Below are 115,343 nucleotides of genomic sequence, written 5' to 3' on the forward strand. Positions count from 1 at the left end.
TTAAAGAAACGGTTAAAATAGGCGTCATCTTCAAAATTCAACTGCGCTGCAATCTGTTTGATAGAGTGCTCACCCCAGTACAGCAGGCGTTTTGCTTCCATAATCCGTTTCTCGTCGATAATAAATTTGGCATTCCTTCCCAGCAACGCCTTCACTGTGTCATTTAAATGTCCCGGTGAAACGTACAACATTTCCGCGTAATCCGATACCTGTGCTTTCTCATGAAAATGCTGATCTACCAGCATCTTAAATTGCCGCGCCATATTATATTGTGAACTCTCTGCATTCATCCAGTTGCCGGAAGGTTCAGAAATACGTCCGCACGCAATAACAAAAGCATTCAACAGGTTACGGATGATAGCGTCCTTGCGTAGCTTGTCGCTCTTATACTCTTTCCTGATCAAATCTGCATAAGACAATACTTCCTCCAGCTGCTCCTCATTCAGCGGCACCATACCGGAGCTGAATACACAACGCCAGCAGCTCACCACTCCCTGCATTTCGGGTACCAGGAAGTCGTTGGTGAAGTAAATATTAATGAGTTCCGCATCGGGATCCATCTCATGCTGATGCACCTGGTTAGGTTCCATTAGCATGAGCGCCGGCGCTTCCATCTCGTGTTTTTTAAAATCAATAATCTGCGTTATACGACCTTTGATCAATATATCTATACTATATCCATTATGACGATGCGGTATATTCAGATCACCTGCGCACTCATAACCATTCCACTCGCCCATGAAAAAATGAGCGCCTTCTGCGTAATCGCAGTTATAAACCTGTACATCCGAATTTCGTGTTACAACACGTTCTAATACTTCCATTGGTTTAATATTTTAGCGGTAACCGTCATTTAGAATTTGGTGATGTAAAGGTAGCTGATTAAATAACCTTGCTCCAACTATATGACGTATAGATAATTTCTATATCACCTCCGGGCATCTGTTATATCACTTCCCTTCCTCTACTTTTTCGGCAGGTTTTTCCTGCACCAGCACAAGATCGCTCAGTTTCACATTGATGGGAATATTACCAATTTTTACAATAGCCCGTTTATCACGGATCTCCAACACCTTGCCTACCTGCCTGTTGGTAACTATCTTCACCTGGACGCCTACCTCAATCTGGCCCTTGATCTCCTCAAATTTATCCTGTACTTTTTTATTGAGCTGTTCGGTATGCTGCTTCTCCCGGCGGCGGAACAGAAGGATCTCTGCCTGCTTCATTACTTTCTCCTTATCATCGGCTCGTTTCCACTCTATCACGATCTGCTTCAGCTTCCGCTCCATATCTTTCAGGTACTGCAGGTCATCTTCCTTGATCTGGTTCTGTAATTTCAGCAAAGTGTACTGTTGCTGCTTACGTTCTTTGTCGGCCAGTACTTCATACTCCTTTTTCAAACGCTCGTTTTCCTTCAGTAATTTCTGCAGCTCCTTTTCTTTGCTTTCTACTTTCTGCAGATCCTGTTCGGCTTTGTTCAGCAGCTTATCCAGCTGGAAATGGCCTTCATCCACCAGCTTCTTGGCGCGCGCAATGAGCGACGGGTTCAGCCCGATCCGCTCCGCAATGGAGAAAGTATACGAGCTGCCGGGTTTCCCTACCATTAGCTTATACATGGGCATCAGGGTTTGTTCATCGAAGCCCATTGCCCCGTTAACGATCCCTTTCACCTTATTGGCCATCACTTTCAGGTTCAGATAGTGCGTGGTAACTACGCCATAGGCATGTTTCTTGGCCAGTTCCTCCATGATCACTTCCGCAAAAGCGCCGCCCAGGTTGGGGTCCGACCCGCTTCCCAGTTCATCTATAAAGAACAGCGTTCTGCCGTTGGCGTTTTCCATGAAATATTTCATGTTTTTGAGATGGGAACTGTACGTACTCAGCTCAAACTCCAGCGATTGTGTATCCCCGATATGGATCATCAGTTGTTTGAAGATCCCGATCTGGGAAGAAGGATGTACCGGCACCAGCAGCCCGGATTGCAGCATCAGCTGAATAAGCCCGATGGTTTTCAGGGTCACCGTTTTACCACCGGCATTTGGTCCGCTGATCACAAGGATATGCGCGTCTTTATCCAGGTTAATGCTTACCGGGATGGTAGGCTTCTTGTTTTTCCGGTTATAAAGCAGCAGCAGCGGATGATACGCCTGTATGAGGTTCAGCTGTGCATGCGGCAGCAGCGTGGGGTAGTTCGCATCCATATCCAGCGCCAGTTTGGCTTTTGCCCGGATAAAATCGAACGTGCCCAGTATTTCATGATAGCCGTTCAGCAAAAAGGAGAAACCGCTTAATGCCGCCGTCATGGCTTTGAGAATGCGGTATACTTCACGTCCTTCCTCTCTTTCGAGCGACTGGATATCATTATTCAGTTCTATGGTTTCTTCCGGTTCCAGGAAGGAAGTCTTCCGCGTATCGGATTCACCATGAATAATGCCCTTTACCATGCGTTTATTCTCTGCATAAATGGCTACTACCCTGCGTCCGTTGAGGAAAGCCTCTTCCTGGTCGGCCAGGTAATTGAGCTTTTGCAGCTTCTGCAGGATGCGGTCAAATACGCGGCGCAGCTCTGTACGTTTGCGGTACAGCGAAATACGGATCCGGGCCAGTTCCGGGGAAGCGTTGTCCCTTACCTGTCCCAATTCATCCAGCACTTCATCAATGGTAGCGGTGATCTTTTTTTCGTAATGGGTTTCTTTGATCACTTCATACAACGCCGAGTACTGGGTACGGCGGTCGTGATCAAAGAACCGGACGATGCTGTGCATGCTTTCTGCCAGTTTACGCAGCAGCATGGCCTGTTCCCCGGTGAGTACGGCGCCTTCAATAGACAGCAGGCGCAGTTCCCTTTTGAGGTTCAGGATGAAATCGTTCGGAAAATTTTCCTGTAACAGGGTGAGTTGTTTATATTCATGTGCCTGTTGCAGGGCGGTTTTTACGTAATCTATATGCGTGTGCAGGCGAAGTGCTGCGGCCATTTCCTTGCCGAGCTCTGTTTTGCAATGCTCTTGCAGCAATGCCTGTACTTTGTCGAATTCCAACTGCATTAACGCAGATTCAGGAAAATATTTCAAGTGTTAATTTATTTAAAGTAAGAAGGCACCAACAATCAGGTATTGTTCGTGTCTGCGTAAAAGGTTTACGTTCATGTGCGCGTAAAAGCGCTGCCAACAAGGTGGCGGAGAAAGCTGATCCGGGAAAATTATTAATTCTTGTTCATCTTTGTTGTCATTATGCTATCAAACGTTATCCGGCAATTCCGGCTTATACTATCGGTTCCTGCTGCTGCTGACGTATGCTTTTGGGAGGTTTTCAGGGCGCTCCTGGGTTCCTGGAAACTGCAAAAGAATGTTAAAGTTACTTAACTTGTCGGTCTCCTCCATCATATATTACGTAAATTATAGAAAGGAATGCCACTTTAAAGATGCCGGGAATGGCTGCAATCCCTTAACAGCATTACGTTCCCGACATATAAAAAAAAGCTGCATCCTTGAAATTTTTATTTTTATGAGAAAATATTCAATATTCATTTGCCTGATTGCAATGGCGTTTTCTGCCTGTGCCCAGCAAAAAAAAGACAAAGTGCCCGGAGATATGGAAGTAACCAATAAGGAAAAAACGGCTACCGCTACCTTTGGAGGCGGCTGCTTCTGGTGTACGGAAGCTCAATTTCAATACCTGGACGGTGTAACGAAAGTAGAATCAGGCTATGCCGGCGGGGATGTACCCAATCCTACCTACGAACAGGTATGTACCGGTACTACCGGCCATGCGGAAGTAATCCGCGTCACCTACGACACGGCAAAGATCAGCTATGAGGAACTGCTGCAGGCGTTCTGGCTGAGCCACGACCCTACCCAGCTGAACAGGCAGGGCAACGACGTAGGCACCCAGTACCGCAGCGTAATCTTCTATAATAACGAGGACCAGAAAGAGAAAGCGGAGTTTTATAAGAAGAAACTGCAGGAATCCGGCGCCTACGACAAACCCATTGTGACGGAGATTGCACCGCTCACCACCTTTTACGAGGCGGAAGACTACCACCAGAACTATTATAACCAGAACGGATCACAGCCGTATTGCACTTTTGTGATCAAACCCAAACTGGAGAAGTTCAAAAAAGCATTTGCCGGACACCTGAAAAAGCAATTTTAAGGAGGCATAGTGCATGGGGAGTGTATTGATAGTGCATTGATAGTGCATTAATAGTGCATGAGGAGTGCATGAGGAGTGCATGCTAACAGTATGCATAGTGCATGGATAGTGCAATGCCTATCCATGTCCTAAGTATCCGGGAGGCATCCGGGAAGTAATAACCTCCCCCCTGCTGCATTTATCGCTGAAACCTAAAAAACTTTTATTAACTTATGCAGCAGTTAATAAAAAGTTCCACCATTAATGAGCACTGTACAAGTATGTCCCTGGTGTGGGGGCACGGATCTTATCCGTACCATACCGGAAAAAGACCCATTTCACGTACTGTTTATCTGCCAAAACTGTCAAAAGGTAGTTAACGACCAAACAGCCCCGGAAAACCGGAAAAACGACGTTTCTAAACGTACCATCGAGGAAAAAGCCATACAACTGAGCATGCATTCCGGGAAATTACACGCCGTTAAATACTACCTGACAGAAATGAACAAGCTCCCCGGCACCAATATTGGCCTGCTGGAAGCCAAAGAAGCCGTGGAAGCCCTCATCGGCGCCCGCGGAGTAGCCAGTGCAGTGAAGCAGCCCAGCCGGAATGGCTGCGTTATTGCCCTTATCGTATTGGTACTCATCATTGCCAGCGTGGTTTACTTCTATACCCACAGATAAATTTTTCCATTCTCCCCTATTATCGTACTTTTGTACTGTAATAAAGTCAATTACAGAATGAACAACGGAAGATTTCCCATATCACTGCATATCCTCACGCTGATGGCCAGCGCGGAAGGGGAACTCCTGTCGTCCGACTTTATTGCCGGCAGCATCAACATCAACCCGGTACTGGTACGCAAGGAAATCAGCAACCTCCGCAACCACGGGCTCATAGAAAGTAAAGAAGGTAAAAACGGAGGCGCCACCCTGGCCAAACCGGCAGACAAAATCCGGCTCTCAGAAGTATACCACGCCGTACAACAGGCTTCCCTGCTGGGAAATAGTAAAAATAAGCCCAACCCCGACTGCCTCGTAGGGAAACAGATCAACCGGCATCTGGACAACCTCTACCAGGAAATTGAAGGCGCGCTGCTGCATAAACTGGACAAAACAAGCCTGGCGGACTTTTTACGCCAGTTCGCATAAATTTTATCATTAAAGGCAATGCTGCCATCAGGAGGAATAGCATGCAACTCAGCGATCTGAGGAATATTACCGGCGAATTCAACAACAGCGCCCGCATGCCCGTGATGTTTATCGGGCACGGCAACCCCATGAACGGTATCATGGACAACCCTTTTACACGTACCCTCGGTAACATGGGGCAGGATTTACCCCAAAAGCCCAGCGCTATCCTGGTAATATCCGCCCACTGGCTCACCAAAGGCACCCACGTGCTGGTAGCCCCGCAACCGGAAACCATCCACGACTTCGGCGGATTCCCGGAAGCACTTTACGCAGTACAATACCCCGCACCCGGCGCGCCGGAACTGGCCCGGGAAACCAAACAACTCATCACTTCCACCAATGTCATAGAAGATGACCACTGGGGCCTGGATCACGGCTCATGGACGGTACTGAAACACATGTACCCTATGGCCGATATCCCCGTATTCCAGCTGAGCATCGATTATCACCAGCCGCCGGAATACCATTTCAAACTGGCAGCAGAACTGAAAGCCTTACGGGATAAAGGCGTACTCATTATGGGCAGTGGTAATATTGTACATAATCTCCGGCAGGTAGTGTTTACGGATAACGCCAAACCATTCGACTGGGCTATTGCCTTCGACGAAACCGTTAAACAAAAACTGGAACAGGGCGCATTTACTGACCTGGTAAATTATCACACCCTCGGCAGGGAAGCGCAATTGTCCATCCCCACCAATGACCACTATCTCCCCATGATCTATACACTCGGACTGGTAAATAAAAACGAGGAAATAAAGTTTACCTACGAAGAAATACAGAACGGAAGTATCAGTATGCGGTGTTTTAAAACCGCTTAATATTATGCGGAGAGTGTCTGTTACCGCCAAACAAAATCACCCACTATGGTTACGCCAAGTCCCCTGGAATCAGGGGTAGCCCCCTTTACCGTGGGGTGTATAACCCGGTTATCTTCACCTGGATATACTTTGTAGACCTGCCCATCGGCTGGAATCAGGCAAAGATGAGGGGCTGTTGTACCACTACCGGGAGCGCCCGCCCGCGAATTAGCCTTCATGGCTATATACCTGCTATCGGGGGAAAAGGATGGCGCCACCTCTTGCTGGCTGCTCTGCGTAACCTGATGCAGATCGCTGCCATCGGCATTCATCAACCAAATATGACCATTGAGGCTCATCGCTATTTTTTGTCCGTCAGGACTGGCAACAGCAGCCCCCTCCCAGTCAGAAAAAGGAATGTCTTTGATTTTAAAGGCACGGCTGAAATCGACGGATGTGCGGTACAGGCTACTGTTCTTTTTAAACAGTATAGTACCATCCGGAGCCCAGTTAATGGGGTCTAAATATTCAAAAGTATGGTCAGCTCCGTACCCGGTAATACTTTTGAGCACATTGCCTGCCATATCGAGGATGACAAGCCCCTCCCTGAGTGTTGGACGCAAAGCCAGTTTGGCCCCATCTGGAGAAATACAAGGTAACCCGCCACGATTGTCGGCGGGTTCATAGCTGACCTCTTTAAGAGTAGAACCATCGCCAGTATTGAAAATGATATATTTGGTCTCAGAATAGGATACATCAACCTGTTTTACTCCCTTTTTTCCATCCCAGCTAATATCCCAGCCGGCATCTAACCAATTCTTCATCACCAGTGACAATTCCCCGGTGGCCATATCAATTTTTGTAATCCCTTCGGTGCCCTGTTTAATAAAGATAGCCCCGGGACCATAGTTGTAAGAGCCGTTGTCTCCACCAGGACCTTGCTGGTCATCTTTTTTACAGGCATTGAACAGCATCATTACAACGAGGACCGGAAGCAGCAATATTCTTGTTTTCATATACGCTAATTAAATTGGGAATGCTGGTTATTTTCATTTTGTCAGACCTTCATCTGTGATCTAAACAATGGCAATGCTAAATTGCGATGAAATACAGCTCAAAACAATCCGTAAAATCCTTCATTTTTCCTCTCCATGAAAACCCTTAGATGAAATCAGGTAAAACCGGTATTGCCCCAAACACCAATAACCCCGATTTTTGAATTATTAAAAAAATAGGTAGCTTACTATCATTATTTTGTTAATGCCTTGTTGACCGGATGAAGAAAACCTGTTTACTTACCATCTTTCTGTTTAGCACCCTGGGTACGTTTGCGCAGTTTGGAAGCTTTGAAGATAGTTTGCTACGCTCCATCCAGGCAGCAGGGACTGATACTGCAAAGGCCATTTTGCTTTATGAACTGGGGGACCAATGGTCTGTTTCGGATACTAATAAGGCAGCTGCTTATATCCGGGAAGGGCTGCAGCGGTCCGGGAAATTTCCCTTTTACCAGGGGGTAGGTTTCTTTTATCTGGGCAGGGCTTATATGGATACCGATGGAAATAAAGCAATCATCGCCTTTGACAAAGCCCTTGACTATCTTCATAAATACCAGACAACGGAATCTTATCGGTTACAAAGCCGGACATGGGCCAACAAAGCTGTTATTGCACAACGCAGCAACGATAACAAACAATACCTGGATATTCTTCTGAACAGGGCTATTCCTTTGGCCGCCAAAGCAAGAGATAGTATACGCGTTGCAGAAGGATACACCAACATTGCCCTTCCTTTTATGAATTATGAGGAGTATGATAAAGCCATTTTTTATTTTCATAAATCAATAGAAATATTTCGCCGGAACGCCCCCTTAGATCCGCGGCAGGCAGATAATTTCACCAATCTGGCAAAGACTTATGTGCATAGGCAGATGCTTCCGGAGGCCAAAAAAAGCCTTGACAGCGCTTTTGCTATTCTTGAAAAAGATCCCCATTCTCTTTATCTTCCCTATTACTACACAACAGAAGGCTTGTATTACAGGACAAAGGGAAACTGGGAAAGGGCAGAAAACAGCCTGGAAAAAGGATTGGTCATTGCTGAAAAAATCAAGAGCAGGTTTGATATCCGTTCACTGCTTTTTCAAAAAGCAAAACTATACAATGGTAAACACGACCTTTTAGCCTCCAGGAATGTTTTGTTGAAAATTTATAACGAAGGCTATGCAGAGATAGATAGCGATAAAAAGAATATATTACAGGAGCTCGCCTTTGTTGAAGCAGAACTCGGAAATATGGGAGCAGCCTATCGATGGCAGACCATGTACAGTGAATTCTCAGACAGCTTTTATAAAAAACAGTCCAGTCTTCAGATCGCAGATCTGGAAGGCAGGTATAATTACGTGCAAAAAGAAAAAGAATTGTTGAAAGCCAACAACAAAGAGAGAAAGCAACGGATGGTCATGTGGGGAAGTATTGGTGGTATGTTGCTTACCGGCGGTTTGTTCTATTACTTATTCCGGCTCCGCAAAGATAAGGCTGAACAGGAGCTGGTGTATGTGAAACAGCAACAGCAGATAGCCGTGGCCCAGGCATTGCTTGAAGGAGAAGAAAAAGAACGGACCCGTTTGGCAAGGGACCTGCACGACGGCCTGGGAGGTATGCTGGCCGGCGTCAAAATCAATCTGACGAGCGCGCTTCAGGATACTCCTTCTGCTGAAATGAACAGGGTAATCGCACAACTGGATGGCTCGGTGACTGAACTGCGGCGCATTGCACGGAACATGATGCCGGAAGCATTGTTGCGCTCCGGGTTGGAATCGGCACTGGCTGAGTTATGCCAATCCTGCCATACCGATCTGCTTCATGTTTACTCCAGTTTTCTCAACATAAGGGCCGGAATACCAAAGCAAATTGAGATTATTATTTACCGTATTGTGCAGGAGCTGCTGGCCAATGTAGTGAGGCACGCGGGGGCTACAGAAGCTTTTGTGCAATGCAGTCAGGACGGGGATACTTTCTATATAACAACAGAAGACAATGGTAAAGGTTTTGATCAGGCAAGCGGAAAATCCTCCAAAGGGTTTGGACTGGGAAATATCCGGAGCCGGGTGGAATTTTTAAAAGGAAAACTGGACATTCATACAAAAGCCGGGAAAGGAACAATTGTAAATATAGAACTGCCAACAGATGAAAGAGCATAAGCTTTCCATTATTATCGTAGAAGATCACTCCATCGTTGTTGAGGGGTTGAGCAGCATCCTGCGAAACGAGGAAAGGATGAACCTGAAAGGAAGTTTTTCAAATGCTGAAGATGCCTTACAATTCCTGGAGTCCAACACAACTGATGTAGTATTGCTTGATATCGGGCTTCCGGAAATATCGGGTACGGAAGTTTGCCGCATCATAAAAAGCCAGTACCGGTCAACAAAAGTCATCGCACTTACCAATCACACAGAAAAAAGCGTAATACAGGAAATGCTGGAAAATGGCGCCGATGGCTACCTGTTAAAGAATACCTCAAAGCAGGGCCTTGTCAATGCGATTTTCCAGGTGATGAACAATACATTCATCATGCAGGCAGAACTGCAAAAAGTACTTTTTGCGCCGGCAGCTGTGAAGGAGAGTGTTCCGCGGCTTACCACAAGGGAAAGGGAAATCCTGCTGCTTGTGAGCGAAGGCGCTACCACGGTTGCCATTTCCAGGCAGCTTTTTATAAGTACGCAAACGGTGGAAACGCACCGGAGGAACCTGATGCAAAAATTTGAAGTAAACAATTCTGCGGCGCTGATCCGCAAGGCAACAGAAAAAGGCTTGCTATAAAGTTCACTCCTTATTAATTTTGCCAGCTGCATCCTTTTTGGAAAGTGTAAACATATTAACCCAAATGAAATGGCAGTTATAAAGAGAATCCAATCAAATTACAATAGCATTCTCCGGGCTAAAATCCATTTTTTCCTGAAAAAAAGCCTATGGATGTACTTAATAAGCATGTTCCTTATTGGTTATGCTGTTCCTATCGCTTCATTTGGCATTTTTCTTTCCTCATTAATTTACTTTTTTTGCCTGATAATTATTTTGATTCCAATATATCATTTCAGCGCAAAGGCTATCGCGAATAAAAATAGCTTCGATGCAGATATAGAATTTAACGAACAGGACATTATCATCAGGCATCGAAACAAGGCAGTGGTAGAAACAAAGGAATGGGCCTGGGTGAAGAAACTGGATATTACTGACAGGGGCGTTTTTCTTGTTGTTTATAACCCAAATCGCTTTTTGATCTCACTTAGTAAAAACAGCCTGTCTGAAAGTGAACTGCAATTTTTTGAGAAGAAAAAAGGAAATATTTAACTGCTATTTGTAGTAAAATAATTCTCCATCAGCTGCCCCACAGCAGTTGATGCTTTTTATACGTCAAATCTTCTTTAATCAGCCCGCAAACTCTTAACAGGATTGGCCAGCGCAGCTTTCACTGCATGAAAACTTACAGTAGCCAAAGCAATTACCACCACTGCACTACCTGTAAGCACAAACACCCAGATACTGACGCCTGCATGATAAGCAAAATTGTTCAGCCACCGGTCCATAATCCACCAGGTAACCGGGAATGCCACCGCAGCAGCAATAAGCAGTAACTGCAGGAAATCTTTCGATAATAACTTTACAATATTCCCGGTAGAAGCCCCCAGCGTTTTACGCACGCCTATTTCCTTTGTTCGTTGCACGGCAGTGAAAGCCGCCAGCCCAAAGAGTCCCAGGCAGGCAATAAACAAAGCCAGCACCGCAAACAACATAAAAATCGTTTCCTGCTTCTGCTCACCGGCATACTGCCTGGCAAAATTCTGATCAATAAAACTATAATCAAACTGATGCCCCGGATCAAAGGAATGAAACACTTTTTCAATATAGGAAACCGCAGCCGGCACGTTTGATTTGCTCACCTTCACGTATACATTATCCTGTACACCCGGGAATGGCGGCATCTCCAGCACCAGCGGCGCTATTTTATGCTGCAGGGAATAAATGTGAAAATCTTTCATAACGCCGATCACTACACGCTCTGCGCGATGCCCCTCCTGGTCAATCTTAAACTGCACCCGCTTTCCCAGCGGCTGATCCCAGTTGAGCATTTTCACAAGCGTTTCATTGATCAGCACCGAATGATGCATATCCGATTCACCGGTATCCGAAAAATTGCGGCCGCTTTGCAGCGTGATACCCATTGTTTTCAGGTAACCGGCGTCCACCATATAATTCTGCGCAACTACTGATGCATCGGAAATACTGCCGTTCTGCTCAAAGAAAAAGCCATGCCCGCCAATATTATTCCGGCCTATAGGATTGCTGGCCGCAGCCACATGCTGCACCAGCGGGTTACGCAACAACTGATCTTTCAGCACCGGCATTTTACTCCGCATCTGTTGATCCGGTATATGAAAAGACAACACCTGGTCTTTGTCGAAACCCAGGTTCTTATGCATCATGTACTGCAGCTGATCATACGCCACCATCGTACTTCCTGTTAAAATGATCGCAACGATAAACTGGAAGGTAACAAGCCCCTTCCGGAAACCGGCATGGCCGCTGTTTCCCAGCTTTCCTTTCAGCGAATTGATCACTTTAAAACCAGACATAAACACTGCCGGGTAAATCCCTGCAAACAGCCCGGTGAGTAAAGCCAGCATCACAATAACGATGAGGGTTTTTACCAGTCCAAACTGCCACAACTGTACCTGCGAACCGCTAAACGTATTGAACCAGGGCAGCAATATGGCCACCAGTCCCATTGCAACGAGGGCTGCCAGAAAAGTAAGCAGCATGGATTCTGTCAGGAACAGGCGCGCAATTTCTTCCCTGCCCGATCCCATACTTTTCCTTACGCCCACTTCTTTTATGCGCGCGCTGGCACGGGCCGTAGCCAGGTTCATATAGTTGATACAGGCAATCAGCAGCGTCAGCAAACCAATACAAAGAAAAATATAGATATACAGGATGTTGCCATTGGGCGATATTTCATAATCAAGATGAGAATGCAGGTGGATATCCCGCACTGGCTGTAGTTCCATTTTGTACGTTACCTCTCCCATCCGTGGTTTTAAATACCGCTCAAAAAACGCCGGCAGCTTGCTTTCCAGCGCTTTGGCATCCGCACCTTTCTGCAATAACAGGTAAGTATATACGTCGAAGTTCTGCCAGCCGTTGGCGTTATAATCCGGCGGCATTACACGCAATGCGCTGAAAGAGAGATGAGAATTAGAAGGTATATCTTCCATTACGGCGCTCACCGTATAAGCAGTACTATCATCCGTGAGGATTGTTTTTCCAATCGCCTCTTCGGGGCTGCCGATCAGCTTCTGAGCAAGACTCCTTGTCAGCACCAGCGAATTGGGCTGAGCCAGGGCGGAAACAGCATCGCCTGCGGCCATCGGGAAACTGAGCACATCAAAAAAGGTGCTGTCCACAAAAAACATATCCCCTACTTCCAGTTTCTTTTCACCATATTTCAGTGCTGCGCCACCATCCGTTTCTATTCTTGTAATCTGTTCTATTTCCGGGTAATCCTTTTTTAACACAGCGGCAAATGGTGCGGAAGTGGAGGCCAGGTGCAAATTACCACCTGTCCATGTAGCATGATTAACCACCCGGTATATGCGATCCGCCTGCGGATAAAAATTGTCATAACTGGTTTCCCTGTGCACATAAAGCAGCAATAGCCAGCAGGCAGCGAGGCCAATAGACAATCCGGCAATATTGATCAGGGTATAATATTTAAACCGGACCAGGTTACGCCATGCTATCAGGAGATGATTTCGAAACATCGGGAGAAATTTAAAGTTGATAACTATCTCACACTATTCACTTCTCCACACTTAAAAAGCAAAAACATGCCATCCCGGATGTATCCTAAATACCAACATCAAACAGATATTATTAATTTAAATTTGTCCGGTTTCAGTACAGCGCCTGTACGATATTACGCCTTCAGCAATTCCCCTTCCCGCTGTACCTGGTTATTTTGAATGCTGATATCAATGGCTTTCAGGATCTCTTCTTTCATTTCTTCCGTTACACGGCTATAGCCAAACATCCTGGCAATGAAAGGGACAGCGTCTTCACGTTGAATAGCTACGGCATCTTTCACTACTTTTTCCAGGGCCACGCCTATTTCTTCTGTGGCGATATAGTTGATCTTTCTTGCAGTAGCCGGTAACTGGCTGCGGTTGCGCACTACCGGCGTTGGGAGTGAAGTATCCCACAGGAATTGTCCTTTGATCTTAATCCGTTTGCTGGCATCGGAATGACGTACGGCATGACGCAGTATTTCCCGGATACGGGGTCCCACCCTGGTAATGCCAGCTGCTTCTACCATCCGCCGCGCCAGCTCGTCAAAATGAACCGGGCTTTCCACTACTACTACCTGTTCTATCCAGTTACATAGTTTACCAATGGGAGAAAGATGAAATTCCTGCGCCCGGATCTCATCGGGCAGCACCGCGGTTTCGTATACCGGTACTTCTTCTTCCTTTTCTTCCACTGTTTCCCGGGTCAATACCTGCCCGGCTTCTTTCTTCGCATCTTCAGTCACCTGGTCGTCGATAGCAACAGCGGCTTTTGCTTTTTCAATAGCCGCCACCAGGCGGTTCAGCTCCCGCTCGGGATTACGGAACCAATCGGTGCTCCACACGCGGTGGATTTTCCAGCCAACTGCTTCCAGTACCTGCTGCCGCAAGCGGTCGCGGTCGCGGGCGGAACGGGCAGAATGGTAAGCTGCACCGTCGCACTCGATCCCCAATATATAACGACCCGGGTTTTCCGCATCTACAATAGCCAGGTCAATATAAAATCCTTTTGAACCTACCTGTTTACGTACAATATATCCCAGCGCTTCCAGTTTCGACGCTACATTTTCCTCAAACGGACTATCCGCCGGAAGCCCCGTTTCTGCAGTCATATACAGCTTACCATGCTGTGCGAAATACAGGAAGTTTTTCAGCGATTGTATACCATAACTCTTTGTTCTGTTCACATCAATATCGTCGGCAGTGATATTGGTAAATACTTCGCAACGCGTTTTCGCGCGCGTGATCAGCACATTGAGCCTTCTTTCCCCGCCTTCATTATTCAGCGGACCAAAAGACATGGCCACATATCCTTCCTCCGTACGTCCGTAACCGATAGAAATAAAGATCACATCCCTTTCATCGCCCTGCACGTTTTCCAGGTTCTTTACAAAGAAAGGCTCGTCCTGGTGCGCCATGAAGTACGATTCCAGTTCGGGCGACTTACGCCGGCGCAATTCCAGCGCATCACTGATCGCCTGCCGTTGCGAGGTACTAAACGCTACCACCCCCAAACTCATTCCCGGGTTTTTACGCGCATGTTCCATCACCGCATCTGCCACCATCTCCGCTTCCTTTGGATTGGTGCGGGTTTTACCACGGTCGTATGCCGTATCTTTCAGGTGATGAAATACCAGTCCTTTTCTTTCTTTATCGCCCGGACTGGGGAATATCACCAGTTTATTTTCATAGAATTCATGATTCGATAATGTGATCAGCGATTCATGCCGGCTCCTGTAATGCCAGCGCAGCATACGTTGCGGCGCACCCTGTGCATCACACAAGCCGAGGATGCTCTGCATATCTGCCGTAACATTTTCTTCATCATCTGTTTCCCGTGTAAGGGAATCGAAGAAACTGGTGGGTGGTAACTGTTTATTATCTCCCACTACTACCAGTTGCTTACCCCGCAAAATAGCACCCAGCGCCTCTACCGGCTTCACCTGGCTGGCTTCATCGAAAATAACGAGGTCAAATTCCAATGTGGCAGGTGGTAAAAAATTGGCAATAGACAATGGGCTCATCATAAATACCGGCTTAATCGCCTGTATCGCCAGTCCTGCTTCCTGCATCAGTTTACGGATAGGCATATGACGCGCCTTTTTGTTAAACTCCGTGCGCAGAATGTTTACCTGTCCGCCGGCATCTGCACGGGGCATTTGCTCCCAGTGCTGTAACGCCGCACGGGCGCGGTTATACTGAAGGTTCAATACATCCAGTTTACGAAACTGCTGTACCATTTCTTCATGACCGGCACGTTCAAATTTACGCAGCGCAGGCTGCGATTTCACGGCTGTTTCCACCAGGTATTCATACCATGTTTTCTCCAGTGCAGTTCTCAATAGTCTTGCACCGCCTTCCCATTCCTGCACCGGCGTAAGGAGGCATCCCAGCTGTTCCTGTATAGCCGTTTCCGTTATATTGTTCCATGCAATGAGATGATGTATTTCCGGTAGTTTATCTGTCCATGTTTGTAACTGCCATTGCTGTGCATCCAGCAGCACAGGGAATTGCCCCGGTGGCATTTCCAGCTTTTCCAGCACCGCGGTGTTGCGTTGCTGCTGCTCCTGCAGCAGCTGCGTAACCTGTTGCTGATCGGCAAGGGCATCGGCGGCGCTGCGGTGGTGATGTAACCATGTTGCCACCTGCGCAGGACAGCTACCCGCTGAAATTCGTGTATGCAATTCCGTTAGATAGGCGGTTGCTTCTTCCAATGCGGGCCAGTTGGTATGTGATTTCTGCCAGCGGCTGCCGAACAAAGTACTGCCTAAAGCGGCATGTTCTTTCAGCAGTGTATCCTGCCGTCTGAACTCCATGATCGCATCTACATACTGCAGCTTTTCTTCCTTGTCGTCCGGCAATGCATGTTTGCATAAAGCTGCCAGCTGACGATTGCTTTTTTTGTACGCGCCAATCAGGAACTTGTACCATTTGTGGCCGTGTGCCAGCAGGTTTTCCCGGATCTCCATTACATTTTGCTCCCATGCTTCAGGAATAAAGATCTCCTGGTACTGCTGCTGAACAGTGGTTGCGGCAACGCCTGCAGCCAGCCATTCCGCGATATCCTGTTTTTGCAGCAGCCAGGCTTTATTGGCTACGTCTGTTTCCTGCAGGTCCGGTTGACGGGCCAGCAGCGCGCAAATATCAATAAGCGTATGTATAGCGGTAATATCTTTGGGAGATGGGATACTCATTTTTCCCGCGATTGCGGAAGTCGTTTGCATCAATGCCGCCTGTGCAGCCAATGCGTCTTTCAGCAGCTGGGCAAAAGCAGTTTGTTCATGCGGCAACAATACCGTAAGCCGGCTGCCGCGGAAAGTGAGATTGGCCGGTACGCCTGTTTCCTGCAAACATGCCTGTATCCGCAATGCCATCGCGGAGGCTTTGTTCATCGCAGCGGCATCCCATTGTGTAATATCCGGCAATTGGATATGCGGCAATGTGACGCCCGCAGTTTCTTCGTTTAGCCGCAACAGGTAGCCTATTACCTGGTGGGCAGTTAAACCGCTTCTTTCGATAGCGCCATTCACCGAAAGGCAATAATCATTTAATTCTTTCTTATAACCATCCAGGAGTAATACTTCTTCCTGTAACTTCTGGATAGACGGGCGGCCCAGTTCCAGCACCTTTCTCAGTTCCTGGTGCAGTTCTTTTTTATTGGCTTTATGGCTGTGTAGTTCAAGACAGGCTTCTCCCAGCTGGATATTATCCAGCCGGCGTTTCACCACTTCCAATGCTGCCATTTTTTCCGCTACAAATAATACTTTTTTACCGCGGCCAATAGCATCTGCAATGATGTTGGTAATCGTTTGCGATTTGCCGGTTCCCGGCGGGCCCTGTATCACGAGGTTGCGACCTTCCTGCACACTCAGCATGGCCATGATCTGGGAGCTGTCGGCATCCACTACCTGGAACAGTTCGTGTGCATTGGTGTCGTTGTCAATAAACACATCGTCCGGCAGCTGCGGGGCAGTGTCTGAAAACCCGCCGCCAAAAAGACTTTGAATCACCGGGTGCGTAATTATATCGTCTTCCTGCTGCCATTTGGTAGCATCCAGGTCGTTATAGATCATAAATTTGCCAAAAGAGAAAAAGCCCAGTTCCACGGTATCGGGGGCTACTTTCCATCCCGGCATGGGTTCCACTGCTGCGGCCACTTCCGCCAGGTAGCCATTTACATCAAAGTCTTCCACATCCGGCAGGTCGGGGATATGAATATTAAAGTCGGCTTTCATTTTTGCCTGCAGCGAAATATTGGCGCCTACTTCCTCGAGGGAGTATTTCAGCCGGAAACGTTCTCTCGCACTGGAGCGGTCCAGCAGCACCGGCACCATGATCAGCGGTGCAAACCGTGCTTCTTCGCCGCCTGCGGCCTCGTACCACTGCAACATCCCCAGGGAAATATAGAGAATGTTCACCCCCTGCTCTTCCATGCTCATCCGTGCAGCGTAGTAGGTATTGAGCAACCGGGAATGCAGGGTCGCCTGGTTTTCATTGGTTTGTAAACGGGTATCGGTTAACGCATCTTTCGATACCGGCTCATTATACTGCACTACTTCTTCTTCCTGTTTTTTTTCGGGGCGGCCGAGGAACGACATGGTTTTACCTTCCCGCACCAGTATATCATAAATGGCAGCAGATTGTTCTTCTACAATATGTAAACCTTTGCCGGCCGGCAACTTGTAATTCAACAATGGATTTCTGAGACCTAAATCCAGCAACTCTTTCCTGGAAGATTCAAGTCTGGTTAATATGGATGCGATCATAATGGCAAAATAAAACGCTACAAATATAATTTTAATAAACGGTGAAGAAGGAGAAGAAGTATACAAAAGAAGAAAATCCTGCGTTACCGGATAGGCGTTACCGTGAAAGCCGTCCATCCATATACGATATATAACTATATTTGAACCTGAAACCAAACCCCGTCCTGCGGTGCAGGACATTACCTCTATGAATACAAAATCCATTATTTCACTCACCACTTTTGCTCTTTTAGTATTTACCGGCCTGATTATACTTGGATTGTGGGGGTGTCCGCAATACAAAGTATACTCCCAGCGCATGGAAGGGGAAGCGCTGCTGGCACATGCGCAGGCTTCCAAAGAAGTAGCCGTGGCAGAAGCCCGCGCCAAAATGGAAAGCGCCGCCATGCTGGCAGCAGCAGATACCATCCGGGCGCATGGTGTGGCCCGCTCCAACCAGATCATCGGTGAATCGCTGCGTAACAATGAAGCCTACCTCCACTGGCTGTGGATCGATAACATTGAGAAAAATCCGCAGGCCGTGATTTATGTGCCTACGGAAGCCAACCTACCTATACTGGAAGCTGGTCGCCGGCCCTGGCTAAAGGATACCGCCAGATAATATATCTCTAACGGCTATACGAAAATGTACGGTTACAAACGGGCTAAAAAAGAAAATGGTTGCATCGTTAAATGCAACCATCAATTCCTCTTTCTGTGTCCTGGATTGGATTCGAACCAATGGCCTACTGCTTAGAAGGCAGTTGCTCTATCCAGCTGAGCTACCAAGACTTATGTGTTTGTTTTCCCTTAAAATGTGAAATAAATTACTATATTTAACTCGCATTTTGGGAGTGCAAATTTATGTAAATTTCTCCCAATAAATCAAATTTAATTTATTTTTCTTTAAATATTGATGTGAATACTATGGACGTACAAATAGAATCAAGCTGGAAGGAAGCGCTGAAAGATGAATTTCATAAGTCTTATTTCGATCAGATCGTGATGTTTCTTAAACATGAAAAGGCATTGGGTAAAGTGATTTATCCCGCCGGAAACCTGATCTTTAATGCCTTTGACAAAACGCCTATAGATAAAGTAAAAGTAGTGATCCTCGGCCAGGATCCTTATCACGGTGCAGGACAGGCGCACGGACTCAGCTTTTCCGTACCTGATGGCGTAAAACCTCCTCCCTCGCTTGTGAATATTTTCAAGGAAATGAAAACAGATCTCGGGCTGGAAATACCTGCCAACGGAAATCTTACCAAATGGGCGGAACACGGCGTACTGTTGTTAAACGCCTTTCTTACTGTAAGAGCCGGTGAACCAGCCTCCCACAGTAAAATAGGTTGGGGCGATTTTACAGATGCAGTAATCCGCAAAATTTCCGATCAGCGGAGCGATGTGGTATTCCTGCTCTGGGGCCGCTTTGCACAGGATAAACAATACCTGATAGACGCTACCAAACATCATATACTGCAGGCAGCACACCCCTCTCCTTTTAGCGCTGATAAAGGATTTTTTGGATGCAGACATTTTTCAAGAACAAATGAAATACTCGGAAAAGCAGGCATAGCACCGGTAGACTGGAGACTGTAAAAAACAACCCCTATGTTTAAAAATATCTTCGGCAGAATATTCGCAGCGTGGATGTTAGTGATGTTCGCACTAACAATGCTGGTAATATTCATTCCTGTGTGGATTATTTCTTATCTGCCGGAACCACGTAGAACTAAAGGATTTCTTTTCCTCGGAAGAATATGGATGAAGGTATATCAGCCTCTGATCGGCTGCCCTGTACACAAAAAAGGATTGGAATATTTTGCACCCGGACAAACCTATGTGGTAGTATGTAATCACAATTCACTGATCGATGTGCCGGTAACATCTGCAGAAATTCCCGGTATCAATAAAACACTCGCAAAAGCATCCCTCGGCAAAGTACCGCTGTTTGGTGTGCTGTACCGCATTGGTGGCATCCTGGTTGACCGCAGCAGTGAAGCCAGCCGCAAACAAAGCATCGTTGAAATGAAGCATGCCCTTAGCTTAGGCATACACATCCTGCTTTACCCGGAAGGCACACGCAACCGCACGGATCAGCCTTTAAAAGATTTTTATGACGGCGCCTTTGCATTAGCGATAGATACACAGGTTCCATTGATGCCGTCGTTGCTCTTTCACACCAAAAAAATATTGCCGGTAGGAAAGAAATTTTTCGCATGGCCGCATCGTATCGATTATCATTTCCTGCCGCCCCTGCCTACCACGGGTATGACAAGAGATGACCTTCCGGCTTTTAAAGAAAAAGTATTCCACCTGATGTGGGATTATTACCTGGCCAACAACACAAAATAATACAACGAAAGCGGGGATTGCCTAAGGCAATCCCCGCTTTCGTTCGTTAGAGATCCTGGAACTGTCTCGATCGGTTTATCCGCAGATCACGCAAAATACCGGCTTTCGGATTAATGGTGATACTAAACTGCCGGAAGGTACCAAACGGAATCAGGTTAATAGACATCTGCCAGCAGTGCAGGTCGCGCGAGATATACATATTCGTATAGGCCACCTGCATATTGGTAAAGTCGAAACCACTGTTCAAACCGATCTTCCATTTTGGCGTGAGACTAAAATCGCCATTAAAACTTACATATTGAGTGACACGCTTCACCACACCGCCCGAGTCGGGGATAATGGTGTTGGTATAAGATAAGCTATAGGAAAGATCCACACGCCAGGGAATATCGAAATCCACATATTCGCCCGGATTGTTACGCACCATCTGCAGCTGCCGCTGTTGTGCAGCAAAAGCGGCGTCTGCGCCCTGTACATTCTCCATAGAATCGATCTTCTGTTCCTTCTCCTGGCTCTTTTTATCCTTCGACTGGAACGAGGTGCTCATGGAAATGCTGGCGTTGGTTAAACGGCCCAGGCTGATCTTACCCTGCTGCCATACGTATTTATCGAGGCGGCGGCCACGGGCATCCACCTGGTAAGGATCTATATTACCGCTGGCGGAAATGTTCAGTTTATCGAACAGGTTGGTACGGGCGTACAGGCTGAAAGTAGACAGTTTAAACGAGTCGGCCACCAGGTTGTAGCTGCCGTTGATGCCAAAACCATCCAATAATTTTATTTTCTTTTCATGGTTCCCCGTGGTATCTTTTTTCGAGAATACCTTCATCTCAAGGTTATTATCCAGTCCGAAGTTCAAACCACCAAATGCGCCGGGAGATGGCACCCCGATGATAGCTCCGTCGAAGTCGGATACCATTTGCTTATCGCCCTCTTTATTGTACTGGAGTTCATGGTAATACTTGCTGGAAAGATCCGGGCGGTAGCTGGCGCTCAGCGTAGGCCGCATTACGTGGCGGATGGCTTTAATCTTTGAATCTTTTTTAAACGTGTACATACCGTATATGGCGGTAGACAACGACATGCTGGCACTGATATCGCGGGCGCTGTAGAAACCGGGAATGTAAGTAGTATCAATAGCACCCAAAGTATCGAGTCCGGGATTCCACTTTTGGGGATCCCATTTACGGGCAAATTTCTTGGTATACCAGTATTCTGTATAGTTGATCCCTGGTGATAAGGTAAAGGTTTTAAACACCGGGATAGAAAACGAGATGGGGATACTATGCTGCATACCTGTTTGCATAGCATCAAACATCGCTTGCTTACCAAACAGGGAATCCTTGAAATTAGCCTGGTTACGCAGGATGGTATTGTAGGAAACCCCGATCTTTTCGTACCACTTTGGCGTACCCACCATTTCCTTTGGCTGGAAAGGGTAGATGGTGTTCACCGTGAAGGTAGCATCCGGGAAAGAGATGGACACATCGCGGGTACTTAAGTTCTGGGAGTGGTTCAACCCCATCGTGAGGTTATAGGGTTTGCCCTGCCAGGTTTTTGAGAACGTGATAGATGATCCGATGTTATTATTTACACGGGTATTGTAATCATACACGTTGTATTTGTTATAAGACGAGGTTCCGAAGTTCACTGCGGCGCCAAAGTTCACGCCGGGGCGGGCTTTGCTGTCCATGCTGTGGTTCCAGGTTACCCGGAAGTCTTTAGACGTGCTGAACTCTGATTTCACCGCCGGGTCCCCGAAGCGGGTATTGGCAAAGCTCAGGTTTAGGCCTCCGTTGTACTTATAGCGTTTCCGGTAGGTAGGACTGGCCGTGAGGCTCCAGCTGCCGTAAGAATACACATCCCCCCGCATGGTCAGGTCGAAATGATCGCCCAGCCCGATATAGTACCCGCCGTTTTCCAGGCCGATCCCTTTCTGCTGGTTCACTACGTACTGTGGCGGCAGTATCCCGGAGCGTTGTCCCTGGGTAATGGGGAAAATGGCAAAAGGTATATACAAAGGTGTAGGAATGCCTTCAATTTCCAGGTTAGCCGGACCGGAGATCACCAGTTTATCGGGGATCACCTTTATCTTACGGGCTCTGAAGCTAAAGTGCGGGGTATCCAGGTTACAGGTGGTGTACCCGTTTTTAAAGCCGAAAATGGTATTATCCGCCGCTTTTTTGGTTTGCTGGCTGTGAATGTAGCCTTCTCCGTACTGGGAGCGGGTATTATAGATTTTTGCTTTCTGGGAGGTAAAGTTATACTTGAGGGTATCCGATTCAAAGCTTTGTCCCCCGTCGTTCATCACCGGGCCGCCAAACAGCTTGCCGGCAGTATCTTTGGCGTTGGTAGCCTCCAGGATGCCGGTTTCCTGGTCGAAATTCATTTTTTCGGCAGAAAGGTCAATCGTTTTGTATTTTGTGTTGGCCGTGCCATATAAATAGAAGCGTTTATCGGGTACCATCAGGATAATGGAATCCTTTGCCTTATAATTTACCGGCGCATCCAGCGTGTCTTTTGATATCTTTGGTACGAACAAGGTATCAACTGTCGTTTCACCGCTGGTGTCTACGCCTTTGGTTAATTGGGTGGAATCGGCTGTGACGGGGGGAACAGCTGCGGGTTTGGGTATTTTACCGGTATCTTTCCGGATCAGCGGGATTGTATCTGCCAAACTTTTGTTAAAAAATGTAACAACTTGTGGCCTTTCACCTGCAACTGCATCTATAATAAAGGGAATGGCGATGAACATACCGGCAAAAACCAGGTATGTATGCCGAAAAAACTTTTTATAATTATTTTTGTAGCTAGCGTTCATGTGTTATGGCGGCAAACCTACAAGATTTTATACAATTTATTACAAATGGTAACTTGTAATGTTTGTAAGGTAATATAACGAAAGGTAGCGGAAACTCACGTGGAACAAGCGGATTATTAATTTAACAGATAAACTTATTTTTTTATTTTTTGTGAAAAACAGCACCCATTAAAATGAGAATCATGCGCTGGAACCGATTTTGGATTTTAGGACTGGGAACACTACTCACCTGTACCTTATTTATTCAGGCCAAAACAAATCCCGTTTCCGATAAACAGGACAAGCCTATACGAACTATTGTTATTGATGCCGGCCACGGCGGTGAAGATCCCGGCGCAAAAGGCAGCTATTCTACCGAAAAACAGGTAACCCTGGAAGTGGCACTGAAACTGGGAAAGATCCTGGAAGAAAATATGCCCGATGTAAAGGTAGTGTATACACGAAAAAGTGATCGCTTCGACGATCCCCGCAAAAAAGCCCAGATTGCCAACGACAATAAAGGGGAACTTTTTGTGTCTATCCACTGTAATTCTACCGGGAAGATCCGCAAAGTAACCGGTTACAAAACCACCTACCGTAAGAAAGGGAAAAAGAAGATCCCGGTAAAAACACCGATATACGCTTACTACCCCAGCAATGCCAAAGGCACAGAAACGTATATATGGGCTACCAGTAAAAACAACGCTAAGATGGAGTCCCTGAAACAAAACTCCGTTATCGTGCTCGATGCCAACTCAGAAGAAAGCCAGCAGCTGATGAGCGACGATCCGGAAACCTTCATCCTGCTCAATACCCTGAGAAACGCCTACTTCGACCAGAGCCTCCGCCTCTCTACCCTCATTGAAGATGAATTTACCCGGGTAGGACGTATCAGCCGCGGCGCCAGGCAAAGAAATGAAAAAGGAATCTGGGTACTGTCTGCCACCGCCATGCCAAGCGTGTTAGTGGAACTGGGCTTTATCAGTAACCCGGAAGAAGAAGATTACCTCAACTCCAACAATGGACAACAGGAGCTGGCCAATTGCATTTATAAAGCCATTAAGCGTTACCGTGAGGAACTCGACAGGTTTACCAATAACCGCAATACCCAGCCGTCTACCACCAAAGTATCTGCTAAAAGCAATAACACCACCGCTTACTTAAATACCAGCAACAGGAGCAGCAATGATAAATCCGCGCCTGTACCCGGCGACAGCTATTGCGTACAACTCATGATTACTGACAAATTTTATAAACCGGGAGCTTCCATTTTCAGGAAGCTCCGCGGTGATGTGAACCGTCAACCCATCGTGATGAATAAAAAAAAACTGAACAAATATATCCTGGGCCGGTTCAGGACCGATGAACAAGCCTCCGGCGCCATGCGCAAAGCCCGCAAATTGGGTTTTAAAGACGCTTTCGTAACTTCCTGTTAATCATAACACCTCCCCAATCCCCTCTCCTTATTACCCCCCTTTCCTCTTTTTTATTACTAACATTTTCGTACGATCACTTCCGTGCATGCTTTTTGATTATTTTTGCGTGAACGTATACGAATCTCATGCTCAAATTATCTAACGAAACCAAAGTAGGTGTATTAACTGTGCTGGGTATAACCTTACTTGTGCTGGGCTTTAATCTGCTGAAAGGAAAAAGCCTGTTTTCAAATAATAAAACCATTTACGCCGTATACCACCAGGTAAACGGTTTACAACCAGCCAATGCCGTACAGGTAAATGGTCTGGTAGTTGGTAATGTAGCTAACCTGGAAGTAATGGGCAAAGATGCTTCCCGCATCCTGGTAGCCATCACCATTAACAAAAAAATTGATATCCCCCGTAATTCTGTAGCGCGTATCAGCAGCGACCTGCTAGGTACCAAAACAGTACAGCTCGACCTGGGTAACGCCGGCGAATATCTGCAAAATGGCGATACCATCTACGCAGCCGTGGATGGCTCTATGACCGATGCCCTGAAAGAACAGCTTAACCCGCTGGTAAAAAAACTGGAAGGCACCCTGTCTAATATCGACTCCGTACTGATGTCGGTAAATGCCATTCTCGATACCACTGCAAAAGGCAACCTCCAGGACGCCATCCGCAACCTTAATACCACCATGCGTAACTTTACGCATACCTCCGCATCCCTCAACGGTATGCTGGATCCCAACAACGGTAACATCCAGAAAACATTCGATAACCTGGCCGCCGTTACCGGTAACCTGAAAGAGAATAACGGTAAAATTACCGGTATACTGGATAATGCCCAGAAAGCCACCGATGCGCTGGCTAAAGGCAACATCGACAAAACACTGCAACAACTGCAGCAAACTGTCACCGGCCTTAACCAGACCCTCAACAAACTGAATACAACCGACGGCACTGCAGGCATGCTGCTGAACGATAAAAAAGCGTACAACAACCTTCAGTACTCATTGGGTAATCTGAATAAACTGCTGGAAGACCTGCGGGTTAATCCAAAACGTTATGTACACTTCTCCCTGTTTGGCAAAAAAGATAAAACGAAACCGTTACCTTCTGACACAATAACGGTACAATAAAAAGAATCAATGCATCGATACATAAAATCAGGGATTTTTCTGGCCGTCATCTGCCTGCTGGCAGCTACGGCCAGCGCCCAGTTTCCGGCCCAACCGGCGCCGAAAACCGGGTCTGTAATTGAAATTATTCACGCGGATACACTGATCATGAATGAAAAAGATTCTATCAGCGTTACCCGCTTCATCGGCAACGCCGTATTTAAACAGGGAACTACCCTGTTTAACTGCGACAGCGCCGTGAAAAATAATAAAACCAATATCATCGACGCATACGGCCATATACATATTAACCAGGCCGACAGCGTTCATATTTACGGTAATTACCTGAACTATGACGCCAATACCCGCATTGCACTCCTCAGGGAAAATGCAAAACTCACAGACGGAAAAGTAACCATCACCGGACCGGAACTGCAATACGACATGAACGCCAAGATAGGCTCCTATGTTAAAACCGGTCAGCTCGTAAATGGTAAAAGTGTACTCACCAGCGATGAAGGATACTATTACACCGATACCAAAGAAATGCACTTCATGCGGAATGTATTGCTGGTAGATCCGGAATACACCCTCAGCACCGATGAACTGCTCTATAACACCGATACCAAAATAGCCACCATCGTAGCGCCTACCACCATCAACAATAACGACAAAAGCGTAATGTACGCCACCAGCGGTTATTATGATACGGAAAAAGGATACGGTAACTTTGGTAACAGGCCTACCATCGAAGACAGCACCGGCACCATTACCGCCGATAACATAGAAATGGATAAACTCTCCGGCATGGCCTATGCCACCGGTAACATGGTGTATAAAGATACCGCCCGCAAAATGTCGCTGCTGGCAAACAGGGGCATCGTAAACCAACGCGAAAAAACGATCCTCGCCACCCAGAAGCCGCTGCTCATCATGGAAAAAAATAAAGATACCCTGTATATGGCCGCCGACACCCTGTTTTCAGGCGTGATCAGACCAGACGACAGCTTATCTATTCCCTCTGTGGCCGGCCTGAAACGCATCCCGGATTCTCCCACGAAGAATCTGAAAACAATCAAAAATATACGACCGCCGGAGAAATTTACCGCTACCATATCCCCCATCACACGCGGCGACTCTATCGCCCGGAGACAACAGGATAGTGTAGCCGCCAACGTTATGATGTTCATCGCCGACAGTACCCTTGCCAAAACCAGGCAGAAACTGGATTCTGCGGTAACAAACATAAAAGTGGCGCCCATACCGGATGTAGTGATGCACGATTCCCTGCCCGGTATCAAACACCATGCAGACAGTATGGCCCTCACGGCGCCTAAAGACACCAGCGAGCAACGTTATATCCTCGCTTACCATCATGTAAAAATATTCTCCGACTCCCTCCAGGGCGTGGCAGACAGCGTATACTATTCGTCAAAGGATTCTATCTTCCGCTTTTATGGTACCCCGGTACTCTGGTCCAATAACACCACCCAGCTAAGCGGCGATACCATTCTCATGTTCACCAAAAACCAGACAGCAGATAAAATGCTGCTCAAAAACAACGGCTTTATTATTAATGAAGCCGGACCAGGCATGTTTAACCAGATCAAAGGCAACGTGATTACCGGCTACGTGCTGGGTGAAACCCTCGACTGGATGCATGTGGAAGGGAACGCAGAAACGATCAACTTTATTAAAGACAAAGCCGGCGCCTATATGAGCGTCAACAAAGCCCAGTGCGCCATTATCAATATCTTCTTTAAGAAAGGGGAAGTAGATAAAGTAGTACTGATCAAAGATCCGGAAGGAACCGTGTATCCGTTTACACAACGACCTAAAGACCAACTCCTGCTGGAAAACTTTAAGTGGGATATTAAACGGCAACCCAAAACAAAATACGAGCTAATGCAATAATTTTCGTTGGAATGATACCTGGAAATGGCTGATTCACCGCGGTCATTTCCAATATCATATCTCCCGGAAATATTTTTTCACCCAAAAGAAATGCTGTGATCAAGACCTCTATTAACATCATACGGAAAACACTGATGTCCCCTATCTATACTTTTCTGAAAGATAGTCGCGCGGTAGGAATAGTACTCATTGTATGCACTATCATATCAATGGTACTGGCTAATTCCGGTGTGCAGGAGGATTATATAGGGTTCTGGAATACTTTATTTGATCCCGCAGGCGGTCACCATTATCAATACCGGTCTTTACACCTGCCCAATTCCTACCTGTTATGGATAAACGACGGTATGATGGTACTATTCTTTTTCCTGGTGGGAATGGAAATAAAAAGGGAACTCACCGTAGGAGAATTATCTTCTGTGCGCAAATCCATTTTGCCGGTACTGGCTGCCATCGGCGGAATGATGTTCCCCGCGCTGATCTTCGCCCTCTTCAATAAAAATACCCCCTATGCACATGGCTGGGGTATTCCTATGGCTACTGATATCGCTTTCTCACTGGGTATTTTGTCCCTGCTGGGAAGAAGAGTGCCGGTAGGTCTCAAAATCTTCCTGATGGCGCTGGCCATTATCGACGATCTGGGCGCCATATTAACCATTGCCATCTTTTATACCCCGCACCTGGATGTAAAATATTTACTGATTGGTGGTGGTGTATTACTCATACCACTGTTATTGAACGTCCTGAAAGTACAGCGGCTGATCCTTTATTTTATCCCCGGTATTGTACTCTGGTATTGCATCTTCAATTCAGGCGTGCATGCTACCATTGCGGGGGTATTGCTGGCGTTCTGTATTCCGCAGGACCGTATAGCCGGACTGGTGCATAATTTACATGATCCGGTGAATTTTATTATCATGCCTGTGTTTGCCCTCGCCAATACCGCCATCCTTTTACCCGCAGATATCAGCGGCGCGCTGCACAATAAGATTAGTTACGGCATCATTGCCGGATTGATATTGGGAAAACCACTGGGTATTTTTACGCTTTCCTTTGCGGCCGTAAAACTTAAACTGGCCACACTGCCTTCAAAATCAGGCTGGTTACAGCTTGCCGGCGTTGGACTTATTGCCGGTATTGGTTTTACCATGTCTATTTTTATTTCTTCGCTGGCCTACCAGGAAAGGGAAATGCAGATTATAGCTATCATGTCAGTAATTGTTGCCTCCCTCGCAGCAGGCATCGGCGGATTTATTTTTCTGCGACTGATCAAACCGGTTGGCACTGTTCTTGCAAAGCAACCCTGAAATTAATTTCGTCGTGTATATACTTTAGAGAACAAGCCAACGTTTCTCAACGTATATTTTTAAGTTTCATTCAAACAACACATCTATGAAAAAAGTCGTGTTACTTTTCAGCCTTATTGCTGTACTTGCGATCCAGGCAAACGCGCAGAAGAAAAAAAGTTATCAGAGCAGCGATCCATCCAACTACGAAACCGCACTTGGTATCCGCCTGAATCCGTGGGTAGTGGGCTTTACCATAAAGCACTTCATTAAGGGTCCTCACGCAATAGAAGGACTGGTAACCACCAACCACTCACACAAAACAAACGTTACTTTTACCGGCTTGTATGAATACAACTGGAATATAGGTATGCCTGAACTGAATATGTATGCCGGCGGTGGTGCGCACGTAGGCTTCTACGACCGTCGTGATTACGACTGGGACCGTTACATGGAAAAAGGCAAGGGTACTTATGTATCTCCGGGCCTGGATGCTATCATTGGTATCGAATACACTTTCAAGAAAATTCCTTTAAACATCAGTGCTGATCTGAAACCTTACGTACAGTTTGTTGGACCCACCAACTATCTTGGTGAGGAGATCGGCGGTGTGTCTGCCAGGTATACTTTTTAATCCCGGCGACCACTTCATTACAAACGGATCATGAGGCAAGCATGATCCGTTTTTTTATGTTCCTTATTTTGGAGTAATTTTAATGTTCAACATTCGGAACATGAAAATCTTCTCCGCTGCACAGATCCGGGAGGCCGATGCCTTTACCATCGCTCATGAACCCATCAGCAGTACACACCTGATGGAAAGGGCAGCCGGACAATGTGCCGCCTGGCTGGAAGATCATTATTCCCCCTCACATCCGGTTTATATTTTTTGCGGGAAAGGAAATAACGGGGGAGATGGACTGGTCATTGCCCGCTTAATGCTCGGACATGGTTACGATGTACATACCGGCATATTGCAGCATAGCAGCAAAACAAGCCCCGACCATGAACACCAGCTCCACACCCTGCAACAGCTGCATCCCGCAGGGATCTATACCATCGGCGATGTATCCGACTTTCCGGAACTACCTCCCAATGCCATCATCATAGACGCCATTTTCGGTACCGGTATGAGCCGCCCGGTAGACGGCTGGGTAGCAGGTATTATACACCTTATCAACGACCAGCGCCACAAACACCCCATTATAGCCATAGATATGCCCTCCGGCCTGATGGCCGATGAAAGCAGTATACACAGCCCCGTGATACAGGCACACACCACCCTGAGCTTTGAATTTTATAAGCTGGCTTTCCTGTTACCGGAAAATGCACCTTACGCAGGGGATGTACACATCTTGCCGATCGGGTTACACCCCGATTTTATAACGCAAACGCCTGCACGATATCACCTGTCCGACCGTGAAATGATGCGCACCATTTACCGCCCCCGGGATCCCTTCGCCCATAAAGGCACTTACGGCCACGCGCTGCTCGTTGCCGGCAGCTATGGAAAAATGGGCGCAGCGGTATTAAGTGCACGCGCCTGCCTCCGCGCCGGAGTGGGCCTGCTTACCTGTCATGTTCCCCAATGCGGTACCCAGATCATGCAAATCAGCGAACCGGCCGCCATGTGCATCACCGACGAAGACGCCCATTACAACACCCATTTTCATAAAGGAATCAGTTCTGCCGGTTACGAGACCATAGGCATTGGTCCCGGCATCGGCAAACAACCCGGAACAGCCAAATCGCTCGAAATGCTGATGGACGCCTGGCAACGCCCAATGGTAATAGATGCCGACGCCCTCAACCTGCTTTCCGTATATCCCTACCTGTTATATAAAGTGCCGAAAGGATCCCTGCTCACCCCACATCCGAAAGAGTTTGAGCGGTTATTCGGCAAAACAGCCAACGATATAGCGCGGCTGGAATTATTATCAAAAAAAGCAGTGGAGCTGCAGCTGTATATTTTACTGAAAGGACGGTACACCGCCATTGCCTGCCCGGATGGCGCCGTATATTTCAACCACACCGGCAACCCCGGTATGGCTACCGGTGGCAGCGGAGATGTACTCACCGGGATCCTGACCGGTTTGCTGGCGCAGGCGTATACCCCAAAAGCCGCCATGCTCCTGGGCGTGTGGCTGCACGGTTATGCCGGCGACCTGGCAGCGGCGCAGCTCTCACAGGAAGCCATGACCGCATCTGACATTATCACCTCACTGGGCAACGCCTTCCGGGAAGGCATCTGAGCGCTTTATTTTTTTTAGCCTGAAACACTTACTCATGGCCCATGTGTACAATAATTTTATTTACCGCGTACACAATTAATAATTTATGTTTTATATTCATTTGAATATTTTTTTGGAATCCTATTTTTTTTAATCATTAAACTTTTTTATCAACCACGTATTTATAAATTTCGTTTACATGAATATAGTTTACCTCGTTCCATGTTTTGGATTATTGGCATTGTTGTATACGGCTGTTAAAAGCTCCTGGGTTACACGCCAGGATGCAGGTAACGACAAAATGAAAGAGATAGCCCAGCATATCGCTGAAGGCGCTATGGCATTTCTGAAAGCTGAGTATAAAGTCCTTATTTACTTTGTGATTATTGCCGCCCTGCTGTTGGGATACATGGGAGCTACACATGAAAACTCCCACTGGTCTATCGCACTGGCTTTTGTGATTGGTGCGGTATTTTCCGCCACTGCGGGTTTCATAGGCATGAAAATAGCCACCAAAGCCAATGTGCGTACCGCGCACGCAGCGCGTACCAGTCTCGCCAAAGCGCTGCAGGTATCATTTACCGGCGGTTCTGTAATGGGAATGGGTGTTGCCGGCCTGGCAGTTCTCGGATTAGGCTCCTTATTTATTATACTGAAATCATATTTCGGGGCAGAAGCCAATACCGCTGAAATGATCAAAACCATTGAAGTGCTCACGGGCTTTTCATTGGGCGCGGAAAGTATTGCCCTGTTTGCCCGTGTGGGTGGCGGTATTTACACCAAAGCAGCCGATGTGGGCGCCGACCTGGTAGGTAAAGTGGAAGCCGGCATCCCGGAAGATGATCCCCGGAATCCCGCTACTATTGCAGATAACGTGGGCGATAACGTAGGCGACGTAGCCGGTATGGGCGCCGACCTGTTCGGTTCTTACGTAGCCACCGTATTAGCTACTATGGTACTGGGGTCTGAAACCATTTCACATGACGCATTCGGCGGTATCGCCCCTATCCTGCTGCCAATGATCATCGCCGGCGCAGGTATCATCTTCTCCATGATCGGAACCCTCTTTGTTCGCATCGGCGAAGGCTCCGGGCTGAATACCGGCGTAGTGCAAAAAGCACTGAACATGGGGAACTGGGGTTCTATCATATTAACGGCTATCGTTTCCTATTTCCTGGTAAACTGGATCCTCCCGGAAAGCGCCATGACCTTACGCGGTCATGAATTTACCCGCGGACAGGTATTCGGCGCCATCATGGTAGGACTGGCAGTAGGTACGCTGATCAGTATCATCACAGAATACTATACTGCAATGGGTAAACGCCCGGTAAAATCAATTATCCGTCAATCTGCTACCGGGGCGGCTACCAATATTATTGGTGGTTTGTCTGTTGGTATGGAATCCACTACCCTGCCCATCCTGGTGCTGGCTGCCGGTATTGCCGGTTCGTTCCACCTGGCTGGATTATACGGCGTAGCCATTGCCGCAGCCGGTATGATGGCCACCACAGCCATGCAGCTGGCCATCGATGCCTTTGGCCCTATTGCAGATAACGCCGGTGGTATTGCTGAAATGAGTGAACTGCCCAAAGAAGTAAGAGAAAAAACAGATATCCTCGATGCAGTAGGTAACACCACTGCCGCTACCGGTAAAGGTTTTGCCATCGCCTCCGCTGCTTTAACCGCACTGGCGCTGTTTGCCGCCTTTGTGGGCGTGGCTGGTATCCAGGGTATCGACATTTATAAAGCCAACGTACTGGCAGGTTTGTTTGTGGGCGGTATGATCCCGTTCATCTTCTCGTCTCTTGCTATTGCGGCAGTAGGCCGTGCAGCGATGGCGATGGTGGAAGAAGTACGCCGCCAGTTCCGCGAAATACCCGGCATCATGGAAGGTACCGGCAAACCGGAATACGATAAATGTGTGGCTATTTCCACGCAGGCATCTATCCGTGAAATGATGCTGCCTGGCGCTATTGCCCTGATCTCTCCTTTGCTGGTAGGCTTTATAGCTGGTCCGGAAGTATTGGGTGGGTTCCTCGCCGGCGCTACCGTTAGTGGTGTACTGATGGGAATTTTCCAGAACAACGCCGGTGGCGCCTGGGATAACGCAAAAAAATCTTTCGAGAAAGGCGTGGAAATCAACGGCGAAACCTACTACAAAAAATCTGAGCCGCATAAAGCATCCGTAACCGGCGATACCGTAGGCGATCCGTTTAAAGACACTTCCGGCCCAAGTATGAACATCCTCATCAAACTGATGTCTATTGTATCATTGGTGATTGCACCCACCCTGGCGGAGATGTTTCATACCAAACAACCACCGGTTCCTCCTACCGTTAAAACAGAAACTGTACAACCGGCTGCCAAAACGGTAAGCAGCAAGATGACTGCTTACCTCGTAGAAAAGAAATAACTTTCGCGGATGTTGTCTTTCTCAGGATTAACCGTGATTAAGTTGATTTACTTGATTTTACTTTTTGGATTTTAGAAATGATTTTAAAAGGATTTTGGGAGATATAAGCGAATATATCCGCTTATATCTCCCAAAATCTTTCTAAATCAAAAGTGATCAAATCCCTAAATCAGCTTAATCACGGTTAATCCTGAGAAAGACAACATCCGCAAAAAACAATTGGTAATTAAAATATCTTCCCTATCTTTGTACTGTAATTATTTTTATTACAGATCAGAAGATCTGTTTTTTTTATCCTCTAAACTGTAATATTTTTCCTAACAATTAGAACAATCAGCACGGGCAGGCTGTATTACTTAGTCACTACAAAAAAATAAAAATCATGAAAGTTGCCATCATCGGAGCATCCGGATTTATAGGATCAGCCATTTTAAATGAAGCGCTGAGCAGAGGACATGAAGTTACCGCTATCGTTCGTCACCCGGAAAAGATAACCGTTACCAACGCGCATCTTACCATAAAAAAGGGAGACGCTACCAACGAAGCAGAGTTAATTCCGCTGCTGACTGGCAATGAAGCCGTGATCAGCGCTTACAGCGCCCATGACTCCGCCACTTACGTAAAAGCAATCAACGCCATTATTAATGCTACCAAAAAATCCGGTATCAAAAGACTGATCGCTGTGAGTGGTGCAGGCAGCCTGGAAATCGCGCCGGGAGTGCAATTGCTGGATACCCCCGAATTCCCCGCAGAGTGGAAAGGCGGCGCCACTGCCACCCGCGACGCATTCAATGTGATTAAACAATCTACAGATCTCGACTGGACCGTAATAAGCCCGGCTATGATGATAGAACCAGGTGAACGTACCGGTAAATTCCGTTTGGGCACAAACCAGGTAGTGTTTAATGATAAAGGAGAGAGTAAAATTTCTTCGGCCGACTACGCAGTAGCCTTGCTGGATGAACTGGAACAGCCGCAACATATCAAACAACGCTTTACACTGGCGTATTAACAGGAGAATAAAAGGACAGGAGAAACGGTTGGTTTCTCCTGTCCTTTTTTATTCTTACCCCCTGACTTTCCCGGGACTCACCCCGAATTTCTTACGGAAAGCAGTACTGAAGTGCTGGGGAGACGAATATCCGGCCTGCTCCGCAATGAGCGACATGGGCAGATCTCCGCCCTGTATCAGTTCCCTGGCCAGTTCCAGGCGGTGGTCGTTTAAATAACCAAATACCGTATTATCAAAAATGGCCTTAAAGCCTGATTTCAACTTAAATTCATTCAACCCCGCTTTGCGCGATAACTCCTCCAGGCTCAGTGGCTGTTGCACATGCTGTATCACCAGGTCCCTGGCGTAATACAGCTTCTCCACATCCCGCGGAGTGATCTTATTGCGTAAAGGCGTACCGGACGATTGAGCCGCTTCCATCTGCTCACATTGCAGCGCGAGCAATTCCATCGCTTTGGACTGTAAAAACAGCTTTTTCAATCCGCCCTGGAATTTGCACTGACGCACCTCTTCCATTACCATCTTCATGCGGGGAGTGATCCGGGGATTATACTTATCCGCCAACGTTACAGATTTATTCCCGGCCACGTTATTGGCCAGTCCATCCAGCACCCTCCCATTATTCTCCGCCAGCTCCAGGAAACGCGCCGGCGTAAAGCTCAGGCCCAAAAGGTGAATGTCCCGCTGCTTCTTTACCGCTACCGTCTCCGTTTGCACCGGGCTAAACATGAGATTATGCTCCTGTGTGGAAAACCTGAAATTGTCTGAAATCCCCCCCAGTGTGGTAGTAATATCTCCCTGTTCCATGAACAACAGCATGACCAGGGGTTCAATAAAATCTGAAGAAATATGGATATTCTCGTAAACCTGTGCCTTGCAACAGGCAATGCTGGTGCCTTCGAAGTTATATTCGTGCACAGTGGCAGAGCCAAAATCCTTATGCAGTTCCTGGGTTTCTTCAATCATTCCCCTGGAACGGATCTTATGGTAATCGACAGGAATTTCTTCCATTAGCAATACCTGGTTGGCATCATCTGTAATAACTAAGCCCATAAAAAAATCCGTTTCGTATAATTGATAATCCGTCTCGTGTAACAGTTATATGGGATAACAGTAGCAAATTTGCATAAAAATATTCCGAATACTCAAAAAAATTATAATCTATGTTGGGAATATTCCGTACCAATATTACAACTGTTCAGGATAGAAACAATGTTATTGACGCCATTTCAGCACAATTTACCGTAAATGCCTGTAGCGTAGACCTGGAAGACTGTGACAAAGTACTACGTATTGTAAGCCCTCAATCATTGACAGAACAAACTATTATAGATTTTGTAACCCGGCTCGGGTTTAACTGTGCCATCCTGGACTGACAGGGGCTTACATTTTATTAAAAAAGGAAGGCGCGGGCCTTCCTTTTTTCGTTAAATCATGTTATAACACAATTATGATTTAAAAAAATAATTTATCGCCGTAGGGGTAACATATTTTAGCGACGTCTTATATGCATGCTACAAAAATGCAACAGACATAATATAAAACTGCATCTGACTTTTATGAAAACTAAGGCAACCATGTTGCTGTCTCTGCTTATTTTGATCCTCGCAGGACAATCAGCAACCGCACAGCAGCAACGATATACCGTAAGCGGCTATGTAAAAGACAAGAAGAACGGGGAAAGCCTGGTAGGCATTTCCATTGGCAAAAGCGGCACCAGTCTGGGTACCGTGAGTAACCAATACGGGTTTTACTCCCTTACGCTTCCAGCCGGAGAACACGAACTGCAGTTCTCTTATATGGGCTACGGTACCTATAAAACAACCGTTAACCTGAGAAAAAACGTTACACTGGATGTAAACATGGAAGCCACCAGCAGCCAGCTGAACGTAGTAACCGTTAACGGCCAGAAACAGGAAAGGACCGTTAATACCCTGAATACCAGCATCAACAAACTGGATATACAGCAAATGAAAAAGATGCCCACCTTCATGGGTGAGGTAGATGTACTGCGGGCCATCCAGACCCTCCCCGGCGTTAACACCGTTGGTGAAGGCGCTTCCGGCTTTAACGTACGCGGTGGTAACAGCGATGAAAACCTCATCCTCCTGGATGAAGCGCCTGTATACAACTCCACCCACATGCTCGGCTTCTTCTCTGTATTCAACCCGGATGCCGTTAAAAGCCTCAACCTCATCAAAGGAGGATTCCCCGCTGAATACGGAGGCAGAACCTCTTCCGTACTGGATATCCGTATGAAAGACGGTAACAACCAGGACTTCAACATAAACGGCGGTATCGGTAACATCTTCAGCCGCCTGGCGGTGGAAGGCCCGCTGGTAAAAGACAAATCTTCTTTTATAGTGGCCGCCAGAAGATCTTATATAGATATCCTGATGAAACCTTTTGTAAAGGGAGATATGAAAGATACCAAGCTCAATTTCTACGATCTCACCGCCAAAGCCAACTACAAATTCAATAAAAATAACTCCTTGTTTGTAAGCGGATACTTCGGCAGAGACGTTTTCGGCTTTGGAAAAGATATAAACATGAACTGGGGTAACAGCACCGCCACCGTAAGATGGAATCACGTATTCACCAACCGCCTGTTCATGAACTTCACTACTTATTATAGTAAGTATGATTACAGCCTGAAGTTCAGCAACGATTCCAAGAAAGCAACCAATGAAGATTCACAGGGATACGACTGGACATCCAACATTATCAACTACGGCGTAAAACCTTCCTTCACCTACTACATCAATGCCGCCAACAGCCTTCATTTTGGGGTACAAGGCATCTATTATACCTTTAAACCCGGTACAGGTACCAGCACAGAAGGCGCCATACAGCACGTTAAACAAATTAACGATCAGCACGCACTGGAATCAGCCGTATACTTGGATCATGAATTTAAACCGACAAAGAAATTTGGCGTTCAGTACGGCGGCCGTTTATCTGCCTATCAATTCATCGGCAAAGGAACTGCTTACTATTTTGCGGATACAACACCAGGCATCCGCAAAAGATTAATCAGCAGCAAAGACTACAACGGCAATGACCTGATCAAAGGCTACTATTACTTCGAACCCAGGATCAGCGCCCGGTATGCGTTTACAGACCAACACGCTGTAAAGCTGGCCTATAGCAGAACTACACAGTTCATGCACCAGCTGTCCAACACCGCATCCCCTACTCCCCTGGATATCTGGACACCCAGCACCAACAATATCAAACCAATGGTGTCTGATCAGTATACCGCAGGCTACTTTTACAATGCGCCTAACGATGCCTACGAACTGTCTGCCGAAGTGTTTTATAAAACCACCGACAACCAGCTGGATTACATTGACAACGCCAACCTGCAGCTGAATCCCCTTATCGAAGCAGATCTGCTGCCTTCCCAGGGACGCGCTTATGGACTGGAACTCTATGTAAAAAAAGATATCGGCAAAACTACCGGCTGGGTAAGCTATACGCTGTCACGCACAGAAAGAAAAACCACCGGCATCAGTATGGATGAATGGTTCCTGAACCGTTACGACCGCACCCACAATCTGAACCTGGTGTTAACGCATACTTTCACGAAACGCACGTCCCTGTCGGCCAACTGGGTATTCGCCTCCGGCACACCGGGAACTTTCGCTGATAACAGGCTGGAATTCCAGGACTGGGACATTCCTTACAACAGTACCGAGAAACGCAACAACTATCGCCTGCCGGCGTATCACAGACTGGATCTGTCTATGACACTGAAAGGCAAACAGCTGAAACGCTGGAAAGGAGAATGGGTATTCTCACTGTATAACGTATATGCCCGCAGAAATGCCTACACCATCTACTTTAAACAAAACGACGATGATCCTACCAAACGGGAAGCAGTGCGCATGTCTATCATAGGCTCTATTATCCCTGGTATCACATATAACTTCAAGTTCTAATTGTCCAAAATTCAAGATCAGATGAAAAAGTCATTATTCCTCATATTGTTTGCTGTTGCTGCAGGTTTTACCGCCTGCGAAGACAAGATTGACCTGGACATTGCGAAAGGAATATCCTACCCGGTACTGGATGCATGGATTACCAATGAAACCGGTATACAAACCATCAAGTTTACCATGTCGGTGCCCTATACGGATAACAGCCCGGCTCCCATCATCGATGATGCGAAGATCACCCTGTTTGACCTGACCAGCGGCGAGTCTTATCCATTCCTGTTCAAAGACAACAAATACACTTACAACGCTTCCAGCAAAGCTATCGGTGTTATAGGCCACGGATACAAGCTTCATGTAGAATTCAAAGGTGAAATATTTGAAGCGTTCGATAGTATCAAAAGAGTAACAAGCATAGATTCTATCTCTTATGAATTCAAAACAAAAGAGGAGTCTATCAGCAACAAAGAAGGCTACTACGCCAAGTTCCACGCCAGGGACCTGGCCGGTGCAACAGATTATTACTGGATCCGCTCTTACCGCAATGATACGCTCAAACGCCTGGAAGATAACTTCTCCGTTGATGGCTCCTACGATGAAGGCGTTTCCGATGGCAACACGTTCATTTTACCGATAAGAGAAGGCATCACAGACTACGATAAACCTTTCCAGGCAAATGAAAAGGCCATCGTAAGAATGCTTTCCCTCACCCACCCAAGCTACGATTTTCTTACCCAGGTAAATAACCAGGTAAATGCCGGCGGATTATTTGCCAAAGTATTGGAAAACGTAAAAAGCAATGTACACAATACCACCCCTTCCGGTAAAACAAGGATCCTGGGCTGGTTTGGCACATCTGCCGTGAGCCGCGCAGAGAGAACATTTAAATAGTGCCTGTTTTTTAATATAAAATGCAGCGGGGAAATTTTCTCTCCGCTGCATTTTTGCTTCCATCACCGCGGGAAGCCCGGCAAAAAATCGTTAACTTCCGTAACAGAAAGTTACCACATATGCCTCCCGACCTGATAACATATGCCATTCCCGGATTTGTGCTGTTGATACTGCTGGAAATTGTTTTTACAGCAATCGATAAAAAGAATATGTATGAACCCAAAGATGCCCTCAGCAGTATTGCAATGGGCCTCGGCAATGTGTTTATCGGGATCTTCACCAAAGCTGTTATTTTTGGCATCTATCTTTTTCTCTACCAGTTCCGGCTGTTTACATTAGGCTTTACCTGGTGGGCATGGGTATTATGTTTTTTTGCAGATGATTTCAGTTACTACTGGTTCCATCGCAGCAGTCATAGTATCCGTTTCTTCTGGGCCTCACATGTCATCCATCATTCGTCTGAAAAATACAACCTTGCCACCGCCCTGCGTCAAACCTGGACCGGCAATTTAACCGGCACCTTTACTTTCTGGCTCTGGATGCCGCTTGCCGGGTTCCATCCGGTGATGATAATGAGCATGCAGGCCATCAGCCTGATCTACCAGTTCTGGATCCATACAGAAGTGATTCATAAATTACCGGCGCCCATAGAGTATGTGTTCAACACGCCCTCCCATCACCGCGTGCATCATGGCTCCGATATCGATTACCTGGACCGGAACCATGCGGGAATCCTCATTATCTGGGATCGCATGTTTGGCACCTTCACCCCGGAGAAGCAACGACCGGTATATGGCCTCACCAAAAATATACATACCTATAATCCCTTCCGTATCGCCACCCACGAATGGCTGGATATCTGGCGGGATATACGGCATGCCCGTTCTTTCCGTGAAGCCGCGCACTATATTTTTGATGCCCCCGGCTGGAGTGCAGATGGCAGCAGGAAAACCACACGGCAACTGCGAAGGGAACAGGCCTGAGCGGATGTTGTCTTTTTCAGTATAATCAGCGTAATCCTGAAAAAGACAACATCCGCAAAAAAAAATCCTCCCCGATATTTTGCAATTACGAAAACTATCGTACATTTGTTTACGAAGATATTCGTACAACAATAATCGTCATCCATAAATCATTGCTTTGAAACAGATCCGGCCTACAGAAAGTGAATTGGAAATTTTGGGCGTTCTCTGGGAAAAAGGCCCCAGCACCGTTCGTGAGATACATGATATCTTATCTCAAACGAAAGATGCCGGCTACACCACTACCCTCAAACTGATGCAGATCATGCATGAAAAAGAGCTGTTGCAGCGCGATACCAGCAGCAAAACTCATGTATACACTGCCGCCATTTCACAGCAGAAAACACAGCAACAATTACTGGATAAAATGATAGATACCGTTTTTGGCGGTTCGGCTTCTCAACTGGTCATGCAAGCCCTCGGCCATCACCAGTCGTCAGGAGAAGAACTGGAAAAAATCCGGCAATATCTTACTGCAATAGAAAAAGAACAAAAGGAAAACAGGTAAATCTAGTACTATGAATGTATTACCTATTACGGGCGACTTTGTGCGCGCCCTGGGTTGGACGATCCTTCATTCCATGTGGCAGGCGTTCTTCATCTATGCCTGCTTACGGATCGTATTAAAACTATGGCCACAGGCAGGCGCACGGATAAAATACAATCTGTCGCTGCTCTCGCTTTCGGGCATTTTTACCTGGTTCCTCGCTACGTTGTATATGCATGTGCAACGACTGCAGGAAGCAAGAGAAGCAGTATTACACTTCAGTGGTGCGCTTACTATACAGGAACCGGTTCATCTCACCGCAGTGTATCCCAGCCAGGACCCGCTGATATGGCTGTTTCCCAACCTTGAACTTTGTTTTCCTTTCCTGGTAACACTATATATTACCGGTATGGCCGGCATGATCGTCAAACTATTGTCCGATCTGTTTCAACTCCGTAAGATCCGCACCACCCGGATAGAGCCTATGGGAGAAGCATGGGACAAACACCTGGATAAACTGGCCGCCAGATTGCAGATTCCCCGCAAGGTGAAACTTCTCATCTCCAGGCATGTACAGGTTCCCGTGATGCTGGGATTTTTAAAACCCCTCATCCTCTTACCGGTAGCAATGGTGAATAACCTTACGGAAGCCCAGCTGGAAGCAGTACTGCTGCACGAACTGGCGCATATCAAACGCAACGATTATCTGTTGAATATCTTCCAATCAATTGTTGAAACAATTCTTTTCTTCAATCCTTTTGTATGGCTGATTTCCAGAATCATCCGTATGGAAAGGGAACATTGTTGCGACGACCTGGTAATAGCCAGCACCGTACAACCACTGCAATATGCCCATGCACTGGTAGCGTTGGAGGAATACCGCCTTACCGCCAACCGGCTTACTATGGCTGCTGCAAACAGTAAACAACATCTGTTTCACCGCATTAAACGCATCATGGAAATGAAAACTAAACATCTTAATTATAGCCAGAAATTTTTAGCCGTACTCATCATCGCCACTGGCCTTATATCCATTGCATGGTTAAACCCTGCTAAAGGAAAAGACCACAGCGACCAGCAGCAACCGGCAAAAGTAAAGACTGTAAAGGACAGCGCTCCGCAGAAAAAGCTGGCAGCCGTGGAACCGGATGAAACCAGCCGCAAATTCCGGGAACAACTGGAAATTGCTACCACAGATACCGTTCTTCCGGCGCCACCAACAACTGAACCGGCAACTGCTCCCACTCCCGAGCCTGCATCTGCGCCATTGCCACCGGTCGCACCACTGACGCCATTAAAAGGCCATCTGTCAGTAGATGTTTCGGATATCCAGGTAACAGACCAGAGTAACGTTTCCACCAATGTAAATACACGGGTAAACGTAAATAAGAATAATAAACACACAGCAACAACCAGCAAAGCGCAGGCATTTAATTACAACTATAAATTCGACGACCAGTTCAACAAAGACGAAGTACGCCAGCAGATCCGGGAAGCACAAAAAAGCATCCAGCAGGCCATGCAGCAGCTGAACCTGGTAGATATGAAGAAAGTACAGGCGGATATAGCAGAAGCTACCAAAAATATTAAATGGGATGAAGTATCTGCCGAAGCCCGTAAGGCACAGGAAGAAAGCGTGAAAGCCCTGAAAAATATTGATTGGAGCAAAATCAGCACCGCGCAGAAAGAAGCCGCTGAAGCATTGAAGAACATTGACTTTACAGCGCTCAACAAAAATCTCCAGGCCGCATATGCAGGCATCAACACAAAGGAATTCTACGATAAGGTAAGCAAGGAAACAAAGGCGGGCCTAAAAGCTGCCAGCCAGGCCACACAACATGCTGCCACCTCCCTGGAAGAAGCCCGCAAAAACAGGGCGGAAGCACTTGCCAATGCCGCAAGGGTACGGGAAAATATCGCCAGGGAAAGAGAAAATACCAAAAGAACCAGGAACGGAGAATTGAGAGCGAGAGAAGGCGATAAAAGGGCAAGAGAAGGTGCTGAAAGAGCAAAAGAAGGTGAAAGAAGAGCAAGAGAAGGTGCTGAAAGAGCGAAAGAAGGTGAAAAAAGAGCCGCCTTTTATAAAGAAATGATCTCCCAAATGGACGCAGACAAGCTCCTGGACGCAAAAAAAGGTTACAAGATAGAAAAAAATGAAAACGGACTGTTCATCAATGATGTTAAACAACCGGACAACGTGGTAAACAAATACCAGAAATACCTGCAGGCAAAACAGGTTATCATAAAAGGTTCTGCAAACTCATATCATTCCGATATACAAAACTGATTTACTGCCATTCTATTGCAGATTGCATCCGTACCATTACCGTTCATACGGTAATGGTATTTTTTATTATACGGGTTCGCTTATCTTTAGGTTAATAATTTAATGAGATCGCATATGAAAGCATTTTGTTTAACCCTTGCTATGTTCACCTCCTTAGCAGCGGGTGCACAGGAAAAGGGCGTTGTAATCAGTAATCTGGAAAACGGTAAAATCAATGCAGCCACCCCGGTTAAAAACCAGGGTATGACCGGCACCTGCTGGTCATTCTCCTCTACATCTATGGTAGAATCGGAGTGTTTACGTAAAGGACTGCCGGAACTGGATCTGTCTGAAATGTTTACCGCCCGCAATATCTATATAGAAAAAGCCAAAAATTATGTTCGCCGCCAGGGCTTCGCCCGCTTCGATGAAGGTGGACTGGCACACGATGTAATCCATTCCATAGCTGCCTACGGCATAGAACCGGAAAGCGTTTACAGCGGACTAAAAGAAAATGCCACCGTCCACAACCACTCGGAAATGGTGGTGACCATGAAAAAATACCTCGACAGTATCATCAAAGTATCTCCGGTACCGGATAACTGGATATCACAGTTTACCGGTATCCTCGATCAATACATGGGAGCGGCTCCTGCCACTTTTGAATATAACGGCAAAACATATACTCCGCAAAGCTTTGCAAAAGAAGTGGTGAAGTTCAATGAAGACGACTATGTTTTCCTGACTTCCTTTACACACCATCCTTTCTACAAGTCCTTTATCATTGAAGTGCCGGATAATTTCTCCAACGGCGCTTATTTCAATGTGCCCGTAAAAGAACTGACCGGTATTACAGAAGCCGCTCTGCAAAAAGGCTATACAGTATTATGGGATGCAGATGTAAGCAACCGCGGGTTCGCCAGCAGCAAAGGATTTGCGTTACTCACCTCACCGGAAATCACGCTGAAAAAAGATAGTATCGATCCTGATATGACTGAACCCGTATATACACAGGATTCACGTCAAAAGCTATACGAAGAGTTGATTACACAGGATGATCACCTGATGCACATTACCGGGATCGAAAAATCGCCAAAGGGTAAAACATTCTTCCTGGTAAAAAATTCATGGGGTAAAAACTCCAGTCCGTTTGGCGGCTACGTAAATGTATCTGAAGCTTACTTCGCAGTAAACACCATCACGATCGTTGTTCCAAAAGCCGCACTGGATAAGTCTTTCCAAAAGAAATACACCAGCGCCAACTAAATAAACATGCATGACAAAAGCGCAAAGAAATTTTCACGGTTGTATTCAGTTGCGTTGCTCCGTAAAATTTCTTTGCGCCTGTTGTCTGCCGGTCACGGATAGCTTTATCTGCAATTGATTGGCATAGGTAACGAAGCACCTGCTGTTACCGGACCAGGGATTTATAAATAAAGGATAGTAAACCCTTTGATATGTTGTACATCACCCTCGGTGATTTCCAGTTCCTTTACTGCAGCCATAGCAGGTCCTGACCTGCACCATGCAATAAAATCTTCCATTTCTTCCGCTGTTCCCTCTGCCAGTATCCACACACTTCCGTCCAGCAGATTTTTAACTTGTCCGTGTATATGCATTGAATCGGCTACACGCTTCGCATTAGCTCTGAATCCTACTCCCTGCACACGGCCCTTCACAATAATTTCTTTGTGTACAACTGTCCTGGTTGCCATAAATTTATAACGATTTTCCCTGTAATGGTCTTCTTCGGATGGGGTTATATCACATGAATACAGCTCCCACTCAAAACATACTAAATATTTGTCAAAGATACAAACAACCGGAAAACTAATTACAGACAGGAACCTTCAGGGCATACCAGAAAAAGAAGAATTGGTTAAACAAACAATTATCTGAACCAGGATTTACCGGATTTATGGATACGCAGCAACCTATGAAATGCTTGCCCACGGATCTAATAACCACTACAGCTCTGTAGCCAGCCTGCAACAGCGGCCGAAAAACTGCAATAGCAACAGTATGAAAGGATGGTTAACTTGAGGGAAACAAACATTGATGAAAATTGATATAGGGGATAACAAATTATTTTATCCGTAACATCTCACCAATCCTGCGAATCTACCATCCGGTAATTCCTGAATCAGATTATAGTTCACTGCTTATGCGGCAGCATAATTAAATAATGAACCTACCATGTGCTCAATATCTCCAAAAACAAAGTCTTTTACCCGCTCATACTTGCCACCGGACGCCGGTCTTTTCAGCAGGCTAAAACAATGGCAGTTAAAGCTGCGCACAAAAATCTGCTGCGCCAGCAATGGCATGATCATATTTACCTCCGCATCCTGCAAGCCTCTCGCCAGCATAATATGCGGCTTAAATGTTTGTGGCTTCAACTCAAAAGTTTGCATAATGCTGCGGTGTAAATCGATCAGTGGCTTGGGGTTGGCTACATTGATGAAAACACTGTTGTGCCCGTCCGCATGCCTCAGGGCATCAATCTTTGCCGTATAAATGGCAAAGCCAGCCTGTTTACGCGCTACCTCTTCCAGCATATCAACAAAATCGTCCTGGAAACGCTCAGGGAAAGCAGACCTGAACAAGGCCACATGAACCGGTGCGGCAGACATCATCGTATCGCTTAACTCAGTTGCTACAAACTGACGGATACGGGTCACATCTTTCGCAACCAATGCATCCGGATTTACTACCACCAAATAATCAAATATCTCTTCCGAAATTTCATAATTCGTATTCATAACCTGATATTTTAATTCTTCCTGTTAGAATGACAATACGAATATACAACCTTTTTTCAGAAATACTAATATTTTTAGCATTATTTACTAAAAAAATACGCAGCTATCATAACTGCGTATTTTTCAATTACTTAAGACAACTTCTCTATAATCGCTACAAAATCGGCTGCCACCAGGGAAGCGCCACCAATCAAACCACCATCTACATCCGGGCTGGCAAAGAGTTCTGCCGCATTGCCGGGTTTCGCGCTGCCACCATATAAAATGGAAGTGTGCAGGGCTGCCTCACGGCCAAATTTATTAGCAATCTGCGAACGGATAAACGCATGCATGTCCTGTGCCTGTGCAGAACTGGCTGTTAAACCGGTACCAATAGCCCAGATCGGCTCATAGGCAATCACCACATTCTTCAACTGTTCTTCGGTAAGGTGAAACAAACTTTCCTCCAGTTGTTTTGCCACATATGCATTCTGCGTTTCTGCCTGTCTTATTTCCAGCGGCTCACCACAGCAAAAAATAGGTTTCAAACCGTTAGCCAGCGCCTGGTCTATCTTCTTAGCCAGCATAGCATTGCTTTCCTGGAAATATTCCCTTCTTTCAGAGTGACCCAGAATAACATAATCAACACCGATTGATTGCAGCATTTCAGCAGATACCTCACCGGTATAGGCACCGGATTTTTCACTGTAGCAGTTCTGTGCCGCCACATAAAAACCAGGATAGTTTTTCAGCAACGATTTTGCTTTCTGCAGATAAGGAAACGGAGTAGCGACTATTACTTCCTGCCCTTCTTTCAGTTTCAGTCCTGCCTGCAGGATATCGTTGATCAACTGCTCGCCTTGTGCCAGCGTAAGGTTCATTTTCCAGTTACCTGCAACAATTTTCTTTCTCATACTGTGATATTAAGTTTTAAGGTCTTTCTGATTTATTTGCGCATATAATGCTTCCAATACCTGCTTATCCTTTTCCGTAAGTCCCTTCCCCTTCAACGCCATCCAGCTGCCGGCATCCTTAACCGCCTCCGCCAAACGGTAAGTGGCCTGATCCCCCCAACTGAATGAACCCACAAATTTTGGCGGAAAATACCCCCCAAACACATTGCACGACACCCCGATCACAGTACCCGTATTCAGCATCGTATTAATACCGCACCTGCTATAATCACCCATCAGCACACCACATTTTTTACCCGCAGATACGGCCTCTCCCTGCGCCTCCATCCATACTTTCACGTCAGATACATTATTCTTCAGGTTGGAACCCGATGTGTTGGCCCCCAGGTTACACCATTCCCCTATCACTGCATCTCCCAGGTAACCATCATGTCCCTTATTGGAATACCCAAACATCACACTGTTCTTGATCTCGCCTCCACCGGTACAATATGGTCCCAATGTAGTGGCGCCATATATTTTAGTCCCCATTTTCAATACCGCCCCTTCGCCCATCGCAAAAGGCCCCCTGATCATACAGCCTTCCATCACTTCCGCATCCTTCCCGATATAAATCGGCCCTGTAGCGGCGTTCAGCATACTGTACGCTACCTTAGCGCCTGGCTCTACGAAAATGTCCGTATGATTAATCTGTTGATTGGTGTGTGATAAGATAGCAGATTCCCTGCCCTTTGTAAGCAGCTGATAATCTGCCCTGATTGCTTTATCGTTGAGCGCAAAGATATCCCAAGGCTTATAAATTCCCAGTACTTCCCCCGGATAATTTTTCCGGGCACCCGGAGCCAGCAATGGCGCACCCTCCCCCTGCACCGCTTTCGCCAGCAATTCGTTGTCTTTATACAACTCCTCTTCCGGTTGTAACTCACGGATAGCAGCTACCAGTCCGGCGTCCGGTAGTATATGTCCACTCAGTAAGATGTTAACGGTTTGGTTGCCTTTGTATAGCAGGGAAAATTTGTCCTGCAGATGCGGTACGGTGAAATGACTGATACCTGTACCCAGCCAGTGCTCCCACTTCTCCTGTATAGTGAGTATCCCTACTCTGCAGGCTGCAATGGGTCTTGTATGCGTAAAGGGGTATAACAGTTCACGTACGGGCGTGTCAAAAAGAATATAGTTACGCTCCATAAGGGGCTAAAATAGAAAATCCCATCGATAAGCCGATGGGATTCTTCTAAAAAAATATTTTACTTAGAAACTATGCTTTCTTAGCGTAGCGCTTGTTGAATTTGTCAATACGTCCTGCAGTATCCACCAACACATTCTTACCAGTATAAAAAGGGTGAGAAGTATTGGAAATTTCCAACTTAATCAACGGATACTCATTACCATCTTCCCACTTTGCAGTTTCTTTGGAAGGAGCGGTAGAGCGGCTTAAAAAGCTCTCGCCGTTTGACATATCTTTAAATATCACAAATCTGTAACTTTCTGGATGGATTCCCTGTTTCATATCAAAATTATTGTAAATACAGGGTGCAAAGTTAACTAATTTTCTTTAACACCCAAAGAATATTCGTAAAAAAATCAGGATTTCATGTTAATATACTGCAAAGGTATACCCAGATTGGATTCTTTCGCCTTTTGTATAACCTCCTGTAAGTCATCAATCTTCTTCCCCGTCACCCGTACAATATCATCCATAATGGCTGCCTGCACCTTTAAACCGGCGTCCTTGATCATCTTCACTATCTTCTTGGCATCTTCCTGCTTAATACCATTACGTACAGGTATTTCTTTCTTAAATACCTTCCCGCTCTGGTAAGGCTCCTTGCTCAGGTCGTAAATACTGGCGTCCAGCCCCTGGCGCATAGTCCGGCTTACCAGCACATCCAGTACCTGGCCCAGCTTCATATCACTGTCTACCTCTATATTCAACACCAGTTCTTTCTTATTCAGCTCAATCTCCACATGTGAACCCTTGAAATCAAACCTGTTGGTGATCTCTTTCTTCACCGTGTTAATAGCATTATCCAGTGTCTGTAAATCTACTTTGCTAACAATATCAAAGGACGGCATAACTAAAAATTTTATATTCGAACAACAAATATAAAAAAGAAAAAGCAGGTAGAGAACTACCTGCCCGTTATATACTCTAAATCTAACTTGTTATTATATCTTGCTGATCTTACCCATTCCGGATACAGACTGGGTAACATTCGGTTCTCCTTTATATTTTACATTTCCCATACCGGAAATACCTACTTCCAGTTTCTTCTGCACAAATACATCAGCCTTACCGGTACCGGAAATGCCAATCTTTGCATTTTCAGTAGCCAAATCCAGCGCTGAAATATCAGCGGAGCCTGAAATACCATAATCAGCCTTGTCTGTATTACCCTTCAGGACAATGTTACTGGCCCCGGAAACACCCACTTTCAGTTCATGGGTACGGATGTCCAGATCGGCGCCAGCCGCGCCACTGAACCTTAGCTGGATGCGATCGCTGGTAAGCTTTCCCTTGCTGGTAAAACCGCCGGCGCCGCTGGCCGACAACTTATCTACCTTCTGCAGCGTGATGTATACTTTAATTTCTTTGGTAGGCTGAATGTTATACCCCTTTTTGGTATGGATCGTTAACTCGTCGCCGGCGATATCTGTCTGGATATAAGGCAGCAGGTTATCTTCTGCCTCTACCCGGATACTGTGGGTATTCCCCTGTTCAATAATCACTTTATACACACCGGAAGTGCTGATATCTGTAAACGCAGACGCATTCCGGGATTCTTCTTTCACATTTCCGTTTCCCCTTATTCTTTCATCGCTCAGATGCGAAAAGGAAACAAGTACACTGGCAGTGAGCAACAATGGCAACGCAACCAGGAAGTAAGCAGCAATTCGTTTCATAGTGTAGTATTATTTTAAAAAAGATTTTAGAATGGCGTTCTGATCTGTTTAATACGTACCCAGGTTTACATCCGTGTTTACACCGCGTATTTTTATATAGGGAGATGATTCATTTCCTCCCCCCGCATGTGCAGTATAACGCAGGGTCGAATTCGTTTTATTGGACACCACATTCTTCAGCTCCAGCCCGCCGGTATCCAGGTCCCCGTTTACCAGGTTTGCTTCTATCGACAATGGCTGCCTCGCTCCAAAACGGATATCCAGATCTGAATAGGTGAGTTGAAAATCTGCCTGCTTGAATCCACTGCCCACTTTCTCTATCTTCACATCCCCATAAGTCATGTTCAAATTAACAGACTGCTGCAGTTCCTTTAACCGCACATCTGAATAAGTACCCCTGCCAGACACAGCACCTGCTGCATCTATTTTATAATCATCGTAGTTGGAAGAAATTCTCAGGCTGCCCACCCGGCTAAACACATACTCACTGTAATTGGAATTAGCATTCAGTGATTCCAGTTGCCCGCCCCGGATAGCAGAATAATTCCCCTTCACTGTTACATTACCCGCTTTGCCCACCTTGCCCTTATCACAATAATTTATTTTGAAGAGAAGGTCTTGCGCCTCGCGGATATCAAAGGTGCAATAGTTCATTTCCAGCGTCACAGGGAAACTAAATTTATCCGCCATCACATCGCCAAACTGGTTCTTCACCAGTAAATTCTGCAGGCTTTGCGGAATATAAATATCGTAGTCAATGTTCACGTAGTCTTTGGAATCCATTTTCCCTCCCCATGAAAACCAACCGGAATTGTTTTTCGACGGGCTGTAATAAGTGCTCAGCGACACGCCGTTATTACTTTGGTTGGTATTCACTTCCACCATATCTGCAATGGCTTTGGCCTGTTCATCATTCTTACCGAAACCGGTAACCGTGATGGTTGCTTTGATTTCATTTTTGTTCCACGCATGAAAAATGATTTTGCCGTACTTATTGGAAAGGTTTAATGTGGCGTTATCATTTACAGTAAACTCCTTTACAATGGTTCTTTTATAAACCGTAGAGCCGTTGTGGGCCTGTGCCAGTAAAGGCAGCAGCAGGAATAACAAGCACTTAAATTTCAGCTTCATAATGTTTTTTTGTTTGACCGGGAGCTACATGTTTATTGTGTAACTCTTCCAAAATTTTATCCAGCAGATCCAGCTTTAGCTGGTAATAGCGGACCATAGCAGCGCGGATTCTTTCATTGCCCGGATTATTTTTTAATTCTTTCTCCAGTGCTTTATAAGTATCGTTACGAAGTTCCAGTTCCTTACGGGCAGCGCTATCCAGCCCCAGTGTTGAATCGGGATAAGCATCAATCAACTGCAGTTTTTCGTTTATACGCGACGTATAGTAAACGCCCGCTTCCTGGATGTCAGGCGCTAACACGGCAAGTTCCTGCTGTTGCGGCTGACGGTGTTTGGTGAAGTAAAAAAGAGCGCCTGCATTGGCCAGCAATACTGCGATTACGGCTGCTTTAAACCAGTTTTTCTGTAAAAGCGAAATCACCTTTCCTTTACGCCTGCCCGTCAGCTCCTGCTCCAGTGCGTTCCAAACCCCCGGTGAAGGGCCCTCTTCCTCAAATTCGTTCCGGTGCTGGTGGATAAAACCTTCAAAATTGTCTGGCATTAACGAGTTACATTTTGCTGTTTTACAATTTGCCTTACTTTCTCCTTTGCACGCATATACTGCGTTTTTACGGTAGATTCTGTGATACCCAGCATTTCTGCTATTTCCCGGTGTGAATACTCTTCAAAAAGATAGAGATTCAATACCGTCCGGTATCCCTGCGGTAAACCATGAATGGCAGATTTCACGGCGGCAACGGTCCAGGTAAACTGGGCCTCATCAATGCCCTCTTCTGCCGATACTTCCACTTCATCCACATCTTCAAAATACACCTTCTTTTTACGCAGCGTATTCAAACAGTGGTTTACCACAATCCGCTTAATCCAGGCGCTGATACTGGCCTCTCGTTCCAGCTTATGAATGCTTTTGTGCACCTGGATAAAAGCCTCCTGCAAAGTGTCTTCCGCATCGTTCACATTATTGGTCATACGCAGGCAGATGTTATACATCGCAGCCGAATAGGCTTCGTACAATTCACGAAATGCACGGACATCTCCTTTTTTGCAGCGTTCTACTATATATGCTGCGAGTGGCGTCTGATTCAAGTTAGTGGCTGATGCTTTCATTATAAAGACAGTAATTGTAAAAAAGGTTGCATGATGCTGACGGGGAAATTTCCGGTTTAGTGAGACTTTATCCGTTTAATTAACAGCAAAATTTGTTATCTTATTAATTATTAATTATTTATATAAAAAGGATGAAAGTAATGCCTGGTAAAAAATTTCTTCAAAATTATTGCAAACCACCTCTCTCCAACATCAAATTATACCAAACTGCCGTTTCCTGTGATGAAACCACTTGTTAAAGTGGTAAGGAAAACGCAGCCCGGTAAAGGGCTACGTTTTTCCATCCTTATATACCTAAAAAACCATCTTCCCAACAGACCCGGCTTAGTTACCGCCCTGTTTTACACGATTTTGTTCCGCTTCCAGTCCGGTCTGACGGCTACGTGCTGCTTTTACATTGGTGTTTCCGAAGCGATAATTAAAGGTCAGACGGAACTGCCGTGCATCCCATTTGCTGGCAACAGAAGTATATCTGCCGGCATTATCAAAGTCGCCACGGAAATAATTGGTTTTAAACACATCCGTTACATTGAGTTTCACAGATCCCTTTCCTTTCAATACTTTCTGCGAAACACCCAGATCCAGGGAGGACATAGATTTCATTTTGAACAGACCATTCTCTGTTACCTGTGGAGATACATAGAAGAATACTACCTCTGCAGACAAGTCCTTGCTCAGAGTAAATGTTTGCTGGGTGCGTCCGAAGAACCCGGCGGAAGACAGTTTCACCTGGTTATCGTTTACCACTGTTTCAAACATTGCGTAAGACACCGACATCGTGGTAAGGCTCATCCACCATTTGGTAATGGGCATCGGTACCGTTACGTTCAGGTTAAAGTTGTCGGCCTTAGCCACGTTCAGGTATTTGTACCGCAGAATGGAGGTATCACCGGTAGACTTATCCACATCAGATTCCAGTATCTGGGTCATCATATCTTTTGTATGGGAATATCCTACAGAGGTGATCAGGAAATCCTTAAAAGTATGCGTGATCTCAAAGTTGTTGGAATACTGTGGCTTCAGGTTTGGATTACCAGATAACTTTGTATACCTGTCCAGGTAAAATTCAAACGGATTCAGATCTTCATAGCTCGGGCGCTGGATACGGCGGCTATAGGTCAGTCCCAGTGTGTTGTCTTTATTCAGTTTATACGTCAGCGCCATGCTGGGGAACAGGTTGAAATAAGTAGAGTCGCTCTTCACTTCCATCTCCTGCTGATTCTTCGTGGATAATGATGTACCGGTGATGTGTGTTTGTTCTCCACGTAATCCCACCTGCACATTTACTTTTTTGAATTGCTTGTTAAAATTGATATATGCCGCGTTCACATTTTCCTTGTAGATAAAATGATTGGAGCGGTTTTCATCCATCACCCAGCTGCCCATTCTCAGGGAGTCGAAACGTGCATCGTTATCTGTTTTCACAAAGCTCACCTTTACGCCTGCCTCAAATTTCGCCTGGTTTTTCAGCGGATGTGTATAATCAATTTTTGCTGTTTTGATGTCGATGCTGGAAGGCTGATTGTTACGGGAAGTATCACTGCCGAGAAAACCTTTTTCAGCTCCATCGCGGGATACAGCATATATAGCAGCATGTTGCGCATCTTTATTTTTAGCGTAATCCAGGTCAATGTTCAGTTCCTTACCGGTAGTATCCAGGATGCCGCGGTAGTTTAAATTGAAGGCATTTCTGTTCCAGGTTTTAGCGTCGTTGGTATTGGTTTTCAGGATAGAATCCACCCGGTTGCCATTGCCTATACGGGTAGTGGCAAAGCTGGGATCCTTGTGGTCGCCGCCGGATAAATCTGCCATCACGCCAATCGTATGTCCTTTACTGATAAAGTAGTCTGCTCCTATTTTACCGGCTTTGTAATTGGATTTTGTATGCATGTTGTTTACCTGGTCGTATACACTGAGCTGGTTATTATCTGAAAGAGAGCGGTAAAGGCTCAGGTCCTGCTGTTGTTCGCGGTGACTGTAATTACCGGAACCATATATGTTGAACTTTTCGTTGCGGTGGTTCAGGTTCAGCGCGCCGTTCCAGCGGGGCCAGACGCCATAGCCGGCGCCCACGGTTACATTACCGTTGGTACCGTAGCTGGTGTTCTTCTTTAGTTTAAGGTTAATGATTCCCGCGTTGCCGGCTGCATCATACTTGGCGGAAGGATTAGCTATCAGCTCAATCTGATCAACGTTGGTGGCTGGCATGCTTTTCAGCAGCTCGGCAACATCCTGGGAACTCATATTGGTTGGTTTGCCATCTATCATGATCTGTACGCCGCTCTTGCCTTTCATGGAAATGTTACCGTCTTTATCTACAGTTACGGTAGGCGATTTTTCCAGTACTTCCATAGCGGAACCGCCGGATGCGGTGATGCTGCTTTCCACATTCACCACCATTTTATCCGCTTTCTGCTCTACAAATGGCCTGCGGGCGGTTACGTCTATACCTTTTAAGGTTTTGGAAGCGGCTTCCAGTGTTACAGCCGGCGCTTTTATGGAGCTGGCGGCTACTTCAAATGCGGGGCTGTAACGTTTGGTCATACCAACTGAAACCGCAGCAACCAGGTATTTACCCTGCTTTACCTGCTCAAATTCATATTTACCGTCTATATCTGCAATGGCCCCCTTTACTAAAGAGGAGTCTTTTGCTTTTAATAAGGTTACAGTAGCAAACTCTACAGGTTTGTTGCCAGACTGGATTATTTGTCCGGCTACTTTTGGGGCATTCTGTGCAAAGGAGGTCAAAGCAGTAACTAACATACTCATTGTTAATGTTATAGCTTTAAAACTTGCTTTCATATAAGGGTGATTTAGAGTTTTAATATTGACGATTTAGATTTCTTTAGTTCCTTAGCTTATATACTACAGTAGTTAAACTACTACAGTAGATTAACTACTACGATGTAAAAGTAGGTATTATGTATTACACAGTACATAGCATTACACAAACGGTCTATAGACAGTGATGAATGGTAAAAGCTATGGAACGATTAAAAAGACGACTGGGGGAAAGGAATGTTGCACGGGGATAGATGCTATTTAAAATAGCGGTGTTAATGGAGGATGACCGGTATTATATAAGGACGAAGGCGGGTATTTACAAACAGGAAAGAGGTCTTTCCAGGGTGAGTAATAAATATTATATTTTTTCAGGGAGATGGAAAACGGCGCCAGCCCTTGTTAATTCAGGTGCTCATCCACTTTGATGATTTTCCGGTAACCGGACTTCCGGCGGTGATGGTAATAGTTCATACCATAAACAAACAATGCCATACACAACATTACCAGCAGCATGGAAAGAGTGCTTCTTATACCAAGTAACAGGTTATCAATCGACAGCATTCTGCTGGCCACGGATTCGGTGGCAGGTACCCAACGGGAAGACTGATCAGTACGGGGGTTATAATCGGCGTAACCATTTCCCGGCGTGAAACGTGCAGCAGCAGCCACAATGGCTAATTGTTGCTTCATCTGCTCCAGCTCCGTTACCTTACCGATAGCCGTAAAACAGAGTACCCCTTTTCTTCCTAATAATCTTAATTCATAATTCAGCATGGATGGCTCGTTCTTGCCAAAATGTAAAACGCGGGCCCAGTGTAGGGAGTGATTATCTTTATTATAATAAGGAGCAAAGGCCCAGTCCATACCGGAAATCTGGCCGGTCCCTTTACCGCTGCGTAACAGGTTATCGTTTTTCAGCTCTTCTTTCATCTCCGCCAGCAACTTTGTGTAATCAATTTTGCGGATCTCTGATTCTTCCATATAACCCGAAGGCTCAAAAGAAATCACGAAACCGTGGAAATCTTTATCCATCGGTCCTACCCGGGCCGGCAACAATACACCCAGCGTATTCGGATTTTCCGGGTTACCCCACAAATGCTCCACCAGTACACGGCTCTGCACAGCATCAAGCAGGCGGTATCCTTCCGGTACATTTAATATAGTACCCTGCCCTAACGCTTGTTCACCTGCTTTATAATAAAAGGAAGCAGCCACTATTTCAGACGAATCCAGCTTATCGTACCGGCTAAGACTGTCTTCCCTGGATAGGCCCAGGGTTTTGAGGCTGACAGTTAAGCAACTAAACACAACTAAGCTGTAAAAAAACGTACGCATAACTCAAATTGAATAGCCCCAGGTAAATTTACCAGCCTAACAAACAAGGATAAATCGCTATAAGATATTCAGATAATTATTGAGATAATATTACAGATACATAACGCTGCTATAACTCCAGTGAAAAATTAGTGCTTAAATCAAAAACTGGCAATAACACGTTAAATACATTTATGGGTTTTCCAGTTTGAGGTCATCGAGGAGATCCGGAAGTTCCAGTTGCAGCAGTTCAAAAAATTCCCGCTCTTCCTTGCGGATATGCGCTTCCAGGCTACATGCCAGCACATCCATCGCCGCGTCCATATCGTTGCTGTCTGTGAGGGTGCTATACATACGGGAAATAATCAGGTGTTCTTCCTGCAGCTCCCGGATCATAGCATCAATCGCTTCATTTTTACCAGCACACTTCTCAAAAAGATATTCTTCCTTTTGAATGTGCGGAACCATCAGCTCCTGGAATACTTTTATGATATACTCAAATCTTGCCTGTGTTTCCAATGGGAAGCCCTCGTATGGCGCGGCATCTTTTTTCAGGTAGCGGCATACAAATAAGAGGCGCTTGTGCTCGTGCGACAAGGGCACTAATGAAGAGTGACGTTGCATATTCTATAATCAGGAAAGCTTATTTGCAGCAGTACTTTTTTTACGATAGATGCCAATCAGTATAATACCCCCAATTACCAGGAGCGTGGAAATGATTTCTGCCTGGGTGGGATGAAAGCCAAAAATATCATACCTCGTATCTACCCTGATCTTCTCTATAAAAAATCTTTCCACACCATTTAATATCAGGTAGATACCAAAAATTACGCCCGGAATCTTTATTCTTTTGCGTATAGCCCAGAGCACTCCGAACAAAGCCAGGCAAACGATAATCTCATATAACGGTGTGGGATATACGGCGATAGGTAATACTTTACAATAGGGACCATCACAACCAGCCATCTGCACGCCTTCCTTAATAACGTTGTGCGGGTAGCCGTAGGCAAACAGCCAATCCGGCAAAAAGCCCAGTGCGGCCGGTTTTTCAAACGCCGCATGCGGGATCTTCTCTACGGTAGCATATTGTTGCTGAAAGAAACCTGCATTTTTCTGAACTATGTCCTGGAATGCAGCAGGCGCCATTTTCACGGCGTGGCCGGTATTGGTATCCACCGCATAAGCGCTGTTGTAAATGCCCCAGTCGCCATCCCCGGAAAAATGACAACCCATTCTTCCGATAGCGTAGGCCAGCATCAGCGCAGGCGCGGCGCTGTCGATCAGCGCACGGATATTGAACTGTTTTTTACGCGCATAACTGATGATCACTATAGCCGCCACAATCAGGCCGCCGTAAAAGGTAAGTCCGCTGAAAGACAACAAAGCCCCAATGGGGTCCTGTACAAAGTCGTTCCAGTTTTCAAGATTGTGAAATATTTTAGCGCCGAGCAAGCCGGCAATAGCCGCCATCACAATGATATCCGGTACACGGTGGTGTGGCATTACCAGCACCGTTTCTTCTTTAGGCTTAGGGAGTGCCTGTTTCTTTTTAGTGTAATATTTATATCCGGCCATAGCTGCGGCCACCACGATACCGGCAAAAAAACTGCCCTGTCCTGAAAATACAAATGACTGTAAATCCTGCGAAGCGGTGTCCCACTGAAAAAAGATCCCCAGGATCTTGTATCCTATAATAAACCCTACCACGGCGTTTCCAATCAGCTCACCCCGGGAAGCCGGAAGCCCTGTTACTACCTTTTCAGGCACGCCTTTCAGCAACCCAAGTGTTTCATAGCGTTTCAGTTCACGCGTTAAAATATAGGCGCCGCCCAGAAAGGCTATTGCCACAAAAAAGCCAAACGTCTGGAAAATCTTTAAAAACGGAATCTCTAAGCCAAGCAGATCTCTGAACGCGTAATATAAATTAGGATACATAGCCGTAAAAAAATTGGTGATCTGAATCTTCCTATGAACAAAGCCGAATTTAATCAAAAGGAAAATCAAACCACCAAAGTACGATGCAATTTCGAATTTCTAAATTGGAATTTAGAAAATTTGAAATATTTAGCAATGCTGCTCAAAAGCGTCAGCCAGGTTCGCTGCAATCATTTGCGCAGAACGGCCTTCGATCATGTGGCGCTCAATGAAATGCACCAATTCACCATTTTTAAACAGTGCTATCGCCGGAGAAGAAGGAGGATAAGGCATCAGATGCGAACGGATCTGTCTTACTGCTTCACCATCAAAACCTGCAAAGCTGGTAGTCAGCCTGTCTGGTTTCTTTTCGCTGTGCGCTACTGCCAGCAATACACCCGGGCGGGCAGTACCTGCAGAGCAACCACATACAGAGTTGATTACTACCAGGGTAGTTCCTTCTTTCTGTAATGTGTTATCAACGCTTTCAGATGTCAGCAATTCTTCAAATCCATTATCTGTTAATTCCGCCTTCATAGGCATTACTAGTTCCGCTGGATACATATAATAAGAGTTTTTTCTGTTTATATTTTTTACAAAGTTAGTTATATGTACCCAGAAAGTAAAAAAATGGATATAGATATAGACTTTTTGACACAAAACATACAATAGAAGTGACACTATGTCACAATCTGTAACCTTTTTACTAACAAAATAGCAGTTTTTACGGCATGGTATCCCATTTGATCTGTACCTGTTATCAAACAATAAAAATTGATTTCACACTAAAAAAATTTATAGCAACTATGACACACATTAAATTTAACCACAGCCCGCTTCCCAAATCATTTGGTGGATTAGTAGAAGATATTCTCAATGGAGGATTGAATAAGTATGTAAAAGATGATTTTCTGACCAACGATTACTTTACCACGCATCCTCCGGTAAACATCGTGGAAACACCGGAAGCTTTCTTACTCGACGTAGTAGCTCCAGGTTTCTCTAAAGAAGATTTCAAGATCAGCGCAGATGATAAAGCGATTACCATCAGCGCGGAAAAGAAAGCAGAAACAAAGAATGAAGGTGACAAACAGGTACGCCGTGAGTTCAGCTTCAAATCTTTCAAACGCTCCTTCACTATCAGCGAACTGGTAGATGCAGGCAAAATCAACGCGAAATACGATAATGGAGTCCTGAAAGTGACCCTGGGTAAAAAGGAAAACAAACAGGATGCCCCTAAAGAAATAGTAGTGGAATAAGGGAAGCAGGGCTTCCTGTAAAAAGGAGGCCCGCTGTGTAACATGAGGGTTTAAAAAGGGATGCCTGCAAAGGCGTCCCTTTTTTTGTGTATAATTCACACGAACGTTGAATCTGCCATTGTTTATTATGCGATAATTTGCTTCTCTAAGCACGCACTCATGGCAAAGCTCTTCCCGAAAGGCTGGTTACTCCTAAAAAGCATTTACCTGAACACTGAAAAAGCAGTGATAGGCAGCATGCTGCTTCATACAGAAAATACATACGAACAGGCAAAGATCAAACTGATCTTTGATTATGCCTTCTTCTATATCATACTGCTCCTGAGTTTCCTCTTTGTAAGTATGCTCAGCCAGAATATCGTGAATATGATCATCATTCCCATGATCATCCTCGATCTGGTCGTTTGCCTTTTACTGCTGAAGAAAGGTGTAAACGCCAAAACAGTTGGCCTGTTTACCACCTTCTCCACCCTGGTCCTCCCAATTCTTTCGTCCTTGCTAAACAACCAGGACCTCGGCCCCAAATACGTGCTGATATGGGTAATGAGCATCCTCGTCTGCTATATTACCGTGAACCTGCTCACTGCCCTCATCTGGAGCCTGATTCTCTGCTCCTATCTCATAGCCGTTGCCTGGATCAAGATCAATAATGTGGGCCTATTCGTTCCCCCTGGTTATTCGCCTGCTTTTCAATACCAGGCTAATCCGTTTATAGTAGGCATGTACCTGCTGTTCTTCATCAGGGTGCTGGGCCAATACTATCGTAACCTCATTTCTATGGAACAAATGAGAACCGCCGAAAAACAAAAACAACATTTATCATTGATCAATCAACACCTGACCAAGCAGTTCTTATTGGTAAAAGGATTTTCGGCCTCCGGGAAAACAGCCATTTTGAAAGGAGAAACAGAGTTGCTGGAAAGCTGTTTTAGTGAAATTGAAAAACATTGCGGCTCCGCTATTGATTACCTCAATGATTCTCAGGCAAAATGATACCTACACATCTGTGTTATAAAAGAATGCCACCATATTAATATCATTCCTGCTATACTAATATGTAAATATTACCGTTACCGCCGTTTCCGGACATTATGATAATAAATTCATCATTCTTCATCAAATCGGGTTAAAAACAGATTAGAAAAAATTACAACTTTTAGGGCTTACTGATACCTGCCGATAACGCTATCTTTGTAAGGTCAAATATTCATCTCCTATTTTCCTTATGCCGGATGAATATCATCTAACCTATGCCATGATAGGGCTTTCAGTAAAATGAAAGCCTTTTTTTATCAAACTGAGAGAAAAAATGAAAAAAAATAAGCCCCCCGAATAATCGGGGGGCTTTCAGTAGGATTACTAACCCATTTTTTTAATAACCCAAAATCTTCAGCATACTCTGGGCGGTTTGCTCTTTGGCATATAACCAATCTTTCAACTGCCCGTTCTTGTCGTATCCTACAATCACATGTTTGGGTGAAGGAATAAGACAGTGCTTGATGCCTCCGTATCCGCTTAGCTGGTCCTGGTAGGCCCCTGTATGGAAAAATCCGATGTACAGCGGCTCCCCGGATGCCTGTTGCTTTGGCAGGAATACAGCGTTAATATGTTCTTCAGATGTATAAAAATCATAGCCGTCACAGGTAAGTCCACCGAGATGTACCTCCTGGTATTCCTGGTCCCATTTGTTAATAGGCAACATCAGGAACTTCTCTCCAATACCCCACGTATCAGGTAAGGTAGTAATGAAAGAACTATCGATCATGTACCAGGACTCCCTGTCATTCTGCATTTTCTCACCTATCACACTATAAATCACCGCGCCGCTTTCGCCTACGGTAAAAGAACCAAACTCTGTGTAAATATTCGGTACAGGTACCTTATTCTTTTTACACATGCTCTTAATGTTAGCCACAATTTCGTTTACGATATAGTTGTAATCATAATCGAAGCCCAAAGAGTGCTTGATCGGGAATCCGCCTCCGATATTGATGCTGTCCAGTTCGGGGCAGATCTTCTTCAGCTGGCAATAGAGATTTATTACACGGTTAAACTGGCTCCAGTAATAAATGTCATCCTTAATCCCTTTATTCATGAAGAAGTGCAGCATTTTCAGCTCAAACTTCTCATTACCCTTGATTTTATCTACATAATATTCAAGGATATCGCGCGGAGGAATACCCAGCCTGGAAGTATAAAAGTCGAAACTCGGCTCCTCTTCTGCAGCTACCCTCAATCCCAGTTTCACCTTATCCTTACTCCTGATGTTCCGTTTATAATCTTCCAGCTCTTCCTTGTTATCCAGGATCGGCAGCACATTTTTAAATCCACTGTTGATCAGTCGCGCTATTGCCCTGGTATAAGCTTTGGTTTTAAAACCATTACAAATAACGTAGGTTTCCTTATTTATCTTCTTTCGCTCATATAATTTATTGACGATATCAATATCATAAGCAAAAGAAGTTTCAATATGTACCCCATGCTTCAGGGTTTCCTCCATGATAAAGGAGAAATGCGAACTTTTGGTACAGTAGCAGTAAAAATACTCACCTTCGTACCTGTTCTTCTTAATGGCGTCATGGAACATTTTCTTCGCCTTGTTGATCTGCATCCCGATTTTAGGCAGAAAAGTCAGTTTAAAGGGCGTTCCATATTTGTCTATCAATGCCTTTATATCCAAACCATTAAATTCCAGGTAGTTATCTTTTACTTCAAAGCCCTCCTGGGGAAATTCAAAGGTCTGTTTTACCAGGTCTGTGTAGGTGTTGTTCATTTAGTACTGCAAATGAATTTTAGGAATTAGTAATAGAAAAAAATAACAGGATAACAATCCTTTTTTCCCTCACTGGGAAACTCCTGGTTTACACACCTACGTCAGTTCGAACCCCAGCAAAATAGGTTGCAAATCTAAAGATTTTGTTGATTGCCACCTTAATTTTTTTCGGGAGGTATTCATGGAAAAAGCACAATTACCCGGGCAAATATACAAACAATTACAGGCCAACAAGTTAAATAATATTATTCACTATTTTATTTAGCCTTTTCTCAGTACTTCCAGGGACTGTTTTCCCTCGCAGAAAAGCAGATCCAGGATACTTAGTCCGGGTATGAAGCCGGTACGCTCCTGGAACACCTGTGTATAGCCAGGCTCGCCTGCTGTAACCGGCCCCGGCAGTATACGCTCCCGGGCATCTGTTACACCGGACACTTCCTTTTCATAACTTTCGGTATAAATAATTGGCATCTCAATGCCGAGCTTGCTGTTCATCCATTCGAAACATGCCAGGTTCCAATCCATTAAAAATTGAAAGGGCGTTTCAAACAAACCCTGCAGATCCGCCTCGTAATATTCAAACCACGGAGACCGCCTGTAAGCAGACACCAGCGTTTTCCAATGCAAGCCCTGCCATTTCTCCTCATTACTGATCCTTACATCCTTCATCACAGTCCGCTGATTCTTTCCTCTTGCCAAAGGCACACTTAAAATCATCCGGCCATTTGGCCCGGCAACGTAACAACGGTTCCTGTAACTGAGCTTTTGGTAGTGCTCATATTTCTCAATCTTTAATATGTCATGCTTTATTAAAGTCTTATATGCATCAATTGGTGGAAAATATTGAGATTCAATTAATAATACCTCCCCTTTTACATTCTCTGTCATAATGTCAAAATTTTAGGCGCAGGTGCTGGAATTCCGTTAGTTTCACCTGACAATCACTTATACATAAATACTTAACAATTAACTTTAAGTAGATGATAAACAATTCATAGAATTATTAATCATATGCTAAATAAATTAGCATACCCCACTTTCAGCAAATGAATACCGAAATGCAAAAATACTAAAGAAATTAGTGGCTTTTTTGTTCAATTTTAGCGAACTCAGGAAGGATCACGAAGATAGCATATTTCTTTAAAAGAAACTTTTATTTATATGTGTTTTATGCATTAATTATATAAGCGGTCTCCCCCGTTTTTAAAAATGGGTCCGTTAAAAGTTTCCCAATTCCCCCCCGATTTTTTGATAACTAAAAGCTTTGCAGTAGGTTTACAGAAATTAAAATACCTGGTCAACTGATGAAAGTGTTCCGATTATTAGCCGCTGTTTTTCTTATCTGGGGAGTAGCAAGCTCCTGCGAAAAAAACAAGGATATTCAGTTTGTGAGAGTAGCCGGTATCAGTATGGATGAGCTGGGCATGTCCAAAAGTATTGTACGGATGACCCTGGCATATTATAATCCGAACAACTACCGCCTCCAGTTAAAAGATGCCAACTTCGACCTGTTTTTTGATGACACCCAGGTAGGTCATTCCCTCCAGGATACCACCATTTCCATCCCGGCAAAAGATACTTTTTACTTCCCCGTGAAACTGGAAGTAAACATGGCCAACGTATTCAAAAATGCATTAAGCGCTTTCGCCAATAAAGAGGTAACCATCAAAGCCACGGGAAATTGTAAAGTAGGTAAGGCGGGTATTTTTCTTCCCTTCCCGATAAAATGCGAAACCAAACAAGCCTTGAATTTCTTTTAATCCGGCCGGCCCGGTTTATTAACCGCGTTTCAATAAGTTAATAATTTCCAGAATATGCCCGCGTTCATCCACGCTCCTGAGCGGAGACAGCTGTAAGCCTTTTCTCAATCCGTTCAGATCTTCGGGGAGGCTTCCCATTAATAAATGATGTTGCGAGGCTATCCAATAAGCCAGCGTTGTTTTTAGATTGCGGTTGGCAGGTATCGGAATAACAGTAAGCTTTAGGCAGGGTGTGAGCTTTTTCAGGTAATGCGGGTACAGCCGGCGCATACCGCAGGCAACGTCAGAAAACAGTTCAGCCTTTAGCAAACCGGCTCATTGCCGGATACCAAAGGCTGAACCGGGCTGATTAATGCTTTTTCTTCGGATCCATACCACCACCATCTTCCGGCTTCTTGCAGCAGGTAGGTAATTTGGCGTAAGACTCCGGGTTGGCAGTTACATTATCCGCATCATACCCTGCATTGGCAATACCTGTTTTGACATTCTCAATGTTGGTACGGTCGGTATAGTACTTCACCGTTGTAATATGCTTCTTGAAATCCACTTTCACGGACTGTACGCCCTCTTCGTGCGACATATACCGCTCAATACGGTTTTTGCACGACTCACACTGCACAGTAGGTGTGCTGATCTTCGCTGTTTCCACAGCCTTCTGCTTTTGCTGTGCCATCGCCACGCCTGCACCGGCAAACAGGAACAACACTACTAATTTTAGGATACGCATAGTTGTAATATTAATACCCGAATATACAAAAAAAGTGATATACAATTTTCAGTTACCTGCCCCATTGGTCCGGCGCGCTTCTCCATGCCTGCAACGTAGCTATTTCGTCTGCAGATACAATGCCTTTTTCCTCAGCCAGGGCAATCATAGCGGAATAATTGCTCAATGAATAAAATGGTACGCCTGCTGCTTCAAAAGCTTTTACCGCCACATCAAAACCATAGTTGAAGATAGATACCATGCCAATCACTTCACCACCAGCTGCACGAATCGCCTGCACTGCTTCCAGGCTGCTTTTGCCGGTAGAAATCAGGTCTTCAATTACTACCACCGGCTGTCCGGGTTGCAATACCCCTTCAATCTGGTTCCCCATACCATGCTCTTTGGGCTTGGATCTTACATAAATAAACGGCAGCTTCAGCTGATCCGCTACCAACGCCCCATGTGGAATACCAGCGGTAGCTACCCCTGCAATCACAGCCGCATCCGGGAAGGTTTCAAACACCAGGTTGCACAACTCTGATTTAATATAGTCGCGCACATAAGGGAAAGATAAGATCTTCCTGTTATCGCAATAGATCGGTGATTTCCAGCCGGAAGCCCATGTAAAAGGCTGTGCAGGGCTTAACTTCACGGCCTGCACCTGCAGTAACTTTTCTGCAACTTGTTTTTCGCTTACTTTATTCATACAACCGCCAAAAGTACTATCATTTTATTCAATTTACGAATTACAATAAACGAATTTAAAGAGAGCGCCAGGAATACGTTTCCATCTCCCCAAATTCTCAATTCGTAATTCATAATTCATAATTACATTTGCGGCATGCAAGCAAATATTACGATCTATCTCAACGAGCGCCCACTCCTGCTGAGTGCCGATACCACTACCATCCCGGCCCACTTTAACGGCGCCAAAGTATACGATAACCCGGATACCAAAAAGATGGAAAATGTACTGCAGAAACTGGAAGATGGAAAGAAAAACGCAGCAGTGTTTATTGCACCGGATGTAAAACAACTTTTCAAGAAAGTATCGCTTCATTTTACTACCCTTGTAGCTGCCGGTGGACTGATTACCAATCCTGCCGGTGAAGTACTCATGATGTTCCGCCGCGGCAAGTGGGATCTGCCAAAAGGGAAACGGGATCCGGGGGAAGACCTCGAAACCTGCGCCTTACGGGAAGTAGCGGAAGAAACGGGCCTGCACAACGTTTCACTGGAACATAAAATCACTGAAACGTTTCACTACTACCCCATGAAAAATAAAAAAGTACTAAAACATACCTATTGGTACCGGATGTTGTTCACCGGCACCGAATTAACAGTACCGCAAATAGAAGAAGATATCCAGGACCTGCAATGGATCAAACCGGGAAATGTGGATAAATACCTGAAATACTCCTACGAAAATATCAGGGAAGTTTTCAGAGCCGCAGAAATGTAACATTACTTAGTTCCGCTATAAGCGGAACTAAGCATCCCTTTATCTTTTAGCCAATATGGCTACGGTTAACCGGCTTACACATACCAGCTTATGCTGATCGTCGGTAATGCGGATGTCCCACACATGGCTGGTACTTCCGATATGCAATGGCCGCGCGCACGCATGCACATAGCCTTTTTTTACACCCCTTATATGATTAGCATTGATTTCCATACCCACACAGATCTGCTTCTCCGGGTCTATAATCAGTCCCGATGCCATACTGCCCACCGTTTCCGCCAGCGCCGCTGATGCGCCGCCATGCAGTAACCCATAGGGTTGTATAGTCCTGTGATCTACCGGCATCATCATTTTAAGATAATCCGGACCGATTTCCGTAAACTCCATGCCCAAATAAGTAGCCATAGTAGCGCCTCCCATTTCATTCAAATCGTCCAGTGATATCTTAGTATTGTGCCAGATCGTTTTCATATTATCTGCTTTATAAAATTATTTCTTCATGCGTTTGATGCCTTCCAGCACTGCCGCCGGCAGGAAAGGCGACACATCTCCCCCGTATTTATAAATATCCCTCACCAGGGTAGATGCAATACTGGAGTACTGTGGAACTGTCGTTAAAAAGATCGTTTCAATGCCCGGCGCCACCGTACGGTTCACATCCGCAATGGCCTTTTCATATTCAAAATCACTCACGTAACGGATACCCCGCAAAATAAAACGGGCGTCTAACTGTTTGCAGAAATCAATGGTCAGTCCTGAGTAAGAAGCCACTTCCACCCGCGGATCATCTTTATAGATCTCCCTGATCCAGCTCATCCGCTCTTCCAGTGCAAACATAGGGGTTTTACTGCTGTTCACCCCGATGCCGATCACCAGGCGGTCAAACAGATCAAGTCCACGGTTAATTACATCTGTATGTCCCAGCGTAATAGGGTCAAATGTACCCGGGAATAAACAAGTCCTCATAAGGGTGCGATTGATTTATAAATAAACGGTCAGCGTTTCAATTCCTCCCGGTTAATAAATATGGAGAACACGGTTGCGCCATAGTTCCTTTCAGAACGGTACCAGGAATAATCCCGGAACTTCTTATGCTGTGTATGTTCCACCACCAGCCAGCCTTCCGGGTTCAACAACTCTTTTTCAAATACCAGTACAGGCAACTGATCCAGTGTTTCCATCATATATGGCGGATCGGCAAAAATGAAGTCAAATTTTTCCGTGCATTGCTGCAGGTATTTGAAAACATCCATTTTTACCGTTTTCAGGTTTTCAATGCCCAACGACAAAGCGGTTTTACTGATAAAAGCAGCCATTGCCGGGTCTTTCTCCACAACAGTCATGTCGGTTGCGCCCCTGGAAGCCAGCTCGAAGCTGATACTGCCGGTGCCGCCAAAAATATCGAGTGTTTTTAAAGATGGAATATCCAGGTTGTTTTCAATGATATTAAACAACCCTCCTTTTGCAATATCTGTTGTAGGCCGGGTATGCGGCATTTTTGCAGGTGGTTGTATCTTTCGTCCCCCACTCGTTCCTCCGATTATACGCATAGCGCTAACGCATATAAGTTATGAAAATAATAGCCCGGTATTTCCTGCATTTTTGTAATGTAGCTGAAACCCGGGATTCGTTGTATCCATTCCAGGTGTGGTATAAATTTGTACATCTCCTGGTATACGCCGGCATCCGTAGCCACTGCTCCTCCCAGCTTTACCTTCACCAGCTGCTCATTCAGTTCCAGCTGACGAAGCAGGTTTACCAGGCTATACACCACATCCAGCCCGGTCTGGTAATCGCCTTCCTGTTGAATCAGAAGTTTACCGCCGGCATAAATGGTCATTGTAAACCTGTGCTGATCCACTTCCACAAAAGCCACTCCATCCTTTGCCTGGAAATCCAGGTCCATCGGGTAAGATTGCAACAGGGCCGAATTGGCATGTATCACCAGGTCTGTGGAAAACTCCTTGCGTAAAAAACCAAGCAGGTCTTTATCCACGCTGTAAACATTCACCATCGGCAAGGCGGGCAGTAAATCCGACAGGATAGCTTCCTGTATTTTCTCCGGCGCCCCCAGGTGCAGAAAATCCTTCTTCAGAGAAGGCGTATAGTACGTATGCGGTACCAATACACCTCCGCCGGTGTTAAAAGCCAGCAAAATAGATTTAAAAGCAGTAAACAACAGCTTATCGGTATCAAACACCTGTTCTATCATCTCCAGATCGGCCAGGGCCAGCTTCCGGGGAGTAAAATGATAGGACTTCAACGCCAGGAATTTCTTCGCAACCGGATCAAACACTACATAGCTGAATGTTCCGCTTCCTACCAGTACCAGTAAATTACAGGCAGTGAGATCAGTTTCCAGCAGGGTTTCATCGTCTACTGTAAATGCAGGATGGATGTTATAAGCCACGGGCATATGTAACCTTTCAAATGAATTACAATAATACTCTTTTTAGTTAATTGGTGAGGGCGTTTTGTTGTTTTATATAAGGGAGATGATCAGCAGATAGCCATATCTTTGTCTCTATACCTACAATCAGCTAAAGATTCATGCAACTGGAAATCACCACCCGGCAAATTATCAAAATAGCAGGACCTATATGCCTGGCACTCATTATCCCGCAGATCAATCACATTACCAATACCGCTTTCGTTGGGCGACTGGGCGAATTTGAACTGGCTGCCAACGGGATCGCCGGGATCTACTACCTGGTGATGTACATGATCGCGTACGGCCTGAACAACGGCATGCAGGTACTCATCGCCCGCAGAGCCGGCCAGCAACAGTTCTCCGGCATCGGGCAGCTGTTTTCCAATGGCATACAGGTAGGGCTTTTTTTCTCCGGGCTCGCTATTTTACTCACCCTGCTGGCAGCGCCCTGGTTCTTTTCCAAAAGCCTGCACGATAACCACATCATTGCTGCAGCCGTTTCGTTTATCCGTATCCGTATATGGGGCCTTCCTTTTCTCATGATGCTGAGTATGGCCAACGCTTTTTATATCGGCAGCGGACATTCCAAAGTGCTGGCAGTTACTTCGCTCTTCCAGGAAATGATGAATATCTTCTTCGACTATACGCTCATCTTCGGCAAGCTGGGATTCCCGGCTATGGAACTCAACGGCGCCGCCACGGCTTCGGTGATTGCCGAGGTCACCGGTTGCGGGGTCGCTTTCAGCATCCTGTTCATGAAGCGTTATCACCTGCAATATAGCCTGTTCGGCTATCTGCGGCTCAACTGGAGCATTGTCCGCAATATCCTCAATGTATCCGCACCACTGATTGTACAGTTCCTGTTCAGCATCGGCGGGTGGTTTGTATTCTTTATTTTCATTGAGCACCTGGGCGAACGGCCACTCGCCGTATCCAATATGCTCCGCAGCATCTTTGGCTTCTTTGGCATCTTCACCTGGGCGCTGGCAGCTGCCTGTAATACAATGGTGAGCAATATCATCGGCCAGGGACGGCCCGAACAGGTTTTTCCTATCATCCGGAAAATTGTGGGACTCAGCGCAGGATGCGCTATTGCCATGTGTGTGGTGGTTAACCTCTTCCCTTATACGTTATTGCACATCTACACCAACAGTACCGACCTGATTACTATGGCTATTCCTTCCATCCGGGTCATAACGCTGAGCACCATCCTGATGGCGATAGCAGCGGTAGTAATGAGTGGCGTAGTGGGTACCGGTAACACCAAAATTAACCTGGTAACGGAAATAATCGCCGTTATCGGCTACCTGGTGTATTGCGATATTGTGATTGAAAGAATGCGCAGTGAGTTGCACTGGGCATGGGGAGCAGATTTTATCTACTGGATCATTATTTTCGGAATAAGTTACTGGTACCTGCGCAGCGGCAGGTGGAAAGGGAAAGAAATATAGATCCTTCTTTATTGCAAATCATCCAGCATTTTCTTACAATCCGCTTTGATACTGGCGTCATCCTGGGTGATGTTGCGGAGTGTCAGCGCTTTCTTTAATACTTCTATCGCCTTTTCCTGCTGATCGTCAGCTTTGTAGGCACGGGCCAGTTCGTAGTAGTTGAGGATAAAGGCGGGATCCAGCTGCCGGCACTTTTCATAGTTGCTGATAGCATTGGCAAGCGAACCATCCGGTAAACCGCCAAAAAGCATTTTGGCCGCGCCTCTTTCAAAGGCATTCAGGTTGGACGCTTCGTAGTTCCATTTACCTAAAACATGATAACCCTGCGCCAGGGAAGGATTGAATTTGATAGACAGTTCTGCATATTTCTTCACCTCTTTGGAGGCAGCTACTTTATCTTTTGCACCGGAAATCAGTGCCATACGGCCCATTGCAATGGCCATCGACAAATTGGATTCCGGGCTGTTTGGATTTATTTTAAGCGCTTGCTGCGCATAGCTTTTAGCGAGATTGAAATAACTAATCTTATCGTCTTTGCTTTTCTGCCGGTTGCCGATGCGGGAACATAATTGGCTGGCCTGGTTCAATGCGTCCAGTTCAGAAGGTTGTATTTTGAGGATTTCCTTATCTTTTTCAAATGCTTCGCTTTCCTTCATCTGTTTCTCCAGCTGCCTGGCTTCCTCTACCATTTCACCGACACTCTGGGCCTGTACATACAGTACCGCTGATAATAAAAAGCAAACTGCCATGATCCGTTTCAACATAGGACAGGTTTTTACGGCGTAAGAATTTGTTGATTAACTTATAGCTATAAATTTACGGAAACATCATACATATCCCAAAAAATAGTGCCTTAGTAGTCCTTCTCCAAAGAAACAAGCGAGTTACGGACAGTAGCGCCCATAGGCGGATTCATTTTGCGGAGGGTCACAGTACTGTGCTGGATACCGGGATACCGCTGCTTGAGTGCATCGGTTAATTCATACACCACTTCTTCCAGTAAAGGGCGCGGAATGGCCATCACAGCCTTTGCTATTTCATAGATGCCCTGGTAGTTAACCGTTTCAGACAAATCATCTACGGGCACGGTACCGGGTATACGAACTGTCACATCCAGTACAAAGTGATTACCGATGATGGTTTCTTCCGGGTATAAGCCGTGGTAAGCGTAGAAGGTAGCCTGTTCGAGGGCGATAGTAAGCATAAAAGGAAATTACGGATAATAACGGATTTACAGGAATAATCTCCCTGTAAATCCATTACTTATTACCTTGTTTATTATTGGTGGTGTTCTTTCGCTGATAAGTATCTTTCTGCATCCAGTGCGGCCATACATCCGCTGCCGGCGGCAGTTACCGCCTGGCGGTAAATTTTATCCTGTACGTCGCCGCAGGCAAATACTCCTTCCACGCTGGTACGGCTGGTGCCTGGTTCTGTAACAATATACTCCTGGTCGTCCAGTGTCAGGTAATCTTTAAAGATACCGGAGTTAGGCTGGTGACCAATAGCTACGAAGAACGCGCTTACCGGTATTTCTTTCTTTTCGCCTGTTTTGTTATTGAGGATACGCAGGGCTTCTACTTTTTTATCTCCCAGTACTTCGTCTGTTTCGGAATTCCAGTATACAATGATATTGGAAGTTTTCAGCACGCGGTCCTGCATCACTTTGGAAGCGCGCATTTCATGGCGGCGCACCAGCATATGCACGGTGCTGCACATTTTAGAGAGATAAAGCGCTTCTTCAGCAGCGGTATCACCGGCGCCTACGATAGCCACTTCTTTACCACGGAAAAAGAATCCGTCGCAAACAGCGCAGGCGCTCACGCCGCTGCCGTTCAAACGTTGCTCGGAAGGAAGTCCCAGCCATTTGGCAGAGGCGCCGGTTGCGATAATGATCGCATCAGCAGTAATTTCCTTCTCTTCGTCGATCGTTACTTTATAAGGTTGTTTACTGAAATCCACGGAAGTAGCCATACCATAACGGATATCAGCGCCCATGCGGGCAGCCTGTTTTTCAAAATCCACCATCATTTCCGGACCCTGAATGCCTTCCGGGTAACCGGGATAGTTTTCAACTTCAGTGGTGATGGTTAATTGTCCGCCGGGCTGAATGCCCTGGTATAATACTGGTTTAAGATTGGCTCTTGCAGCATAAATAGCAGCGGTATAACCGGCAGGGCCGGAACCGATGATCAATAAATGCACATGCTCTTGTTGCTTGTTTTCCATTTTGTTTGCTGTATGTATAATTACCTGCTAATAATAATTGTTTTATAGGTTACTGTATAGCCGCCCCAGTAGCCCAATGCGCCGGGTACATTCCCGAGTATCTTTGTGGGCGATGAAAATGGATTGCCATTACTGTTGTAGGCAAAATCCAGTGTTCGCCAGAAATCCCAGGTTGCTTTGTCAATATTACAAAACTTCAGGGTAACGGTATCCCCCGGTTCAAAGAACTCATCGGGCCTGTCATCCGGATTCAGATTTTTATTCACGCCGGCGTCCACAGGAATTTCAAATGTTGTGCCGTTCACGAGCTGGTCATCTACCACAGAATTCAGTCCGGGTAAGTATGGCTCACTGTTTCGCTTTGTAAAGTACCTTCCATAGTTGCCAAACGCGGGAGCATCCGTAATCTTCACCCATAAGCGGGCTTTCGTGGAGTCATCAACTGTTACTAATGTCCACCAGATGGAGTCCAGTTTCATTCCGCGCGGCGGTATAGTTGTCACAGATTCATATGCCTTATTGTCAGCGTTGATGCGTAACGTATAGGTGCCTGGCACATTTCCGGTGAAGTTGTTCGCCGGCTGGGTGAGGTCTGGCAGATATACAAAGAACTTCATATTGCCGGTATCTATCACCCGCTCCTTTAGTGTCATGGTTTTGCTGCCATCTGAAACGGTGACGGTGGCGTTGTGAACAAAGGCATTCGTTAATACTGCCGGATCTATCTGTGAAAAATAGTTAAGGCTGTGTGTGAGAATTACCAGCGGATAGGACTCATTTTCAAATCTGCCTTCCACTACCAGTTGTGGTTCCTGTTGTGGCAGGTTAACACTTACATCCTTCTCGCAGGCGGCAAAGAGCAGTGTAACCAGGATTAAGAAAAGCGGCATACGCATGAGTGCAAAAATAAGGGGTGTTTACTAAATAAGAACACCGGCCATGTATTTACAAGGCCGGTGTTCTTATAGAATAAAGAGGATTAGTAGATTTATCCTTTCGTTAGCGTTAACTCAATGAATAAAGGTATTTTATCCCAGGTATGATTTCAGGGCGCCGCTATAGCGGGCTTTCTGCAGCCTTTTAATAGCACGTTCTTTAATCTGCCTGATTCTTTCTTTAGTCAGATCGTATTTCTGACCGATTTGTTCGATTGTTGCGCCATTTTCACCATCCAGACCAAAATAAGCATTCACAATTTCAGCTTCGCGTGGGCTCAGGGATTTTAATACCCGGCGTATTTCCTCGCGGAGGGAATCTCTCATCACGTCGTCATCAGTAATATCTCCACCTTCCAGCAAGTCGCCCATTGCTACGTCTTCTGCCTCGTGCACAGGTGCATCCAATGACATGTGGCGGGTGTTGCTCTGGAAGATATTGTTAATTTCTGATTCAGACATCTCCAGGATTTCTGCGAGTTCCTCGGTAGAAGGTTCACGCTCGTTTTCCTGTTCAAATGCCATATAAGCTTTGTTAGCTTTATTATAGGTGCCAATTTTGTTTTGCGGAAGACGAACAAGACGACCCTGTTCAGCCAGCGCCTGCAGAATGGATTGGCGAATCCACCAAACTGCATAAGAAATAAATTTGAAACCTTTGGTTTCGTCGAAACGTTGTGCCGCCTTGATCAAGCCGAGATTACCTTCATTAATCAAATCACTCAGGCTAAGGCCCTGGTGCTGATACTGCTTCGCAACAGAAACAACGAAACGTAAGTTTCCTGTAGTCAATCTTTCAAGAGCCTTTTGATCGCCCATTTTAATACGTTGCGCCAAAACGGTCTCTTCCTCAGGTGTTAACAAAGGGATCTTCGAGATTTCCTGCAGGTACTTTTCTACCGCCTGCGAATCACGATTGGTGATCTGGGTGGCAATTTTAAGTTGCCTCATATGAAAAATTGTATTGGTTTATAAATAAATAACAGCGAAAGAAATTTTTTGTTCGGAACTTTTAAAATTATTAACTTACAAAGTTTCCCGCGCTTTATTGTTTTGTTTCAAAATAAGTCTGCAAAGATCGTGCTAACCAACCACTCTACCAAATCCTTCTTATATTTGCCAGCCATATAACAAAGTACAGTTTTATAACGGAATTTTATAGTGCTTTAGTCCCTGTACAGCGTTGGTTTATACAAATTTTAACAATTGATAAAGAATCATATTTAAATTAACATCTTAACTAATTTAATTGTTAAGCCGTTGCAAATTTTTCAATAAAATGATTGACTTTAGAAGCGACACTTTTACACGTCCCGGCCCTGGCATGTTACAGGCTATGCTGCAGGCAGAAACCGGTGATGACGTTTTCGGTGAAGATCCCAGCATCAACAAACTGGAAGCCATGATGGCAGAATACTTTGGCAAACCGGCAGCTTTGTACTGCCCTTCCGGCACAATGAGTAACCAGATCGCCATTAAAGTACATACGTTGCCGGGGGATGAAGTGGTTTGCAGTAATCTCGCCCACGTATATATTTATGAAGGAGGCGGCATCGCCTTCAACTCCGGCGCCCAGGTACATGCCCTCATCGGCGACCGTGGCATGATCCGCGCCACCCAGGTGGAAGCGGCCATCAACCCCGATGATGTGCATAAAGCCCGCACCAGCCTCGTTTGCCTCGAAAATACCTCCAACCGCGGCGGCGGATGCTGCTACGACTGGGAAGAAATGATGAAAATAGGCGATGTCTGCAAACAACACGGCCTCGCTCTGCACCTCGACGGCGCCCGCCTGTTCAATGCACTGGTAGCCACCGGCCAGGATCCCAAAACATACGGACAACTGTTCGACAGCATCTCCGTTTGCCTTAATAAAGGAATGGGATGCCCGATGGGCTCTGTACTGCTTGGCAGCGAAACATTTATCAAGGCCGCCAGGCGTATCCGTAAAAAACTCGGCGGCGGCCTCCGGCAAGCCGGCTTCATGGCTGCTACAGGTATCTACGCAATGGAAAACAATATCGCCCGGCTGGCAGAAGATCACCTCCACGCCAAACAACTGGCACAGGCCCTGCTGGAAAAATCCTTCACCGGCCACATGCTCCCCGTGGAAACCAATATCCTCATCTTTGAAGTAACAGGCGACTGGACGCCGCAGCTCTTCGCCGATTATCTCAAAAAACAGGGAATCCTCGTAATGCCCATCTCCCCAACACAGGTTAGAATAGTCACCCACCTCGATGTTACACTGGAAATGATTGCACAAACCTGCGAAGTCATCGCAGAGATGGCATAATGCAAAGGGCAACTATTCCTGCCCTTTAAATTTCCATCTCTCCTTAATCTCCGTTATTTTTGCAACCTTATATTATGAATAGCATGGAACTTTCGAAAAATTACCTGCCTGCAACGGTTGAAGAAAAATGGTACCAACAATGGATGGATAAAGGCTACTTCCGCTCTAAACCAGATGGCCGCCAACCCTTTACTGTCGTCATCCCTCCTCCAAACGTCACCGGGGTCCTCCATCTTGGCCATACCCTCAATGAAACCGTACAGGATATCCTGGTACGCCGGGCTCGTATGAGCGGCTTCAACGCCTGCTGGGTTCCAGGCTCCGACCACGCCTCCATTGCCACGGAAGCAAAAGTGGTAAATATGCTCAAACAGGAGAAAGGCATCGAAAAATCCCAGCTCACCCGCGAAGAATTTCTCAAATATGCCTTCGAATGGAAAGATAAATACGGAGATATCATCTACCACCAGATAAAAAAACTTGGCTGCAGCTGCGACTGGGACCGTGTAACCTTTACAATGGACGATCACTACTATAAAGCAGTGATCACCGTTTTCATAGACCTCTATAAGAAAGGAGTGATCTATCGCGGCGCACGCATGATCAACTGGGACCCCAAAGCCAAAACAGCTTTGAGCGACGAGGAAGTAGAATATAAAGACCTCCAGGGTAAGCTCTATCATGTGAAATACGCCATCACGGACGCCAACGGCACTCCAACCGGCGAATATATCACCATCGCCACACAGCGCCCGGAAACCATCATGGGCGATACCGCCATCTGCGTAAACCCGGAAGATGAAAGATACACCCACCTGAAAGGTCACTTTGCTACCGTACCGCTGGTAAACCGCCGCGTTCCGGTAATATTTGATACCTACGTAGATAAAGAATTCGGTACCGGCGCCCTGAAAGTAACACCCGCACACGATATCAACGACTATAACCTGGGCCTGAAACATAACCTGGAAATTGTTGATACCCTCAACGACGATGGCACACTCAGCGCCGCCGCTGTTGTTTTCGTAGGGGAAGACCGCTTCATTGCCCGCAAAAAAGTAGTAGCCGCCCTCGCAGCAGAAGGGCTGCTCGTAAAAGAACAGGAATATACTACCCGCCTCGGTTACAGTCAGCGTAACCCCGACACGGTAGTGGAACCACGCATCTCCACCCAGTGGTTTGTAAAAATGGCTGAAATGGCCAAACCCGCCCTGGACGCAGTAGTGAACGGCGATGTAAAAATCCATCCCGGCGACCGCTTCCTGGCTACCTACAAATACTGGATGGAAAATGTAAAGGACTGGTGCATCTCCCGCCAACTCTGGTGGGGACAGCAAATCCCTGCCTGGTACGCACCGGACGGCTCCTTTGAAGTAGCCGCAACCGCCGCTGAAGCAGTACAGCAGTTTGCCGCCCGCAGCATCACCGTTACCGCAGCCGAACTCACACAGGACCAGGATTGCCTGGATACCTGGTTCAGCTCCTGGCTGTGGCCAATGGAAGTATTCAATGGCATCTCCCAACCCAATAATGAAGATATCAACTACTATTACCCTACTTCAGTACTGGTAACCGGACAGGATATCATTTTCTTCTGGGTAGCCCGTATGATCATGGCCGGACTGGAATTCAAAGAAGTGAAACCCTTCAGCGACGTATATTTCACCGGAATGGTACGCGACAAGCAAGGCCGTAAAATGAGTAAGCAACTGGGCAACTCCCCCGACCTGCTGGAACTCATCCACGCCTACGGCGCCGATGCCGTACGCTTTGGTATCATGATCTCCTCACCGGCAGGTAACGACCTTCTGTACGATGACTCCAGCTGTGAACAGGGCCGTAACTTCTGTAATAAAATATGGAATGCCCTCAAACTGGTGAAAATGTGGGAACAACGCCAGGAAGATGACAGCACTGCCAACGCCGCCACAGATAACTTCGCCGTGAAATGGTTTGAAAGCAGGTTGAACGAAGTACAACTCGAAGTAGCTTCCCTGCATAAAGACTTCCGCCTCAGCGAAGGGCTCAAAGCCATCTACAGCCTGGTATGGGACGATTTCTGCAGCTGGTACCTCGAATGGGCAAAACCAGGTTTTGAACAACCAATCCCTGCTTCCATCTACCGCAAAACAGTTTACTTCTTTGAACAACTGATGCAGCTGCTGCACCCGTATATGCCTTTTATTACCGAAGAAATATACCAGCAACTCACCGCACGTGCAGAAGATGATTCCCTGATGATGAAACAGTTTACCACACCGCAGGCGCCGGTACACGCCACCCTGCTGGAAGGTGTGCTGGCGAAAGAAGTGATCAGCAGCATCCGCGATGCACGTAATAAACACCAGATAAAACCAAAAGATCCGATCGTACTGCACATAGAAACCAAACACGATAATGCATTCAAACAAATTGAAGGCATGCTCGCCAAACAGGTGAATGCAAAAGCGATTCACTATGTACAGGAACCCGTGCCTGGTTGCATTACCCTCGTGATCCAGAAGGATAAATTTTACCTGGGTACAGAAACCGTACTGGATACCACCGCACAAAAAGCAGCACTCACAAAAGACCTCGAATACCTGAAAGGATTCCTGGTGTCTGTAGAAAAGAAACTCAGCAATGAGCGCTTCGTACAGAACGCAAAAGCAGAAGCCGTAGACGCAGAACGTCAGAAGAAAGCTGATGCCGAAGCAAAGATTGCTGTCATCGAGGAAAGTTTAAAGTCCTTATAATTTTTAGGATCGCCCGGTCGTTACTATACCGGGCGATTTTTTTATATCCCGGTACTATCATGCAAAAACATCTGTTACTCAGTTTCTTATTAGCCACTGCTGTTACACCGGTCATTGCGCAATCCGCAAAAAAACCGGCTACTGCCGTAACCAGCAAAAGACCCATGAAACTCCGCAGCAGCTGGGGCATCTACCTGAGCGATACGCTACCGAAAAGTGAAGTCATCAAATTACTGGACTCCGCATTGATCGTGCGGGACGAAAAGAATATTAAATACCCGGTGCTCTCCTTTGCTTTTACTTATGAAAAACATGAGCCCTATCTTAACGATACTACCGGGCAACCCGCTATATACAAAGATTTCACAGGAGATAATTTCAAAGCAGCTGCCCTCCCCGCTGCCTGGAGCAAAAACCTGAAGGAAACCCTGCAAACCGGTGATGTATTGTACTTCGACGAAATCATCATCAAATATGCAGAAGAAAAATTCTACAAAGCCCCTGCCCTCCGGATCAACGTCAAGTAATCCATCTCCCTAATAATTAAACAACTGCTGGATCGGTACAATAAAATCAACCCGGTTCTGTGCATTGTCTACCGGGTCCTGGTCAAACAAATGACTGAAACGCACGCCAAACGTAAAAGGCAGCGCGTTACCTATGCGCGTATCAAAAAATAACTCCGTACCGGCAGAAGTATAACGGCTGTTGATATCCACATTGTTGCGGGAGAAATTAGCCATACTGTAATCGTAGAACAAATTAGCCCGGATACGGTTAAAATACAGGATCTGCGCAAAGCCCCAGTCGGGATACGCCAACGGTAAATGATAGTTGGCGCCCAGCTTATAAATACTTGTATACAACGGCGTATTATACCCTCTCGCATATACGAAATTATCCGTGAAAGTATAATTGAACGCATTATCACGCTGCTGATAAGCTCCCTGCAACACCAGGTTATGATTTTGCCATAACCCCGGTAAATACTGATCCAGCCGCGCATACAGCTGCTCCGCATATAAGCCGGTTACAGAGCTGTTATACTGTACCGCCACATATTGCCCGAAATGCGTGTAAATATTTTGTACCGCTTTGATCCGCTGGTTATTAAAGATGATGGTGTTAGTCAGGAACTGCAGATCATTTCCTTTATACTTACTGTCCAGGTAACGGTGACGGATATTGTAATTACTACCGAAAGATAAACTACGGCTGTAAAGCCCTGCCGACAGGTTCAGCGGTATACTGACGCCCACATGCGCAGTGGCCTCATTCCAGTACACCCGCTGCCGGTTCTGATCCAGCCCGTTACGGTTAATGGTATAGTCGGCTCCTACAGATAGCACCGGGAACCATCCCCCGAAAGTAAAGCCTGCCGCGATGTCGGAACTACCTTCATTCCTGTTGTACGTATAGCCGATACTGGTAGACGTAGTACTCAATATATTTTCCCCGATCAGTGAAATACTATAATCCGGATCATTAAAAGATGGCACCCAGCTGTGGAAGTTAAACGGACGGGTAAACTGCGGATATTTCTTCACCGGCAGGGAATCATGCGCCAGCTCCAGGATGTTGCCGCCTTCTTTGAAATGAGGCTGCAGCCAGGCGCTGCGCCCGTCTTTACTCACATCGGCAGGCTCCCATGCAGCCTTGTTCAATGCAGCATGATACAGCTTATATCCCTTTACGGTAAATTCACTGAAAACAAGACTGTCGCCCGCCGGATCTACCGCCATATGCAACGCACTGTTTCCCCTGTCGGTAACTTCATACGTTTTTTTATCGGCCAACGTAATCGCATATACGTTGTTTACATCTTTCAGGCCGCTGGTGAAATAAACTGTATCTCCGTTCACTACCGGTATTCCCAACACGGTATAACTGAAAGGCGTGAGCATCGTGCTTTCGCCTGTAGCGAGCGATTGCTGTACCAGCGCCATCTCTCCCTTATTATTTCTTACCGCACTGATCACGGCCTGCTCTCCGGCAGCAAAACGGGGATAAGTATAATACCAGTTTTCCGGATTGGGCAACTGCTTTTCCACGGCCGCTGTGCGTGTGTTGATCAACTGCAGGCTGTATTTCATTTCCGTAGTGGTAGCCACTGCTATTACCCGCTCACCATTTTCACTGATATCCGGGGAGAAGAATTTCCCCTTCGGGGAAACAGTTTTCGTACGCCCGGTAGCGTTATCCCATACCCGGATCACGGAAAAATTTTTCCAGCCCCACCGCGTGTCGAAACGGGCGGAAGCCCATACCACACGGCCATTGCGGTAACTGAAAAAATCATCGTATACCATGCCGGGGCGTACCAGCAAATGCTCTTCACCGGAAGCATTTAACCGGTAAATACCGGGCACTTTATTCCAGGCATTTTTTAATATCACCCATTCATTATTACCCGCACTGTATACGTAGTTGTAGTTGGTTACCGGTTTGGCTACCGGCTGCAAAGGCTCCGCCGGTGTAGTGTCGGGCCGGGCAGCATAGTTATTCCACAGCGGCTGGTATTCCTTCAGCACCGCATCATAAAAGCCGGTTACATTCATCCCTGTTCTCTTCTTCAGACTGTGTGACAATGGGTAAAACACGCCACGGAAACGAACCGCGTCACTGGTAACATCTTTCCAGAATGTTTGTCCGTAGTGTTCCCGCCCGTAAGTAGTCATCATATATCCCAACGGATAATGATCCGGTACATAATCAACATACGAGCCATTGCGGATTTTCATATAGGCGTAATGTTTACCTGCCAGGGAAAGGCCGCGGAAGCCATCAAAGAAACCCGGGAGCCGGCCGCGCCCCTGCGGTGTTAACGCGGTTTCCATCACCACTGCATCACCTTCCCAAAACCAGTTGGGTACCGCTATATTAGTGACCGCCGCTTGTCCGAGCTGCCCGCCGAGGATAGAAAACACTTTGGATACTCCCTGCCGGAAGTTCATATTCTGCAATACGTGCCGGTACTCATGCACGGCCAGCTGGTCTACCCAGTTAAGAGAGCCCAGGTCCAGCGAATTAGGAGGCGGCGTCAGGTAAAATTCAGAGCGGAAGGGGCCGAGTTGTACATATCCATTGGATTGCAGCGTTTGATTCTGCAATACAATACTTACTTTTTTTTCAAGACCACCAATAGAAGACCGGGTATAGCGGTTAAGATAGTGAACCAGGTTGGCGACCCGCTCTCCCTGCGCGGTCATACCGTGAGGAAAAATCACCTGCACCGTATCCGTGTTGATCTGTTGCCATTTCAGCGAAGGCGGATTACCTCCGAATTGTTGCGCCGATAAAGAAAAGGAAAAAGAAAGAAGAGTAATGGCCAGGATAACACGCATAAAAAATAACGAATTACGGATCTAAGCAGATGATGATAACGTATAAACGAAAATATGGTTCTTTCCTTATATTATAACCGATATTCGCCGTAATCTGCTTTTAAATCTGTAATTCGTTATTGGATATCTTTTAACATTCCGGCAGGCTGATAGGAATATTCACTGCCAGTCCTCCATCGGAAGTTTCCTTATATTTTGAGTTCATATCCTGCGCTGTTTCCCACATGGTTTTTACCACAGCGTCAAGGGAAACCTTTGCCAGTTCAGGATTGCTTTGCAGCGCCAGTTGCGATGCGGTGATCGCCTTAATGGCGCCCATTGTATTCCGCTCAATGCAGGGGATCTGCACCAGTCCGCCGATAGGATCGCAGGTGAGGCCCAGGTGGTGTTCCATCGCTATTTCCGCCGCCATCAGTACCTGGCGCTGGGAACCTCCCAGGCACTCGGTGAGGGCAGCCGCCGCCATCGCGGAAGATACGCCTATCTCTGCCTGGCAACCGCCCATTGCTGCGGAAATGGTGGAGCGCTTTTTAAAGATGCTGCCTATTTCAGAAGCCGTGAGCAGGAATTGCTGGATCTTTTCTTCATGAAAACCATCGCAGAAAGCGATGAAATATTGCAAAACTGCCGGAATTACGCCTGCAGCGCCATTTGTAGGCGCCGTTACCACTCTTCCGAACGACGCATTCTCTTCATTTACGGCCAGCGCAAAACAGCTTACCCAGTCGAGCGTATAGCTGAAATGCGCTCCGCCCGCCCTGATGGCGTCAATCCAGGATGCATAATCAGTATAGGTACGCCCTTTCAGTAATTTTTTGTTGAGCGCCGCAGCACGGCGGCCAACTTTCAGTCCGCCTGGCAACTCCCCGCCGGTATGGCACCCGCGGAAAGTACATTCCTGCATTACGCGCCAGATATTCAACAGCCCTTGCCGGGTTTGTTCTTCCGGGCGCCAGGCGTGTTCATTTTCCATCACCAGCTCAGAAATGCTATACCCGGTTTTAATGCACCACTGCAGCAGCTGGCGGGCAGTATCTATCGGGAAAGGCAGATCTACCTGCTGGGCGCTGCCACCGGCATCTCCTTCCTGCACCACAAAACCGCCACCGATAGAATACCAGGTGGAAGCCAGCTGTTCACCATCCAATAAGGTAACGAGGAAAGTAAGCGCATTGGGGTGAAACGGAAGGGATTCTTCAAAAAGGAAATCAATATCTTCAACAGGGTCAAAATCTATTTCATATTTACCCGCAATTTTCATCCTGCGGCTACGGCGGATATCATCCATTTTAGGATTGATCTGGTTCACATCAAAAGTTACCGGATCATCCCCACAAAGACCCAGCTGAACGGCAATATCGGTACCATGCCCATGACCTGTTTTGGCAAGGGAGCCATATAATAATACCTGTACTTTACTAACAGCCGCCAGTTTGCCATCCTGCTCCAACTGATCCAGGAAGCGCAATGCTGCGCGCCACGGACCTAAGGTATGGGAACTGGAAGGACCAACGCCTATCTTGAAAATGTCAAATACGGAAATACATTCGTGTGCCACTAATTTTTTATTTATCTGTAAAATTAACGGAAAGCAAGGGAATAATACAAATGCAAAAGCGGTACTGGTTCTGCCGGTACCGCTTCATGTTATATCTTCTTCAATTATTTATTCACAAAGTCTTTCAGTTTCACGTTGAATACCAACACGGAATTCGCCGGAATCTTAGGGTAAGCGGTGGGACCGTAAGCATAAATGGAAGGAATGATCAGGTTGATCTCTCCACCCTTGCGGATTTTAGGAATACCGATCGTCCATCCGGTGATCACTTTATCAAGGTCAAACCTGGCACTGTCGCTGCTGTCAAAAACCGTTTTATCCAGCAACTGGCCTTTGTAGGATACCCATACGTTGGCAGCAGCATTCACAGAATCACTGCTTCCTTTTGTTACAATCTGGTAAAAAAGACCACGGGGCTCGTGTTGTACATTGGTAATATTATTGGCAGCGATATATGCTACAATTTTTGCGGAGTCAGCATCGTACTGTGCGATAGCGTCATAGGCAGGTGCATCATCTTTTTTTGAACAGGCGGCAAGCACTAACAGGAATAATCCTCCCAACAGAAAAACTTTCTTCATACAGTTTGGTTTCAGTTTTAGTATAATTAAAAGGTGAAAATACAATTGGCATAAGATAATACATCTACCGGATACTTACCAGTTCCAGGTCAGAAATGAGGATGGCGTTAGGCGGAATAATACCGTTAACCCCCACGGAGCCATAGGCCAGGGCAGACGGGATATATAACCGGATCTTCCCTCCCTGGGAAATTTTCTGCAGCCCTATCTGCCAGCCCGGGATATGGTTTTTAAGCATCCTGTGATCGAAATCGGTGGATCCCAGTGAGGTGCCTACTACTTCACCCGTAACTAAATAATTGGTATAAATAACGGTGGGAATGGAAGTTGCTTTCACGAAATGGGTACTGTCTCCCGGGGCATCTACCCGGTAGTAAAGCCCGGAAACATCTCTGGTGGCGGTTTCATTATGCTCATGCAGGTACCGCTGGATAGCGTTTTCCGCTACCCCGTCCATCATGAGCTCATCCGAGCTGTTCTTTTTTGAACAGGCGCCCAGGATTAAAAGCAGGCTTGCGCAAATTATTTTTACGATTGTGTTCATCCGCTGCTGTTTACTATCTCGTTGTTAAACGGAAATCTTATGATAAAGTTACAGCGGAAAAGTGATCCGCATAAAAAAACTCCTGCAGAACCAGGTCCGCAGGAGTTTTTATGATTATCATGAATATTAGTAGTCCATGCCCATACCGTGGCCACCACCACCCATAGCTGGAGCAGCAGATTTAGGTTCCGGTTTGTCTGCGATTACACATTCGGTAGTCAGCAGCATAGAAGCGATAGACGCAGCATTTTCCAGTGCAATACGGGTAACTTTAGTTGGATCGATAACACCGGCAGCCAGTAAGTTTTCGAAAACTTCTGTACGTGCGTTGAAACCGAAATCAGCTTTACCTTCTTTCACTTTCTGTACTACGATAGAACCTTCGATACCTGCATTGGCAGTGATCTGACGTAATGGTTCTTCGATAGCGCGTTTAACGATGGAGATACCAGTCTGTTCGTCGTTGTTAGCGCCTTTCAGTGTGTTCAGGGCTTCGATAGCGCGGATGTAAGCCACACCACCACCAGGAACGATACCTTCTTCAACAGCAGCGCGGGTAGCGTGTAAAGCATCGTCTACGCGATCTTTCTTTTCTTTCATTTCTACTTCAGTAGCAGCGCCAACGTACAGTACAGCCACACCGCCGCTTAATTTAGCCAGGCGTTCCTGTAATTTTTCGCGGTCGTAGTCAGAAGTAGTTACTTCGATCTGCGCTTTGATCTGTCCGATGCGGGACTGGATCGCGTCTTTTTCACCTTTACCACCTACAACAGTAGTATTGTCTTTATCGATAGTGATGGATTCAGCTTTACCGAGGTAAGTCAGGTCAGCATTTTCCAGTTTGTAACCTTGTTCTTCGCTGATAACGATACCACCGGTGAGGGTAGCAATATCCTGCAGCATATCCTTTCTTCTGTCGCCAAAGCCAGGAGCTTTAACAGCAGCAACTTTCAGCGTACCACGCAGTTTGTTTACCACCAGGGTAGCCAGTGCTTCACCTTCCAGATCTTCGGAGATGATTACCAGCGGAGCGCCCTGCTGAGCTACTTTTTCCAGGATGTGCAGGATATCCTTCATCGTGCTGATCTTCTTATCGTAGATCAGGATATAAGGGTTAGCCAGTTCAGCCTGCATTTTTTCGCTGTTGGTAATGAAGTAAGGAGACAGGTAACCACGGTCGAACTGCATACCTTCTACTACTTCAACAGTAGTGTCGGTACCTTTTGCTTCTTCCACAGTGATAACACCGTCTTTGGTTACTTTCTGCATTGCCTGGGCAATCAGTTTACCAATTTCGCTGTCGTTGTTGGCAGAGATAGAAGCAACCTGCTCGATCTTCTGTGTGTCGTTACCAACTTTTTCGGATTGTTTTCTCAGGTTTTCAACAACTGCTTTTACAGCTTTGTCGATACCGCGTTTCAGATCCATTGGGTTAGCACCGGCAGCTACGTTTTTCAAACCGTCGCCGATGATAGCCTGTGCCAGAACGGTAGCAGTAGTAGTACCATCACCTGCCAGATCAGCAGTTTTGGAAGCCACTTCTTTCACCATCTGCGCACCCATATTTTCGATTGCGTCTTCCAGTTCAATTTCTTTTGCAACGGTAACACCATCTTTAGTTACACCCGGAGCGCCGAATTTTTTCTCGATCACTACGTTACGGCCTTTAGGGCCCAGGGTTACTTTAACGGCATCAGCCAGGGTGTCAACGCCTTTCTTCATCTTGTTGCGGGCGTCTATATTGAAGAAAATTTGTTTTGCCATAATACTTTGAGATTTTTCTTTTAGGAATTAATTCATATCCGGAAACAGCTCTTAAACGATCGCCAGGATATCAGATTCACGCATGATTAAGTAATCTTCGCCTTCAATAGGGAGTTCCTGACCAGAATATTTACCATACAGTACAGTATCACCTACCTTTACAGTGATCGGTTCATCTTTTTTACCGGGTCCGGCAGCCACCACGGTGCCTCTCACAGGTTTTTCTTTTGCAGTATCGGGGATAATGATACCACCAGCTGTCTTCTCTTCTGCTGCTGCAGGTTTCACGATTACCCTGTCAGCTAAAGGTTTAATACTTAATTGTTTAGCCATAGTAGTTTTTATTTAAAAAAGATGTTTGTGATTTTGTTCTTTGCGTCCACGAGAATTGTGCCAAGGCGGTTTTCGGGTCAAATTTACAGGTCACGAAGGTATCGACTTGCTTTGATACTGACAAATCATGACAAGCGACCCGAAAAAATGACAGCCAGGCGGATTTCGCGGATTTTGTCTTTCCCGCTGATTCCCCTGAGCGAAGGTTGTCTTTCCCCTTGATTCCCTTGATTATACTGATTAAAAGGATATTTTTTTAAGCGGATATTGTCTTTTGCCCTGATTCTCCCGATTATTATTAATCAACCAGGATTTTTCCGTGAAAAAGGCACTTAAACTATCCTTCTCTAAAAATCATTAATAAAAATCAAAAAAAACAATTAATCAGTATAATCAAGGGAATCAAGGGGAAAGACCACCTCCGCTCTAATCTCCGCATCGAATATGGAAATTTTTCTCTAGTTTTGCGGCCTTATACCAGTTCTTTTTTATAAGATGATCAGTAGAAGAAACATCCGGGTAAAAGTAATGCAAACACTTTATGCCCTGGAAACGATGGAGCAAAGCAGTATTAAGCCAGGCACGGCCACCAGACTTTTAAACGAAAAGCTGGACCAAACCTGCCAGATCTTTACCTACTTACTTAACTCAGTGGTACAGGTAGCACAATACGCCGAAATTGATGCGCACGCCCGTGCTTCCAAACACTTACCCTCTGCCGAGGACCTGCAGGTGAACACCAAAATTGCAGGAAATGAGTTTATTTACCAGATAACCAGCGACAAAGGGTTCCAGGTAAACCTGGAACAGTGGAAAATGAAGCTGCAAACAGATGATGATCTGCTCAGAAAGCTTTATAACCAATTGGTGCTTACAGATACCTACAAAGCCTACGCAGCAGAAGGTAGCCGTACCAAAGCAGGTGAAAAGGAAATACTGGAATTCATCTATAAAGAAATACTGGCGAAAAGCGAGCCGTTTCTCCAACACATGGAAGATACCTTCCTCCACTGGGGCGACGACGAAGAAATGATGGGCATTCTGATCAATAACTATTTCAATAAGCCGCATCTCTTCAATTTCCTGCAGCTGATCAGTAAAGAAAAACTTGATTATGCAAAGGAACTCCTGCTCACCGTAATCGACAAAAAAGAATACTGCCTCGAACTGATCAAGCCCAAATTACAAAACTGGGATTCTGAACGTATCGCTGCAGTAGATATGTTACTGATGGAAATGGGTGTATGCGAGTTCCTCTACTTCCCCACCATCCCTACCAAAGTAACCATCAACGAATATATAGACCTGGCGAAAGCCTACAGCACTCCTCAGAGCGGCCAGTTTATCAATGGTATCCTGGATAACATTCTGAAAGATCTGGAAAAAGAACAACTGGTGCTGAAACAGGACCGTCCGAAAAAGTAAGTGGGAAAAGTTATTTTTACGGTAAAATAGCAATGCCATGAAAAAACTGTTCTGTTTACTCGCCTGTGGAAGCCTGCTGGTGGCGGCTTGTAACAATAGTGCCAAAAATAATACCGCTGCAGAGGCAGCCGGTAACGGACAAAAAAACGAAGCTGGCCAGTCCTCCGCGCTCACCTTTGAAGAAAAGGTGCATAACTTTGGAGAAATTGTAGCAGGTGAAAAAGTAGAGTACTCCTTTAAATTCACCAATACAGGCACCAGCCCGCTGCTTATCGAAGATGCCATTTCCAGCTGCGGTTGTACCGTACCGGAATGGCCCAAAGAACCCATCAAACCCGGTCAGTCCGGCTATATGAAGGTTATTTTCGACAGCCACGGAAAATCAGGCTATACCGAGAAAGAAATTTCTGTTAAAATCAACAATAAAGACGGTTATGTGGTAGGACCTAAGATCCAATGCAATATCATTACCAAGTAGTCCGGATTAAACTATTAAATCAATTATAGAGATGAACATCCTGAACATTTTATTAATGGCGCCTCAGGGCGGTGCCCAAGGCGGTGGTAACTCCTGGGTTTCTTTCCTGTTTTTTGGCGGTATGATTGTCGTTATGTGGCTTTTCATGATTAGGCCCCAAACTAAAAAAGCAAAACTGCAGAAACAATTTATCGATAACCTGAAAGAAGGTGATAAAATCGTCACTATCGCCGGTATTCACGGTAAAGTGAAGAAAATGAACGACAATAACACCGTTCTGATGGAAGTTAGTCCGGGCACCAGCTTTACCATCGAACGCTCTGCTATCAGCATGGAATATACCACCGCTCAGCAAAAAGCGGCCGAAACTAAATAAGAATTACGAATCAAAGTAATTACTGTTTACGGAGTTACAGACAGATGATATTCGCGGATCTATTCCCCGGCATCTGCCCGTAACTCCGTAATTCATATGGGTAATTCGTATTTTTTTTTAATTTGGGGCTATGTTAAAGATTGGAATCACCGGAGGCATTGGCTCCGGCAAAAGCACCGTTAGTAGAATATTCGAATTATTGGGCGTTCCCGTGTATTACGCGGACGACCGGGCCAAAGATATCATGGTCCGCGACCCCGAACTGGCCGCACAGGTAAAACAGCACTTCGGCGAAGAAATATACGACGCCCACGGCGCACTGAACCGCAAACTCCTGGGAAATATCGTTTTCAACGACAAAGACAAACTCGCCCTCCTCAATTCCCTCGTACATCCGGCCACCATCCGGGATTCAGACAACTGGGCGCAACAACAAACCACGCCCTACGTACTGAAAGAGGCCGCTCTCCTCTTTGAAACAGAATCCTTTCACCACCTCGATAAGGTAATCGCCGTTTTTGCCCCCCAGCCACTGCGCATACACCGCGTAATGAAACGCGACAACGTAACCCGCGATGAAGTGCTGGCACGCATGTACAAGCAAATCGACGAAACCATCAAAATGCGCCTGAGTGATTATGTCATTCGTAACGACGAGCAACATATGGTAATCCCGCAGGTGCTCGCCCTTCATAAAAAGTTCCTGGAACTGGCCACAGTAAAGTAATTGCGCTTCAAGTCCACCTCAAAGGCGTACATAAGGCATACATGCCCCGGGGTTACACCAGGTTTACCCCGTATATACGCCGTACATAAAGCGTCTTTGCGTAAAATATACGCAGCACTTACCCCGGGTATACCAGGGCGCCAAACCGCCCGCGGTTTTCCCTAACTTTGAAAAAAATACGGATAATGGACAACGCGAACAGATCTCCCATTCAACTTACGGCCAGTGCTGCTGAAGTAGTGAAACAATTGTTACAGGGCAATACAGAAGCCCCCTACCTCCGGGTAGGCGTAAAGGGCGGAGGTTGTTCGGGTGTTGCCTATATGCTCGGCTTTGATGCCCTCATGGAAGACGACGACCTGTTTGAGATATCCGGCATCCCCGTGATTATGAAAAAAGCACATGGCATGTACCTCATGGGTATGGAAATAGACTACCAGCAGGGAAACGATGCCGCCGGGTTTGTATTCAGGCAGCCGGCCAGCTGATCAGCATCTCCCTAAAATATACTTCACAAAAAAACCTCCTGGCAAGCCAGGAGGTTTTTATTTATCAAACATTATTTCAGTAAGATCCTACTTATTTGGTAGCAGAAGCCGTTTTCTTGGCAACCACTTCTACTGACTCACTTTCGTTGGCCAGCTGATTCTTCTTGTCGAAGTCAACCAGTACAGGCGCCGCAACAAAGATAGAGGAGTAGGTACCGGTGATCACACCAATCAGCATCGCAAAGGCGAAACCACGGGTTACTTCACCACCAAATACAAACAGGATCAGGATGGTCAGGAACACCGTCAGCGACGTCATAATGGTACGGCTCAGGGTATCGTTGATCGCTTTATTGATCACGGTATTCCTGTCGCGGCCATGAGAGCCGGTTCTGAAGTATTCACGGATACGGTCAAACACAATCACGGTATCGTTCATGGAGAAACCAATCACCGTCAGGATCGCAGCAATAAAGTGCTGGTCAATTTCCAGTGTAAACGGTACAAAAGATCTGCACCAGGAGAATACCGCCAGGGTAACCAGTACGTCATGCAGCAGGGAGAAGATAGTACCGATAGAGTACTGCCACTTGCTGAAACGTAACAGGATGTACAGGAAGATCACCACAATAGACAGGATCGTTGCCTTTACCGCACCTGCACGCAGGTCATCGGAAATGGTAGGTGATACTGTCTGGGAACCTACAATATAGCGGGAAGTAAATACGTCAGGCGTTACAGAAGCATCATAGAACTTCTTCAGACCATTGTATAATTTATCAGCCACTTCTTTGTCAACCGCCAGGCTCTGCTGCTCAATTTTGTAAGCAGTAGTGATGCTCAGCTGGTTGGTGCTGCCGATTGTTTTAACGAATACTTCAGAGTCAAATTCTTTCTTCAGTACGTCTGCTACTTCTTCACGGTTCATTGGATGCTCAAAGCGAACTGTATAGCTGCGGCCACCGGAGAAATCGATACCATGATCGAAACCGTGGAAGAAGGAAGAAACACCTGCTACCATTACAAAGGCAGAGATGATATAAGCATATTTACGTTTGCCTACGAAATCAAAAGCAACATGTTTAAATACCTTACGGGAAATAGGCGTGAAGTATTCAAAATGTCTTTTTCTCTTCATCCAGAAATCAGTTACCATACGGGAAACCAGGATACCGCAGAACAGGGACAGGAACAAACCTATGATCTGTGTGGTGGCGAAGCCGAGTACCGGACCTAAACCGAAGTAGAACAGGATGAAGGCGGTGAGCAGGGAGGTAACGTGACCATCGAGTACCGGTGCATAGGAACGTTTGTAACCGTCTGCCACTGCATCGTGGTAAGATTTACCATGCGTCAGCTCGTCCTTGATCCTTTCAAAGATGATTACGTTGGTATCCACCGCCATACCGATGGTGAGTACCATACCGGCAATACCGGCCATTGTTAACGTTGCACCCATAGAAGCCAGGATGCCGAAGGTAAACAGCAGGTTCAATACCAGTGCAATATTAGCCACCCAGCCGGCTGAGTTGTAATACACCAGCATGAGTACGAAGATGATTCCGAAGGAGATCATAAAGGATTTAGCACCGGCAGCAATGGATTCAGCGCCGAGGGTAGGCCCTACGATCTGTTCCTGTACAATTTGTGCAGGAGCCGGCATTTTACCGGATTTCAGGATGTTGGCGAGGTCATTCGCTTCTTCAATGGTAAAGCTACCACTGATAGAGGAACGGCCACCGGCAATTTCACCCTGTATGGAAGGGGCAGAGTAAACGATGTTATCGAGCACTACTGCCACATAGTTAAATGTAGCGGGATCTTTTGGATTGGTAGGAGCCAGTTCACCGGTCAGTTTCTTCCACTGGTGGGCGCCTTCGTTATCCATTGTCATGCTGATCTCCGGCTGGTTGTTCTGGTCCATGTCCTGACGGGCATCAACGATGCTTGCGCCACCAACACGGGGTTCAGGACTGGCAGGGTTCACTTTCAGCGCATATACAGCCAAAGGACCGTGTTTATCTTCTTTATTTTCAGCACCAAACGCAAATACCAGGTCTTTAGGCAGGATCGATTTTACAGCAGGCAGTTCCACGTAACGGTTGAATGTAGCCGTATCTTTTGGTAAAATTCTTCCGATAGACGGACCCGGATAAACTGAACCGGATTGTGGGTCTACGTTAGGAAATAATACCATGAACAGCGGGTTCTGTGCCTGTTGTTCTTTCAGCTGCAGTTCTTTGCTGGCATTTTTGCTGGTATCTTTTTTAGACAGGTAATCTGTCAGGCTGGCATCTTTACTGGTATCCTTCGCGGCAGCAGTGGTAGCAGCAGCAGCTGAATCCGGCGTAGCGGCAGGAGTGGCAGTAACAGCGGCCTTAGCATTCCTGATGGCGTCGTTCATCGGGGATAATACATTCTGGATAAACTCCGGAGAGTTTTTGTATACTTCCCTGAATTCGAGGTTCGCAGTTGCCTGCAGGTATTTGTGTACACGGGCGGCGTTATCAACACCGGCGAGTTCCACGGAGATCAGTCCTTTATTTTCATCCAGGCTGATATTAGGTTGTGCCACTCCAAATTTATCAATACGTTTTTGCAGTACGATATAGGTATTCTTAATGGCAACACGTGATTCCTTGCGGATCATGTCCAGCACCTGCTGATTGGAAGAATTGAAGGTAATATCCTTCTGGTAGGCATTCGCAAAAATAGAAGCCAGTTTACCCTGTGGTGCTACCTCGGCGTATGCTTGTCCGAACAAAGTAACAAAATCGGCCTGGTTAGTTTTCTTCAGCTCATTTGCCCTTTCCAGCGCTTTGTTAAAAGCAGCATCCTTGGATTGACCGGATAATGCGCGGATAACATCTTCCACGCTTACTTCCAGTACTACGTTCATACCACCTACCAGGTCCAGACCGAGATTCAGTTCTTTCTCTTTGGCCTTGGTATAGGTGACATTCCATGGAAAGCCTGCAATTTTTGCGCTGCTGGTACTGTCCACAATCTCTTGTCTCCTCTGTTTAATAAACCCTTTGAGGGTATCTGAGTAGAAGCCCTGCAGTTCCGAACTGCCTGGATATTTCTTTTCAGGTGTAGGGTATTGCTTGGCCACATCGTTCTCGGCCTGCTGCTCTATCTTCTTCTCATAGTTCCGCACCAAAAACGTGAAGGACAATTGGTACAAAGAGATAAGGATCAGTGCGATGGCAAAAAATCTTACCAGTCCTTTAAGTTGCATACTGTTTGTTTCGGGTTTATAAAAAAAAATTTTAAGAGTTGCAAAGATAGAATTTAAATCGATATATTAAAGTCCTTGTTAAAAGACACGCAAAATCAATATGCGCCTGCCTTTGCAGGTTGGTTGGCACACTTTTTTTAATCTGCAGCTCCCGGATTCTGGTCTTTTTTAAATATATTCCTTTGCTTTACAATCCATAACAACGACAAATATATGCAAACCCAACATTATCCGGCAACAGATAATTTTCTGGAAGCTTTGCTGAAAAGTCAAAAAAGCCGGTTAGGCGCCGTATTCAGCGATCCTTCCTCTTACCGTTTACAGGTGATTTTTACCCGCATAGACCGGGACGCGCAGCAGCAGCCGCATTTCTCGGACTATTACTATGGTGTGTCGCCGGAAACCTACTTCTACCCTGCCTCCACGGTAAAGCTGCCTGCAGTGGCCCTGGCACTGGAAAAGCTCAACGATCTGCAGATTCCCGGCCTTGACCGCAACACGCCGTTTTTTACGACGCCGCTTCCGGATGTAAATACCGGCGTGCACCACGACCATTCCGCAGCTTCCGGCCTCCCATCTGTAGCCCATTATATAAAAAAAATATTTCTTATCAGTGATAACGACGCCTATAACCGCCTCTACGAGTTTATAGGACAGGAGCCTTTTAACCGCCGGCTATGGGAAATGGGATATACCCAGGCCCAGATCCGCCACCGTGTGGGACTTCCCCTGTATGAAGAAGCCAACAGGCACACCAATGCCGTTAGCTTCCGCGAAGGGAACAGGATCCTCTACCAGCAACACGCTGGCTGCAGCCACCTGGAGTTTTCCCCGCGGGAAGACTTTGCCGGGAAAGCCTGGTATAATCACCTCGACCACCTCCAGCACCAGCCCATGAACTTCTCCCACCGCAATAAACTGCCCCTCTCCAGCTTACATAATATCATGCGCAGCATAATTTTTCCCGGAGCTGTAACAAATCGTCAACGTTTCCGTTTAACAGGGAACGATTACTTTTTTTTGTACAGATGTATGTCCCAGCACCCGGAAGAATCAACAGACCCGGTTTATGACCCGGAACAATACTATCAGGCATATACGAGGTTTTTGCTTTTTGGAGGTGACCGGAACAGCCGGATACCTGAACACATCAGGATTTTCAACAAACCAGGATGGGCATACGGATTTCTGACCGATACAGCATATATTGTTGATTTTACCAGTAAAACGGAATTCCTGCTGTCTGCCAGTGTTTTTGTAAATACCACAGGTGTGCTGGGAGATGATCAACCGGCTTTTGAAAAAACAGGCAAACCTTTTCTCAAAGCACTGGGGGAAGTAATTTATGAATCGGAGGTGCAACGTAAAAAGAGCATTTTACCTGACCTGTCCCGTTTTGAACCAAATGATAAAAAAACAACCGATCAATAACACAATTTAAAAACTGAGAGCAAAATGCTAACCAAGAAAAATCGCGTATGGGCAGTTGTGGCCCTGTTGACAGGAATCATCGGATTATCTTCCTGCCTGAAAAATGATAGTAATTACACACCAACAAGACCACAGGCACAGATTTCAATACTGGGCAGTTCCGCCAGCATGATTCCAGGTATTTTCTACGATAACGACCAGAAAGTAACTGAAACTGAATTCAACTTCAATTTCTACGCCCGGTACGCCGTTTATGGTGGCCTGCACAAATTTGATCTGAAGAAGAAAGGAGGCGACAGCCTGATGACCACCACTACTTACAATTTCGACTCCACACAATACTATACTTACCTGATCTGGGATAAAGCCCCCATAAGATCTGCCATTATCAAAACAGATCAATCCAACTACAGCCGCGATAAAATCGGCATCCGTTTCTTCAACCTGAGTGCGAACGCAGGTCCGGTAGATCTGTTTATCGGTACTGAAAAAATCGACAGCAACCGGGTGTACTTTAACGGCGATGTATCTTCTGCCAGCGCTTTCAAACTGTTCAACAGCTTCAGCGTAAACAATGCGATCACCATCAAGGAATCTGGTACCGGCACTGTACTTGCCACGGCAAGCAGCACTGATCTGCGTGTCGGCAGTTTCAACGCAGGTAACTTCTATACCATTTACATCGTAGGCGTTAAAGGAAGTACCGGTACCGACAAACTGGTTACCAACGCTATCTTCAGTTTATACTGACAATAATACGCTTCCGTAAAAAGAAGCAACATAAAACGCAGAACGGGCCGGATATCCGGCCCGTTCTGCGTTTGTACAGCAGCCCGGAACGATCTTTCCATGTATTATCTGGTTTTTTTCTGTACGTTTGTTCCGGTCAATTCAATATAATGATATGAATCAACTAGCAGACAGGCTGTCACGGATTTCCGAGCCGCAAACAATTAAAATGGCTAAACTCGGCCGCGAGTTGAAAGCCCAGGGTATAGATATTGTAGACCTCAGCATCGGAGAACCGGACTTTGACACCCCGGCGCACATCCGCGAAGCCGCCAAAAAAGCGATCGATGAAGGATTTACACACTATACACCCGTGGCAGGCTATGCAGACGTAAGACAGGCAGTAGTACACAAATTAAAGAGAGATAACGGTCTTGACTATACGCCGGAACAGATAGTAGTGTCCACAGGCGCCAAACAATGCCTGGCCAATGCAGTGCTCAGCATCGTAAACCCCGGCGATGAAGTGATCATCCCCACCCCTTACTGGGTTACATATTCCGAACAGGTGAGCCTCTGCCAGGGAGAAGTGGTATTTGTTCCCTGCAGTATCGAAAACAATTATAAGATTACACCGGAGCAACTGGAAGCAGCCATCACACCAAAAACAAAGCTGTTCATGTTCTCCTCTCCCTGCAATCCCACCGGCTCCGTATATTCCAAAAAAGAACTGGAAGGACTCGCCGCCGTATTCGCCAAACACCCGGAGATCTTCATCATCTCCGATGAAATATATGAGTACATCAATTACGAAGGCAAACATGAAAGCATTGCGCAGTTTGGTGATCTGATCAACCGCACCATCATTATCAACGGCCTGAGTAAAGGTTTTGCCATGACCGGCTGGCGTTTGGGCTACCTCGCCGCACCACTGGACATCGCCAAAGCCTGTGATAAGATCCAGAGCCAGTTCACTTCTGCTACCTGCTCTATCACCCAGCGCGCTGCCATCACAGCCCTCACCGGCGAACTGACCACCGCCGTGGAAATGGTCGCCGAATTCAAAAAACGCCGCGCCTACATTCATGAAGCCCTGAAAACCATCCCCGGTTTAAAGGTAAATGACCCGGAAGGCGCATTCTATATGTTCCCCGATGTAAGCGCATTCTTCAACAAATCATTTGAAGACTCACACATCAAAAACGCAGACGACCTTTGCATGTATCTCCTGCACAAGGCACACGTGTCTACCGTTACAGGCAGCGCTTTCCAGCAACCCAACTGTATCCGCCTGTCATACGCTACCAGCATGGACAAACTGGAGAAAGGGGTGGAAAGAATGAAAACCTGGCTGGGGAAACTCGCTTAACAAACGATCATCTTTGTGATTAATACGATTACCGGGAGATGTTATAAAGTTCACATCTCCCGGTAATCCTTTTTATTTTAAACCGGTATTCTACAATATATAAATATCTTTATATATATTTGTGCATAAAGTAATAAGATGGGCAGCCTTGACTTGAATACACTACTATACATAGCACTTGCAATTGGTGCAGTTGCTATCGTATACCCTACGATAAAAGATCTTTTTAAGAAAAATAAAACGGCGGATACCGCTACAGGCAACAAAGAACAGCCGGTAAATGCAGCTGTGCTTCCTTTACAGTTGCAGGCATACGAAAGAATGGCGCTTTATGTAGACCGGATCACGCCGCAAAGCCTGATAGGACGTACCTATCAGCCGGGCCTAACTGCCGTGGACATGCAGATTGCAATGGTACAGCAAATCAAAGCAGAATACGAACATAACGTTACCCAACAGATCTACGTATCGGCCATGACCTGGGAAGCGGTGAAAACATTAAAAGAACAAACGATCTCTGTTATTAACCAGGTAGCCGTGCAACTGCCACCGGACGCCCCAGCAATGGAACTCAACAAACAGATACTGGAAGTATTTTTACAGGCAGGCGAATCTCCCGCCGAACTCACTTCCCAGATCATTAATGCGGAAGCCAAAAGACTGATGCGGTAGTCATTTTGCATTGATCAATTCATTCAGCAGGTAACTTTTTCCATTAAATAAGATATACAACGGCATTCCCTGGTACCAGGGAATGCCGGCCTTTTTGGCATGTACCTGGATATGCAGGTGAGGTTCAGAGCTAAAGCCCGAATTGCCCACGCAACCGAGCGGATCTCCCTGCTTTACATACTGCCCTTCCCTTACCACCACGCTTCCCATTTTAAGATGCGCCATAAACACATAGTACCCCGGCGTTTCCAGTACTACCTGGTTGGTATTTTTGGGGCCGCGGTTCATCGCAGGCGGTATATTATCCGGGTTATTGCTGTACGCCCTCATCACAAGCCCGTCGCATGGCGCATATACCGTATCGCCAAAAATCACATAATCTTCCAGCTTACGGGAAAATATTTTCCCCGCCCGCCCGCCATAGCTGTTCAGCTTCACGATATCCATCGCGTAAACTGCCCCCCGTAAACTAAAGTGGAAAACATTGGTAGGCAACCCCTTGCCACCCTGCAATACAAAGTATTTGCCCGGCTTAAAAGGAAATGCCAGCGCTACCCGCTGCGGTTTCCCCGTAGTACCCGTAAAGTACAGCACAGACATTACGACGAAAATAAAGGTAAAAATGCCATTGCTAACCCGTTTCCATCCCGGCGTGGGCCTGGCCGCATGATCGTGCTTACGCACCGCATAAGCGGCCATGTTCGCCAATAAAAGTCCGCCAAAAACATACTTGGAATAAACAGACAGGTATACCCAGGTGCCATATAAATACAGGAACCAACCCAGCGAAAGCCCCAGCAGCAAATAGCTGTAAGTAGCTGCCAGCGGGCGGCTTCCTGCTTTCCAGACAAGATATAAACTATATAACGCCAGTGCGATCGTTATGCATAATAAACAGTAGATGATCATAGTATCCTGCCAAACTTTCACACAAAATATCAATATTTTTCTCAGCGGCGAAGTACCATAATAATTATGTAACATTGCAACGCTAGTTTTAGATACTATGGAAAAAACCATTCAAACCGATTCAGGCATTGTAATAGCACCGGTATATACACAGCCTGTGCCTATGGACGAACAGCCCGGCGCCTTTCCTTACACCCGTGGCATACACGCCACCATGTACCGCGATAAACTGTGGACCATGCGGCAATACGCGGGTTTCAGCACGGCAGAAGAATCGAATAAAAGGTATCACTACCTGCTAAGCCAGGGCGTTATGGGACTGAGTGTAGCCTTCGACCTGCCTACACAAATTGGTTATGATTCAGACCACCCGATGTCGGAAGGAGAAGTGGGAAAAGTAGGCGTAGCCATCGATTCCCTGGAAGATATGGAAATACTGTTCAAAGATATTTCATTGGAACAGATCTCCACCTCTATGACGATCAACGCCACCGGCTTTATCCTGCTGGCCTTTTATATAGCGCTCGCCAAACGGCAGGGCGCCGACCTGAAAAAGATTTCAGGCACTATCCAGAACGATATCCTGAAAGAATATGCCGCCAGGGGCACCTTCATTTATCCGCCGAAGCCCTCCATGCGGCTCATCACGGATATTTTTGCCTATTGCAGCAAAGAAGTACCCAAGTGGAATACCATCTCTATTTCCGGTTATCACATCCGGGAAGCCGGCGCTAATGCTGTGCAGGAGCTGGCTTTCACACTGGCTAACGGTAAAGCCTATCTGAAAGCGGCACTGGACACCGGGCTGGATATCAACGTATTTGCCAAACGGTTGTCTTTCTTCTTCAACGCACACAATCACCTCTTTGAAGAAGTAGCCAAATTCCGCGCCGCACGCCGCATGTGGGCGCATATCACCCGGTCGCTGGGCGCTACCGATCCCAAAGCACAGATGCTGCGGTTCCATACGCAAACAGGCGGCAGCACCCTCACGGCACAACAACCACAGAATAATATTGTGCGCGTAGCTATTCAAACACTGGCGGCTACAATGGGTGGTACGCAATCGCTGCACACCAACGGCTACGATGAAGCGTTGTCATTACCCACAGAAGCAGCAGCACGTATCGCCCTCCGCACCCAACAGATCGTTGGCTACGAAAGCGGCGTGGCAGATACCGTAGATCCGCTGGCCGGTTCTTTTTACGTGGAAGCGCTCACCAATGAAGTGGAAGAAAAAGCCTGGGAACTGATTCATAAAATTGATGCGATGGGTGGCGCTGTAAGCGCCATAGAACAGGGTTTCATACAGGATGAAATAGCAAAGAGCGCATACAGGTATCAGCAGGAAATAGAAAATAATGAGAAAATAATCATCGGTGTCAATAAATTTACAGCGTCTGACCAGGTAACGCCGGAAGTATTCCGCATAGACGACAGCATCCGTACGTTACAGTCGGAACGCCTGAAATCCTTACGGGAACGCCGCGATAATGCTGCCGTACAAAACGCGCTGGCACAGATCCGGCAGGCAGCCGGCACCGATGAAAACCTCATGCCCCTTGTAGTAGCAGCAGTGGAGCATTTATGTACCCTGGGCGAAATAGCAGATGTACTGAGAGAAGTATGGGGAGAGTATAAATAATTATATAAGCGTATTCAATAGTCCAATGAGTTTAATCTATTACAACAACTGCCCGCTTTGTGGTTCGTCGCAAATACATGAAGCGCTTACTGCCAAAGACTACACCGTATCCAAAGAAGTTTTCAACATCCTCCATTGCGGAGGCTGTGGCGGCCGCTTTACGCAAAATGTACCCGACAGCGCGCATATAGGCCGCTACTACCAGTCGCAGGAATATATTTCCCACTCTGAAACAAAGCAGGGGCTCATTAACCGCTTATATCACAGTGTCAGGAAAATTACGCTGCGCTCCAAACAAAACTGGGTACGCAATGCCTGCGGTATTAAAACAGGCGCCCTGCTGGATATAGGCAGCGGCACCGGCGCATTCCTGCATTATATGCAAACCGGCGGCTGGACAGTTACCGGCCTGGAACCCGATGAAAATGCCCGCCGCAACGCCAAAGAAATTTATAATGTAGACGCGCTGCCCATTGAACAGCTGTACGCTTTACCCGCTCGGCAATTTGATGCGATCACCATGTGGCACGTACTGGAACATGTACACGATCTGCACCGCTACCTGGATCACATCCGCACCCTGCTAAAACCCGGCGGTTCTTTACTGATCGCCGTTCCCAACTACACGTCTTCCGACGCCGACTATTATAAAGAATACTGGGCCGCCTATGATGTGCCCCGGCACCTTTATCATTTTTCGCCAGGCTCAATGGAAAAACTATTAACACAGCACCATATCACGCTGGCAAAAAAACACCCGATGGTGTTCGACGGCTTCTATGTAAGCCTGCTCAGCGAAAAATACAAAACAGGTAAAAGCCGGCTCCTGCAAGGGTTCTTCCACGGCTTCCGCTCCTATCGCAAAGGACTGAAAACCGTGGACCGGTGCAGCTCTATTGTATACGAATGCAAGGTTTAAAGCGCTACAATAATTTCATCTCGTCAATCAGTCGCGTACAACCCGCGTACTTATCCACAATAAACAGCACATAGCGGATATCCACCATGATGTTGCGGCAAATCGAAGGATCGAAATTAATATCGCTCATGGTGCCTTCCCAGGTACGGTCAAAGTTCAACCCGATCAGGTGGCCGTAAGCATCCAGCGCAGGGCTGCCGGAGTTTCCGCCGGTAGTATGGTTGGAGGCAATAAAACAAACAGGCATCTTACCATTGACGCCATAGCGGCCGTAGTCTTTCTTCTTATATAGTTCTATCAGTCGTGCCGGTACATCAAATTCGTAATCGCCCGGGATATATTTTTCCATGACGCCATCCAGGTAGGTATAGAAATCATAGTGAATAGCATCACGTGGATTGTAGCCATCTGCTTTTCCGTAGGTAACGCGCAGCGTGCTGTTGGCATCCGGGTAGAAACTTTTTTTATTGCCCATTACATCTATCTGTGCCTGCATATAAGTGCGTTGCAGGTTGTTGATGTTGGATTGCAGATCGGCCAGCGGGCGGCTTACATTATCCACGTAACCTTTGCGCATGGCCATTACCAACCGGGTAGCCGGGTCTTTCCACATCTGTGCTACTACAGTGTTATAAGGTTGCTGTACAAAAGCGGTTAGTTTATCCATAGACGTTAATCCGGATACTGCATATAGTTTGTCGGTCAATACGCGGCTGTCTTTATTGTTTTCCTGCCAGATCTGTGCAAACTCCGCCCCTGCAAATTGTGCCGGAACGCCTTTGGCATACAATGCAATCAGGCTTACTGCCACATCATGATCTACTTTCGCGTTATAGTTCTGGTAAAATCCCTGCATAGATCCGAGGAACTGCTGCCGCATGGTTTCATACTGCGCTTCTCCCCTTTCATGTACATCGTTGAGGAAAGTGATGAGGCGGTCGCCCACGGTGAACAGCTCCACATTTTTTACCAGCTCACTGTAATAGTCGCGGGCCTGTGCATAAGGCTGCACCTGCTGGTAGTAGCCATTAAGAGAATCCAGTACGCCGTTGTACTTTTGCTTCCATACAGGGTTGGCTTCCATCTGCTGACGGTAAACAGCTTCATACTGCAGTTTTTTGCCTACGCCGTTGGTTTGTTTTACGCCCTGCATCTCTCCCATCCACTTTTTCCAGTAGTTGGCAGTGCCGGCGAACTTAGCTGCATACTGAATTTTTATCTGCGGATCTTTCCGCATGTAGCCATCCATAATTTTGAGGGCGGCATCACGCATTTCCACTTTGGCGGCATCCAGTACGTCTACGGTTTGCTTTACCCCTTCGGAGGGCAGGTATTCGGTGGTGCGGCCGGGAAAACCCATTACCATTGTGAAGTCGTTCTGTTTCACTCCTTTCAGCGAAATAGTGAGGGCGTATTTAGGCTTTAAAGGCACGTTATCCTTCGAGTAAGACGCCGGGCGACCATCCTTACCCGCGTAGATGCGAAACATCGAGAAATCGCCTGTATGACGCGGCCAAACCCAGTTGTCCGTATCTGCACCGAACTTCCCGATGGAAGAAGGCGGCGCGCCTACCAGGCGTACATCACGATAGGTTTCCGTTACAAACAGGAAATACTGGTTGCCTTCATAAAAAGGCTTTATCATGGTTTCCTGCCAGCTTTCCCTGCGGGCATTCTGGCGGATTTCGTTCAAACGTTTGTCAATAGCCGACTGCCGCTCTCTTTCGCTCATACCGGCCGTCACATCCTGCAGCGCTGCTTTGGTTACATCATCAATGCGTACAATGAAGGTGGCAAATAAACCGGGGTTAGGCAGCTCTTCTACCGCAGACTTTGCCCAGAACCCATTTTCCAGGAAGTTATTCTGCAGGGAAGAATGCTTCTGGATAGCGTCATAACCGCAGTGATGATTGGTGAGCAGCAACCCCTGCTCAGAAATCACTTCCGCTGTACAGAAACCGCCAAAGCTCACGATGGCATCTTTCAGGCTACCTTTGTTAATATTGTAAATATCCGCGGCAGTGATTTTCATGCCCATTCCCTTCATCTCTTTCTCATTAAGACCGGAAAGCAGCTGTGGCAGCCACATTCCCTCTGTGGCATAAGTGTGCCTGGTAAGTACCAGGAGTGCCAATAACAGCACCGGTTTCACGATTCGTTGCAACATATCTGATATTCTTTTTATAAAAGAGGCAATTTACTATAATTCGGGGAGCAGCGAAAAGATAACCCCATGTTTCCGATCATTCATCGACATAAACCAGCGATTTACAGAGAAGGCGGTTATTATCCGGCGGGAAATCCAGAATTTCAGCCTTATATCTATCTGTCGCAAATGTTCCGGTTAAAATCTTCGGTAGTAATAGCACACATTACGGGGTGGCTGATATGCCTGAGTTTACCCCTGCTGTTTGTCAGCGGGCAAACGGGCGACCGCAAAGCGCTCTCCATCCTGTTTTCAACAGATTATCTGGTATTCCTGGTAACGTATGTAGCACTCTTCTATTTTCATACCACCTTCCTGTTTCCCCGGCTGTACTTCCGGAAGCAGTATCTCCTTTACTTCCTGTCTGTTTTACTGTTGCTGATCATGGTAAACTATATGCAGCCCTATGATCACCTCTTTTCCAGGCTGCCACATCCACCCGGGGAAATGCCGTGGCACCAGCCAATGCCGCCGGGAACGGAACAAGGGCCGCGGCCGGAAGATATGCGGCCACCCGGCAAACCACCCAGGCAAATCGATATTGTGAGCGACTTCCTTTTCCTGCTCACCATTGCACTGAGTATCGCCATTGAAACCACACGCCGCTGGCGGCAAACCGAAAAAAGAGCACTGTATGCAGAAACCCGCAAAACCCAGGCAGAATTATCTTTCCTGAAAGCCCAGATCAATCCGCACTTCCTGTTTAATACACTTAACAATATTTACTCCCTCGCTATCACGCGCAGCGATAACACCGCCATGAGTATCATGAAGCTGTCGAACATGCTGCGCTATGTTACAGAAGATACAAGAGATGATTATGTGTTGCTGGAAAGCGAAATCGACTGCCTCCGGGATTATATTGATCTCCAGAAACTCCGGCTCACCACTAAAACAAAAGTCAATTTCGCGGTTACCGGCAGCCCGGGCATTAAATGCATCGCCCCGCTGGTGCTGCTGCCGTTCCTTGAAAACGCGTTTAAGTATGGCGTCAGTAATCATGAACCGTCTGAAATTACCATCCTGCTGCAAACGTCCGAAAACAGGATCCATTTTTACTGCAGTAATAAATTATTCAGAGTAACGCAGGATACAAGCCGCACCGGTATTGGCATTGCCAACACCAGGCAACGACTGGAACATCTGTACCCGGATAAATATGAACTGCAGATCAGTGAAGATAATGGCGCCTACTCTATTTCCTTACAATTACAGGTATAAGCTATGGAGATTAAACTCATTGTGATAGATGACGAACCGCCTGCCTTACAGGTGATTAAAACCTATGCACAGGAATTTCCCTGGCTGAAGTTGCAGCATACTTTTACGGATGCCATTTCTGCGGCGGAATACCTGCGGCATAGCCAGGTAGATCTTATTTTTCTCGATATCCATATGCCGGACATCAATGGGCTGGATCTCGCCAGGGGACTCACTAACCGGCCGATGATCATTTTCACCACGGCATATAAGCAATATGCATTCGACGGGTTTGAACTGGAAGCTATTGATTACCTGCTGAAACCCATTCCGTTTCAGCGTTTTGAAAAAGCAGTGCAGAAAGCACAACTGCACCAACAGCAGCAACTGCTGCCGGCAGCTACCGAAAGCCTGCTGGTGCATTCTTCCTATCACATGGTGAAAATACCCTTACACGAAATTATTTATATAGAAAGCCTGGAAGACTATATCCGGATACATCTTACCAAACAGGCGCCGGTGCTCACGTTGATGACACTGAAAAAGATGCAGGAAAAACTGCCGGCAGCCCGCTTCCGGAGAATCCACCGCAGTTATATTGTGTCCGTAGATAAAGTAAGATCGGTGATTAACCGGAAAGTGAAGCTCAGCTCGTCGGCGGAATTGCCGGTGAGCGATAGTTACAGCGATTTTATCCGCGACTGGAAAGGCAACAGCTGATCATTTTATTTTTTTCCGGGAGATATAAAAATTCAGGATTCCTCACTGAAATTACAGATCGATATATCGTCGTTCAGCTTTAAAGTGAACGTATCTGTAGTATCATTAAACCCCAGCAAAAGATACTCCCCTATTACTTTATGCAGCAGCAAAGGCGCGGTGTAATACAGTACGGCTACTTTGTGCAGCTGCCTGTCATGAATGCCGGAAGTCATTATTTTAAACTGGTGCCGTTCAAACGACAGCTGGATATTGCCCAACGTATCCCAGGCGCCGGGGATCAGGTTAGCAAGGGATTGAATATACAATCCCACCGCAAAACCTGTTTTATAATGCAGGGAGTTGGCTTTGGGCTGGTGTTCCACCATTTCGGCGAAAGTGGAAAATGCTTCGCCCGGATTATACGCCTGTGATTGCAGCAGGAATTCCGCATAAGAATCACGGAATACATTTTTGGCAAATGCGCCCGTGGAAGATGCGTCTATCACCTGCCGCACAGCCAGTTTTATCATCGTTCTGCCCATATCAACCCGCGATATAAATATTGTGAACAAGATCATAACCACTGGTTTCGCTGGCGGTTACCGTAGCCAGTTCGGCCGATAATGAATCGCTGAAAATCATATCTGCGCTGTTTTTGGCCACACTGGTATTTTGCCCGTGGGCGCTGTACAGTGCCGTGTTATATACGGCTGTATTAATATCATCAGGAAAGGCAATCTGCGTGGTTGTTTTCAGTTTATCGTTTACGTATACCTGTGCATGAATATGCGTTACCCTGCCTTCATACCAGCCGGGATAAATGGACGTGAATTTAACCTGTCCGGCTGTATCTGAATACTGCAATCCCCTGCAGAAAACCAGGGCGGTATTATCCCGGGTACCGAGGTATCCACGGTTGCTGTAGCCCGAATAGTAGCCATCCTTATCACAATGCCAGATATCCACCCTGGCGTTGGCAAGTGGCTTGCAGCTGTTGTTGGTGTTCAGAATGTTGATAGTGATGTGTAGTGGCGTGCCTGTTTTGCCATCGGTGATATCTACCCGCTGGATAGAAGAACCCCTGCTGTTGTACAGAGGATAAGGACCATCTGTTTCTTCCGGGGAAACGGTGCAGGCGCCGTTGCTGCTATCTGTTTCAGGATCAGCAGCGTCACTTTTCTTACAGGCTTCAATCAGCACCGGCACGGCGGTTGCGCTGATAAACAGTTGCTTCAGGAATTGTTTGCGGGAGTTTTCCATCTCATCATTTTTGATCTGTTATAAAGGTTTTGATTAAATAACAGATTTACAAAAAGGATAGATGAACCGGCAGGATGTACCGGAGAATAGCATTTCCGGAGTGGAATAATTTGCTGCAGGAAATTTAATTCAGCAAAGAATAAGGAGGAAATCCTTTCCCGCATCAAAAAATCCCCGCCCCGGAAATGCTTAACAGATCAGCTCATGCAACGATTAGTGATACAGATAATTAAGCGCAATAACATCATTGACGTTAAATGTTCGGTTGCCTCCATTGGAGCAGGCCAGCATCCAGGAGTTGGCATCCGGTCCGGAAGGTGTGCCCGGAATAAACACTGCACCTACGTTGCTCGCGCCTTCGTTGGTGGCAGTACCACCACAGCTGTAGGAACGATCCATGTAATCAGTATGACGCATACCAATGCAATGGCCAATTTCATGCTGAATTACAGAACCCACATACAGTACGTTCGGATTAGATCCGTAGGCGTACTGGTTGGTGTTCATTTTGATAGTACCATACGGGTTGCCGCTACTGGTAGGAAATCCGGCAGAACCCAGGGTGATATAACCTCCGCTTGGTCCCTGGTTAAATCCTCTGATGGTAATTTCAGCTGCGCCGCTGGTAACACGCTGAAAGGTCATACGCAACCCCAGTCTGTTGTAGCGTGCAATGGCGGTATCTGTGCCCGCGATGAAGGCGGTGCCCAGGCTGGTTACCTTAATTCTGATAACGCGGGGTAACGCCGTTACCAGGTAGTTGGTGCGGTACTGTTCTGTTTTAGCCACTCTTAAAACAGGACTTGTAACGGTTTCTTTCAGCTGTGCAGCTGTAAGCAGAATGTCGCCTTCCACGAGGTAACCATCTTCGGTTTTCACCACGTTCTCTGTGCTAAAGCCATTTGCTTTAATTTGGGCTAACACTTCTGCTGACACGGGGTCGGGCTGCGCTTCTTTTTGTGCGTCGTTCTTCTGACAGGACGCAAAGAGGAAAGCCGCTGCCATGCAGCAGAGCACAGGAATTGATTGTGTTCTCATAGTTCAGATTTTTGGTTTTGTTTAGAAAAAAATAGTTCAGATTTTTGGTTTAGGTTTAGAAAAAAGATATCCCCGCCAACCATTCTTTCAAACAGTCAACTGTTAACAACACTAAATGCCCGCGCTGATCTGTGGCTGAATAAGAGGTAAAATAGAAACAACTGCCGCACTAAAAGCACGATGGTGTTTTCTTTCTTATTGCCGCAAACGCGATCGCCTAGCTTTGATTATCTTCCTGAAAACTGCAGTTATTACCGCGCTCTCGTTTTCGGGTACATACAATAGCTAATATGCCCTGTTATGGCATAGCACCGGATTTTAATGGGTTGGTGATGATTCAGTAGTACCGGCTATTTCCGGCGACAAAGATTTGCTCTATAAATTAAATAATTGTGAAACAAGTTTCAGATCGTTGCTCAGATTTTGTTGAATTTTATATTAAGGATTTCCTCTTTCAATATTACAACATTCGTTTAATTTAAAAAAAATATTTTGTTTTAAGACAGATAAAAAATTGTGTTGAAAACCTAAATACAGTAGCTTTAGGTGGCAACACTAAACCAAAATTACTTACCCGTTGCCAACGCCTCCATGCGGATAATATCCTCTAAAATATGGCCCTTGCTGTTTTTGCAGCTCTTTTTATGTTACTATACTGCTGCACAACAACCACACTATCCAGACAGCCTGGTGCAACGGTATGCCACAGATACTTTTTCATTACAGCGGAAAAGTGGACCGTTCCTGGTGAAGTTTGCAAAGCTGCCGGATGAGTCAAAGCTGCAGCAATGGGGACTTGTACAGCCGCTCTCCCGCTACCATTACATTTTACAACACGCACCGGAAGATAGTACGCTTGTATATTGTTACAGTGCCGGCTATAATTTTAAAGCAAGTATTCCGCTGCTGCAACAACTGGAAAAAATACCGGTGCAGGATAGTATCACCATACAGGTGTCATGCAACCCGGCAGAAAAACCATTATTGCATGCCAGGGTGCAGTCGTACTCCACGCAGTATCACGTAGCCATTGCAAAGGTTAAAAAGCAGGACTGGCCCCTGTTTATCAGTCAGCCCGCCATACAGTTTGCAGATCTCATCAGGCGGCCGGCGCCGGAAATTATTATCAACACCGGCAACCTGGCGGTGAACCGGATCTCCTTTGCACAACAACAGTTTCCGCTTATCACAGGAAAACGTGTAACCGTTTCCGTTAAAGAAGATTTATTTGATACAACAGACATCGACTTACAGGGACGGTATATCACTTCTTCCTATCATTCTACGCTCAGCACTGCCCATGCTTTGATAATGGCTACGCTGATTGGCGGCGCCGGCAACAGCGGCACAGGAGGTAAAGGCGTGGCGCCCGAAGTGAAGCTGAGTTCCGCCGATTATAACAGCAGCTTATTCCCCGACGACGACGCATATTATCAGCAATCCGGCATCACCGTGCAAAACCATTCCTATGGTACCGGTATCGAAAATTATTACGGCGCCGAAGCTGTAGCCTATGATCAGCAGATCTATACAACTGATACGTTGGCGCATGTATATTCTTCCGGTAACGTTGGCACATCACCGGCCGCCGGCGGGCGTTACCAGGGCATTGTGGGATATGCCAATTTATCCGGCAATTTCAAACAGGCTAAAAATATTATTGTCAGCGGTGGTACAGATGGCGCGGCACAAGTAATGGCGCTCAGCTCCAAAGGTCCGGCTTATGACGGCCGTATCCTGCCACATGTTACCGCCTACGGCGAAGATGGCACCTCCGGCGCAGCAGCGCTTACCAGCGGCGTGGTGGCATTGCTCCAGGATACCTGGCGCACACTGCATGGCACGCCCGTTTCCGCCGCCCTCATCAAAGCCGTTATCATAAACAGCGCCTTCCGGCCCGCAGGCGTACGCCCCTCTTTTGGCGGCGGATATGGCAACCTGCACGCCTATGGCGCCATTAAAACCATACAGGACAACCGCCTGCTGCAGGGAAATGCCGGCAACCATACAGTTACCTCCTTCGATATCGCCATTCCGGAGGGCATACAGGAGGTGAAAGTAACCCTCTGCTGGAATGATCCACCGGCAATGGTTAATGCCGTTAAAGCGCTTATAAACGACCTTGATGTAACAGCCACCACTGCTGATGGTAAAACATGGCTCCCCTGGACATTGAGCACTTATCCACTAATTGATTCATTACTGCTACCCGCAAAACGCAGCAGGGATAGTATCAACAATACAGAACAGATCAGCATTGAACACCCGGTGGCAGGCACTATGCGGCTACGGGTAACCGGTGCGCAGGTAACGGCTGGTACACAGCCTTTTTACCTGGCATATGAACTGGTACCCGCAAAAAGTTTCCAGTGGCAAAACCCTGCAGCAGGCGCAACTATAGCAGCAGGCCAGGCGTTGCCGCTGCAGTGGCAAACTACGTATAGCGGTAACAGTGAGCTTTCCTACAGCAGCGACAGCGGCCATACCTGGCAACCTATTGCGCAGAACATCCCGGTGGAAGACGGGCTGTATAACTGGGTTACGCCAAACATTTTCCGGCCGGTGATCCTGAAACTAACGTTAACGGATACCTCGTTTATCAGTGATCCTTTTTACGTTTCGCCGGTACTCACAATGCGTGCAGGATTCAACTGCACTGATACAACATTGCTGTACTGGAACAGACAACCGGGCGCCACAGCTTACCAGTTGTACACTATGAGCAATACAGCACTAATTCCGTATAGCCAGGTACGCGATACTTTTATTTTTATCCCCAAAGCAACGGCCTCGTCGTTGTACTTTGCGGTAAGCCCTGTTGCCACCGGCGGGTGGACGGGCATCCGCAGCTATGCAGTTAACTATACGCAACAGGGTGTAGGTTGTTATGTACAAAACCTGCTGGCTGATCCTACCACCGATAATAAAGTGGCGCTGTCGCTAACACTCGGCAGCACCTGGCAACTGCAAACGGTTTACTGGGAACGGCTAACACGGGAAGGCTGGATAACGCTGCAGCAGCAGCCCGTAGGCGACGCCATGAACTTTAATTACCTCGACAACAGCGCACCGGAAGGATTACTGCGTTACCGGGTAAAGTTACTCACCGTCAACGGGCAGTATATTTATGCAGATCCGGTTACGGTTACTATTATTGCCGGCAACCACATCTTACTTTTCCCCAACCCCGTAAGCAGCCAGTTCACCGTTTTAGATGGTGCGCCGCGCAGCCGCAAACTGGTGATCACAGATATGAGCGGGCGGATAGTATTGCAGCGGAACCTCGAAGACATCCAGGAAACAATAGAGGTACAGCGTTTGGCCAACGGTATTTATAACTGTAGTATTTATGCAGATAATAAACGGATTTACGCTACACAGTTTGTAAAACAACAATAATTGCAGCACTTCACCGGGTTATTTTATTGGTTAACCCTTCCTGCTGCAAAGTGGGTTCGGGGCTTGCACCCTGGAGCAAACCGCCACGCCTGGCGCACTAAACAAAACAGCTGCTCCGGTAAACCGAAACAGCTGTTATTATACTTACAATAAGATAAAACTACAGGTGAATTGCTTCGCCGTAAGCTACTTCTATGGCGTCTTTCACAGATTCGCTCATAGTTGGATGCGGGTGGATGGAATCCAGCACTTCCTGGTAAGTAGTTTCCAGCTTGCGTGCTACTACTGTTTCCGCAATGATTTCAGTAACGTTGGCGCCGATCATGTGGGTCCCTAACCATTCGCCGTATTTGGCGTCGAAGATCACTTTTACGAAACCTTCAGTGGCACCGGCTGCAGAGGCTTTACCTGAAGCAGAGAATGGGAATTTACCCACTTTCACTTCGTAACCGGCTTCTTTTGCAGCTTTTTCAGTATAACCTACAGAAGCAATTTCAGGTGCGCAATAAGTACAGCCCGGGATGTTCATGTAGTCGATTGGTTCTGGTTTGTGCGCATATTTCTTTTCGTTGTATGCGATAGCTTCCACGCAGATGATACCTTCTTTGGAGGCTACGTGTGCCAGTGCCTGACCGGGAACCATATCACCGATAGCGTAAACGCCGGGGATATTTGTCTGGTAATATTTATCTACCAGTACACGGCCCTTGTCGGTTTTGATACCCATTCCTTCCAGGCCGATGTTTTCGATATTAGCAGCGATACCTACCGCGCTCAGTACCACATCTGCTTCCAGGGTGATTTCGCCGGTTTGGGTTTTCACCTTTGCTTTCACACCGTTACCACTTGCTTCAACAGCTTCTACAGAAGCGTTGGTCATGATTTCGATGCCTTTCTTTTTGTATATTTTTTCCAGTTCTTTGGAGATGTCTTCATCTTCCACTGGTACGATGCGCGGGAGGAATTCAACGATGGTTACTTTAGTACCCAGGGTTGCGTAAAAATAGGCAAATTCAACACCGATAGCGCCGGAACCCACAACGATCATGGATTTAGGCTGCTGAGGGAGTGTCATTGCTTCACGGTAGCCGATTACATTTTTACCATCAATCTTCAGGTTTGGCAGTTCACGTGCACGTGCGCCGGTAGCCAGAATGATATGCTTTGCGTCGTGTACAGTGGCTTTACCGTCTTTATCGGTTACTTCCACCTGGCCTTTGGATTTTACCTTTCCATTGCCCATTAACACGTCGATCTTATTTTTCTTCATGAGGAACTGAACGCCCCTGCTCATTTTATCAGCAACACCGCGACTACGCTTGATTACTGCATCAAAGTCCACTTTTGCATCACCGATCGTGATACCATAGTCTTTTGAGTGCTGTGTATATTCAAAAACCTGTGCAGTTTTTAACAAAGCCTTCGTTGGAATACAGCCCCAGTTTAAACAGATACCACCCAGACTCTCTCTTTCCACTACTGCAGTTTTAAATCCCAGCTGAGAAGCACGGATAGCAGCCACATATCCGCCGGGCCCACTACCAATTACGATTACGTCGTATGCCATATTGTTTAATTTTTAAATTGAACTTGCCAAAGGTAAATAAATAAGCAGAAAGCACAAAGCGTATTGCAAAAAGCCACCGGAGCGCAGATTACAGGGATGTTTTGCAACATTTACCGCTGTAATCTGCACTCCGGTGGCTTTTATACTAAACTCTTACACTATCGGAGATCTACTACTTCCACGCCGGGATATTTTTTGGCGTCAAAGGTAAAGGTAGCATCGCTCAGGTTGGTATTAGGTGTGAAATTGGTGATTTCGTAAGTATAATGGTTACCATTCTTCTCAAACACCTTCATCCTGGCAATACTCTGGTTCTTCTTGTCTACAGAAACAAGCACTTTAAAAATAGTTTTTGATTTATCTGTGGGTGTCAGTTCCACGTTCTGGAACACTTTTCCTTTTTCCTGGGTTTCTGCTTCCAGTTTGTACAAATAATCTTTATCGTAGAAGTTGGTGAACAGTTTGGCCGGTGTCATGGCGCCGCTGCTCTGGTCCACGTTATTGATAGTTACTTCATTCACATCTTTGGCGTATGTCCAGGAAGTTTTGTTATCACTGATAATTTCCTGTCCGGGCAGCGTTACTTTATATTTAGCTCCTTTCAGGTAAACAGTACCCTTTTTGGAATCGGATACGCTGTTATTAGCGCCTTCTATTTTTAATATAAAATTAGCGACTACAGTTTTTAATGATTTGAATTTATTACTAACACCATCCAGAACAGTTTTTGCCTTTGGGTCTGACGCGCCCTTAGATTGTGCCATGCCGCTGAAAATGATACCACTCAACAACATTCCGGTTAATACAAATTTCTTCATCGTAGTTTTTTTTAGTTTGTGCTACCCAACAAAGACAAATGCCATGCCGGTATAGCCGTGTAGGTTTTTTACAGGGTGCAAAATTCATTATATTTCCTGAGAAAGGGTAATAAATTCCAACCGCTTTAACATATTATAACAAATTATTAAGGATTTCATTCAGCTCGCTTTCTGTTTTCACCAGTACATCCCTGGCTTTGCTTCCCATATTGGGCCCTACGATATTGGCAGCCTCCAGCTGATCCATGAGGCGCCCTGCGCGGTTGTACCCCAGTTTCATCCTTCGTTGCAGGAGGGAGGTAGATCCCTGTTGGGTGGTAACAATCACCTGTGCGGCCTCTTCAAACAGCGGGTCCCGGTCGGCGATACTCAGTTCGCGGCCATCCGGATCCTTATCGTCTACATATTCCGGTAGCAGGAAAGCATCGGGGTAACCTTTCTGATTACCAATGAATTCGGCCACATTTTCCACTTCCGGCGTATCCACAAAGGCGCATTGCAGGCGTACCAGTTCCCCGTTGAAGGAAACCAGCATGTCACCTTGTCCTATCAACTGTTCGGCGCCGCCGATATCCAGGATCGTACGGGAATCTATTTTGGAAGACACCTTAAAGGCCACGCGGGCCGGGAAGTTGGCCTTGATGGTACCGGTAATAATGTTTACAGAAGGGCGCTGCGTGGCAATGATCAGGTGGATACCCACTGCACGGGCCAGCTGGGCCAAACGGGCAATGGGCATTTCCACTTCCTTACCGGCTGTCATGATCAGATCCGCAAACTCATCTACCACCAGCACGATGAACGGCAGGTAGCGGTGACCTTTCAACGGATTAAGACGGCGCTGGGTAAATTTACCATTGTACTCACGAATGTTACGGGTACCGGCTTCTTTGAGCAGGTCGTAGCGCAGATCCATTTCAATACACAGGGCATTGAGCGTGTGGATCACCTTTTTGGTATCGGTAATGATCGCATCATCTTCACCGGGCAATTTAGCCAGGAAGTGTTTCTCAATGAGCTTATACAACGATAGCTCCACTTTTTTGGGATCTACCAATACAAACTTCAGCTGGGAAGGATGTTTTTTATAGAGCAATGATACCAGTAAAGTGTTGATACCAACGGACTTACCCTGACCGGTAGCACCCGCCATCAGCAGGTGGGGCATCTTCGCCAGATCGGCAATAAAGTTTTCGTTGTCGATCTTTTTACCAATGGCAATGGGCAGATCCATTGTGCTGGTCTGGAATTTCTCCGAGGCCAGCATATTTTTGAGAGATACGATGGTTTTCTTTACGTTGGGCACTTCAATACCAATAGTACCCTTGCCCGGAATAGGCGCAATGATACGGATACCGAGGGCCGACAGGCTTAGCGCAATGTCATCTTCCAGGTTTTTAATACGGGAGATACGAACGCCGGCAGCCGGCACAATTTCGTACAGGGTGACTGTTGGTCCTACTGTGGCACTGATCTTCTGGATTGAAATATCATAATTTTTGAGGGTATCAATGATCTGGTTTTTATTCTTTTCCAGTTCAGCAGTGTCCTGCACGATCACTTTATCGGCGTTATGATTTTCCAGCAGATCCAGGGTGGGGAACTTATAATCTCTCAGATCCAGCGACGGATCGTAGGGATCTACGGGTTCCACCGGCCGGGTGGGCGCTATTTCTTCCACCTCGTCTTCCTCGTCCTGGTACGTCGGTTTTATTTCGAAGGCCACTTCTACCGGTTCCCCCTTCTTTTTGCTGACGGGGGCAAGCGGTTGTTCGGGGGTTTCTTCTATATACAATAATGGTCCCGGATCTTCTTCCTCCTCTTCTTCCCCGGCAGGCTGCCCGTTTTCGTAAACAGGTTCGGGAGGCAAATAAGCTGCGTGGGCAGAAGGGATCACGGTGATATCTTCCCTTTCTACCAGCTGCATCGGTAGCAGGTCTTCCTCATCTTCTTCCGGTTCCGCATGTGGCGGAATCACCATTACGCCGCCTTCTTCGCGGAGACCATTTTTACGCGGGTCTTCTTTTGCAGTGGCAGCAGGTGTTGCCGCTGTTGTTTGCATCACGGGAGCTACCGGAGCAGCGGCGGGTACGGGCTTTGGCGGTTTTATCTTTTTCTCCGGCCATTTGAAGTCGAAGTTGAATTTCCAGATGAGCCAGGAGAAGCCAACTACCAGTAACAGCAGGGCGGTTCCTGTTTTACCTACGAAGCCGGTGGTCCATTTATTCAGGGCATCGCCCAGGGCGCCGCCCCAGGGGAAATCGCCCCCGCCAATGGCGAAGGCCATTGTCATGCTGATAAAGAGCACACCAAACAGGATATATTTTATACTGCGCCAGATACGGAATACCCGGCGGCCAACGATGAAATTTACACCGATGATAAAAAAGAAGTAGCAGAACAAATAGGCTGCGATACCTACGCCATAAAAGAAGAAGTTATGCGATACGTAAGCACCCAGGCGGCCGAGCAGGTTATCCACTTTTACATCTCCAAAAAATAATTCCCTGGTAGAATAATGGAAAATTTTATCCTGGTCATCTTCCCAGGTAAAAAGATAGGAAGTGAAAGCAATAAAGCAATAAACAGACAGCAAAAGAAAGAACACGCCCAGTACTTTGTGGGTGCGCTCATCTTTTACCAGCTCTTTTACCTTCACCTCGGGCTCCTTGTCTTTCTTCAATACATCCGGGTTCGGTGCGGGGCTTTTCGGTGGTTTCTTGCTTTCCGGTTTTTCGGTTTTCAGTTTATTCTTGGACATATTATAATTTCAGATTTGGGACTACCTGTCCTCCGACGGCGGCAACTGTAAGATCCAGTGTGCCATAAACCCGGGAACCAGGGGATCAATGGTTTGCTCCAGCTCACCGTATTCGCTCACGTCACATGTTTTGCAGCGCTGAAACAAATGGTTT

The 115,343-nt window shown here is 46.4% G+C and carries 99 protein-coding genes and 1 tRNA gene (2 of these 100 cut by a window edge); 47 read left to right on the top strand and 53 right to left on the bottom strand.

Going from position 1 to position 115,343, the window contains the following annotated elements; translation table 11 throughout:
* Both ACMXI2_RS19050 and ACMXI2_RS19055 read right to left on the bottom strand, forming a co-directional pair.
* Positions 1-824 carry the 5' portion of a helix-turn-helix domain-containing protein gene (locus tag ACMXI2_RS19050; protein ID WP_483777666.1) on the bottom strand. It extends 61 nt beyond the left edge of the window, so the window shows 824 of its 885 coding nt (coding positions 1-824); it begins with the start codon at positions 822-824; its stop codon lies beyond the left edge, outside the window.
* A gap of 126 nt (positions 825-950) precedes the next feature.
* Complete coding sequence (locus ACMXI2_RS19055) at positions 951-3,071, bottom strand: endonuclease MutS2 (protein WP_483777667.1); 2,121 nt, start codon at positions 3,069-3,071, stop codon at positions 951-953.
* Positions 3,072-3,504: 433 nt separating this feature from the next.
* On the opposite strand from ACMXI2_RS19055, the gene msrA reads away from it, so the two are divergent.
* From msrA to ygiD, 4 genes are all read left to right on the top strand, one after another.
* Complete coding sequence (msrA, locus tag ACMXI2_RS19060; protein ID WP_483777668.1) at positions 3,505-4,152, top strand: peptide-methionine (S)-S-oxide reductase MsrA; 648 nt, start codon at positions 3,505-3,507, stop codon at positions 4,150-4,152.
* A 243-nt stretch (positions 4,153-4,395) separates the two neighbouring features.
* Positions 4,396-4,815 (top strand): hypothetical protein, encoded by a 420-nt coding sequence (locus ACMXI2_RS19065; RefSeq protein ID WP_483777669.1) that lies wholly within the window; start codon positions 4,396-4,398, stop codon positions 4,813-4,815.
* A gap of 57 nt (positions 4,816-4,872) precedes the next feature.
* Positions 4,873-5,283: an Rrf2 family transcriptional regulator gene (locus ACMXI2_RS19070; RefSeq protein WP_483777670.1), complete on the top strand. Its 411-nt coding sequence runs from the start codon at positions 4,873-4,875 to the stop codon at positions 5,281-5,283.
* Between the two features lie 41 nt (positions 5,284-5,324).
* Complete coding sequence (gene ygiD / locus ACMXI2_RS19075; RefSeq protein ID WP_483777671.1) at positions 5,325-6,146, top strand: 4,5-DOPA-extradiol-dioxygenase; 822 nt, start codon at positions 5,325-5,327, stop codon at positions 6,144-6,146.
* Between the two features lie 20 nt (positions 6,147-6,166).
* Here the strand turns inward: ygiD and ACMXI2_RS19080 are convergent, their stop codons facing one another.
* Positions 6,167-7,141: a TolB family protein gene (locus ACMXI2_RS19080; protein ID WP_483777672.1), complete on the bottom strand. Its 975-nt coding sequence runs from the start codon at positions 7,139-7,141 to the stop codon at positions 6,167-6,169.
* Positions 7,142-7,401: 260 nt separating this feature from the next.
* Here ACMXI2_RS19080 and ACMXI2_RS19085 point away from each other — a divergent pair, with 260 nt between their 5' ends.
* The 3 genes from ACMXI2_RS19085 to ACMXI2_RS19095 all read left to right on the top strand — a co-directional run bounded on the left by ACMXI2_RS19085 (position 7,402) and on the right by ACMXI2_RS19095 (position 10,471).
* A complete protein-coding gene (locus ACMXI2_RS19085; protein ID WP_483777673.1) occupies positions 7,402-9,321 on the top strand; it encodes an ATP-binding protein in 1,920 nt (639 codons plus the stop codon).
* A complete protein-coding gene (locus ACMXI2_RS19090; RefSeq protein ID WP_483777674.1) occupies positions 9,308-9,940 on the top strand; it encodes a response regulator in 633 nt (210 codons plus the stop codon). Before ACMXI2_RS19085 ends, ACMXI2_RS19090 begins: the two co-directional genes overlap by 14 nt.
* Positions 9,941-10,009: 69 nt before the next feature.
* Positions 10,010-10,471, top strand: coding sequence for a hypothetical protein (locus ACMXI2_RS19095; protein ID WP_483777675.1), 462 nt, complete (start codon positions 10,010-10,012; stop codon positions 10,469-10,471).
* 74 nt (positions 10,472-10,545) lie between these two features.
* Here the strand turns inward: ACMXI2_RS19095 and ACMXI2_RS19100 are convergent, their stop codons facing one another.
* Positions 10,546-12,939, bottom strand: a complete 2,394-nt coding sequence (locus ACMXI2_RS19100) for an ABC transporter permease (RefSeq protein ID WP_483777676.1) — start codon at positions 12,937-12,939, stop codon at positions 10,546-10,548.
* Between the two features lie 155 nt (positions 12,940-13,094).
* Positions 13,095-17,843 carry a DUF3320 domain-containing protein gene (locus ACMXI2_RS19105; protein ID WP_483777677.1) on the bottom strand — a complete coding sequence of 1,583 codons (4,749 nt, stop codon included), beginning with the start codon at positions 17,841-17,843 and terminating at the stop codon, positions 13,095-13,097.
* Between the two features lie 70 nt (positions 17,844-17,913).
* On the opposite strand from ACMXI2_RS19105, the gene ACMXI2_RS19110 reads away from it, so the two are divergent.
* Positions 17,914-18,327 (top strand): SPFH domain-containing protein, encoded by a 414-nt coding sequence (locus tag ACMXI2_RS19110; protein ID WP_079473391.1) that lies wholly within the window; start codon positions 17,914-17,916, stop codon positions 18,325-18,327.
* A gap of 96 nt (positions 18,328-18,423) precedes the next feature.
* Here ACMXI2_RS19110 and ACMXI2_RS19115 read toward each other — a convergent pair.
* Positions 18,424-18,497 (bottom strand) — tRNA-Arg (locus ACMXI2_RS19115).
* Between the two features lie 135 nt (positions 18,498-18,632).
* Between ACMXI2_RS19115 and ung the strand changes: the two genes are divergently transcribed.
* Complete coding sequence (ung, locus tag ACMXI2_RS19120) at positions 18,633-19,304, top strand: uracil-DNA glycosylase (RefSeq protein ID WP_483777678.1); 672 nt, start codon at positions 18,633-18,635, stop codon at positions 19,302-19,304.
* A 12-nt stretch (positions 19,305-19,316) separates the two neighbouring features.
* Positions 19,317-20,060: a lysophospholipid acyltransferase family protein gene (locus tag ACMXI2_RS19125; protein ID WP_483777679.1), complete on the top strand. Its 744-nt coding sequence runs from the start codon at positions 19,317-19,319 to the stop codon at positions 20,058-20,060.
* Between the two features lie 46 nt (positions 20,061-20,106).
* Here ACMXI2_RS19125 and ACMXI2_RS19130 read toward each other — a convergent pair whose 3' ends face one another.
* Positions 20,107-22,737, bottom strand: a complete 2,631-nt coding sequence (locus ACMXI2_RS19130) for a putative LPS assembly protein LptD (RefSeq protein WP_483777680.1) — start codon at positions 22,735-22,737, stop codon at positions 20,107-20,109.
* A gap of 326 nt (positions 22,738-23,063) precedes the next feature.
* Here ACMXI2_RS19130 and ACMXI2_RS19135 point away from each other — a divergent pair, with 326 nt between their 5' ends.
* The 8 genes from ACMXI2_RS19135 to ACMXI2_RS19170 all read left to right on the top strand — a co-directional run bounded on the left by ACMXI2_RS19135 (position 23,064) and on the right by ACMXI2_RS19170 (position 34,255).
* Entirely contained in the window at positions 23,064-24,296 is a 1,233-nt protein-coding gene (locus ACMXI2_RS19135; protein WP_483777681.1) for an N-acetylmuramoyl-L-alanine amidase family protein, read from the top strand.
* A gap of 125 nt (positions 24,297-24,421) precedes the next feature.
* Positions 24,422-25,420: an MlaD family protein gene (locus tag ACMXI2_RS19140; RefSeq protein ID WP_483777682.1), complete on the top strand. Its 999-nt coding sequence runs from the start codon at positions 24,422-24,424 to the stop codon at positions 25,418-25,420.
* Between the two features lie 9 nt (positions 25,421-25,429).
* Positions 25,430-27,313 (top strand): OstA-like protein, encoded by a 1,884-nt coding sequence (locus ACMXI2_RS19145; protein WP_483777683.1) that lies wholly within the window; start codon positions 25,430-25,432, stop codon positions 27,311-27,313.
* A 95-nt stretch (positions 27,314-27,408) separates the two neighbouring features.
* Positions 27,409-28,620 carry a Na+/H+ antiporter NhaA gene (nhaA, locus tag ACMXI2_RS19150; protein ID WP_483777684.1) on the top strand — a complete coding sequence of 404 codons (1,212 nt, stop codon included), beginning with the start codon at positions 27,409-27,411 and terminating at the stop codon, positions 28,618-28,620.
* An 85-nt stretch (positions 28,621-28,705) separates the two neighbouring features.
* Entirely contained in the window at positions 28,706-29,233 is a 528-nt protein-coding gene (locus tag ACMXI2_RS19155; RefSeq protein WP_483777685.1) for a hypothetical protein, read from the top strand.
* 100 nt (positions 29,234-29,333) lie between these two features.
* On the top strand, positions 29,334-30,851 hold the full coding sequence (locus ACMXI2_RS19160) for an NAD(P)H-hydrate dehydratase (RefSeq protein ID WP_483777686.1): 1,518 nt from the start codon (positions 29,334-29,336) through the stop codon (positions 30,849-30,851).
* A 178-nt stretch (positions 30,852-31,029) separates the two neighbouring features.
* Positions 31,030-33,243 (top strand): sodium-translocating pyrophosphatase, encoded by a 2,214-nt coding sequence (locus ACMXI2_RS19165; protein WP_483777687.1) that lies wholly within the window; start codon positions 31,030-31,032, stop codon positions 33,241-33,243.
* Positions 33,244-33,625: 382 nt separating this feature from the next.
* Positions 33,626-34,255, top strand: coding sequence for an NAD(P)-dependent oxidoreductase (locus ACMXI2_RS19170; RefSeq protein WP_483777688.1), 630 nt, complete (start codon positions 33,626-33,628; stop codon positions 34,253-34,255).
* Positions 34,256-34,309: 54 nt separating this feature from the next.
* On the opposite strand, the gene ACMXI2_RS19175 is transcribed toward ACMXI2_RS19170, so the two are convergent.
* Positions 34,310-35,308 (bottom strand): helix-turn-helix transcriptional regulator, encoded by a 999-nt coding sequence (locus ACMXI2_RS19175; RefSeq protein WP_483777689.1) that lies wholly within the window; start codon positions 35,306-35,308, stop codon positions 34,310-34,312.
* 110 nt (positions 35,309-35,418) lie between these two features.
* On the opposite strand from ACMXI2_RS19175, the gene ACMXI2_RS19180 reads away from it, so the two are divergent.
* The 7 genes from ACMXI2_RS19180 (at position 35,419) to ACMXI2_RS19210 (ending at position 44,122) form a co-directional block, all read left to right on the top strand.
* Positions 35,419-35,631, top strand: coding sequence for a hypothetical protein (locus ACMXI2_RS19180; protein WP_483777690.1), 213 nt, complete (start codon positions 35,419-35,421; stop codon positions 35,629-35,631).
* 183 nt (positions 35,632-35,814) lie between these two features.
* Positions 35,815-38,196, top strand: coding sequence for a TonB-dependent receptor (locus ACMXI2_RS19185; RefSeq protein WP_483777691.1), 2,382 nt, complete (start codon positions 35,815-35,817; stop codon positions 38,194-38,196).
* A 21-nt stretch (positions 38,197-38,217) separates the two neighbouring features.
* Complete coding sequence (locus tag ACMXI2_RS19190) at positions 38,218-39,081, top strand: DUF4249 domain-containing protein (protein WP_483777692.1); 864 nt, start codon at positions 38,218-38,220, stop codon at positions 39,079-39,081.
* Positions 39,082-39,200: 119 nt separating this feature from the next.
* Complete coding sequence (locus ACMXI2_RS19195) at positions 39,201-40,064, top strand: sterol desaturase family protein (RefSeq protein WP_483777693.1); 864 nt, start codon at positions 39,201-39,203, stop codon at positions 40,062-40,064.
* A gap of 157 nt (positions 40,065-40,221) precedes the next feature.
* A complete protein-coding gene (locus ACMXI2_RS19200) occupies positions 40,222-40,611 on the top strand; it encodes a BlaI/MecI/CopY family transcriptional regulator (protein WP_079473376.1) in 390 nt (129 codons plus the stop codon).
* A 10-nt stretch (positions 40,612-40,621) separates the two neighbouring features.
* The gene (locus tag ACMXI2_RS19205; protein WP_483777694.1) at positions 40,622-42,877 is read left to right on the top strand and encodes a M56 family metallopeptidase; all 2,256 of its coding nucleotides are present in this window, start codon (positions 40,622-40,624) and stop codon (positions 42,875-42,877) included.
* A gap of 114 nt (positions 42,878-42,991) precedes the next feature.
* Positions 42,992-44,122 carry a C1 family peptidase gene (locus tag ACMXI2_RS19210; protein WP_483777695.1) on the top strand — a complete coding sequence of 377 codons (1,131 nt, stop codon included), beginning with the start codon at positions 42,992-42,994 and terminating at the stop codon, positions 44,120-44,122.
* A 161-nt stretch (positions 44,123-44,283) separates the two neighbouring features.
* Here the strand turns inward: ACMXI2_RS19210 and ACMXI2_RS19215 are convergent, their stop codons facing one another.
* The 15 genes from ACMXI2_RS19215 to ACMXI2_RS19285 form a co-directional block, all read right to left on the bottom strand.
* On the bottom strand, positions 44,284-44,571 hold the full coding sequence (locus ACMXI2_RS19215) for an acylphosphatase (RefSeq protein ID WP_483777696.1): 288 nt from the start codon (positions 44,569-44,571) through the stop codon (positions 44,284-44,286).
* A gap of 447 nt (positions 44,572-45,018) precedes the next feature.
* A complete protein-coding gene (locus ACMXI2_RS19220; RefSeq protein ID WP_483777697.1) occupies positions 45,019-45,618 on the bottom strand; it encodes a 2'-5' RNA ligase family protein in 600 nt (199 codons plus the stop codon).
* Positions 45,619-45,749: 131 nt separating this feature from the next.
* The gene (gene tpiA / locus ACMXI2_RS19225; RefSeq protein WP_079473372.1) at positions 45,750-46,511 is read right to left on the bottom strand and encodes a triose-phosphate isomerase; all 762 of its coding nucleotides are present in this window, start codon (positions 46,509-46,511) and stop codon (positions 45,750-45,752) included.
* Between the two features lie 9 nt (positions 46,512-46,520).
* On the bottom strand, positions 46,521-47,699 hold the full coding sequence (locus ACMXI2_RS19230) for a putative sugar nucleotidyl transferase (RefSeq protein WP_483777698.1): 1,179 nt from the start codon (positions 47,697-47,699) through the stop codon (positions 46,521-46,523).
* A gap of 70 nt (positions 47,700-47,769) precedes the next feature.
* Positions 47,770-48,021 (bottom strand): type B 50S ribosomal protein L31, encoded by a 252-nt coding sequence (locus tag ACMXI2_RS19235; protein ID WP_079473370.1) that lies wholly within the window; start codon positions 48,019-48,021, stop codon positions 47,770-47,772.
* Between the two features lie 74 nt (positions 48,022-48,095).
* Positions 48,096-48,587, bottom strand: coding sequence for a YajQ family cyclic di-GMP-binding protein (locus ACMXI2_RS19240; protein ID WP_477026241.1), 492 nt, complete (start codon positions 48,585-48,587; stop codon positions 48,096-48,098).
* A gap of 93 nt (positions 48,588-48,680) precedes the next feature.
* Positions 48,681-49,415 (bottom strand): head GIN domain-containing protein, encoded by a 735-nt coding sequence (locus ACMXI2_RS19245; protein WP_483777699.1) that lies wholly within the window; start codon positions 49,413-49,415, stop codon positions 48,681-48,683.
* Between the two features lie 48 nt (positions 49,416-49,463).
* Positions 49,464-50,546 (bottom strand): DUF4097 family beta strand repeat-containing protein, encoded by a 1,083-nt coding sequence (locus ACMXI2_RS19250; protein WP_483777700.1) that lies wholly within the window; start codon positions 50,544-50,546, stop codon positions 49,464-49,466.
* Positions 50,530-51,087: a hypothetical protein gene (locus ACMXI2_RS19255; protein ID WP_483777701.1), complete on the bottom strand. Its 558-nt coding sequence runs from the start codon at positions 51,085-51,087 to the stop codon at positions 50,530-50,532. Before ACMXI2_RS19255 ends, ACMXI2_RS19250 begins: the two co-directional genes overlap by 17 nt.
* Positions 51,087-51,653 (bottom strand): RNA polymerase sigma factor, encoded by a 567-nt coding sequence (locus tag ACMXI2_RS19260; RefSeq protein ID WP_483777702.1) that lies wholly within the window; start codon positions 51,651-51,653, stop codon positions 51,087-51,089. Before ACMXI2_RS19260 ends, ACMXI2_RS19255 begins: the two co-directional genes overlap by 1 nt.
* Positions 51,654-51,977: 324 nt before the next feature.
* Complete coding sequence (locus ACMXI2_RS19265) at positions 51,978-54,455, bottom strand: TonB-dependent receptor domain-containing protein (RefSeq protein WP_483777703.1); 2,478 nt, start codon at positions 54,453-54,455, stop codon at positions 51,978-51,980.
* A gap of 381 nt (positions 54,456-54,836) precedes the next feature.
* On the bottom strand, positions 54,837-55,772 hold the full coding sequence (locus tag ACMXI2_RS19270) for a DUF2167 domain-containing protein (RefSeq protein ID WP_483777704.1): 936 nt from the start codon (positions 55,770-55,772) through the stop codon (positions 54,837-54,839).
* A 171-nt stretch (positions 55,773-55,943) separates the two neighbouring features.
* The gene (locus ACMXI2_RS19275) at positions 55,944-56,375 is read right to left on the bottom strand and encodes a hemerythrin domain-containing protein (RefSeq protein WP_483777705.1); all 432 of its coding nucleotides are present in this window, start codon (positions 56,373-56,375) and stop codon (positions 55,944-55,946) included.
* Between the two features lie 9 nt (positions 56,376-56,384).
* Positions 56,385-57,686 (bottom strand): prolipoprotein diacylglyceryl transferase, encoded by a 1,302-nt coding sequence (locus tag ACMXI2_RS19280; RefSeq protein ID WP_483777706.1) that lies wholly within the window; start codon positions 57,684-57,686, stop codon positions 56,385-56,387.
* Positions 57,687-57,815: 129 nt separating this feature from the next.
* Complete coding sequence (locus tag ACMXI2_RS19285; RefSeq protein ID WP_483777707.1) at positions 57,816-58,229, bottom strand: BrxA/BrxB family bacilliredoxin; 414 nt, start codon at positions 58,227-58,229, stop codon at positions 57,816-57,818.
* A 242-nt stretch (positions 58,230-58,471) separates the two neighbouring features.
* Between ACMXI2_RS19285 and ACMXI2_RS19290 the strand changes: the two genes are divergently transcribed.
* Both ACMXI2_RS19290 and ACMXI2_RS19295 read left to right on the top strand, forming a co-directional pair.
* Positions 58,472-58,924, top strand: a complete 453-nt coding sequence (locus ACMXI2_RS19290; RefSeq protein ID WP_079473508.1) for an Hsp20/alpha crystallin family protein — start codon at positions 58,472-58,474, stop codon at positions 58,922-58,924.
* A gap of 159 nt (positions 58,925-59,083) precedes the next feature.
* Positions 59,084-59,917, top strand: coding sequence for a hypothetical protein (locus tag ACMXI2_RS19295; RefSeq protein ID WP_483777708.1), 834 nt, complete (start codon positions 59,084-59,086; stop codon positions 59,915-59,917).
* Positions 59,918-60,296: 379 nt separating this feature from the next.
* Here ACMXI2_RS19295 and ACMXI2_RS19300 read toward each other — a convergent pair whose 3' ends face one another.
* Both ACMXI2_RS19300 and ACMXI2_RS19305 read right to left on the bottom strand, forming a co-directional pair.
* Entirely contained in the window at positions 60,297-61,697 is a 1,401-nt protein-coding gene (locus ACMXI2_RS19300; RefSeq protein ID WP_370907932.1) for a type III PLP-dependent enzyme domain-containing protein, read from the bottom strand.
* A 261-nt stretch (positions 61,698-61,958) separates the two neighbouring features.
* On the bottom strand, positions 61,959-62,585 hold the full coding sequence (locus ACMXI2_RS19305) for a WbqC family protein (RefSeq protein ID WP_483777709.1): 627 nt from the start codon (positions 62,583-62,585) through the stop codon (positions 61,959-61,961).
* Between the two features lie 416 nt (positions 62,586-63,001).
* Between ACMXI2_RS19305 and ACMXI2_RS19310 the strand changes: the two genes are divergently transcribed.
* Positions 63,002-63,457, top strand: coding sequence for an LEA/WHy family protein (locus ACMXI2_RS19310; protein WP_483777710.1), 456 nt, complete (start codon positions 63,002-63,004; stop codon positions 63,455-63,457).
* Between the two features lie 18 nt (positions 63,458-63,475).
* Here the strand turns inward: ACMXI2_RS19310 and ACMXI2_RS19315 are convergent, their stop codons facing one another.
* From ACMXI2_RS19315 to pyrE, 3 genes are read right to left on the bottom strand one after another with little or no spacing between them, the layout of a single operon-like run.
* Positions 63,476-63,766: a hypothetical protein gene (locus ACMXI2_RS19315; protein WP_483777711.1), complete on the bottom strand. Its 291-nt coding sequence runs from the start codon at positions 63,764-63,766 to the stop codon at positions 63,476-63,478.
* A gap of 40 nt (positions 63,767-63,806) precedes the next feature.
* Positions 63,807-64,184 (bottom strand): heavy-metal-associated domain-containing protein, encoded by a 378-nt coding sequence (locus tag ACMXI2_RS19320; RefSeq protein WP_483777712.1) that lies wholly within the window; start codon positions 64,182-64,184, stop codon positions 63,807-63,809.
* A 52-nt stretch (positions 64,185-64,236) separates the two neighbouring features.
* Positions 64,237-64,872: an orotate phosphoribosyltransferase gene (gene pyrE / locus ACMXI2_RS19325; RefSeq protein WP_483777713.1), complete on the bottom strand. Its 636-nt coding sequence runs from the start codon at positions 64,870-64,872 to the stop codon at positions 64,237-64,239.
* Positions 64,873-65,007: 135 nt separating this feature from the next.
* Here pyrE and ACMXI2_RS19330 point away from each other — a divergent pair, with 135 nt between their 5' ends.
* A complete protein-coding gene (locus ACMXI2_RS19330; protein ID WP_483777714.1) occupies positions 65,008-65,628 on the top strand; it encodes an NUDIX hydrolase in 621 nt (206 codons plus the stop codon).
* A 39-nt stretch (positions 65,629-65,667) separates the two neighbouring features.
* Here the strand turns inward: ACMXI2_RS19330 and ACMXI2_RS19335 are convergent, their stop codons facing one another.
* From ACMXI2_RS19335 to ACMXI2_RS19350, 4 genes are read right to left on the bottom strand one after another with little or no spacing between them, the layout of a single operon-like run.
* Positions 65,668-66,099, bottom strand: coding sequence for a hotdog fold thioesterase (locus tag ACMXI2_RS19335; RefSeq protein WP_483777715.1), 432 nt, complete (start codon positions 66,097-66,099; stop codon positions 65,668-65,670).
* 18 nt (positions 66,100-66,117) lie between these two features.
* Positions 66,118-66,594, bottom strand: coding sequence for a pantetheine-phosphate adenylyltransferase (gene coaD, locus ACMXI2_RS19340; protein WP_483777716.1), 477 nt, complete (start codon positions 66,592-66,594; stop codon positions 66,118-66,120).
* 29 nt (positions 66,595-66,623) lie between these two features.
* A complete protein-coding gene (locus tag ACMXI2_RS19345) occupies positions 66,624-67,178 on the bottom strand; it encodes an RsmD family RNA methyltransferase (protein ID WP_483777717.1) in 555 nt (184 codons plus the stop codon).
* Entirely contained in the window at positions 67,169-68,044 is an 876-nt protein-coding gene (locus tag ACMXI2_RS19350; protein ID WP_483777718.1) for a DUF3822 family protein, read from the bottom strand. Before ACMXI2_RS19350 ends, ACMXI2_RS19345 begins: the two co-directional genes overlap by 10 nt.
* 134 nt (positions 68,045-68,178) lie before the next feature.
* Here ACMXI2_RS19350 and ACMXI2_RS19355 point away from each other — a divergent pair, with 134 nt between their 5' ends.
* A complete protein-coding gene (locus tag ACMXI2_RS19355) occupies positions 68,179-69,510 on the top strand; it encodes an MATE family efflux transporter (protein WP_483777719.1) in 1,332 nt (443 codons plus the stop codon).
* A gap of 8 nt (positions 69,511-69,518) precedes the next feature.
* On the opposite strand, the gene ACMXI2_RS19360 is transcribed toward ACMXI2_RS19355, so the two are convergent.
* From ACMXI2_RS19360 to ACMXI2_RS19380, 5 genes are all read right to left on the bottom strand, one after another.
* Entirely contained in the window at positions 69,519-70,274 is a 756-nt protein-coding gene (locus ACMXI2_RS19360) for a hypothetical protein (RefSeq protein ID WP_483777720.1), read from the bottom strand.
* A gap of 89 nt (positions 70,275-70,363) precedes the next feature.
* The gene (folB, locus tag ACMXI2_RS19365; RefSeq protein WP_483777721.1) at positions 70,364-70,714 is read right to left on the bottom strand and encodes a dihydroneopterin aldolase; all 351 of its coding nucleotides are present in this window, start codon (positions 70,712-70,714) and stop codon (positions 70,364-70,366) included.
* Between the two features lie 74 nt (positions 70,715-70,788).
* Positions 70,789-71,739: a thioredoxin-disulfide reductase gene (gene trxB / locus ACMXI2_RS19370; RefSeq protein WP_079473346.1), complete on the bottom strand. Its 951-nt coding sequence runs from the start codon at positions 71,737-71,739 to the stop codon at positions 70,789-70,791.
* Between the two features lie 20 nt (positions 71,740-71,759).
* Entirely contained in the window at positions 71,760-72,629 is an 870-nt protein-coding gene (locus ACMXI2_RS19375) for a DUF4249 domain-containing protein (RefSeq protein WP_483777722.1), read from the bottom strand.
* Between the two features lie 138 nt (positions 72,630-72,767).
* The gene (locus tag ACMXI2_RS19380) at positions 72,768-73,625 is read right to left on the bottom strand and encodes a sigma-70 family RNA polymerase sigma factor (protein ID WP_012793808.1); all 858 of its coding nucleotides are present in this window, start codon (positions 73,623-73,625) and stop codon (positions 72,768-72,770) included.
* Between the two features lie 328 nt (positions 73,626-73,953).
* Here ACMXI2_RS19380 and ACMXI2_RS19385 point away from each other — a divergent pair, with 328 nt between their 5' ends.
* The 3 genes from ACMXI2_RS19385 (at position 73,954) to ACMXI2_RS19395 (ending at position 78,232) form a co-directional block, all read left to right on the top strand.
* Positions 73,954-74,970, top strand: a complete 1,017-nt coding sequence (locus ACMXI2_RS19385) for a threonine aldolase family protein (RefSeq protein WP_483777723.1) — start codon at positions 73,954-73,956, stop codon at positions 74,968-74,970.
* An 83-nt stretch (positions 74,971-75,053) separates the two neighbouring features.
* Entirely contained in the window at positions 75,054-77,705 is a 2,652-nt protein-coding gene (locus ACMXI2_RS19390) for a valine--tRNA ligase (RefSeq protein ID WP_483777724.1), read from the top strand.
* Between the two features lie 59 nt (positions 77,706-77,764).
* On the top strand, positions 77,765-78,232 hold the full coding sequence (locus ACMXI2_RS19395) for a hypothetical protein (protein WP_483777725.1): 468 nt from the start codon (positions 77,765-77,767) through the stop codon (positions 78,230-78,232).
* 9 nt (positions 78,233-78,241) lie between these two features.
* Here ACMXI2_RS19395 and ACMXI2_RS19400 read toward each other — a convergent pair whose 3' ends face one another.
* From ACMXI2_RS19400 to ACMXI2_RS19425, 6 genes are all read right to left on the bottom strand, one after another.
* The gene (locus ACMXI2_RS19400) at positions 78,242-81,049 is read right to left on the bottom strand and encodes a hypothetical protein (protein ID WP_483777726.1); all 2,808 of its coding nucleotides are present in this window, start codon (positions 81,047-81,049) and stop codon (positions 78,242-78,244) included.
* 130 nt (positions 81,050-81,179) lie between these two features.
* On the bottom strand, positions 81,180-82,607 hold the full coding sequence (locus ACMXI2_RS19405) for an L-serine ammonia-lyase (RefSeq protein WP_483777727.1): 1,428 nt from the start codon (positions 82,605-82,607) through the stop codon (positions 81,180-81,182).
* A 104-nt stretch (positions 82,608-82,711) separates the two neighbouring features.
* On the bottom strand, positions 82,712-83,188 hold the full coding sequence (locus tag ACMXI2_RS19410) for an FKBP-type peptidyl-prolyl cis-trans isomerase (RefSeq protein WP_483777728.1): 477 nt from the start codon (positions 83,186-83,188) through the stop codon (positions 82,712-82,714).
* A gap of 64 nt (positions 83,189-83,252) precedes the next feature.
* Positions 83,253-83,732, bottom strand: a complete 480-nt coding sequence (locus ACMXI2_RS19415) for an FKBP-type peptidyl-prolyl cis-trans isomerase (protein ID WP_483777729.1) — start codon at positions 83,730-83,732, stop codon at positions 83,253-83,255.
* Between the two features lie 126 nt (positions 83,733-83,858).
* Positions 83,859-85,496, bottom strand: coding sequence for a chaperonin GroEL (gene groL / locus ACMXI2_RS19420; RefSeq protein WP_483777730.1), 1,638 nt, complete (start codon positions 85,494-85,496; stop codon positions 83,859-83,861).
* 51 nt (positions 85,497-85,547) lie between these two features.
* Entirely contained in the window at positions 85,548-85,829 is a 282-nt protein-coding gene (locus tag ACMXI2_RS19425; protein WP_079473337.1) for a co-chaperone GroES, read from the bottom strand.
* A 495-nt stretch (positions 85,830-86,324) separates the two neighbouring features.
* Here ACMXI2_RS19425 and nusB point away from each other — a divergent pair, with 495 nt between their 5' ends.
* From nusB to ACMXI2_RS19450, 5 genes are all read left to right on the top strand, one after another.
* Entirely contained in the window at positions 86,325-87,254 is a 930-nt protein-coding gene (gene nusB / locus ACMXI2_RS19430) for a transcription antitermination factor NusB (RefSeq protein WP_079473335.1), read from the top strand.
* Positions 87,255-87,291: 37 nt separating this feature from the next.
* Positions 87,292-87,732, top strand: coding sequence for a DUF1573 domain-containing protein (locus ACMXI2_RS19435; RefSeq protein ID WP_079473334.1), 441 nt, complete (start codon positions 87,292-87,294; stop codon positions 87,730-87,732).
* 31 nt (positions 87,733-87,763) lie between these two features.
* Positions 87,764-88,108: a preprotein translocase subunit YajC gene (yajC, locus tag ACMXI2_RS19440; RefSeq protein WP_079473333.1), complete on the top strand. Its 345-nt coding sequence runs from the start codon at positions 87,764-87,766 to the stop codon at positions 88,106-88,108.
* 130 nt (positions 88,109-88,238) lie between these two features.
* Entirely contained in the window at positions 88,239-88,835 is a 597-nt protein-coding gene (gene coaE / locus ACMXI2_RS19445; protein ID WP_483777731.1) for a dephospho-CoA kinase, read from the top strand.
* A 185-nt stretch (positions 88,836-89,020) separates the two neighbouring features.
* The gene (locus ACMXI2_RS19450) at positions 89,021-89,323 is read left to right on the top strand and encodes a HesB/IscA family protein (RefSeq protein ID WP_483777732.1); all 303 of its coding nucleotides are present in this window, start codon (positions 89,021-89,023) and stop codon (positions 89,321-89,323) included.
* Between the two features lie 91 nt (positions 89,324-89,414).
* On the opposite strand, the gene secDF is transcribed toward ACMXI2_RS19450, so the two are convergent.
* The gene (secDF, locus tag ACMXI2_RS19455; protein ID WP_483777733.1) at positions 89,415-92,564 is read right to left on the bottom strand and encodes a protein translocase subunit SecDF; all 3,150 of its coding nucleotides are present in this window, start codon (positions 92,562-92,564) and stop codon (positions 89,415-89,417) included.
* Positions 92,565-92,777: 213 nt separating this feature from the next.
* On the opposite strand from secDF, the gene ACMXI2_RS19460 reads away from it, so the two are divergent.
* The 4 genes from ACMXI2_RS19460 (at position 92,778) to ACMXI2_RS19475 (ending at position 96,765) form a co-directional block, all read left to right on the top strand.
* Positions 92,778-93,995 carry a serine hydrolase gene (locus ACMXI2_RS19460; protein ID WP_483777734.1) on the top strand — a complete coding sequence of 406 codons (1,218 nt, stop codon included), beginning with the start codon at positions 92,778-92,780 and terminating at the stop codon, positions 93,993-93,995.
* Positions 93,996-94,019: 24 nt separating this feature from the next.
* A complete protein-coding gene (locus tag ACMXI2_RS19465; RefSeq protein ID WP_483777735.1) occupies positions 94,020-94,745 on the top strand; it encodes a DUF4397 domain-containing protein in 726 nt (241 codons plus the stop codon).
* Between the two features lie 154 nt (positions 94,746-94,899).
* Complete coding sequence (locus ACMXI2_RS19470; RefSeq protein WP_483777736.1) at positions 94,900-96,093, top strand: pyridoxal phosphate-dependent aminotransferase; 1,194 nt, start codon at positions 94,900-94,902, stop codon at positions 96,091-96,093.
* A 138-nt stretch (positions 96,094-96,231) separates the two neighbouring features.
* Positions 96,232-96,765: a DUF7935 family protein gene (locus ACMXI2_RS19475; RefSeq protein WP_483777737.1), complete on the top strand. Its 534-nt coding sequence runs from the start codon at positions 96,232-96,234 to the stop codon at positions 96,763-96,765.
* Here ACMXI2_RS19475 and ACMXI2_RS19480 read toward each other — a convergent pair whose 3' ends face one another.
* Positions 96,766-97,749: a M23 family metallopeptidase gene (locus ACMXI2_RS19480; RefSeq protein ID WP_483777738.1), complete on the bottom strand. Its 984-nt coding sequence runs from the start codon at positions 97,747-97,749 to the stop codon at positions 96,766-96,768.
* A 22-nt stretch (positions 97,750-97,771) separates the two neighbouring features.
* On the opposite strand from ACMXI2_RS19480, the gene ACMXI2_RS19485 reads away from it, so the two are divergent.
* Together ACMXI2_RS19485 and ACMXI2_RS19490 are read left to right on the top strand one after the other, a co-directional pair.
* Positions 97,772-99,319 carry an acyl-CoA mutase large subunit family protein gene (locus ACMXI2_RS19485; protein ID WP_483777739.1) on the top strand — a complete coding sequence of 516 codons (1,548 nt, stop codon included), beginning with the start codon at positions 97,772-97,774 and terminating at the stop codon, positions 99,317-99,319.
* A 25-nt stretch (positions 99,320-99,344) separates the two neighbouring features.
* Positions 99,345-100,238 (top strand): class I SAM-dependent methyltransferase, encoded by an 894-nt coding sequence (locus tag ACMXI2_RS19490; protein ID WP_483777740.1) that lies wholly within the window; start codon positions 99,345-99,347, stop codon positions 100,236-100,238.
* Between the two features lie 4 nt (positions 100,239-100,242).
* Here ACMXI2_RS19490 and ACMXI2_RS19495 read toward each other — a convergent pair whose 3' ends face one another.
* Positions 100,243-102,405 carry a S46 family peptidase gene (locus ACMXI2_RS19495; RefSeq protein WP_483777741.1) on the bottom strand — a complete coding sequence of 721 codons (2,163 nt, stop codon included), beginning with the start codon at positions 102,403-102,405 and terminating at the stop codon, positions 100,243-100,245.
* A 168-nt stretch (positions 102,406-102,573) separates the two neighbouring features.
* On the opposite strand from ACMXI2_RS19495, the gene ACMXI2_RS19500 reads away from it, so the two are divergent.
* Together ACMXI2_RS19500 and ACMXI2_RS19505 are read left to right on the top strand one after the other, a co-directional pair.
* Positions 102,574-103,665 carry a sensor histidine kinase gene (locus ACMXI2_RS19500; RefSeq protein ID WP_483777742.1) on the top strand — a complete coding sequence of 364 codons (1,092 nt, stop codon included), beginning with the start codon at positions 102,574-102,576 and terminating at the stop codon, positions 103,663-103,665.
* 3 nt (positions 103,666-103,668) lie between these two features.
* Positions 103,669-104,364, top strand: a complete 696-nt coding sequence (locus ACMXI2_RS19505; protein WP_483777743.1) for a LytR/AlgR family response regulator transcription factor — start codon at positions 103,669-103,671, stop codon at positions 104,362-104,364.
* 32 nt (positions 104,365-104,396) lie between these two features.
* On the opposite strand, the gene ACMXI2_RS19510 is transcribed toward ACMXI2_RS19505, so the two are convergent.
* The 3 genes from ACMXI2_RS19510 to ACMXI2_RS19520 form a co-directional block, all read right to left on the bottom strand.
* Positions 104,397-104,888, bottom strand: coding sequence for a hypothetical protein (locus ACMXI2_RS19510; protein ID WP_483777744.1), 492 nt, complete (start codon positions 104,886-104,888; stop codon positions 104,397-104,399).
* Between the two features lies 1 nt (position 104,889).
* Positions 104,890-105,606 carry a dioxygenase family protein gene (locus ACMXI2_RS19515; RefSeq protein ID WP_483777745.1) on the bottom strand — a complete coding sequence of 239 codons (717 nt, stop codon included), beginning with the start codon at positions 105,604-105,606 and terminating at the stop codon, positions 104,890-104,892.
* A gap of 213 nt (positions 105,607-105,819) precedes the next feature.
* On the bottom strand, positions 105,820-106,644 hold the full coding sequence (locus ACMXI2_RS19520) for a M57 family metalloprotease (RefSeq protein ID WP_483777746.1): 825 nt from the start codon (positions 106,642-106,644) through the stop codon (positions 105,820-105,822).
* A 546-nt stretch (positions 106,645-107,190) separates the two neighbouring features.
* On the opposite strand from ACMXI2_RS19520, the gene ACMXI2_RS19525 reads away from it, so the two are divergent.
* On the top strand, positions 107,191-110,043 hold the full coding sequence (locus tag ACMXI2_RS19525; RefSeq protein WP_483777747.1) for a S8 family serine peptidase: 2,853 nt from the start codon (positions 107,191-107,193) through the stop codon (positions 110,041-110,043).
* Positions 110,044-110,203: 160 nt separating this feature from the next.
* On the opposite strand, the gene lpdA is transcribed toward ACMXI2_RS19525, so the two are convergent.
* The 4 genes from lpdA to ACMXI2_RS19545 form a co-directional block, all read right to left on the bottom strand.
* On the bottom strand, positions 110,204-111,610 hold the full coding sequence (gene lpdA / locus ACMXI2_RS19530; RefSeq protein ID WP_079473314.1) for a dihydrolipoyl dehydrogenase: 1,407 nt from the start codon (positions 111,608-111,610) through the stop codon (positions 110,204-110,206).
* Positions 111,611-111,768: 158 nt separating this feature from the next.
* The gene (lolA1, locus tag ACMXI2_RS19535) at positions 111,769-112,428 is read right to left on the bottom strand and encodes an outer membrane lipoprotein periplasmic chaperone LolA1 (protein ID WP_483777748.1); all 660 of its coding nucleotides are present in this window, start codon (positions 112,426-112,428) and stop codon (positions 111,769-111,771) included.
* Positions 112,429-112,561: 133 nt separating this feature from the next.
* Positions 112,562-115,189, bottom strand: coding sequence for a DNA translocase FtsK (locus ACMXI2_RS19540; RefSeq protein ID WP_483777749.1), 2,628 nt, complete (start codon positions 115,187-115,189; stop codon positions 112,562-112,564).
* Positions 115,190-115,210: 21 nt separating this feature from the next.
* Positions 115,211-115,343, bottom strand: partial view of an alpha/beta hydrolase family protein gene (locus ACMXI2_RS19545; protein ID WP_483777750.1) — the 3' portion only. Its footprint extends 1,292 nt past the window's final position; only the last 133 of its 1,425 coding nucleotides appear in the window; the start codon falls outside the window, past its right edge — the gene reads right to left on this strand; its stop codon occupies positions 115,211-115,213.

The organism is Chitinophaga sp. G7 BAM 1005 (assembly GCF_057126945.1).

Coding starts and splice junctions, on each gene's coding strand:
- msrA (WP_483777668.1), top strand. CDS start 3,505: ATGAGAAAATATTCAATATTCATTTGCCTGATTGCAATGGCGTTTTCT.
- ACMXI2_RS19065 (WP_483777669.1), top strand. CDS start 4,396: ATGAGCACTGTACAAGTATGTCCCTGGTGTGGGGGCACGGATCTTATC.
- ACMXI2_RS19070 (WP_483777670.1), top strand. CDS start 4,873: ATGAACAACGGAAGATTTCCCATATCACTGCATATCCTCACGCTGATG.
- ygiD (WP_483777671.1), top strand. CDS start 5,325: ATGCAACTCAGCGATCTGAGGAATATTACCGGCGAATTCAACAACAGC.
- ACMXI2_RS19080 (WP_483777672.1), bottom strand. CDS start 7,141: ATGAAAACAAGAATATTGCTGCTTCCGGTCCTCGTTGTAATGATGCTG.
- ACMXI2_RS19085 (WP_483777673.1), top strand. CDS start 7,402: ATGAAGAAAACCTGTTTACTTACCATCTTTCTGTTTAGCACCCTGGGT.
- ACMXI2_RS19090 (WP_483777674.1), top strand. CDS start 9,308: ATGAAAGAGCATAAGCTTTCCATTATTATCGTAGAAGATCACTCCATC.
- ACMXI2_RS19095 (WP_483777675.1), top strand. CDS start 10,010: ATGGCAGTTATAAAGAGAATCCAATCAAATTACAATAGCATTCTCCGG.
- ACMXI2_RS19100 (WP_483777676.1), bottom strand. CDS start 12,939: ATGTTTCGAAATCATCTCCTGATAGCATGGCGTAACCTGGTCCGGTTT.
- ACMXI2_RS19105 (WP_483777677.1), bottom strand. CDS start 17,843: ATGGACGGCTTTCACGGTAACGCCTATCCGGTAACGCAGGATTTTCTT.
- ACMXI2_RS19110 (WP_079473391.1), top strand. CDS start 17,914: ATGAATACAAAATCCATTATTTCACTCACCACTTTTGCTCTTTTAGTA.
- ung (WP_483777678.1), top strand. CDS start 18,633: ATGGACGTACAAATAGAATCAAGCTGGAAGGAAGCGCTGAAAGATGAA.
- ACMXI2_RS19125 (WP_483777679.1), top strand. CDS start 19,317: ATGTTTAAAAATATCTTCGGCAGAATATTCGCAGCGTGGATGTTAGTG.
- ACMXI2_RS19135 (WP_483777681.1), top strand. CDS start 23,064: ATGCGCTGGAACCGATTTTGGATTTTAGGACTGGGAACACTACTCACC.
- ACMXI2_RS19140 (WP_483777682.1), top strand. CDS start 24,422: ATGCTCAAATTATCTAACGAAACCAAAGTAGGTGTATTAACTGTGCTG.
- ACMXI2_RS19145 (WP_483777683.1), top strand. CDS start 25,430: ATGCATCGATACATAAAATCAGGGATTTTTCTGGCCGTCATCTGCCTG.
- ACMXI2_RS19155 (WP_483777685.1), top strand. CDS start 28,706: ATGAAAAAAGTCGTGTTACTTTTCAGCCTTATTGCTGTACTTGCGATC.
- ACMXI2_RS19160 (WP_483777686.1), top strand. CDS start 29,334: ATGAAAATCTTCTCCGCTGCACAGATCCGGGAGGCCGATGCCTTTACC.
- ACMXI2_RS19165 (WP_483777687.1), top strand. CDS start 31,030: ATGAATATAGTTTACCTCGTTCCATGTTTTGGATTATTGGCATTGTTG.
- ACMXI2_RS19170 (WP_483777688.1), top strand. CDS start 33,626: ATGAAAGTTGCCATCATCGGAGCATCCGGATTTATAGGATCAGCCATT.
- ACMXI2_RS19175 (WP_483777689.1), bottom strand. CDS start 35,308: ATGGGCTTAGTTATTACAGATGATGCCAACCAGGTATTGCTAATGGAA.
- ACMXI2_RS19180 (WP_483777690.1), top strand. CDS start 35,419: ATGTTGGGAATATTCCGTACCAATATTACAACTGTTCAGGATAGAAAC.
- ACMXI2_RS19185 (WP_483777691.1), top strand. CDS start 35,815: ATGAAAACTAAGGCAACCATGTTGCTGTCTCTGCTTATTTTGATCCTC.
- ACMXI2_RS19190 (WP_483777692.1), top strand. CDS start 38,218: ATGAAAAAGTCATTATTCCTCATATTGTTTGCTGTTGCTGCAGGTTTT.
- ACMXI2_RS19195 (WP_483777693.1), top strand. CDS start 39,201: ATGCCTCCCGACCTGATAACATATGCCATTCCCGGATTTGTGCTGTTG.
- ACMXI2_RS19205 (WP_483777694.1), top strand. CDS start 40,622: ATGAATGTATTACCTATTACGGGCGACTTTGTGCGCGCCCTGGGTTGG.
- ACMXI2_RS19210 (WP_483777695.1), top strand. CDS start 42,992: ATGAAAGCATTTTGTTTAACCCTTGCTATGTTCACCTCCTTAGCAGCG.
- ACMXI2_RS19215 (WP_483777696.1), bottom strand. CDS start 44,571: ATGGCAACCAGGACAGTTGTACACAAAGAAATTATTGTGAAGGGCCGT.
- ACMXI2_RS19220 (WP_483777697.1), bottom strand. CDS start 45,618: ATGAATACGAATTATGAAATTTCGGAAGAGATATTTGATTATTTGGTG.
- tpiA (WP_079473372.1), bottom strand. CDS start 46,511: ATGAGAAAGAAAATTGTTGCAGGTAACTGGAAAATGAACCTTACGCTG.
- ACMXI2_RS19230 (WP_483777698.1), bottom strand. CDS start 47,699: ATGGAGCGTAACTATATTCTTTTTGACACGCCCGTACGTGAACTGTTA.
- ACMXI2_RS19235 (WP_079473370.1), bottom strand. CDS start 48,021: ATGAAACAGGGAATCCATCCAGAAAGTTACAGATTTGTGATATTTAAA.
- ACMXI2_RS19240 (WP_477026241.1), bottom strand. CDS start 48,587: ATGCCGTCCTTTGATATTGTTAGCAAAGTAGATTTACAGACACTGGAT.
- ACMXI2_RS19245 (WP_483777699.1), bottom strand. CDS start 49,415: ATGAAACGAATTGCTGCTTACTTCCTGGTTGCGTTGCCATTGTTGCTC.
- ACMXI2_RS19250 (WP_483777700.1), bottom strand. CDS start 50,546: ATGAAGCTGAAATTTAAGTGCTTGTTATTCCTGCTGCTGCCTTTACTG.
- ACMXI2_RS19255 (WP_483777701.1), bottom strand. CDS start 51,087: ATGCCAGACAATTTTGAAGGTTTTATCCACCAGCACCGGAACGAATTT.
- ACMXI2_RS19260 (WP_483777702.1), bottom strand. CDS start 51,653: ATGAAAGCATCAGCCACTAACTTGAATCAGACGCCACTCGCAGCATAT.
- ACMXI2_RS19265 (WP_483777703.1), bottom strand. CDS start 54,455: ATGAAAGCAAGTTTTAAAGCTATAACATTAACAATGAGTATGTTAGTT.
- ACMXI2_RS19270 (WP_483777704.1), bottom strand. CDS start 55,772: ATGCGTACGTTTTTTTACAGCTTAGTTGTGTTTAGTTGCTTAACTGTC.
- ACMXI2_RS19275 (WP_483777705.1), bottom strand. CDS start 56,375: ATGCAACGTCACTCTTCATTAGTGCCCTTGTCGCACGAGCACAAGCGC.
- ACMXI2_RS19280 (WP_483777706.1), bottom strand. CDS start 57,686: ATGTATCCTAATTTATATTACGCGTTCAGAGATCTGCTTGGCTTAGAG.
- ACMXI2_RS19285 (WP_483777707.1), bottom strand. CDS start 58,229: ATGTATCCAGCGGAACTAGTAATGCCTATGAAGGCGGAATTAACAGAT.
- ACMXI2_RS19290 (WP_079473508.1), top strand. CDS start 58,472: ATGACACACATTAAATTTAACCACAGCCCGCTTCCCAAATCATTTGGT.
- ACMXI2_RS19295 (WP_483777708.1), top strand. CDS start 59,084: ATGGCAAAGCTCTTCCCGAAAGGCTGGTTACTCCTAAAAAGCATTTAC.
- ACMXI2_RS19300 (WP_370907932.1), bottom strand. CDS start 61,697: ATGAACAACACCTACACAGACCTGGTAAAACAGACCTTTGAATTTCCC.
- ACMXI2_RS19305 (WP_483777709.1), bottom strand. CDS start 62,585: ATGACAGAGAATGTAAAAGGGGAGGTATTATTAATTGAATCTCAATAT.
- ACMXI2_RS19310 (WP_483777710.1), top strand. CDS start 63,002: ATGAAAGTGTTCCGATTATTAGCCGCTGTTTTTCTTATCTGGGGAGTA.
- ACMXI2_RS19320 (WP_483777712.1), bottom strand. CDS start 64,184: ATGCGTATCCTAAAATTAGTAGTGTTGTTCCTGTTTGCCGGTGCAGGC.
- pyrE (WP_483777713.1), bottom strand. CDS start 64,872: ATGAATAAAGTAAGCGAAAAACAAGTTGCAGAAAAGTTACTGCAGGTG.
- ACMXI2_RS19330 (WP_483777714.1), top strand. CDS start 65,008: ATGCAAGCAAATATTACGATCTATCTCAACGAGCGCCCACTCCTGCTG.
- ACMXI2_RS19335 (WP_483777715.1), bottom strand. CDS start 66,099: ATGAAAACGATCTGGCACAATACTAAGATATCACTGGACGATTTGAAT.
- coaD (WP_483777716.1), bottom strand. CDS start 66,594: ATGAGGACTTGTTTATTCCCGGGTACATTTGACCCTATTACGCTGGGA.
- ACMXI2_RS19345 (WP_483777717.1), bottom strand. CDS start 67,178: ATGCGTATAATCGGAGGAACGAGTGGGGGACGAAAGATACAACCACCT.
- ACMXI2_RS19350 (WP_483777718.1), bottom strand. CDS start 68,044: ATGCCCGTGGCTTATAACATCCATCCTGCATTTACAGTAGACGATGAA.
- ACMXI2_RS19355 (WP_483777719.1), top strand. CDS start 68,179: ATGCAACTGGAAATCACCACCCGGCAAATTATCAAAATAGCAGGACCT.
- ACMXI2_RS19360 (WP_483777720.1), bottom strand. CDS start 70,274: ATGTTGAAACGGATCATGGCAGTTTGCTTTTTATTATCAGCGGTACTG.
- folB (WP_483777721.1), bottom strand. CDS start 70,714: ATGCTTACTATCGCCCTCGAACAGGCTACCTTCTACGCTTACCACGGC.
- trxB (WP_079473346.1), bottom strand. CDS start 71,739: ATGGAAAACAAGCAACAAGAGCATGTGCATTTATTGATCATCGGTTCC.
- ACMXI2_RS19375 (WP_483777722.1), bottom strand. CDS start 72,629: ATGCCGCTTTTCTTAATCCTGGTTACACTGCTCTTTGCCGCCTGCGAG.
- ACMXI2_RS19380 (WP_012793808.1), bottom strand. CDS start 73,625: ATGAGGCAACTTAAAATTGCCACCCAGATCACCAATCGTGATTCGCAG.
- ACMXI2_RS19385 (WP_483777723.1), top strand. CDS start 73,954: ATGATTGACTTTAGAAGCGACACTTTTACACGTCCCGGCCCTGGCATG.
- ACMXI2_RS19390 (WP_483777724.1), top strand. CDS start 75,054: ATGGAACTTTCGAAAAATTACCTGCCTGCAACGGTTGAAGAAAAATGG.
- ACMXI2_RS19395 (WP_483777725.1), top strand. CDS start 77,765: ATGCAAAAACATCTGTTACTCAGTTTCTTATTAGCCACTGCTGTTACA.
- ACMXI2_RS19400 (WP_483777726.1), bottom strand. CDS start 81,049: ATGCGTGTTATCCTGGCCATTACTCTTCTTTCTTTTTCCTTTTCTTTA.
- ACMXI2_RS19410 (WP_483777728.1), bottom strand. CDS start 83,188: ATGAAGAAAGTTTTTCTGTTGGGAGGATTATTCCTGTTAGTGCTTGCC.
- ACMXI2_RS19415 (WP_483777729.1), bottom strand. CDS start 83,732: ATGAACACAATCGTAAAAATAATTTGCGCAAGCCTGCTTTTAATCCTG.
- groL (WP_483777730.1), bottom strand. CDS start 85,496: ATGGCAAAACAAATTTTCTTCAATATAGACGCCCGCAACAAGATGAAG.
- ACMXI2_RS19425 (WP_079473337.1), bottom strand. CDS start 85,829: ATGGCTAAACAATTAAGTATTAAACCTTTAGCTGACAGGGTAATCGTG.
- nusB (WP_079473335.1), top strand. CDS start 86,325: ATGATCAGTAGAAGAAACATCCGGGTAAAAGTAATGCAAACACTTTAT.
- ACMXI2_RS19435 (WP_079473334.1), top strand. CDS start 87,292: ATGAAAAAACTGTTCTGTTTACTCGCCTGTGGAAGCCTGCTGGTGGCG.
- yajC (WP_079473333.1), top strand. CDS start 87,764: ATGAACATCCTGAACATTTTATTAATGGCGCCTCAGGGCGGTGCCCAA.
- coaE (WP_483777731.1), top strand. CDS start 88,239: ATGTTAAAGATTGGAATCACCGGAGGCATTGGCTCCGGCAAAAGCACC.
- ACMXI2_RS19450 (WP_483777732.1), top strand. CDS start 89,021: ATGGACAACGCGAACAGATCTCCCATTCAACTTACGGCCAGTGCTGCT.
- secDF (WP_483777733.1), bottom strand. CDS start 92,564: ATGCAACTTAAAGGACTGGTAAGATTTTTTGCCATCGCACTGATCCTT.
- ACMXI2_RS19460 (WP_483777734.1), top strand. CDS start 92,778: ATGCAAACCCAACATTATCCGGCAACAGATAATTTTCTGGAAGCTTTG.
- ACMXI2_RS19465 (WP_483777735.1), top strand. CDS start 94,020: ATGCTAACCAAGAAAAATCGCGTATGGGCAGTTGTGGCCCTGTTGACA.
- ACMXI2_RS19470 (WP_483777736.1), top strand. CDS start 94,900: ATGAATCAACTAGCAGACAGGCTGTCACGGATTTCCGAGCCGCAAACA.
- ACMXI2_RS19475 (WP_483777737.1), top strand. CDS start 96,232: ATGGGCAGCCTTGACTTGAATACACTACTATACATAGCACTTGCAATT.
- ACMXI2_RS19480 (WP_483777738.1), bottom strand. CDS start 97,749: ATGTTACATAATTATTATGGTACTTCGCCGCTGAGAAAAATATTGATA.
- ACMXI2_RS19485 (WP_483777739.1), top strand. CDS start 97,772: ATGGAAAAAACCATTCAAACCGATTCAGGCATTGTAATAGCACCGGTA.
- ACMXI2_RS19490 (WP_483777740.1), top strand. CDS start 99,345: ATGAGTTTAATCTATTACAACAACTGCCCGCTTTGTGGTTCGTCGCAA.
- ACMXI2_RS19495 (WP_483777741.1), bottom strand. CDS start 102,405: ATGTTGCAACGAATCGTGAAACCGGTGCTGTTATTGGCACTCCTGGTA.
- ACMXI2_RS19500 (WP_483777742.1), top strand. CDS start 102,574: ATGTTCCGGTTAAAATCTTCGGTAGTAATAGCACACATTACGGGGTGG.
- ACMXI2_RS19505 (WP_483777743.1), top strand. CDS start 103,669: ATGGAGATTAAACTCATTGTGATAGATGACGAACCGCCTGCCTTACAG.
- ACMXI2_RS19510 (WP_483777744.1), bottom strand. CDS start 104,888: ATGGGCAGAACGATGATAAAACTGGCTGTGCGGCAGGTGATAGACGCA.
- ACMXI2_RS19515 (WP_483777745.1), bottom strand. CDS start 105,606: ATGGAAAACTCCCGCAAACAATTCCTGAAGCAACTGTTTATCAGCGCA.
- ACMXI2_RS19520 (WP_483777746.1), bottom strand. CDS start 106,644: ATGAGAACACAATCAATTCCTGTGCTCTGCTGCATGGCAGCGGCTTTC.
- lpdA (WP_079473314.1), bottom strand. CDS start 111,610: ATGGCATACGACGTAATCGTAATTGGTAGTGGGCCCGGCGGATATGTG.
- lolA1 (WP_483777748.1), bottom strand. CDS start 112,428: ATGAAGAAATTTGTATTAACCGGAATGTTGTTGAGTGGTATCATTTTC.
- ACMXI2_RS19540 (WP_483777749.1), bottom strand. CDS start 115,189: ATGTCCAAGAATAAACTGAAAACCGAAAAACCGGAAAGCAAGAAACCA.